The following is a 113,703-nucleotide window of genomic DNA, read 5'->3' as shown; positions in this document are numbered from 1 at the left end:
TGCTCGCACACGGCGCCGACATCGTGGTGAAGGATCTCGCGGACCTACTCGACGCGGCCGACGCCGACCCGCCGGCACCACGTTCCGCCGGCGACACCGCTGGCCGGACGCCAACCGACGACCGGGGTCTCACGTGATCCGGGAACGCGCCTATCCCGTCGAGCCCTGGCACATCCGGGAGACCCGCCTGGACATGGACGTGCTGGCCCAGTCGGAGTCGGTCTTCGCGCTCTCCAACGGGCACGTCGGTCTGCGCGGCAACCTCGACGAGGGCGAGCCGCACGGCCTGCCCGGCACCTACCTCAACTCGTTCTACGAGCTGCGTCCGCTGCCGTACGCGGAGGCCGGCTACGGGTTCCCCGAGTCCGGGCAGACCATCGTCAACGTCACCAACGGCAAGCTGATCCGGCTGCTCGTCGACGACGAACCGCTCGACGTCCGCTACGGCGAGCTGTTGTCGCACGAGCGGATCCTCGACATGCGGGCCGGCACCCTGCACCGGGAGCTGCACTGGCGCTCGCCGGCCGGCCGCGAGGTCAAGGTCCGCAGCACCCGGCTCGTGTCGTTCACCCAGCGGTCGGTCGCCGCGATCAGCTACGAGGTGGAGGCCGTCGACGGCCCGCTGCGGCTGATCGTCCAGTCCGAACTGGTCGCCAACGAGTCACTGCCGGCGCAGAGCAAGGACCCCCGGGTCGCGGCGGTGCTGGAGTCGCCGTTGCAGGCCGAGGAGGAGCTGACCACCCCGGACGGCGGTCAGCTGATCCACCGCACCAAGGTCTCCGGGCTGCGGGTGGCCGCCGCCATGGAGCACGAGGTGCACGGTCCGGACCACACCACCATCGAGTCCGAGGGGTACGAGGACTGGGTACGCACCACCATCGCCTGTGTGCTCCGGCCCGGCGAGAAGCTGCGGGTGGTCAAGTACCTGACGTACAGCTGGTCCAGCCGCCGCTCGCTGCCCGCGCTCCGCGACCAGGTCGGCGCGGCGCTCGCCGGGGCCCGGCTGGACGGCTGGGACGGGCTGCACCGGGAGCAGCGCAACTACCTCGACGAGTTCTGGGATGCGGCCGACGTGCTGGTCGAGGGCGATCCGGAGGTCCAGCAGGCCGTGCGATTCGGTCTGTTCCACGTGCTCCAGGCCGGCGCCCGAGCCGAGCAGCGGCCGATCTCGGCGAAGGGGTTGACCGGCCCCGGCTACGACGGGCACGCCTTCTGGGACACCGAGATGTTCGTCCTGCCGGTGCTCACGTACACCCAGCCGAGCGCGGTGCGCAGCGCGTTGCAGTGGCGGCACAGCACGCTGGAGCAGGCCCGGGAACGGGCCGAGACGCTGAACTTCAAGGGTGCCGCTTTTCCCTGGCGGACCATCGAGGGGCCGGAATCCTCCGGGTACTGGCCGGCCGGCACAGCGGCGTTCCACATCGCCGCCGACATCGCCGACGCGGTCCGGCGGTACGTGCTGGTCACCGGGGACACCGTCACGGAGCGAGAGATCGGGCTGGAGCTGCTGGTGGAGACCGCCCGGCTGTGGCGCTCGATCGGGCACCACGACCGGCACGGGCAGTTCCACATCGACGGTGTCACCGGCCCCGACGAGTACACGGCGGTGAAGAACGACAACGTCTACACCAACCTGATGGCCCAGCGGAACCTGCTCACCGCCGCCGAGGTCGTGATGCGCTACCCCGATGAGGCGTTCCACCTCGGGGTCACCGACGAGGAGGCGGCGAGCTGGCGGGACGCGGCGACCTCGATGCACGTGCCGTACGACCACGAGCTGGACGTGCACCAGCAGGTGGAGGGGTTCACCCGGCTGCAGGAGTGGGACTTCCCGCACACGCCCGCGGAGAAGTACCCGCTGCTGCTGCACTACCCGTACTTCGATCTGTACCGCAAACAGGTCGTCAAGCAGGCCGACCTGGTCCTGGCCATGCACTGGCGGGGAGACGCGTTCACCCCCGAGCAGAAGGTGCGCAACTTCCTCTACTACGAACGACGGACGGTGCGCGACTCGTCGCTGTCGGCCTGCACCCAGTCGGTACTCGCCGCCGAGGTGGGCCATCCCGACCTGGCGCACATCTACCTGCGCGAGGCCGCGCTGATGGACCTGCACGACCTCAACGAGAACACGCGCGACGGCGTGCACATGGCCTCGCTGGCCGGCGCGTGGCTCGCCCTGGTCAGCGGGTTCGGCGGGCTGCGCGATCACGACGGTGAGCTGTCGTTCGCGCCCCGGCTCTCCAGCCGGCTCACCCGCCTGGAGTTCTCCCTCCAGTGGCGGGGGCTGGCGCTGCGGGTGGACGTCCGGCCGCACCAGACGACGTACTCGCTGCGCCACGGTGGCCCGGACGACGTCGTGGAGCTACGCCACCACGACCAGATGCTGCGGGTCACCTGCAACGAGCCGGTGACCGTGCCGGTGCCGCCGGCCGAGCCCTCGGGGCCGCCGCCGGAGCAGCCACCGGGTCGGTCGCCGTTGTTGCGGCTGCCCGAGCACGAGCAGTGACGGCCGGGGCGGGAGTGTTCCCGCCCCGGCCGCCACGCGCGTACGTCAGACCGGCTCGCCGGTCGAGGGCCGTCCGATAGCGTCCCGCGGCGCGGCTGCCTTGGGATCGTCGGGCAGCCGGGCCGAGGCGGCCTGGTCCCCGAAGTCCTGGTTGCGCTCCGCGTCCTGTTCACGCTGGGCGCGCTCGGCCATCTGCTGCTGCCGGGAGATCTGCTGCTTGGCCATGGTGATCCTCGCGATCCGTCGGGGCGCGGGTGCGCCGACACGGTCTGCGGTCGGTCGTCGCGTACCCGGCGGCCAATCCGGCAAACGCCGTCCCCGTGGCGGCGCGACGGGGCGGGCGCGGGGGCGTGCGACGCGGCGGGTGGGGTAAGCGGACCCAAAGGCGAGCACGCGGAGGTGCGGCATGGACGAGCAGCGCAGCACGGTGAGCATTCCGGTCCGGGACGCCGAGCTTCCCGCCGATCTGATGCTGCCCGCACGGCCGGTCGGCGTGGTGCTGTTCGCGCACGGCAGCGGCAGCTCGCGGCACAGCCCGCGCAACGTCGCGGTGGCCCGGACGCTGACCGGTCGCGGCCTCGCCACCGTGCTGGTGGATCTGCTCACCCCGGCCGAGGACGAGCTGGACACGCGCACCGCCGAACTACGGTTCGACATCGGGATGTTGGCCCGCCGGCTGGCCGGGATCGTCGACTGGTTGGCGGCCGAACGCCCCGCCGGTGACGTGCCGATCGGTCTCTTCGGTGCCAGCACGGGCGCCGCCGCCGCGCTGGTCGCGGCCGCGTCCCGCGCCGACCGGGTGGGCGCGGTGGTCTCCCGGGGCGGCCGACCCGACCTGGCCGGCGCCGCCCTGGCCCAGGTGCGTACGCCGACGTTGCTGCTGGTCGGCGGCCTGGACGAGGAAGTGATCACGCTCAACGAGCAGGCGCTCACCGAGCTGGGGGAGGTCGGCGAGCTGTGGGTGGTGCCGGGTGCCACCCATCTCTTCGAGGAGCCCGGCGCGCTCGACCAGGTCGCCGAACACGCCGGCGCCTGGTTCACCACCCATCTCGCCCGGACGACCGCCGCCCCCCGCCGCTCATGAGAGTGCCGGCGCGTCCGGGGTGGAGCGGCGGCGCTGGACGGTGTCGATGACCCGCCAGAGGACAGCGGTGATCGGAACGATGACGAAGGCGCCGGCGATGCCCGCGATCAGGGTGCCGGCGGTGACCGCCACCAGGATCACGGCCGGGTGCAGGCGCACCTGGCGCTTCATGACCAGCGGCTCCAACAGGTTGCCTTCGATCTGCTGCACCGCGACCACCGCGGCGAGAGTGAGCAGAGCGGTCGTCGGCCCGTTGGCCGCCAGCGCCACCAGCACCGCCACCGCGCCGGCCACCGTCGCCCCGATGATCGGTACGAAGCCGCCGAGGAAAGTGATCAGCGCCAGCGGCAGGGCCAGCGGCACCCGCAGCAGCACCAGGGCCAGGCCGATGCCGATCGCGTCGATCGCGGCGATCAGCATGGTCCCCCGGCTGTACGCGCCCAGCGTCTGCCAGCCGGCCCGGCCGGCCTCGGCCATCACCGGTCGGTTCGAACCGGTCATCCGGGACAGCACCCAGTGCCACATCGACCGGCCGTCCTTGAGTAGGAAGAAGAGCAGCACCAGGGCGAGCAGCGCGGAGCCGACGATCTCGCTGGCCGTCCGGGCGCCAGCCACCGGGTCCGGAGAGCTGCCGCTGAGCCCTTCCCGGGCCTGGTCGATCAGCTTGTCGAGTTGGGCGTCGCTGACCGGCAGGGTGGACGTGACGAAGTCGCGGCTGCGGTCCAGCCCCTGGGTCAGCTCCTGACTGAGTTGGTCGAACTGGCTGGCGGTGAGGTTCCACACCAGCGCGCCGACCCCCAGCAGGATGCCGAGCAGCAGCAGGACGGTGAGCAGCGCGGCCGGTGCCGCAGGCAGGCGCAGGCGGCGCAGCCGAAGCAGCACCGGGTCGAGCAGCGCGGTGAGGAAGATGGTGGCGGCCAGGGCGATGGCCAGCGGGGCCAGCAGGACGGCGAGCCGACCCAGCAGGTAGAGCCCGGCGATGATCACCACCAGGCAGGCGCTCCACAGCACCGAGGTCCGGACCAGCCAGGGCAGGCTGGCCCACGCCTGGCGCGCGCCGGGCTCCCCGGTCGTCGGCGCGGCGCCGGTCGTGGACGCGGCGCCGGTCGTCGGCGCGGCGTCCGCCCCGGGTTCGTCTGCCGTCATGTCGGCCCTCCTCGATCTCGGCGAGGTCGGTACCCGGCCGGCGATGCGCCGACACCCGAATCGCGCCAACGCTCGGCTCGCCGTCGGAGTGACCGATGCGTTCCGGACGGTCCGGGGCGTGCCGCCCGCGCGGATCGTACGTCGGCGCGGGCCGATCGGCCGGGCCTTCACCATCACCCGTCCGGACCGTCGGTGTTTGCGCCGACCGGCCCAGGGAACGCGAATGACAACGACCCGAGGAGGAGCGCCGTGGGTGACTTCATGGACAAGGCCAAGGACGTCGAGGGCAAGCACGACAAGCAGGTCGACCAGGGCATGGAGAAGGCCGGCGACATGGCCGACAAGCGCACGGGCGGCAAGTACGACGACCAGATCGACAAGGGCGTGGACCAGGCGCAGGCGCGTACCGGTGAGGGTGACCAGGTCCGCTGACAGGCCGGACGTCTCCCGGGCCGCCGAGGTGTCGGCGGCCCGGGATCGTCCCTGTCGGACGGTACGTCGGTCAGCGCTGCTGCTTCTCGCGTAGCTCGTCCATCGACGTCGGCCGGTGCAGTGCGTCACGCATCCGGTCGATCATCCCGGTGCCGGGGGCGAGCAGCTTGTTCGCCGGGGGTGGTCCGGCGCGCTCGGGTGGGGCCGGGTCGGCGCGACCTTCTTGAACGCCGTCACCTTCCCGGCCAGCTCGACCAGCTCCTCGCGAGCCGCGGCGGCGCGCAGCCGGGGGAAGAGGTCGTTCTCCTCGTCCTGCACGTGGTGGCGGATGGTGCTGGTCAGGTGGGCGAGCAGTTCGTCGAAGCGGGGGTCGGACGGGTCGACCGACTCCAGGTCCTTCATGGTCCGTTCGGCCTCGGCGTGTCGATCTCGTGGTCCGCGATCTGGTCGCCGTCGGGCAGTGCCTTGCGTGCCGTCGGATAGACGTACGCCTCCTCGGCCACCGCGTGCCGGACCAGCTCGGCGATAACCACGTCGGTGAGCTGGCGGCGGTACTCGGGACTATGGCCGCCGATGGATGTGACGGCGGATCCGTCGTTAGTGGTCGCCCGGACGGCCGGTGCCGACGGTGTCTCTGGTGCGCGGGGACGGAGGGCCACAATTGGCCGGACGTCCTCGGGGTAACCGCCGCCATGGCCGACGACCGCCCACCAGCCGATCGGGACCGGTCGCCGCTCGGCGAGGCTGCCGAGCGGAGCGGCCAGGCGGTTCAACGGGTGCGACACCGCCTGCACCGCGCCCGGCCGACTCGGGCCACCCAGGCGCGTCGGCGAGCGCACCACGCGGACCGCAGACGCGACGACCGGGCCGGCCTCTCCGCGAGGAAGAGACCGGCCCGGTGAACCGTCAGGGTCAGGAGGAGTAGCCGCGCTCGGCGATCCAGTTGGCGATCTTCGGCAGGCTCATCCAGTACTCACCGAGTGCCGGGTTGGCCGGGTCGGCGACGCGGATGCTGTCCCCGCCGTCGCGGTAGCCGACGAGCGTCAGGTAGTGGCCGCCCTCGTACGAGTGCGGGTTGCCGTCGGTGTCCACGGTCGTGCCCTTGATGTTGGCCACCACCGGTCGGCCGGCGTCGATCGCGGCCAGGAGGTCCCGGCGTAGCTGCTCGACCTGGTCGGGTCGGGCCACCGAGTCACGGATCTCGGTGGTCCGGTAGCGACCGCCGGTCAGCTCGTTGAGCACGCGGGTGGTGTCCAGGGCCGACGGTGTGCCCGCCTCCGTGGTGCCGAGCCGCTTGGCCACCTCGTCCTGGGACAGCGCCTTGCCCTGCGCGGAGAGCGCGATCCGGGTCGCGGCGGGGCCGCAGTAGAAGAAGTTCGGCTGGGCCTGGTAGTCGACGTCGAGAATTCGTTCCGCGCTGCGGTTGGTCTGGCTCGACGAGGATGGGGTGCCCTGCACGGGGGCTGCCTGCGCGGCGACTGCAGGGCCGAGGGCGCAACCGCCGGCGACCAGCAGGCCGACGACGGACAGGCCGCTCTTCTGCACGATCGGGTTCATGGTCGAGTCTCCGTTCGGGGGGTGTGCCGCCTCCGTGGCGGTCTCGGCCGTGCATACCGGGGACGTAACGGCTCTGCTTCGGCCGACATTCCGTCGCCGGCTGCCGCTCGGGCGTCGCGACCAGGTGAAACGACTACCGGTGGTGCGGGATTCCGCAGGACGGCGTGCGACCGCGAGGGGCCCCGGAACGGGCATTGCGGCATGAAGCGGACAGTGTGCCGGTGCCGGCTCAGAGGCTCCCGAGCAGCCCCGTCACGGTGATCTCGATGACCACGCGCTCCGGATTCGGGCGTGGGGTCCGATACCGCTCGGCGTAGCGGCGCTCCGCCTCAGCGACGGCGGCCCGATCCGACCGGAGCACCGCCCGGCCCTCGATCGTCAGCCAGCGGCGGCCGTCCACGTGGCAGAGCGCCACCGGAGTGCCGTCGGGGCCGGCGGCGGCCACCTGCCGAGCCTTGCGGGACGTGCCCGAGGTGATCACCCGGGCCAGTCCGGCCGCCGGGTCGAGAGTGACCCCGACGGGCACCACGTGCGGGGTGCCGTCGGCGCGCAGGGTGGTCAGTGTCGCCAGGTGCCGTTCCGCGCAGAAGGCGGCCACCCGGTCGTCGCGGATGTCCAGCCGATGATCGCCCGCCACGTCCGTCCCCCGTCCTGTGCACCAACCTCGATCATCGTACGGAGCGGGCGCGGTCCGGATCAGGCGGCGCGTCCGGCTGCCCGGGCAGGCGACGGCCGGCCGCCCGGCGCTTGTGGGCGAGCCGCGTGAGATAGATCAGCGCGCCGGCCAGAACGCCCATGTCGTCCAGGTAGATCGGGTCCGGGAGGATGTCCACCGGGAAGATCGTGTAGATCAGCGCCCCGTAGAAGGCGACCTTGCCGCCCGCGCCCAGCCCGGTCAGCAGCCGCCTCGTTCGCACCAGGCGTACCGCCAGCACCACCGCGCCGACCAGCGTCGCGATCGCCAGGATGCCGGCGATCACCACGAGGACCCACCCCTGTCGGGACATGCCGTCACGCTAACCCACCAGCACCGGTCCGGCCCGGTTCGCCGGGTCGCGGAGAACCGGAACCGCCGGGCCACCGAGTCAGAACGCCGGCACCGCCGCCCGACCCCGGGCGACCACCGCGTTCTCCCGGGTCTGCTCGACCGACGGCCGGAGGACCTCGCTGAGCGGCAGCACCGACGCCGACTCCGCCACCCGCCGCCCGGTCGCCGCGTGGGCCTCCTCGCGAAGGCTGCGAGCCGCCGCCACGGCCAGCTCCGCGGCCCGCCAGGCGGCCTGCTCCCGCTCCTGGGCGGCGACGTGCCGGGCCGCCAGGTTGTCGCGGACCGCCCGCTGCAGCACGAGTTCCTGCTCGACGGGGTGCAGCCGCGGGTCCCAGCCGTCGCGGTGCGCGAAGACGTCGCTGAGCTGCTCCACCGACAGCTCCCGCCGCCAGTACGCGTCCAGCGCGGCCCGGTGCAGGTAGCGCTCCCGGTCGGCGTACTCGGCGGGGGTCCGGACGGTCTGCGGCAGCGGCATCGCGGCTGCCCCGCCGAGCCGCCGTACGCCGGCCTCGGCCGCCTCCAGCGCCTGCCAGGCGGCTTCGACGGTCTCCTGGGCGGCCACCCACTCGGCCCGTCGACGCTGGGCGGTGGTGGTGGCGCGCTCGGCGGCCACCGCGATCTCCTGCGCGTAGCGGCTCTGCTCCCGCTCCTGGAGCGCCTGTTCGAGTTGGCTGGGCATGGCGGCGTTGCGGATCCGGGCGGTCGGGTCGAGGCGGAGCCGGCCGGGTCGCAGCAGGAGCGCGGCGACGGCGACCACCACCACCCCGAGCAGGCTCAGCCAGATGGCGGCGGCCCGGGGCACGTCGGGCAGGACGGCGGAGAGGACGGTCTGCATGATCAGCACCTCGCGGTCGAACGACGGTATCGACGGATGGGTCCTGACGGCACCGGGCCGGTCGCTCGACTGGTGTCGACGCGCCGGGTTCCAAGTGGTCGGGGTGAGCTGCGGATGGCCGCCCGAGGCTCGGGCCGATCCCCGCTGGGCGGGAGTGGGGAGCCGATCGGGTCTGGCTGCGGGTAGCGCCGGTGGCGGCGGCCCGGGCACCGGACGCACGACCCGGAGCCGGGTCACGGGGAGCGTCGGGTGGCCTGACGGCCTGGGTTCAGCTGGCGGGAGGGCCGCGTCGGGGCGGGGTGCCGCGGCCGGGCTCAGCGGCCGGCGCGTGCTCCGCGCCCGCGAGGACCGGGCCGGTCGGCGCGGCGACGACGGCTTCGCTGCCCGGTCGGGGCGCGGCCGGCTGGCTCGTACGCTCGGTGGCCGCGACGGCCTCGGGTCGAACGGCGTCCACCCGGCTGCTCACGGCGCTGGGCCGCAACTGCGCCTGAGCGGACGGCGGGGTGGCGGCGAGCGCGCCGCCGAGGCCGACCGCGAGCACCAGCGCGGTGACCGCCAGCCGGGTCAGCTCCCGCAGTGACCACAGCACGGCCCACCGGGCTGGGCGGACCAGGGCTGCGGACGACACCCAACCAACCTATCGCCCGACCCGGCGTGGCGCAGCACGACAGCGGGCGCAATGGGAGTGACCGCCACCACTGTGCACACTGTGGACGGTGGTGACCTGCGGCCGCACCGTCTCCGGGTGCGAGGGCCGAGGCCGAGGGCCGAACCACGGTGACCCCCGCCGCAGCAGGCGGCAGGGGTCACTCGGGTATCTCGTACGGCGTCGGCGCCGTCGGCGGGTCAGCCGGCGGTGCCGAGCACCGGCGGCGCGGCGTCCCCGCCGTCCTGCCACACCATCTCGTCCTCGGTCAGCCAGGTCAGCCGCTCGTCGGACTCGTCGTCCTCGGAGCGACCGTGCCCGCCGAGCACCCCGGGGCGGTTGCCACCCGGGCCGTTGCCCGTCAGACCCTGGCGTCCACCCGCGGCCGCCCGACCGGGCTCACCGCGGCGGCCGTCGATGCTCCGCCCGACGCCACTGGCGGAACGGCTCTCGGCGGCGGCTGCGGCACCGCCGGTCGGCCGGGCCGCCGTGGTGGGCGTGCTGCTCGACCCGGCGAGCGCGGAGGTGCGCAGGACCCCACCGGCCGGTGCCCCGCCTGGTGCCCCGAACAGCAGGTTCGGCCCGCCCGAGGCGCTGGCAGCCACGGTGGTGGCCGGTCCGGACAGCCCGGCCGCCCCGCCGGTGGGCAGGGCCCCGCCGAGCAGCGGGTCCGCGCCGGCGAGGGAGGTGGTGCTGCCCTCGGGGTCGCTGCCGGAGCCCTCCGGCCCGATCGCGACGACCGAGGTGCCGCCGTCGTGGCCGGGGACGGAACCGCCCCCGCCGGCCGGCGGATGTGCCACCCCGTCGGGCGTCGCGACGGTAGCGCCGCCCGTGTGCGCGGTCAGGCCGGTGGCGGTCGGAGCGGCCGACGGCGTCGTGGTGGCCGGGCCGCTGCGCGGCGTCGGCCGGTCCTGGTTGGTCGTCTGTGGAGTGTCCGGGTGGGGGTGGGGCGGGTCGACCACCCGGTCGTAGGCGGAGAGGTCGTAGCCGGCGGCCAGCTCGGCCACCACGTTCACCATCCGCTGGTGGGCCTTCTCCTGCTCTTCCTTGTCCTGCTGGTGGCCCATGATGCCCCCGACCACGGCGCCGGGCAGGCCGAAGGTGGCTCCCTTGAGCGCGCCCGAGATGGCCTTGTCGTTGTCGTCGGTCTCTTCCGGGCTCTCGGCCTGCTTGTGCGCGGTGCGCAACTGGCCGGCCATCATGGTGAGGCCCTGCTTGATGCCGGACATGCCCTCGCCCAGCGCGTCAGAATGGTCGACGATCAGCGTCAGCCGTCGCTGGAACTCCCGACCTGCCGGGCCCGTCCAGGTGTTGCCGAGCTTCTCGAGGTCGCCGCTCAGCTCCCGGCCGAGGCCGTCCAGGATGCCCTTGAGGGCGGCCCACTGGGCGGCGATCCCCTCGATCTGCTCCGGCTTGCCGGCCATCACGGCGTCGTACAGCTCGCGGTGGCTCTTGTCCTGGTAGCGCTGGGTGTACTCAGACACTGCCGTCCCCCTTCGGCTGCAACGCCCGGTCGACACCGGTCAGCGCAGCCGTGATGTCGGTGGCGTTGGCCGCGTTACGCGCCTCGGCGGTGCGGTAGTTGGCCAGGATGGTGCTGGTCGCCTGCTGCGCCGCCAGCACCGCCTGCCGGAGCCGCTCAGCCTGATCCACGTACGACTGGTGGACCTCGCTGTAGCGGCGCGAATTCTGGGTGGCGTCGGTGAACGAACCCAACGCCGGTGGGCTGCACTGCATCTCGGTGTTGAGCTTGCGCAGCACCGACTCGGCCTGGCTCAGCCGCGACGCCAGGTGCAGATGGAAGTCCTCAAGGGACAGCAGGTCGACTTCCGTACGCCCGGTCATGGCAACATCCCCGTCGTTCTGGTTGACAACCGTCAGCGAGCCCAGGTTAGTCCACTGCCGCGACCCCGGGCGACCCGTCGGAACGGGTCAGTCGTCGGCGCCGGTCGATGCCCCGAGCGACCCGCCGCCCGTGCCGCCGCTCGCCGGGGCGTCCGTGGCCGGGGTGGACGACGTCGGCTGCGGCACCGACGCGGACGCCGACGCGTCACCGGGTGCGAACTGCACGAGCGCGTCCTCCCGGTTCAGCGTGGGCCCGGTCGGGATCAACGCGAGCAGCGAGCCGGGCACCGCCAGCGGGGTGACCCCTTCGTAGCCGAGCGCCCCCAGCGTCTCGGCGGAACCGAGCGGGTACCGGACACCCTGCGGGCTGATCAGGTAGACCGTCGCGCCGGCGGCGCCGGACCCGCTGGTGCCGGCGCCGGGCGCGGCCTGGGCCAGTACGCCCTTGCCGCCGGGCAGCAGCACCGACTCGGCCGTACGCACCGCGTCCCGGTTGGTCTGGCGCACCGGCACCGAGCCGGGCTCGTCCGCCGTCAACTCCGCCGGAGCCCGGTCGAAGACCTCCAGCGTGGTGGTCGGGGGACCACCAGCGGTGCCGGCCCGGTACGTCGCGCAGAGCAGCGTCTGCCCGGCCCGGGCCTGGTACAGGGTGGGCAGCGTCCGGGGCATTCCATCCGCGTCCACCCGCTGCTCGGTCAACAGTCGGCCGGCCTGGTCCGGCGTGATGTCGGTGATCTGACCGCCGCCACTGATGAGCAGCAGGGCGGTGATCTCACTGATCGAGACGAGGCCCTCCCGCGCGAGCACGTAGTGCTGCCCCGCCGCCTGGAAGACCTGACCGATGGTGGCGGGCCGCCCGGCGACGCTCAGCCCGCTGCGCTCGCCCATGTCGGCCAGCGACGGCTTGCGCAGCGGCGGCCCGGCCGGTACGGCGTTGAGCAGTTGCTGCCCGACCGGCAGCGGCGCCGTGCCCGTCATCCGCAACGCCGCGACCGCCTGGTCACCACCGCGAACCTCCAGCCGGGAGTTGCCGGTGAGCAGGTGCCGCTGACCGTCCACGGTGACCAGCACCGCCCGGTCGCCGAGCGGCGCACCGCCGGGCAGCGCGCGGTCGATCACGACGCGAGTGGTGGAGTGGCGCGGGTCGGCCGGGTCGGGCACGTCGCAGACGGACCACGGCAGGCCGGTCAGCGACTTGCGGTCCGGCAGCGCGTCGGGCGCGCCGACGATGCCGACGGTGTGCCCCCGTGGCCGGTCGCGCAGCGCAGCCTGCGACATGGTGCGTACCGCGGGGTCGGGCTCATTGAGGATCAGCCGTGCGGAGGCGTAGTTGAGCGTCGGATGCAGCTCCCCCTCGGCGAACACGTACGTCGCGCCGGTCTCCCGCTCGATGACCAGGGTGTTCTCTTCCAGCGGCGCGGCGTTCCCGGTCAACTGGCCGTACGCGCCCACGCCGCCGAGCACTACCGCCGCGGCGATCACACTGCCGAAGACCGCCATGCCGAGCCGTCGCATCGGCAGGTTGGTCGTCTCCGGATCGCCCGACACGAGCGCGGAGACGATCCGACGGGTGACGAAGCGGTACGCCTGCACCTGATCGCGGCGGGTCCGCATGACTTACCTCCGGCGGGGTGGATCCGCGACGATGTCCTCGGGGTGCCGTCGCGGGCTTCCCTACGATAAGGGGCCGGCGGCGGGTCCTCGGGGCCACCGCCGGATCGGCGCCGGGCCGACCCGGTGCAGAGCCGTACCGTCCAGGAGGGACAGTCAGCGATGACGCAGGTCCAGGCGCCACCCGCCCGAGCGGTCACGAGACCGTCCGACGTCCCGGCGCGGGTCACCCCGGCGGCCGACCGACCGGATCGGGGTCGCATCGGTCCGGTGTTGGTCGGCCAGCTCGTCGTACTCGAGGTGTGTGCCCTCGCCGTCTGGGCCGCGACGGCCGGGCCGAGCTGGCTGCTCGCCGCGGTCGCCGTCCTGGCGGTGGCGGTCGTGGTGGCCGCGTTCGCCCGTCGTGGCGGTCGCTGGTGGTTCGACGACGTGCTGCTGCGTCGCCGGCTGCGCCACCGCCGCGAACGGGCGGCGGCCGCGCTGGCCGACGGCACCGCCGTGGACCCCCGGCTGGCCGCGCTCGCACCCGAGCTGGGCGTCATCGAGTTGACCGATCGGGGCACCCGGCTCGGCATCGGGCAGGACGACCAGGGCTGGTTCGCCGCGGTCGCGCTGCAACCGGTCACCGGCGCCGCGGTCGGTTCGGTGGACGCGGCGAGCGTGGACCGCGCGTTGCGGGTGCTCGCCGACTTCTCGGCCCCGGTGTCCAGGGCCCAGGTGGTCGCGCACACCCTGGTCTGGTACCCGGCTCCCGGTGCGCCGCCGGCGGCGCACCGGACCGTCTGGGTGGCGCTCCGGCTCACGGTCCACGACGCACGCGTCGAGACGGTGAGTCGGGGCGGCGGGCTGCCCGGTGTCCACCGGACGCTGGCTGCCGGAATCGGCCGGTTGGGCAAGGCGCTGACGGCGGCCGGGTTGGCCCATCGGCCGCTGGGTCGCGACGAGCTGCGCGCCGCCGTGGTGTCGGCCGCCGGGCTGGACCTGGTGCCCGAGCCGCCGACGGAGAGCTGGCAGGGGCTGCGCGGCGGCGGCTGGACGCACCACTGCTTGACCCTGCGGGGCCGCCCGGACGCTCCGTTGGGTCCGCTGGTGGACGCGATCACCGCCACGTCGGCTCCCTCGCACACGGTGGCCGCGGCGGTGTCGCCCGACGGGCGCATGGCGGCGCCGCTGCTCCGGGTCGCGGCGATGGACAACCACGTCGAGGCGCTGGTCAAGGTCGTCCGGGACGTCGCGCACCGCGCCGGCACGCCGGCCCGGCCGATGGACGGGCAGCACGGCCCGGGCGTCTACGCCAGCGCGCCGGTCGCGTCGGCGCTGGGCGGCGCCGGTCGTCGGCAATCCCGCTGACGGCGGGCTGGAGCCTCCCCGGTCAGGGCCGCAGGTTGACGATCCAGCCGTACAGGCCGCAGACCCAGACGGCCAGCGGCACCAGCGCGATGATCAGCATGATCTCGACGATGTCGAGCAGCCGACCCCACACCGGCGAGATGCGCTTGCCGGCGACGGTCAGGCCGTAGATCAGGCTGACCACGGCCGCCAGCAGCAGGCCACCGAGGATCAGACCGAGCCGGACCGGAAGCGACCCACCGGCGAAGGTCGCCGCAGCGGCCAGGCCCAGCCCGACGGTGCCGGCGAGCAGCACCGGAACGCGCTGGGCCCGACCCAGGAGCGGCCGCGCCCGCAGCAACGACAGCAGGGCCAGCACCAGGCACAGCAGCACCGCCGGCAGGCGGCCGTCCAGGGCCAGCACCAGCTGCGCGCCGAGCACCAGCACGGACACCGTCCACAGCAGACCGGTGAGGAACTGGTCGGCCCGGTCGCTCCGTTCGAGCACCTGCCGCCCGTCCACCGACTCGCTGTCGGTCTTCAGGTCGTCCGGGCCGGTCGGGATCGACGGCACCGGCAGCCGGGCCAGCCGGTAGGCCACCATCGGCAGCGCCGGCACCACGCCGAACGCGACCGCCGCCACCACCGCGGCCCCGGCCGCGGCGTCGAGGTCGAGGGTCAGGCAGAGCAGCGCGCCCAGACCCGTCCCCGCGCCCACCCCGATCGCGGCGAAGAAGAGAGGGTACCGGTCACCGACGGCCACCACGGCCACCGCTCCGGCGACCACCACGGCGGTGGCCGCGAGCAGGACGTGCGGACTGGCCAGCTCGGTCAGCTTCCGGTCACCGGCGAGCAGCAGCAGGCCGCCGGTGCCCGCGTACACCAGCCCGACCATCGCCAGCACCGAACCCGTCCCGCTGTCACCCGCGGCCCGGGCGAGCACCGCCGCGCCGACCAGCAGCGCCACCGCGACCAGCAGGGCGGCCAGCGCGCCGGGCAGGTGGGGAGGGCCGGTGAACAGGGCGGCCAGGGCGCCGGCGCCGAACGCCGCCGCGGCGAACAGCACCGCGAACGATCGGGTCGCCCCGACCTGCCAGGAACCCGGCCGCTGGGTGGTCGCGGTGGCGACCGCGTCCACCACGTCGTCGAAGACGACCTCCGGCGCGGAGGCGGACCGGGGATTGAAGTACAGCACCTCACCGTCGCGGACACCGAGCTGCGCGGCCGTACGACCACCGTCCAGAGGTGCGCCACCCAGGCGGGACAATGCCCAGCCGCCGTGCCGCACTCCGTCGTCGGCCAGGTCCTCCCCGGCGTAGCGCAGCAGGGTGGGCAGAAGGTCCGCCATCGGCACGTCCGACGGCAGGGCCAGATCCATCCGGGTACGGGGGGCCACAATGGTGATCCGGCTCAGACCACCGGTCGCCGTCTTCGTCGCCACAATGGCCTCCTGGTGTCCATCTACGATCAGTGGGCCGGGGTCCCGCGGTGCGGGTGCACCGCGCCCACGGGAGATTACCTACGATGACGGGCACGTACAGTGCCCACCCGCGGGCTTCGGGCCGCGCTGGTACGACAGCAGGGCCGCTTCTGGGGAGGAGACAGCCGTGAGCACGGTCGTGTTCCGCCGACCTCCGCGCCAGCCGGGGCCGGCCTTGCCGCGCGGCGAGGTGCTGCTGGAGTCCCCGCCCGAGCTGCCCGAGCCGACGCCCCGCGGGATGGGGCAACTGCTCATGATCCTGCCGATGGTCTGCGGTGTCGGTGCGATGGCGTTCCTCTACGCCGGCCGGGGCGGCGGCATGATGACGTACGTCGCCGGGGGTTTGTTCGGCGTCTCGATGCTCGGCATGGCCATCGGCTCGCTCAGCAACGGCGGCAACGACAAGGCCGAGCCGAACGCCGACCGCCGCGACTACATGCGCTACCTGGCGCAGATGCGCAAGCGCACCCGGCGGGCGGCGGCCCAGCAGCGGGACGCGATGAACTGGCGGCACCCCGAGCCCGACGCGCTCTGGTCGATCGCGGCGTCGCGCCGGCTGTGGGAGCGGCGGATCACCGAACCCGACTTCGGCGAGACCAGGATCGCGCTCGGCCCGCAGCGGTTGGCCGTGGAGATCGTCCCCCCGGAGACCAAGCCGGTCGAGGACCTGGAGCCGATGAGCGCCATCGCGCTGCGTCGGTTCGTTCGCGCACACTCCACTGTGCCCGACCTGCCGACCGCGTTGTCGGTGCGCGCGTTCAGCCGGGTGGTGCTGCGCGGTGACCGCGAGCCCGTGCTCGATCTGGCCCGGGCCGCCCTGGGGCAACTGGCGACGTTCCACGCCCCGGACGACCTGGTCGTCGCCGTGGTCGCCGCGCCCGACCGGCAGCCGGCCTGGAACTGGGTGAAGTGGCTTCCCCACGCCCACCACAGCGGTCGGACGGACGCGGCCGGCGCGCGCCGGCTGGTCTTCGCGAGCCTGGCCGAGGCCGAGGAGTCTCTCGCGGCCGAGCTGGCCGGGCGACCCCGGTTCGCCGCCGAGGCCAAGGCGCTGACCACCGCGCCACACGTGGTCGTGGTGGTCGACGGTGGTGAGATCTCCCCGACCTGCCAGCTGGTGGGCCAGGGGCTGCTCGGCGTCACCCTGATCGACCTCTCCGGGACGGTGCCGCGCGACGCCGGCCGCTGGCTGCTCTGCCTGGACGTGGGCGACGGCACCACCCTCGACCTGATCCGGGGCAGCTCGTCGTCGCGGCTCGGCCGACCCGACCGGCTCACCGTCGAGGCCGCCGAGGGGCTGGTCCGGCAGATCGCGCCGTACCGGCTGTCGCAGCAGCAGACCAGCAACGAGGAGCCGCTGGCCCGCAGCACGGAACTGCCCGACCTGCTCGGCGTCGGCGACGCCGCGGCCGTGGACGTGCACCAGACCTGGCGGCCGCGCGGTCACCGGGACCGGCTGCGCATCCCACTCGGTGTCGGCCCGGACGGCAACGTCGTCGAACTCGACTTCAAGGAGTCGGCGCACGAGGGTATGGGCCCGCACGGCCTGGTCATCGGCGCGACCGGTTCCGGTAAGAGCGAGCTGCTCCGTACGGTGGTGGCGGCGCTGGCGGTGACCCACTCGTCGGAGGAGCTGAACTTCGTCCTGGTGGACTTCAAGGGTGGTGCGACGTTCGCTTCGTTGGAGGCGTTGCCGCACACCAGCGCGGTGATCACGAACCTCGCCGACGAGTTGCCGTTGGTTGACCGGATGCGTGACGCGCTGGCTGGTGAGATGGTGCGCCGGCAGGAGTTGTTGCGGGCGGCGGGCAACTATGTGTCCCGGTTCGACTATGAGAAGGCGCGGGCGGCCGGTGAGCCGTTGGCGCCGATGCCGAGCTTGTTGATCATTTGCGATGAGTTCAGTGAGTTGTTGGCGGCGAAGCCGGACTTCATCGACCTGTTCGTGATGATCGGCCGGTTGGGTCGGTCGCTCGGTGTGCATCTGTTGCTGGCTTCGCAGCGGCTGGAGGAGGGCAAGCTGCGCGGTCTGGACACGCACCTGTCGTACCGGATCGGGTTGCGGACCTTCTCGGCGGTGGAGAGCCGGATCGTGCTCGGCGTGCCGGACGCGTACGAGCTGCCGAACGCGCCCGGGCACGGCTACCTGAAGACGGACACCAGCACCATGCTGCGATTCCGGGCCGCATACGTCTCGGGGCCGTACCGGGCGCCCGGCCAGCAGGCCTCCGCGTCGCAGGCCCTGGTGCAGCGCCGGATCGTGCCGTACGGCGTCACCTTCATCCCGACGCAGGCCACGCAGGTGTCGGTGGACGCCATGCCGGAGCCGGAGCAGCCGGCCGACGGCAAGGCCGTCGCGATGCTGGACGTTCTGATCGACCAGCTCAAGGGTCGGGGCCGTCCCGCGCACCAGGTGTGGCTGCCGCCGCTGGCGGAACCGCCGGGCCTGGGCGAGCTGCTCGGTCCGCTGGCCGTCGACCCGACCTACGGGCTGTGCACGGCGTCCTGGCCGGGCCGGGGTCGCCTCACCGTGCCGGTGGGCGTGGTCGACCGCCCGTACGAGCAGCGCCGCGACCCGATGATGGTCGAGCTGGCCGGCGCGGGCGGCAACGTGGTCATCGTCGGCAGCTCGCTCAGCGGCAAGAGCACCATGCTGCGGTCGCTGCTGGCCTCGCTGGCGCTCACCCACACGCCACGTGAGGTGCAGTTCTTCTGCCTGGACTTCGGCGGTGGCGCGCTGCGCAGCCTGGAGCGCCTGCCGCACATGGCCGGGGTGGCCGGGCGGCGCGACGTCGAGGCGGTGCGGCGCACGGTGGCCGAGGTCGTGGCGGTGCTGGACGAGCGGGAGATGCGCTTCGCCCAGTACGGCATCGACTCGGTGGCGAGCTACCGCCGTCGCCGGGCGGCCGGCGAGTTCGCCGACGACCCGTTCGGCGACGTGTTCCTGGTGGTCGACGGCTGGAACACCCTGCGCCAGGATTACGAGGAGCTGGAACAGACCATCACGACGCTCGCCAACCGGGGCCTCGGCTTCGGGGTGCACGTGGTGCTCACGGCGGTGCGCTGGGCGGAGATCCGGATCAACATGCGCGATCTGCTCGGCACCAAGTTGGAGTTGCGCCTGGGTGACGCGGCGGAGTCCGAGATCGACCGGCGCTCGGCGATGAACGTGCCGGAGAAGTCGCCCGGTCGCGGCCTGACCCGGGACAAGCTGCACTTCCTCACCGCGATCTCGCGGATCGACGGTCGGCGCGACGTCGAGGATCTGAGCGAGGCGTCGGTAGCGCTCGCCGGGCATGTGGCGGCGAACTGGCCGGGGCGTCCGGCGCCGAAGGTGCGGCTGCTGCCGCGCCGGCTGCCGGTGTCCGAGCTGGCCCGGATCATCGACCGGTCGGCCCCCGGTCTGCCGATCGGCGTCAACGAGTCGGCGCTCGCGCCGGTCTACCTGGACCTGGCCAACGAGCCGCACCTGACGGTCTTCGGCGACGCCGAGTGCGGCAAGACCAACCTGCTGCGGCTGATCGCCCGGGGCATCACCGAGCGGTACACGCCGGCTCAGGCGCGGCTGGTGATCGCCGACTACCGGCGTGGGCTGCTGGGCGCGGTGGAGGGCGATCACCTGCTCGACTACGCGCCGTCCAACCAGGCGTTCGCGCAGGGGCTCGGCTCGATTCGCAGCGCGCTGTCCAACCGGCTGCCCGGCCCGGACGTGACCACCGCCCAACTGCGGGACCGCAGCTGGTGGAAGGGCCCGGACCTCTACATCCTGGTGGACGACTACGACCTGGTGGCCTCCGGTGGCAGCAACCCGCTGAGTGCCCTGCATGAGCTGCTGCCGCAGGCCCGTGACATCGGTCTGCACCTGATCGTCACGCGTCGCGTCGGCGGGGTGTCCCGGGCGCTCTACGAGCCCGTGCTGCAGCGTCTGCGCGAACTGGACTCGCCGGGCCTGCTGATGTCCGGCAACCGGGAGGAGGGCGCCGTCTTCGGCACGCTGCGTCCGAGCCCGCAGCCACCCGGCCGGGGCACGCTCGTCCGTCGACGCGACGGCCAGCAGTTGATCCAGACCGCCTGGTCCGAGCCGGCCTGACCGGGCCGGCCTGACCGAGCCGTCACACCGGGGTTCGCGGAGCCGGGCGGTCCGGAATCGACCAGCGCTGATGCATGGTCGCGGGCCGTCCGGGTCGGATTCCCGTCCGAACGGGCCGCACAAACGACGCGATTCACCGCCATCCATCGAACGCGGCCGGTCTGGGCTGCGGTGGCTGGACGGATTCCGCTACGGTCTTTGGTGGAGTGTCCGTCGGTGGGGTGTTGCTGCCTTGCCGCGGGGGAGGGGCGCGGCAAAGCCGCCGCCACAACATGACGGAAGGGTGTGAAGCATGGCGTTCGAGGTCGAAGCTGCGACTCTGCATACCGCCGCGAGTGACGTGCGGTCCACGCGCAGCGAGGTCGACGGCGAGCTGAAGAAGCTGTGGAACGTAGTCGACGACCTGGCCATGGCGTGGAAGGGTCAGGCGTCCACGGGGTTCCAGTCGCTCATGACTCGCTGGAACGAGGACACCGTGAGTCTGCTGACCGCGATGGACAACATCGCGGATCTGCTCGACAAGTCGGGTACGACGCACCAGGTCAACGACGAGGAGCAGCAGCAGATGCTGGACAAGTTCCATTCTGCTCTCAACCCGTGATCCGTAGCCAGCAGAGGAGGAAGTCGTGACGATCAAGGTTGACTACGCGGTCCTCGAGAGCAGCAACCAGCAGATGCAGGCCATCTCGAAGACCATCGACGAGAAGCTGGACACGCTGCGGTCGATGCTGTCCAAGCTGCAGTGGGAGGGCGAGGACCGGGCCGCCTACGAGCAGCACCAGGCAAAGTGGGACTCGTCGGTCCGGGACATCAACCGGATCCTGAACGAGATCGGTGGCGCCGTCGGCATCGCCCGCGAGAACTACGTCTCCACCGAGATGAGCAACTCCAAGGTGTGGCACTGACACAATCACCGATGCGGCTCCGGTCCGGCTTCGACCGGGCCGGAGCCGCACTGTGTTGGCGTCGGCGAGGTAGTGGGAGAGCGATGCGTACGGGGATGCCTTTCCGATCGACACGGGCCGTGGGTGCCGCCGTGCTGGCGCTGTGCGTCGCGCTGGCGCCCGCGGTGACGGTCGCGCCGGCGCCGGCCCAGGCCGCCGACACGGTCCGGGGCCTTCAGTGGTATCTGGACTACCTCAAGATCCCCGCAGCACACAAGATAACCAAGGGTGCGGGTGTCGTGGTCGCCGTCGTCGACGGTGGCGTGGACGCCAGCCATCCCGACCTGCGCGGCCAGGTGCTGCCGGGGCGTGGCGTCAACGCCGCGGCCGCCCCGGACGGCCGGCGTGACGACGACACGGAATTGGGACACGGCACCAAGATGGCCGGCATCGTCGCCGGGCGTGGCGGTGGCGAGATGCGCGAGCTGGGCATCGCCCCGGCCGCGAAGATCCTCCCGGTCTCGATGGGTGCCAGGTCGAGCACCGACGACGTGGTCCTGGCTGTCCGGTGGGCAGCAGACAACGGCGCCGATGTCATCAACCTCTCGCTGGGCACCGCGCAGGCGGTGGCTTCCCCGGATCTGGTGGACGCCATCAACTACGCGTTGAGCAAGGATGCCGTGGTGGTCGCCTCCGCGGGCAACGTGGAGCAGGGCGACCGACAGGTCACCCCGCCCGCCAACATCCCCGGCGTCGTCGCCGTCTCCGGGTTCGACAAGCGGGGTGGCTTCTTCGCCGGCTCCGTGCAGGGGCCGGAGACCGTCATCGCCAGTCCGATGGACGGCATTGTCGGGCCGGTGCCCAAGGGGGTCTCGCCGAACGGCTACACGCTGGGCAGCGGCACCAGTTCGGCGGCCGCCATCATCTCCGGTGTGGTGGCACTGATCCGCGCCGAGTACCCGAAGCTCGACGCGGCCAACATCATCAACCGGCTGATCAGGACCGCCCGCGACGCCGGCCCGGCCGGCCGGGACCCGCAGTTCGGCTTCGGCAGGGTCGATCCGGTCGCGGCGCTGACCCGATCGGTGCCCGCCGTGACGGCGAACCCGCTCCTGGAGGGCGCAGCCCCGGGCCCGACTCGCCCCGGCGCCGCACGACCAGGTGACGACGACGGCCCGGCGGTCGAGTTCGGCGTCTCGAACAAGGCCGGCGCCATCGTCCAGGTGGGTCTCTGCCTGGGTGTGCCGATCATCGCGCTGATCGTTCTGCTGGTGGTGCTGCGACGCCGCAAGCGGCGCCCACCGCCGGCCGCCGCCAGCCCGTATCCCGGCGCACCCGGCATGCCGCCACCCGGCTGGCCCGCCACCCAACCGACAACGGCCGGGTACGGCCCGCCGCCGCAGCCCGTTCCGGGTTACGGCCCGCCGGGCCAGCCCGGGCACGGGTATCGGCCGTCAGGCCATCCCGCGCAGAGTTATCCGCCGGCGTCGACCGCTCCGGCGCCACCGCCGGGCGCGTCCGGCTGGCCGGGCTCGGGCCAGGCGCCACCGCCACCCGGTCCGCACCAGCAACAGCAGTGAACGCAGACCACCAGTCAGGGTTTCGGGGAGGGGACCGATGACGGACGACAGGACCACCCAGCCGGAACGGTACGTGAACGACGACCTCTACATCCCGGTCCCGGTCGGCGGGATGCCGACGTCAGGTCTGGCCGTGACCGGCTTCGAGATCGACAACGTCAACCACGCCGCGACGCCGAAGGGCCTGGTCACCGCGCCCGGTGAGGCCGGCGTCAAGACCGAGTGGGACGCGACCAGCCTGGACTCGGCCATCACCTGGCTGGAGACCCACGCCGCGTACCTGAACAAGCTGTCCTACGACATGGTCGACATCCAGGACCTGATGGGCGGCGCGACCAGCGGCGTGGCCGGTGGGGCCGGCGGCCAGCCGAGCCCGCTCGGCGGGTTCGACTGGGCGGCCCGGTTGGCTGCCAAGCACCAGGGGCTCTACCAGGGCACCGAGTCCGGTGTCCGGAAACTCTCGCAGAGCCTGTACGACGCGGCGGAGGCGCTGCGCCAGGTCAAGCAGAACTACGAGACGGCGGAGGAGCAGAACAGGATGTCCGCCGCCGACATGCAGCGTGTCTTCGGCGACGTGGCCGGCAACGGCGACGGCCGGTAGGACGGGGGAGGACGACACATGGGCCTGAGCTGGGAAGAGATGTGCCAGAAGGTCGTCATCGACGGCCGGCCTGGTGACGTGGAGAGCGCCGCCCTCGGCTGGGAACAGCTGATCAAGAATCTCAACAACGTCAAGCAGAGCCTCGACACCAACATCAAGGACCTGGGTACGACCTGGAAGGGCCCGGCGTACGAGGCGTTCAAGGGCCACATCGAGCAGATCTCCAAGGACACCGGGCAGATCGTGGCGGACGCGGAGAAGGGCACCGGCATCGTCCAGTCGCTCAAGACCGCCGCCGACAAGCTCACCGCTGCCCAGCGGGAATTCCCGATCCCGGCGACCTGCGTCAATGACGTCCTGGAGGCGCGTAACGCCAAGCTCACCCTCGGGGTCGGCTTCTTCGAGGCGAAGGTCTCGCCGGACTTTTTGGGCTGGCTCGACCCGGTGACCGCGATCGCCGACTGGATCAACGACCAGTCGGAGGACGCGGCCCGGGTCTACCAGCAGGTGAGCGGCGACTACCAGGCCATCGCGCCCGGCACCCCGGGCGACGCTACTGGCACCACGAGACAGGAACCAACAAGCCAGATCCCCAAGCTGGACAACGGCGGCGGCGGCGGCGGCGGCGGTGGTGGTGGCGTACCGAAGCTCGGCGACGGCCTGTCCGCCGGCGACCTCGGTGCCAAGCCCTCAATCGGCACCACCGGCATGCCGGACACCGGCAACCTGCCGAGCGGTTCCAGCGCCCACCCCGACCTCTCGGGCGGGTACGACCCCGGCGCGGGTAACTACCCGAGCACCGGCAGCGTCCCGGGCGTCGGCGGTGCGGACGACGAGTTCAGCAGTGGCCTCGCGGGTGCGGGTGGTGGCGGTTCGCCCGGCCTCGGCTCCGGTCTCGGAGGCGGCGGCCTGGGCTCGGGTGGCCTGGGCTCGTCCGGCGGGCTCGGCGGCGGCGGCGGTGGCGGTCTGGGCAGCGCCGGTGCTCTCGCGGGCGGCGGCGCGCTCGGCCGGGCGGTCTCGCCGGGCATGGGCCCGATGATGGGCGGCGGCGCGGCGGGTGCCGGTCGTGGCGGTGGCCGGGGCGCCGGTGGCCGACTCGGCGCGGGCGGCAAGCTGGGCGGCGGCATGGCGCCCGGTATGGGTGGCGTCGCCGGTGGTGGTGGTGCCGGCGCCGGTCGGGGTGGCGCCGGGCGTGGCGCGACGGGGGCCGGTGGTCGGGGCGCGGGTGCTCGCGGCGCCGGTGGCGTGGCCGGGACGGGCGGCGGTGCCGGCTACGGCGAGGAGGACACCGCCCGCAACACCTGGCTGGAGGAGGACGAGGACGTGTGGGGTGCCGACGGCGGTGGCACCTCCGGCATCCTGCGCTGAGCTTTTCGCGTCACGGCGCTGCTGCGGTCAACCGCAGCAGCGCCGTGACGTGTCCCACGGGCCAAGCGTTGCGGTGGGCGGTGCCGACGCTCAGCCGGTGACCGGTTCGTCGGTACGTCGGCCCGGCCGCCAGCCGCGTCGGCGGCCGCGCGCCATGATCGGTCGCGTGATCAGCAGCAGTACGGCGAGCAGAGCTCCCACCGCGGCGGCCCAGATCGCGACGGTGCGCTGCCAGCTCAGCGGGTCGGCCGCAGGGGTGGGTGCGGCAAGCGCGCCGATCGGCGGGTTGGTGCGGGTCCCCAGCAGGCTCGACACCGCCCGGTACGGGTTGACCACGCCGTAGCCGACCTCGGCGTTGCGCCCCTGCGGCGGGTTGTCCGCCGTCCGCTCCAACCGGTCGGCGACCTGCTGCGGGGTGAGATCCGGGTAGGCGGCCCGAACCAGCGCGGCCACCCCCGAGACGTACGCGGCGGCGAAGCTGGTGCCACCCGTCGGTTCGGCGCGGTAGCCGGATCCACCCGGCGCCGGGCCGATGATGTTCAGTCCCGGCGCGGCGACGTCGACGAAGGTGCCGCTGACCGAGGTGCCCACGTGCCCGCCCTGCTCGTCCACGCCGCCGACGGCGATCACCCCGGGGTACGCCGCCGGGTAGGCGGGCTTGTCCTCCTGGGTCTCCTGCCGGTTGCCGGCGGCGGCGACCAGCACCACCCGCTTGGCGAGGGCGCGTTCGACGGCCTGTGCCAGTTCGGGGCGGGGCAGGGTCACCAGGGACAGGTTGATCACGTCGGCGCCGTTGTCGACCGCCCAGTCGATGGCTGCGGCGATCTGCCCGGGCAGCCCCTCGTCGTTGGTGCCCTTGGCGTTCGGCAGGACCCGGATGGGCAGGATGCGCGCTGCCGGGGCGATACCGCTGAACGGCACCCCGGTGCCGTCCTTGCCGGCGATGATGCCGGCGACCATCGTGCCGTGACCGGCCAGGTCACACTGCCCCTGGTTGGCCGCCAGGTTGTTGAAGTCGCGGCCCTCGAGCACCTGGCCCTTCAGGGCCGGGTGGATGGCGGAGACCCCGGAGTCGATGACCGCAACCGTCACCCCGGCGCCCCGGGACAGCGGCCACGCCGAGGCCGGATCCAGCCTTCGCAGCGCCCACGGCATCTGCACCAGGCCGTCCTCGCCGGGCGGGCCGCAGGTGGGCGCTGCGGCGGCGGCCGGGGAGGAGGGGACCAGCAGGGCGGCGCCGAGCAGGGCCGCCAGCGTGCCACTGAGGACAGCTCGGACGCCACGGCGGGACGGCTCGGTCGCGCTCGGCGGCAGGCATTCGCGCACCCGCAGAGAGTACCGCCGCACCGCGTCGGGCAGCCGCCCGCCGACGCCGTTCCGGGCGGGACCGATGACGTCGCTCAGCGGCGGGCGCAACGAGCCGGTCCGGGCGGGGTGGCGGGTCGCCGGTCGAAGCCGGCGTGCGTCGACGACGGTCAGGGCGGGGACGCGACGTCGTCGGCGGGTGCTTCGGCGAACAGCGCGAGCAGGTCGCCGACCTGACGGTCGGCCTCGGCGGGGTGCCGGAAGTGGCCGGCGGGGTTCAGGGTGTACTCGTTGCGGCGCCCCACCCGGGTGCGGTGCAGGTAACCGCCGGCCTCCAGGTCGGCGACGATGGCCTGGGCAGCCCGTTCGGTGACGCCCACCTCGGCCGCCAGGTCGCGCAGCCGCGCGGTGGGATCGCGGGCGATGGCCAGCAGCACATGCCCGTGGTTGGTGAGGAACGTCCAGTCCCGGCCGCCTCCGGCCGTCGCCGCGCTCGTCATCGTGGAGCCGCCTCTCCGGTTGTCCGCCCCACCCCGTGCCGGCCGGAGGGTCGGGCCAGGTGCCGACGGACCGGCCCGGTCCCAGCGGCCGAAGGGCCGGTTCGGGGTCTACGTATGAAATCTAAATCACGCATATCTTGACGCATCTTGCGGTGCGTGTGACGGTGGAGCCTGAGCCAGCGCCCACCGCCGGCCCGACTGAAGAGCCTCTTGAGCAGGTCAAACGCGTGGAAAAGAGGTGCGGGAATGAGCCGTTCCGGTACGCCTGGAGGGCAGCCCGGTCCGCAGCGGGCCGCCGATCGAGCGTCGACGCCGACCGAGCCGGCCCGAGCGTACGCCGAGCTGGCCGCCGGCAACCGGCGCTTCGTCAGCGGGGTGCCGCGCCACCCCAACCAGGACGCCGGGCACCGGGCCGCCGTGGCCGACGGGCAGCACCCGTTCGCGGTGATCGTGGGCTGCTCCGACTCCCGCCTGGCCGCTGAGATCATCTTCGACCGGGGGCTGGGCGACCTCTTCGTGGTCCGTACGGCCGGGCACACCGCGGGCCCGGAGGTGCTGGGCAGCGTGGAGTACGCGGTGATCGTGCTCGGCACTCCACTGGTGGTGGTTCTCGGCCACGACTCGTGCGGTGCCGTGCAGGCTGCCCGCGAGGCGGCCGCCACCGGCGTCGCGCCCCCGGGGCACCTTCCCGCGGTGGTCGACGCGGTGCTGCCCAGCCTGCGACGTGCCACCGCCGAGGGCGTGGACGACATCGACGGCATCGTCGACATTCACATCGCGCAGACCGTCGAGACGCTGCTCGGGCAGTCGCCCGTGCTGGCCGACGAGGTGGCGCAGGGGCGGTGTGCGGTGGTGGGCATGTCGTACCGGCTCGCCGCCGGCGTGGTGCGCCCGGTGACCCCCGAACCGGCGGGTGCCGCGCCGTCCGACGCGCCCGGCGCCTCGGACGCCCCGGCAGCTTCCGCCGCCGCCTGATACGACGAGGGCCGCCCCGCCTGGTAGCGGGACGGCCCTCGGACTTCGTGACGCCGAGTCAGAGCAACGACATGTGCACGTGGTCGGTGTGGTTCGACGGCCCGCTGTACGACTTCCAGCCGGTTGCCGGGAACCAGATCTGCCGGTTCCAGATCACGTAGTAGATGCCGAGGCGGTCGGCGTTGCGGATGAGGAACGCGGCGACGTTGTTGCCGTACATGCGGGTGTCGTTGTTGTGCCACGGGCTGAAGCCGCTCTTCTGCAACGACCAGTCACAGGCGCGGCCCTTCGGGTGCTCGTACGGGCCACCGTTGCGGTGACAGCCGACGAACCGGTTGAACCCGGCCCGCTTGACCTCCTTGTACGCGTGCAGGGTGCGCGGGGTGACGCAACCGGAGGTGGTGGGGTCGTCCTCGCTGCACGACTGGGGCTTCCAGTCACCGTCGGCGGTGCGACCCGGGGCGATCCGGGCGACCGGCGAGACGGCGTCGACCAGGCCGCCGGTGAAACCCTGACCGCCGACCAGCGCGAGGGCCTTGTCCGCGTCGCGCTTGTCCTTCGCCATCAGGGCGGTCTGCTTCTGCTGCTCGCGGACCTCCGCGTCGAGGGCCAGCTTGGCCTGCTCGGCGCGGGACTTGACCGTGTTGACCTCGGCGAGCTTCTTCTCGTTGACCATGTTCATCTCGTCGAGCGCCGCGGCCCGCCGGACGAACGAGTCCGGGGCGTCGCTCTCCAGCAGCATCGCGATCGCGCCGATCCGTCCGGTCCGGTACGACTGGGCGGCGATCTGCCCGACCTGCGGGGCCAGCGCCTCCAGGTCGGCCTTGGCCCGCTCGACCTCCACCGCCAGCTCAAGCTGCCGCTTCTTGGACTTGTCCAGCTTGGACTTGGCCGCCACGTAGTCCCGGTTGGTCTGCTCGATGACGTCGTTGAGGAGCTTGGGTTCGTCTTCCTCTTCGTGCCCGGACGGTGCGGGGGTCGTCGGGGCGGCGTGGGCCGGGAGGGGTCCGGCGAACACGGTCAGCGCAGCGAGCACGGCCACCACGGGTGTCAACCAGCGGCGTAGGGGTGCCGTCACAATGTTCCCTTCCGTCGACCGCCGACCGGGTTAGCTGACGGGTTCGGAGCGGAAGTGGCCCCTACCGCTGTCGCGGATTCACCCCACGTACCTGGGTCCCCGGCTCGCCGGTTGGCGATTGGGCGGTGGCACCGCAGGCGCCGCTGCGCGCCTTCGTCGGTGGCCGGCAGCGAGGTTACCCGAGAATCCACCGCCTGAGCTACGTCCTGATGCCGACTAAAAGTGTCATTTCGCCATGGCGTTGAGTGAGCAGTGACGCGGTTCTCAGGGCGGATGCCCGATCCGGTCACGCTGAGGAGTCTCACCATGCCGTATCAGTGCTCCTGTTCGGCTCTGGCCACGCGGTGGTGGCGGTGGGTGGGGGTGCGTTCCGCTCCGGGTCGGGCCCGTCGGGCCGGCCCCGCGGCGGGGAGCTGAGGGCGGCCAGTGCCTCCGTCCGGTCCGGACGGGGGCGCGGTGTCAGGACGTCGGCGTCCGCGCCCTGCGCCGGCGTCGACCCGGCCGCGGTCACCACGGCGGCCAGCCCGGTGGTGAGGGGTACGGCGGCGATCAGGCCGAGCGTGGCGACCGCGCTGCGGACGATCTCCTGGGCGAGGAACTCGCTCGTCAGGATCTGCCCGAGGGGGCGGGTGTCGGCGGTGAGCAGGAGCAGCAGCGGTAGTGACGCACCCGCGTACGCCAGGACGATGGTGTTGACCGTGGAGGCGATGTGCGCCCGGCCGACCCGGGTGGCCGCCCGGTAGAGCTGTAGCCGGCTCAGACCGGGATTGGCGTTCGCCAGCTCGGTGACGGTGGCGGCCTGGGTGACGGTCACGTCGTCGAGCACCCCGAGTGAGCCGATGATGATCCCGGCGAGCAGCAGGCCGCGCAGGTCGACATGGGCCTGGAACATCGACAGCGTGGTGGCGTCCTCGCTGCCGAAGCCGGTGAGCCGGGTGGCGGCCGTGGCGATGGTCGCGAGCACGCCGGTGAGCACCAGGCTGCCCAGGGTGCCGAGCACCGCGACCGAGGTCTGCGCTGTCACTCCGTGTGTCAGGTAGAGCACCACGAACATGATCAGGGCTGCGCCGACCACCGCCACCAGCAGCGGTGACCGGCCGGCGCTGATGCCTGGCAACACGAAGGTGAGCAGGATGGCGAAGCTGGCGGCCAGCCCAGCCAGCGCGGCCAGGCCCCGCCACCGGCCGAACGCGACGATCGCGGCGGCGAAGACCACCGCGAGCCACACCAGCGGCGTTCCGCGCTGATGCTCGGCGATGTTCCAGCTGCTGGTGGCGGGATCGGCCGGGTCGGCCAGCTCGACCAGGACGACGTCGTCGCCGACCTCGACCCGTGGAGCGCCGGGTCCGGCGGGGACGGGCGTCCGCACCTGCTGGCCGGCGCTCGGCCCGTCCTCGACCCGTACGTCCACCGTCCCGCACGGCCCGGTGGCCGGCGTGCCCTCCGGGCTGGCCGACGGTGGGCAGGGTTCGGTCACCACCCGGGTCACCGTGCCGTGGTGGCGCGGCGCGTCCGTGCCGCCGCCGGTCTGCGGCGCCCCGTCCCGTGGCCAGAGCACCACGGCGGCGACGACGGTGGCCACGAAGAGCGGCACCACCGTCGCGACGAGGATCCGCCGGACCCGGGGCGGGGCGGGGCGGGCGGTATGGCTGTGGTCGGAACCCAATGCGAGAACTCCCAACGATCCGGTGCGGGGTACGTGCCGACGGGCCGGGCGGTTCACCTCCGCCGGACGAACGCGGTGACGAGCGCATCGAATTGCTGGTTGACGACGCGACGACCACGGGCAGTGACAGGCCGGCCCGGCTGGTGGGCGGCGGCAGCACCGCATCGTGGCGGTGCCGATGCCGGACTGCGTGGCGGGGTCCGCTGAGCCATCGTCGGAGATGCTAGTCAGCCGGGCCGGGGGTCGCAGGTCGTGGCGGAGTGTCGGACGCGCCCGCCCGCGCGCCGTCCACCGGAGCGCGGGGCGCGCCACTCCGGGCCGGACCGGCCCACGGCTCGGCCCGTCAGGAGTCGGCCCCTCAGTCGCGCTTCAGGAGCCGGCCCTCAACCGCGCTTCATGAGCCGGCCGACGGCCGCCATCATCTCGGTGGCCATTTCGTCGGCCCGGCCCTCGGCCGCGCCCTCGTGCATGCAGTGCCGGGCGTGCCCGTCGAGCAGACCCAGGGCCACCTTGTCGAGCGCGGCCTGGATCGCGGAGATCTGGGTGAGCACGTCGATGCAGTAACGGTCCTCGTCGACCATCTTCTCGATGCCCCGGACCTGCCCCTCGACGCGGCGGAGCCGCGCGAGCAGTTGGTCCTTGCTGGCGGTGTACCCGCGGATCGGCGTGGGTGCGGTCATGGCGACGAGGATAGCGTACCCCTGGGGGGTATGGTAACGTCCCGCGTGTCCGATACCCCCACCGGGTACCGGTACCGGACCGGTCACGAGTCCGCCTCGCCCTTACCCCTGGGGGGTATAGGCTGACGGACGACGAAGGGAGCGATTCAATGGTCGACACGACGTACCAGGTGCGGGGCATGACCTGCGGGCACTGCGTCAGCGCGGTCAGCGCCGAGGTGGGCGCCATCGCCGGGGTGCGCGACGTGCAGGTGGATCTCGCCACCGGCCGGGTCACCGTCACCAGCGAGCAGCCGGTGGCCGTGGAGTCCGTCCGGGCCGCGGTCGACGAGGCCGGTTACGACCTCGTCGAGGCGTGAGCGGGAGGCCCGGGATGAACACCGTGACCAGAATGAGCGGGTTCGCCCTCGGCCTCGCGGCGGTCTTCGGCGCGGCGTACGGGGTCGGCCGGGTGGTCGACCCGGTCGCCGAGGGTCGGCCCGACGGCGGCGCCGCCCACACCCCGGGCTCCACCGTGCAGGACGAGGTGACCGACCAGGTTCCCGGCGGCCTGCTCGTCTCCGACCGTGGCTACACGCTCGTTCCGGTCGCCGCCCCGGCGGGCGAGTTCGCCTTCCGGATCGGCGGGCCGGACGGCCGGCCGGTGACCAGGTACGACGTGGCGCACGACAAGCGGATGCACCTGATCGTCGCCCGGCGGGACCTGTCCGGCTTCCACCACGTGCACCCCGACCTCGCCCCGGACGGCACCTGGCGGGTCGAGACCCCGCTGGACGGCCCCGGGCAGTGGCGGGCATTCGCCGACTTCACGCCCACCGGGGGCGAGGCGCTGACCCTCGGCGTGGACGTGACCGTCCCCGGTGAGCTGACCGAACGACCGCTGCCCGCCCCGGCGAGCAGCACCACCGTCGACGGCTACACCGTCACCCTGGCCGGTGTGCCGCAGCCCGGCCGTACCTCGGCACTCGCCCTGAGCGTCAGCCGCGACGGGCGACCGGTCACCGACCTGGAGCCCTACCTGGGGGCGTACGGGCACCTGGTGGCGCTGCGCCGGGGCGATCTCGCGTACCTGCACGTACACCCGGACGGAACGCCCGGCGACGGACGCACCCGGTCCGGTCCGGAGATCACCTTCTTCGCCGAGGTGCCGTCGGCCGGCAGCTACCGGCTCTACCTCGACTTCCGGCACGGCGGGCGGGTGCACACCGCCGAGTTCACCGTCGTCGTCGGCACCGCCTCGACCGGGGGCGACCTTACCCCGAGCGGGCCGGCGCCGACCGAGCACGGCGCCCCCGGCCACGGGCACAACTGACGGGACCAGACGATGACCACCACCAGCAGACCACTGCCCGAGGCGCCGAACCGGATCGAGCTGGCCATCGGGGGAATGACCTGCGCCGCCTGCGCCGCCCGGATCGAGAAGAAGCTGAACCGGATGGACGGGGTGAGCGCCACCGTCAACTACGCCACCGAGAAGGCCACCGTCCGGTACGTCGACAGCGTCACCCCGGACGACCTGATCGACACGGTGCAGAAGACCGGCTACACGGCGGCCCTGCCGGCTCCGCCGGCGACCGAGCAGCCGGTCGACCCGCTGCGCGGGCCGCGTACCCGTCTGTGGGTGTCGGCGGTGCTCAGCGTGCCGGTGGTCCTGCTGGCCATGGTGCCGCCCTGGCAGTTCGACTACTGGCAGTGGCTCTCGCTGACCCTCGCCGCCCCGGTGGTGGTCTGGGGAGGGCTGCCGTTTCACCGGGCCGCGTGGACTAACCTGCGGCATGGTGCCGCGACCATGGACACCCTGGTCTCGCTGGGCACCCTGGCCGCGTTCGGCTGGTCGCTCTGGGCGCTCTTTCTGGGCGACGCCGGGATGCCCGGGATGACGCACCCCTTCCGCTTCGACATCACCCGCACCGACGGCGCCGGCAACATCTATCTGGAGGCGGCCGCCGGGGTGACGGTGTTCATCCTGGCCGGCCGCTACTTCGAGGCCCGATCCAAGCGGACCGCCGGGGCGGCCCTGCGCGCCCTTCTCGAACTCGGTGCCCGGGACGTGGCGGTGCTGCGCGACGGCGTGGAGACCCGGATCCCGGTGGACCGGCTCGTCGTCGGTGACCGGTTCGTGGTCCGCCCCGGCGAGAAGATCGCCACCGACGGGGTCGTCGACGAGGGCACGTCCGCCGTCGATGCCAGCATGCTGACCGGCGAGTCGGTGCCGGTCGAGGTCGGCCCGGGCGACGGGGTGGTCGGCGCCACGATCAACGCGGGTGGCCGGCTGGTCGTCACCGCCACCCGGGTCGGCGCGGACACCCAGCTCGCCCGGATGGCCGACCTCGTCGAGCAGGCGCAGAGCGGCAAGGCGGCCGTGCAGCGGCTGGCCGACCGGATCTCCGGCGTCTTCGTGCCGATCGTCATCACCCTCGCGGTGGGCACCCTCGGCTGGTGGCTCGGCGCCGGCGCCGGGCCGACCACCGCGTTCACCGCCGCCGTGGCCGTGCTGATCATCGCCTGCCCGTGTGCGCTCGGCCTGGCCACGCCGACCGCGCTGCTGGTCGGCACCGGTCGCGGCGCCCAGCTCGGCGTGCTGATCAAGGGACCGGAGGTGCTGGAGTCGACCCGCCGGGTGGACACGGTCGTGCTGGACAAGACCGGCACCGTGACGACCGGCCGGATGACGTTGGTGGACGTGGTGCCGGCCAGCGACGAGGACCGGGCCGAGCTGCTTCGACTCGCCGGTGCGCTGGAGGCCGCCTCCGAGCACCCGATCGCCCGCGCGGTCGCCGCCGGCGCCGCCGAGGCCGGCGCGCTGCCCCCGGTGACCGACTTCGCCAACCTCGAAGGGTTGGGCGTCACCGGCACGGTCGACGGTCGGACCGTGCTGGTCGGCCGGCTCCGGCTGCTGCGCGAGCGCGGTGTCGACGTACCGCCGGAGGTCGATCTGGCCGTGCGTGCCGCGCAGGCCGCCGGACGTACGGCGATCGTCGCCGGCTGGGACGCACGGGCGCGGGGCGTGCTCGCGGTCGCCGACGTGGTCCGGCCGACGAGCCGGTCGGCCGTGGCCCGGCTGCGCGCCCTGGGGCTCACCCCGGTCCTGCTGACCGGCGACAACCCCACCGTGGCCGAGGCGGTCGCCGCCGAGGTGGGCATCGACGAGGTGATCGCCGAGGTGCTGCCCGCCGGCAAGGTCGACGTCGTCCGGCGGCTCCAGGCGCAGGGGCGGTCGGTGGCGATGGTCGGTGACGGGGTGAACGACGCGCCGGCGTTGGCCCAGGCCGATCTGGGGCTGGCAATGGGCACCGGCACCGACGTGGCGATCGAGGCGTCCGATCTCACCCTCGTCCGGGGCGACCTGGATGCGGCGGTGGACGCCATCCGGCTGTCCCGGCGCACGCTCGGGATCATCCGGGGCAACCTGTTCTGGGCCTTCGGCTACAACGTGGCGGCCCTGCCGCTGGCCGCCGCGGGCCTGCTCAACCCGATGATCGCCGGTGCCACGATGGCGCTGTCCTCGGTCTTCGTGGTGGCCAACAGTCTGCGCCTGCGCCGGTTCCGTTCGGCCGCCGATCGCGGATTGTCACGGCGGTGATGGTTGGGCGGTGGACCGCGGGGGTACTGCTGAGGTCGTAGCGACGCTCGCAATGGAGGTTGGCACATGGGTATCGATGACAAGATCAACAACGCCAGCGAGGACGCGGCCGGCAAGCTCAAGGAAGGCGCCGGTCGGGCCACCGACAACGAGCAGCTGGAGGCCGAGGGCCGCGCAGACCAGTCCGCGGCGAAGCTCAAGCAGGCGGGCGAGAAGATCAAGGACGCTTTCAAGAGCTGACGTACGACGTAACCCGCACGCCGGGCCGGTGATATTCACCGGCCCGGCGTGCTGTGTGTCCGGGCCGTGAAGCCTGAGATCCCCCTGTCGGGCGCGCACCGGGCCGCTCTACGACCAGCGCCGCCCGCGACCTCGATGCCGTCCGCGCCGCGCTCGGCGAACGGCGGCTGACGTTCCACGGCTGCTCGTACGGCACCCTGCTCGGTCAGCGCTACGCGGAGCTGTTCCCCGACCAGGTCCGGGCCGTGGTGCGGGAGGGTTGGGGCCACGGCAGCTACACCACCAGCGGTTGCGTGGGGCGAGCGGTCGACGCCTACCTGATCGGCCAGGTGGTGCCCGCCCGGGGTGCCCGCTGCCCGGCCGTCGACGTGTCGAGCTGACCGACAACCCGGTCGCCGCGCGACAGTTTGCGGCGACCGGGGCCGTGCCGTGGTCAGTCAGCGCGACACGCGCCAGCTCACGGGTGCCACGGTCGGCCCGCCAGCCGGACGGCTCTCAGCTCCAGGTAACGCTGCTCGGGAAGACTCGTCGTGCCGCGCGCCGCCGTCAGGTACGCCTCCCGCGCCGCGCCCGGCTCCCCGGCCAGCTCCAGCAGGTGCGCCCGGACCGCCGCGAGCCGGTGGTGCCCGGCCATCCGCTCGTCGGCGTCCAGCGGCGCGAGCAGGGTGAGGCCCGCGCGCGGCCCGTCCACCATGGCCACGGCCACCGCCTGGTTGAGCGTGACCATCGGGTTCGGGGCGACCCGGGCGAGCAGCCGGTAGAGCGCCACGATCTGCGGCCAGTCCGTCTCCGCCGCCGTCGGCGCCTCGGCGTGCACCGCCGCGATCGCCGCCTGGAGCTGGTACGGGCCGGGCGGCGACCAGGTCAGCGCCTCGGTGACCAGGGCTACTCCCTCCGCGATGGCGCCGCCGTCCCACCGGGCGCGGTCCTGCTCGCTCAGCGGCACCAGCTCGCCGTCCTCGCCGACCCGGGCCGCCCGGTGCGCGTCGGTGAGCAGCATCAGCGCCAGCAGACCGGTCACCTCACCGTCGTCGGGCAGCAGCCCGTGCAGGACGCGGGCCAGCCGGATCGCCTCGCCGGTCAGCTCGGCCCGTCGCAGGTCCGGTCCGCTGGACGCGGTGTACCCCTCGTTGAAGATCAGGTAGAGCACCCGGAGCACCGTCCGCAGCCGCTCGCCGCGCTCACCCGGCCCGGGCATCAGGAACCGGGCCCCGGCGGCCTCGATCCGCTGCTTGGCCCGCCGGATCCGCTGGCTCATCGTCGCCTCGGGCAGCAGGTGCGCCCGGGCGATCTGGGCGGTGCTGAGCCCGCCGACCGCCCGCAGGGTCAGCGCCACCTGCGCCGAGGGCGCCAGCGCCGGATGGCAGCAGAGGAAGAGCAGGGTGAGGGTGTCGTCGGCGTCCGCCACCGCCGGCTCCGCGTCGGCCGCCGGCGCCACCTGGGCGTACGCCGGCTCGCGCAGCGCCACCGCCACCTCGCGGTTCCGGCGGGCGCTCTCGCTGCGCCACTCGTCGGTGAGCCGGCGGGTGGCCACGGTGAGCAACCACGCGCGCGGATTGTCCGGTACGCCCTGTCCGGGCCACTGCGTCGCGGCGGCGAGCAATGCCTCCTGGACCGCGTCCTCGCACCTGTCGAACTGGCCGTGCCGGCGGACCAGCAGGCCGAGGGCCTGCGGCGCGAGCGTGCGCAGCAGGTCCTCGACCGTCCGGTCGTCGGTCACATCTCCGTCCCGGCCTGCTCCATGATCGGGCGGACCTCCATCGCCCCGCCGAAGCGCACGTCCGGCCAGCGGGCGGCGATCTCGGCGGCCCGCTGCGGGCTGTCGCAGTCGACGGTCAGGTAGCCGGCGAACTGCTCCTTGCTCTCCATGAACGGCCCGTCGACGATCTCCGGATGACCGCCGGCGAGTCGAACCGTCTGCGTCTGCGACGGGTCGGCCAGCGCCTGGCCGCCGACCAGCTCGCCGCTCTCGGTCAGCTCCTTCATGATCTCGTCCACCTCGCCGAACAGGGCGGTGCGGTCCTGCTCGGTCAGCTCCTCGGTGAAGCCGGGCCGGTTCCAGATCAGCAGCATGTACTTCACGGCGATGCTCCTCGCTTGGCTGGTCGCTCCCCGGGGCGGGGTGCGGCTCACCGGAGGGTCGGAGCCGACACCCCGTTCCCTACCGCGTACCGAAGAAAATCGCAGAAACCCTCTCCGGCGGTGGTCCCACGCCGTGCGGATCAGCCTCGGCCCGGCACCTGTCGGGGCCGGTGGCCGCCGCCGACGTCCAGCGCGGCCCGGTCGGCCGCCGAGGTGCCGGACGACCAGCCCTCGGCGTCGCGGACGCTGAGCCGGTGCCGGGTGACGCCCGGGAAGAGGGCGCCCAGCCGCTCCTGGACCGCCTCGCCACGTGCGGCGAGCACCGGCAGCAGGCGTTCCGGCCCGGCCGTCTCGGCGGCCGCCTGGTCGGCCGCCTCGGTGGCCGCGCGCAGCCGCTCACCGATCCGCAGCGCGAACGCGTTGAGGAAGGACTCGTCCCACACCTTCGTCCGCCGGCCGGACCCCGGCCGGCGCTCGGTGCGACCGCGCAGCATGGCGGCGGTGGCCTGCACCAGCAGCGAGGTGTAGAGCAGCTCCACCGCCACGAGATCCGCCGGCCACCCCAGCACGGTGGTGAAACCGAGATCGTCGGACCAGACCGCCTCGCACCGGTTCGCCGCCGCCACCTCCTGCACCAGCAGCGCCTTCGCCCCCGCGTACGGGGTCTCGGTGCCCAGCCGCACCCCGCCCGGCAGGTCGCCGCGCTCCGCCCCGGCGGCCAGCAGCGCCTCGTCGATGCTGTGCCGGGCGATCAGCTCCTGCGCCTTCCCGGTCAACGCCTCCGCCTCGGCCGGGAAGGTGGTCGATTCGGCCTTGGCGAGCAGCGCGCGTACCCGGTCCAGCATCGGTGACCCGCTGCGGGCCGTACCGGCGGTGCGGGGGATCGTCGCCCCGGTCGAGCCGGGCGGTGGGCGCAGCACCGCGATCGGCGGCAGGCTCTCCACCAGCGCGAGCACGTCGACCGCGGCGCGGAGAGCGTCGACCCGGTCCAGTCCCTCCGCGGCGGTCCAGGTGGCCAGCAGGTCGTGGCCGTCGTCCCGGCCCTCGGCGGTCAGGCCGCGTAGCTGGTCGTCCCACCAGTCGGGGACCGGCCCGGCCTGCTCGCGTCGCTGAGCGGCCAGCGCGTCCCGGACCAGCCGGGCCGCCCGTGCGTCGAGCCGCCGCGCGGTGATCCGGTGTACGTCGACCGGCTGCCAGCCGCGTGGCCAGAGCCGCCCGAGGCCACGGACCAGCCGACGCCGCAGGGCCGCGTCCACCGCCGTGGCACCGTCCGCCGCGCCGGTGCCGACCATCAGCCGGTCCAACTGCCGTTCGGCCTGTCGTACGTCGGTGCCGCGCACCGCCGCGAGCGCGTCGGCGACGAGTTCGTCCGCGTCCGGCACAGGCACCTCCTCCGGTCTCCGTTGCCGGCGAGGCAATCCGGCCCGCCCAACCCAATGATCATGCCGGCACGGCTTCGGCGGGCATGACTCGGCCAGTTTGGGGTAGTTCGGCCTTGACCCGGGCGGATGCGAGGTGTGTGATGGTCCGTTCCAGCCTGCCGCGGGGGCGTCCCGTCGCCGTGCCGGACGGCCGGTCGTCCACGCTCGCGGGCGTCCTGATCGGCGTCGCGATCATGGCCGCCGTGGACGAGATCGTCTTCCACCAGTTGCTGGCCTGGCACCACTTCTACGACCGGTCCACCCCGTCGGTGGCGCTGCTCTCGGACGGACTGCTGCACGCCGCCGAGGTGATCGCCCTGGTCGGCGGGTTCTTCTGGTTCGCCGATCTGCGCCGACGGCTGGCCCTGTCACCCCGGTTGGCCTGGGGTGGCTTCCTGCTCGGTGCCGGAGGATTCCAGCTCTTCGACGGGCTGGTCGACCACAAGGTGCTCCGGGTGCACCAGATCCGCTACGGCGTACACCTGGGCCCGTACGACGTGGTGTGGAACGTGGGCGGCGCGGTCCTGCTGCTGGCCGGCGCGGCGCTCATCTGGTGGACGCGGTCCCGCCGACCGGGTGACGGCCCCCGGTGACGGCAGTAGCTCCGGGCCCGGCGGCATGGGCGCACGGGGGCCACCCGGCGGACGGGCCGGGCTGGTCGCCGCTGCTCCCGGCCGCGGTGTTGGCCGTCGGCTACCTACTGGCAGCCGTCCGCGACCCGCGCGGCTGGGACCATCGGCGTACCGTCGCCTGGCTGGCCGGGTGCACCGTGCTGGCGGTCGCGGTCGGGCCGCTGGCCCACCTCTCGGACGACCCGCGCGGGCACCTGGCGCAGCACCTGCTGCTCGGCATGCTGGCGCCGCTCGGGCTGGTCCTCGGCGCCCCGGTGACGCTGCTGCTGCACGTCGCGCCCACCTCGACGCGTCGGCGGGTGGGCCGGCTGCTGCGCGCCCGCGGACTGCACCTGATCGCCCACCCGGTCACCGCCGCGTTGCTGAGCACGGGTGGGCTGGCGCTGGTGCTGCTCACCCCGCTGTACGCGGTGGCGGAACGCCAACCGGTCCTGCACCACGGCGTACACCTGCACTACCTGGCCGCGGGCTACCTGTTCGCCTGGTCGCTGGCCGGGCCGGACCCGGCGCCCCGCCGCCCCGGGCTGGCCGTGCGGGTCGGCGCGCTGCTCGGCTCGTCAGCCGGTCACGCCGCGCTCGCCAAGTACCTCTACGCGCAGGCCGGCACCCTGCCCCCGGGGCTGGCCGACCCGGACGCCGCGGCGTTCCGATCGGCCGCCCAACTCATGTACTACGGCGGCGACATCGCGGAGCTGCTGCTGGCGGTGGCACTCTTCGCGACCTGGTACCGCCGCCGCCCACCCCTGGTGATCAAGAGGTTCGCGTCACGACAGGGTGCTGCCGTGACGCGAACCTCTTGATCAACTCTGCGCGGACGGGGCCGCCAGGGCGGCGGTGAGCCGCCGGAAGAACGCGCGGATGTCGTCCTCGCTGTGCGGCGTCTCGGCCTGGTCGTTCAGCGGGCCCGAGTAGAGCAGCGCCTGCTCCAGCGCGTCCCGCGTCTCGGCCCGGTCACCCGGGTAGAGCCCGGCGGCCACCCCGTCGGCGACCCGGGTCACCACCGAATCGTCGAGCGTCCTGTCGAACTGGACCCCGTAGAGGATCCCGTTGACGTGGCCCTTCCAACTGTCCGTACCCATGCTCGTCGACTCCCCTAGAAGATCCGGCCGCCATCCCAGCCCAGAATCGGAACCCCGTTGACGCCGTTGCGTTTGAACTCGGCGTCGAGATTGGCCATGTGGCTGGGGTCGGGCTGGTAATGACCGCTGCGCGCCGTGGCGTACTGGACCCTACCGTCCTTGACGACCAGCTCGCCGGCCGCGGCGACCGGGTTTCCGCCGCCCAGAGTGGAGTGGTGGAAGTCGCCGACCTTCTGGTAATTGGACGCGTAGAGGTTGCCGTTGCGGTCCATCACGAAGATCGCTTGACCGTTTCCGCTGAACACGGTCTGCGCGCTCGACGTGTCGAACGGCTCGCCGTTGCGCGCGCTGCGCAGCACGCCGTTGCTGTCGAAGAAGACCCGGTGCTGTTCCAGCTCCTCGGGGCTGAGCCGGCGTACGGCCGTCGGGAAGTGCCCGCCGGGCAGATGCTCGTTGCGGTACTTGTCGAGCATCGGCTTGGTGTTGGAGTAGCGCGGGGTGGTGTGCGGGCCGGGCACGCCGGGCCGCTTCGGGCCGCCCCGCTTCGCACCCTTGCGGGCGAAACGGCGCAACAGCGTCTTCGCGCGCTTCAACAACTGCGGGATGATTTCCTTGACGACCCGCTCGATGACTTCCTTGATGACCCGCTGGATCGCCATCCGGGCCAGGCCGATCGAGACGGGGATCTGGGCCAGCGACGCGCCGAGACTGGGTGCCGCCGCCGCCAACGCGATCGCCACCTGAATGACCAGGATCGTCAACTGGACGATCACGATGATCTTCTGCGTCAGGGTGATGATGGCCATCACCAGCAACGCCATGCCGATCAGTTCGGCCGCCTGCGCGCCGTCCTCCATGCGGCGCGGCGCACCCTCCTCGCCCTGCCACGCCTGCTCGAACGCGCGGATGTCGTCGCCGCTGTTGGTCGTGCCGACCTGTGCCGCGCCCGCCTGGGCCTCCCCGACCGCCGTCCGCAGTCGGCCGGCGAACGCGAACCACAGTTGGGACGCCTCGAACAGCAACTCCTCGTCGGCGGTCGGCCAGGTGAAGCCGACCCAGCCCAACGCCTCGGCCAGCTCAGGAGGAAGCTGCATACCCACTGGGCAGCTCCATCCTCGTGAAGAGTTCCGCGTTGGCCAGGTCGGTCGCCTCGTGCGCGTCGGCACCGAGGTCGAGGTTCTCGGCGGCCTCCAACAACTGGTCGGCCATCGACCGGTACACGTCGAGCGCATGCGTCAGGACCTCGACGTACACGGCCCCGAAGAGAGACCCCGCCTCGTCGGCGCCCCAGGGACTACCCGCCCCGTTCACCGTCGACTCAAGGCCGCTGACCGCCGCGCCGAGCTGCTGGCCGGTCGTCGCGATCGACGCGGCGGCGGAGTGCAGAGCGTCGACGTCCACCTGGATTCCGTCGGACATGGCTCAGCGACGATCCATCCGGCGGGTGGCCGCGTCCAGATCACCGATCATCTGTTGGAAGCCGCGGAACGCCTCCTCGGAGACCCGTTCGAGCTGCTGGGTGAGGGCCGTGCTGTCGACCTGCGCCCCGGCCGTCAGGTCGGCCCGGCGGGCGCGCTCGTCGGCCTGTGCCGCCTGGACCGCCTCCAGGACGTACTCGGCGATCGTGCTCGTGCCGGCCCGCGACAGGCTCGGGTCGATCACCAGCGTCCGCAGGGCCCCGAAGGCGGAGACCTCCGCCTCGACGAGACCGTCACCGCCGGTGCCCCGCCCCACCGTCTGCTCGGTGCCCGGCACGGGCACGTCGGCCTCACCCGGCTGTGCCGTGACAGCACCTGATGCCTGGCTCAGCAGGCGCATCGCCTCTTCGAGCGAGCCGCTCAGACCGGACGGATCAATCCCGCTCGCCATGCTCGTCCCCCCACGTCCGCAGTCCATCGTCGGTGCACGACGGTATCAATGCGCCACCCGCACGCGTGCCCCGGAAGTCCGCTTGTGGATCACTCCCAGGTGGACAGTATCTCCTCGACCGGTGCGACGTCGCGCCCCGGATCGGGTGCCGGGGTGGGCGGGCTCGCCGGCGTACGGTCGAAGCGGGGCGCCGGAGCCGGTTGGATCTCGCCGTCCACCTCGACGAACGTCCCCCGGGCCGCGTTGTGCGGGTGCCGGTGCGCCTCGCCCGGGGCCAGCACGGGGGCGACACAGGCGTCCAGGTCGGCGAAGACCGCCGTCCACTCGTCCCGGGTGCGCTCGGCGAACCGTTCGGTGAACCGCCTCCGCAGCTCGTCCCAGCCGCTCGGGTCGTACTGGTCGGGCAGCTCCGCCTCGTCGGCCAGGCCGAGACCCGCCAGCAGTACGGCGTAGAAGGCCGGCTCCAGCGCCCCGACGGCCATGAAGCCGCCGTCGGCGGTGGCGTACGTGTCGTAGAAGGGTGCTCCACCGTCGAGCAGGTTCCGCCCCCGCGGGGCGGCCCACAGGCCGCTGCCGAGCAGCCCGTGCAGGAACGAGGTGAGCAGCGCCGATCCGTCCACCATGGCCGCGTCGACGACCTGACCGACGCCGGAGCGTTCCCGTTCCAGCAGCGCGGCCAGCACGCCCACGGCGAGCAGCATGCCCCCACCGGCGAAGTCACCGATCAGGTTCAGCGGCGCGTGTGGACGTGCGTCGGCTCGACCCAGGGGCTCCAGCGCCCCGGCGACCGCGATGTAGTCGATGTCGTGGCCGGCCCGAGCCGCCAGCGGGCCGTCCTGGCCCCAGCCGGTCATTCGCGCGTACACCAGCCGGGGGTTGCGGGCCCGGCAGACGTCCGGGCCGAAGCCGAGCCGCTCGGCGACCCCCGGCCGGTACGCCTCGACGAGCACGTCCGCCCGCTCGACGAGGCGCAGCAGGTCGGCCGCGCCGGCCGGGGACTTCAGGTCCAGCGCGGTGACCCGTCGGCCGCGCTGCAAGGGGCCACCGGTCGGCGCGGCGAGGCGCCCGGCGCCCGGGCCGCCCGGCCGGTCGACGCGCACCACGTCCGCCCCGAGGTCGGCGAGCACCATGCAGCCGAACGGGGCCGGCGCGAGGCTCGCCAGCTCGACGACCCGCACCCCGGCCAGCGGCCCGCCGCGCGCCGCCGTCACGCGACGCCGGCCGGTTCGGCGGTACGGGCGGCGAGCCGGTCGGCCAGGTCGGCGGGAGGCGTGAACCGGTCGCCGTACCGTTCGGCCAGCTCGGCGGCGCGGGCCGCGAAGCCGGTCGGGCCGCCCGCGTACTGCCGGACGTAGCGGATCACGCCGCCGGTCCAGGCGGGGAAGCCGATGCCGAAGATCGAACCGATGTTGGCGTCGGTCTCGGTGCGCAGCACCCCCTCGTCGAGGCAGCGCAGCGCGTCCAGCGCCTCGGCGAAGAGCATCCGCTCCTGAAGGTCGGTGAACGGCACCGCCCGGCCGGCGTCGGTGACCAGGTCGGCGAGCCCGGTCCACAACCGGCCCCGAACGCCGTCGTCGTACGAGTAGAAGCCGCGTCCGGCGGCGCGGCCAGGCCGGTCGTACGCGTCGACCAGCTCGTCGACGAGCCGGTGTGCGGGCAGCGGCAGGTACTCCTCGCTGGCCGCCTCGAACTGACGCCGGATCCGCTGGATCAGGGTGAGGCTCACCTCGTCGGCCAGCGCGAGGGGCCCGGTCGGGTAGCCGGCCTGCAACGCGGCCTGCTCCACCGACGCGGCCGGTACGCCGTCGGCGACCATGCCGACCGCCTCGTCGATGAACCGGCCGATGACGCGGCTGGTGAAGAACCCCCGGCCGTCGTTGACCACGATCGGGGTCTTGCCGATCCGCCGGCCCAGGTCGAACGCCCGCGCCAATGCGGCGTCACCGGTCTGCTCGCCGACCACGATCTCCAGCAGCGGCATCCGGTCCACGGGGGAGAAGAAGTGCATGCCGATGAAGTCGGCAGGCCGGTCCACGCCCTCGGCCAGCTGAGTGATCGGCAGGGTGGAGGTGTTGGAGGCGAGCAGCGCGTCCGGCGCGAGCACCGGCAGCACCTCGGCGAACACGGCCTTCTTCAGGGCCGGGTCCTCGAAGACCGCCTCGATGACGGCGTCGCAGCCGGCGAGGGCGTCCACCTGGTCGGTGGTGATGATCCGGTCCAGCACGGCGCGGGCGTCGACCTCGGTGGCGCGGCCCTTGCGGACCCGGCGGGCTAGCAGTCGTTCGGCGTGCTCCCGGGCTCGCCCCGCGGCCTCCGGCGACACGTCCCGGACCACCACGTCGAGGCCAGCGCTGGCGCAGGCGTACGCGATGCCGGCGCCCATCATGCCGGCGCCGAGCACCGCCACCCGCCGCACCGGCGGAACGTCCACGGACGGCCGGGCTGCGCCGCCGTTGACAGCCTTCAGGTCGAAGAAGAACGCGCCGATCATGTTCTTGGCGACCTGCCCGGTGAGCAGGCCGATCAGGTGGCGGGTCTCCACGGTGAACGCGGTGTCCAGGTCGACCTGGGCGCCCTCGACGGCGGTGGCCAGGATCGCCTCGGGCGCGGGCAGCCGGGCGCCCTTGAGCTGCTTGCGCAGGGTGGCCGGGAACGCGGGCAGCTGGGCGGCCAGCGAACGGCTGGCCGGGGTGCCACCGGGCATCCGATAGTCCGGCCGGTCCCACGGCTGGGCCGGGTGCGGGTTGGCAGCGATCCAGGCCCGTGCGCGCTCCAGCATCTCGGTGGGCGTGGCGACCACCTCGTCGACCAGCCCGGCCGCCAGGGCGTCGGCCGGGCGCATCCGCCGGCCGGTGAGCAGCACCGTGGTCAGCGCCCCCGCCAGGCCGAGCATCCGCACCGTCCGGGTGACGCCGCCGGCCCCGGGCAGCAGACCCAGGGTCACCTCGGGCAGCCCGAGCCGCGAGTCGGGCGCGTCCAGCGCGACGCGGTGGTGGCAGGCGAGGGCGATCTCCAGGCCGCCGCCGAGCGCGGAGCCGTTGACCGCCGCGACGACCGGTCGGCCCAGCGTCTCCAGTCGGCGCAGGTCCCGCTTGATGGTGCCGAGCAGGTCGGCGAGCGCGGACGCGTCCTCGCGGGTGGCCCGGATCATCTCGGGCAGGTCACCGCCGGCGAAGAACGTCGACTTCGCGCTGGTCACGATGACACCGGCGAGATCGTGCTCGGTCTCCAGCCGGTCGAACACCCCGCTCATCGACGCGGCGTACGCCCGGTTCATGGTGTTGGCGGACTGGTCGGGGTCGTCCAGGGTGAGCGTGACGATGCCGTCGGCGCCGCGGTCGTACCGGATGGTGGTGGTCACTGGTCTTTTCCCCCCGGGTCAGCAGCGCTCGAGAACGGTGGCGACGCCCATGCCCCCGCCGATGCAGAGGGTCACCACGGCGCGGCGCAGGTCGCGGCGCTCCAACTCGTCCAACGCCGTGCCGAGCAACATGGCTCCGGTGGCGCCCAGCGGGTGGCCGAGAGCGATCGCGCCGCCGTTGACGTTCACGCGGTCCGGGTCGAGGCCCAGGTCGCGGACGTACTTGAGCACCACGGCCGCGAACGCCTCGTTGATCTCGAACAGGTCGATGTCGTCGAGGGTCAGCCCGGCGACGGCGAGCGCCTTGTGGGTGGCCGGGATCGGGCCGGTCAGCATGAGCGTCGGGTCGGCGCCGGTGACGGCCGCGCCGACGATCCGGGCGCGCGGGCTGAGGCCGAGGTCCTGCCCGACCTGCTCCGAACCGATCAGCACCAGCGCGGCGCCGTCCACGATGCCGGACGAGTTGCCGGCGTGGTGGACGTGCTCGATCGCCTCCAACCAGTGGAACTTCTGCAACGCGACCGCGTCGAAGCCGGCCGCCTCGCCCATGGTGGCGAAGGACGGGGTGAGCCGAGCGAGGGCCTCCCGGGTCGTCTCGGGGCGCGGGTGCTCGTCGACCGTGAGGATGTCCAGCCCGTTGCCGTCGCGGACCGGTACGACCGAGCGGGCGAAGTGCCCGCCGGCCCACGCCTTGGCGGCCCGCTCCTGGGACCGCAGCGCGTAGCCGTCCACGTCGTCGCGGGTGAAGCCCTCCAGGGTGGCGATCAGGTCGGCGCTGACGCCCTGCGGCACGAACGACGTGGCCAGCGCGGTCTGCGGGTCGGTGGCCCAGGCGGCACCGTCGGAGCCCATCGGCACCCGGGACATCGACTCGACCCCGCCGGCGAGCAGCAGGTGCTCCCAGCCGGAGCGGATGCGCGCGGCGGCGGAGTTGACCGCCTCCAGCCCAGAGGCGCAGAACCGGTTGAGCTGCACCCCGCCCACCTCGTCGGGCAACCCGGCCAGCAGCGCCGCGGCCCGAGCCAGGTCGCCGCCCTGCTCGCCGACCGGGGTGACGATGCCGAGCAGCAGGTCCTCCAACCGGCCCACGTCCAGGCCGGGGTTGCGCTCGCGCAGCGCGTCGATCAGGCCGACCACCAGCGAGATCGGCTTGACCCCGTGCAGCGCGCCGGTGTCCCGGCCGCGTCCGCGCGGGGTGCGGACCGCGTCATAGACGTACGCCTCAGAGGGCACGGGCGATCAGCTCCTTCATGATCTCGTTGGTGCCGCCGTAGATCTTCTGGACGCGGGCGTCGGCGTACATCCGGGCGATCGGATACTCCGTCGTGTAGCCGTAACCGCCGAACAGTTGCAGGCACCTGTCGATGACCTCGCACTGCCCGTCGGTGAGCCACGACTTCGCCATCGCCGCCGTGGCGACGTCCAGGTCACCCCGGCTGTGCCGGACGATGCAGTCGTCCAGGAACACCCGGCTGACCCGGGTACGCGTCGCGCACTCGGCGAGCACCATCCGGGTGTTCTGGTGGCCCATCAGGGTCTTGCCGAAGGCGGTGCGCTCCTTGGCGTACGCGACCGTCAGCTCGACCGCGCGTTCCATCGCGGCGACCGCGCCGACGCCGATGACCAGCCGTTCCTGCGGAAGCTGCTGCATGAGCTGGATGAAGCCCAGCCCTTCGGCGCCGCCGAGCAGGTTGGCCGCCGGCACCCGGAACTCGTCGAAGAACAGCTCGGCGGTGTCGTTGGCGTGCAGCCCGATCTTGGACAGCAGCCGGCCCCGGCGGAAACCCTCCGGGTCGCCGCCCACCTCGCACACCAGCAGCGAGACGCCGGCCGCCCGCTGCTCGGGGTCGGTCTTCACGGCCACCAGAATCAGGTCGGCCAGGCCGCCGTTGGTGATGAACGTCTTCGCGCCGGTGACCAGGTAGTCGTCGCCGTCGCGGACCGCCCGCGTGCGCATCGCCTGGAGGTCCGAGCCGCCGTCGGGCTCGGTCATCGCGATCGCGCCGACCAGCTCGCCGCTGCACAGGCCGGGCAGCCACCGTCGCTTCTGCTCCTCGCTGCCGTACGCGACGAGATAGCCGGTGACGATGCCACTGTGGACGGCCAGTCCGAGGCTGCCCTCCCCGGTGTACGCCTGCTCGTGCAGCAGCACCGCCTCGTGGGTGAAGCCGCCGCCCCCGCCGCCGTACTCCTCGGGGACCGACAGGCCGAGCAACCCCAGCTCACCGGCACGCCGGTAGTGCTCGCGGTCCGGGTGACCCTGCGCCAGCAGGCGGTCCGCGTGCGGCAGCACCTCGTTGGTGAAGAAGGTGCGGGCCAGGTCGGCGAGGTCGTCGTGCTCAGGTTCGCGCCAGGGCGAGGGGGAGCCATCGGGCGTCGGCATGTGCACCACCCTCGCGCGCTGTTGGCGGCATGTCAATAAGTCTGGATCAGTAGCCGGGCACAGGCTTGCGGGTCGTCCGCGAAGGGCAGATGTCCGCAGCCCGCCAACGGCACGTGCCGGGCCGCCGGCAGCGCCGCGCGGGCCCGCCGGGCCTGAGTGGCGTACGGCAACACGAGATCGCGCGTACCCCAGGCGACCGTCACGGGGATGTCGTCGAGCGCGCCGGTCGTCTCTCGACGGACCTGCCATCCGGCGAACGCGGCGCGCGCCACCGCGAAGCCGGGCGCGTCGGCCAGCGCCGCCGCCGAGTCGACGCTCTCGTCGGGGTCAAGATGACCCGGGTGGCCGTAGAACAGGCCGCAGAACGCCACCCGCCCGGCCCGGCTCGCCAGCAGCCGGGGCAGCGCGGGCCGCAGCCCGCCAGCCGCCGACCGGGCCCCACCGACCGCCAGTTGACACCAGCGTCGCCCGACCGGCCCCCAGAATCCGATGGGCGAGAACGCGGTCACCGAGCGGGCCAGCCCGCGTCGCCCCAACTCCAACGCGATGCCGCCGCCGAGCGAGTTGCCGGCAACGGCGGGCCGCTGCACGCCCAGCGCGTCCAGAAACGCGGCGACCCGATCCGCCAGGTGCACCACCGCCCCGGGGGTCGCCAGCGGCTTTGGTGGCTCGGGCCACGGTGGCGAGGCGCCGAAGCCGGGCAGGTCCAGCGCGATCACGTCGCGGTGCCGGGCCACCTCGTCGAGCACCGGCTCCCAGACCTGCCACCGACTACCGATGCCGTGAATGAGCACCAGCGGCGGTCCATCGCCACGCCGCGAGTGAGCGAGCCAGTCCGGGTCCCCACGGTGCATCCACCCACCCTCACACGTCAGGTGGCCACCCCGACACCCTTGATCCACTCCAGCTCGCCGATATGGGGGTGTCCGGGCAGCACGGACACCGCCGCTTCGGCGATCCGGAGTGGATCATCGCCCGGACGCCACCTGGATGCTGCGCATCGGGTGATCGAGAAGTAGTGGCGCTACTCGGCCTCGTCACCGTCGGTGGGGCGCGGTGGGCGGTGCTCGGCGATCCACGCCTCCACATCGGCGCGCAGCCAGACCGTGGTGCCGTGCAGCCGTTGAAACGGCGCGGGGAAGGTCGGATAGCGGGTGAGCTGACGCATCCGCGTCCGGCTCACGCCGCCGAGCAACTCCTGTAGCTCGTGCGGGCCGACCAGCGGACCCGGGACCTCACCCATCACTCGACGGTAGGGCGATCAGGAATGCCGAATTGCGTCTACCTACTTGCGCAGTCCGTTCGAGTGGGCGAGGGTAGACCCACGACCAAAAATGGCGAGAAGGGCTGGCCGATGGATCAGGCGACGGAGTTGGCGTGGCTTCGGGAGCGGGTCGGGGGATTGGAGACGGCGCTGCACTGCGCACGGAGAGAGTTGTTCGATCTCCGTTGTCGGCTGACGTTGATCGGCCGGGTCGTGCAGGACGTCGACCGGGTGCAGCGAGCGCCGGGCGTCGCAGTGGGTGCGATCAACGCGGCCCTGTACTCCGAGACGTCCAACCTGCGGCATCTCGGCCGGCACCTGGTCCGGCGCCGCCGCGGATCCCCTTGATCACTTAATGCTCAGCAGTTCAGGGACGGCGCTGACAACTGGTGAACATCAACTGAGCAAGGTGAGGACGGCGGCTGACCCCGGGAGCTGCCGCTAGGGTCGGGCAGATGAGTGTCGAGACGGCTCCTCGCCGCCGCCGTTTGGAGCCGGACGCCCGGCGTGGGCAGATCCTGGCCTGCGCGGTCCGGCTGTTCGGCGAGCGCCCGTACGCGGACGTGTCGACCACCGACGTCGCGCGGGAGGCGGGCGTCGCCCGGGGCCTGGTCAACCACTACTTCGGCACGAAGAAGGACCTCTACCTGGAGGTCGTCCGGGTCATGGTGACCATCCCCGAGGTTGCCCTGGAACGGCTGCCCAAGGGTGACCTGCGAACCCGTGTGGATGCCAGCGTCACCTGGTTCCTCGACGTGGTGTCCCGGCACAGCACCTCCTGGCTGGCCGCCGTCACCGCCCGGGGGATGGGCGGCGACGCCGACGTGGAGCGGGTGCTCGCCGAGGCGGAGGAGGTCGCCGCCGACCGGATGCTCGTCGCCGTCGGGCTGGCCGAGGAGGCCGAGGACCGTGAGGAGTTGCGGGGGATGGTCCGGGCGTACTGCGGGCTGGCGACGTCCACCGCCCGGGAGTGGCTCCAGCGCGGCGCGTTGACCCGGCCGCAGGTCCACCTGCTGCTCACCACCACCCTGCTGACCATCGTCGAACAGGTCGTCCCGCAGGTCATCGCGGCCAGCGATCCGTCCTGACCACGGCCGGCAAGGGCTTCCTCAACGACGCCAGAACTGGCGGGGCGCGAACCCGTCCCGTCGCAGCCAGTGCTCGGTATAGACGATCCGTTCCGCCTCCACGACCACGAGGGTGTCCTCGGGCGGCTCGGACAGCGGTCGCCCCCGCTCGGCGTGCTCGTTCTCCCAGCGGAACGCCGACCAGTAGTGCGCCCGGTCCGGATCCTCCGGACCGAGCACCCTGGCCGTTCCGAACAGCTGAGCCCCACGGCTGCTCGCCAGCCCGACCAGGGGCGCGAAGACGCCGACGGACACGCGTGGATCGGCAGCGATGTTGCGGATCTTCGGCGAACGAGGCGCGGCGGTGAAGAGCACCGCGAAGTCGAGCGGGTAGTACCGCACCGGCGTGGCCAGCGGCCCGCTCGGACCCGTGGTCGCGAGCACGCACATGTTCTGCGACGACAGCAGGTTGCGGATGCGCTCTTCGAGCCGTTCGCGGTCGAGCCGCTTCGCCGGCGTGGGTCCGGCCAGCCACGGATTCGTCAACGGCATGACACCCTCGCGACCATGGCGAGCACCCTACCCACGTGGCCCGCCCAGCGGCTGCGCGGATCGGCGGGGTGCGGTCACATCGTTGGCGGGCCGCCAACAAGCTGTTACGGTCGGCCGCACCGCCGAGGGAGCCCGCCATGACCGACAGCGCAGCGACCGCCCGACCTTCCGGTCGGGTGCGGGTGGCGATCATCGGCTCCGGGTTCGGCGGGGTGGCGGTGGCCGCTGCGCTGCGCCGCAGCGGCGACGCGGATGTGGTGCTGCTGGAGCGGGCCGACCGGATCGGTGGCGTCTGGCGGGACAACACCTACCCGGGCTGCGCCTGCGACATCCCGGCGCCGCTCTACTCGTACTCCTTCGCGCTGAACCCGGACTGGTCGCGGCGCTTCCCGCCGCACTCGGAGATCCTGGATTACCTGCACCGCTGCGTTACCGAGCTGGGGCTGGCCGACAGCGTGGGGTTGCGTACCGAGGTCACCAACGCGTCGTGGGACGAGGCCGGCGCGTGCTGGCGGCGGCGTACCGCCGATGGCGTGGAACTGACGGCGGACGTCCTGGTCCCGGCGGTCGGGCAGCTCTCGCAGCCGGTGGTGCCGGCGCTGCCGGGCGCGCAGCGGTTCGCCGGGCCGGCGATGCACACGGCCCGGTGGGACCCGGCGGTACGGCTGGACGGTGCCCGGGTGGCGGTGATCGGCACCGGCGCCAGCGCGGTGCAGTTGGTGCCGGCCATCGCGGACCGGGCGGCCCGGGTCACCGTCTTCCAGCGCACTCCACCCTGGACGCTGCCCAAGCCGGACCGCCGGCACGGGCGGCTGGGCCGGGCGCTCTACCGGCGGGTGCCGGCGCTGATGCGGGTGCCCCGGGCCGCGTTCTGGTCGGTAACCGTGTTCACCGGGCTGGCCGTGACCGGCAACCGGGCCGCCGCGGCGGTGCTGCGGGGTGTCTCGCGGGCGCAGCGGTGGTGGCAGGTACGCGACCCGGAGTTGCGGGCCCGCGTCACGCCGGCCGAGCCGATGGCCTGCAAGCGGGTGTTGTTCACCAACGACTGGCTGCCCACCCTGGCCCGGGACGACGTCGAGCTGGTCACCGAGACGATCGTCGAGGTGACCGAGGACGGCATCCGCACCGCCGACGGTCGGGCCCACCCCTGCGACGTGCTGGTCTACGGCACCGGCTTCGCGGCCACCGACTTCCTGGTGCCGATCCGGGTCACCGGACGCGCAGGCGGACTGAACAGGCCGTGCGGGCCGCCGCCGCTCAGGCGGCGCGGCGGTCGCCGGCCTGATTGCCACGCGCGGCGTGACCGGCGCGCGCGGCCGGGGCGGCGTTGCGGTCGGCTGCCTGCGCCCGGTACGCCCCGGAGTGCACCACCCGCAGTGGCCGTTCGGGCTCGTCCGCGCCGAACCGCCAGCGCGACGGCGTCGGCTGCCGCTGCGGCGCGGGCCCACCGGGACGCAGCCCGGGCCGGGACAGCAGCACGATGACCAGGTAACCGACCACCAGGAACCCGTGGCTCACCAGCCGCTGCCCGCTGACCGACCCGGTGACGAGGTCGTTGACCGAGAGCAGCAGCAGCGTGCCGACGAACGCGCTGAGCATCGGCAGGAGACCCGCCGGCGGGCTGCGGCGTACCGCCACGAAGAGGAAGCCGGCCCCGACCGCCACGTTCCAGGCGGCCGACTCGTGCCACAAGTGCTGGCCGGACGCGTGCAGATGGTCGACGGCCGCTCCCCGGCCCACCTGGGCCAGGCCGAGCACGAGCTGAACAGCCCCGAGCAGGCCGAGCGCCGCGCGCAGCCCGACGACCAGCCGGGCGCGGCCGGGCAGGCGGGGCCGCCAGCGCGACCGGCGGACCGGCGGCGGGTCACCGGCGTCGGCGACCGCGTCGCCAGTGGTGCTGACACCGACGGCGGCCAGGATCGCGTCGGTCCGGTCGGGCATGTCGGTGACCAATCGGGTACGAACCCGGCGCGTCACGGCGACCGCCGCCGCGAACCAGGCCCGGCACTGTGCGCACTCGTCCAGGTGCCCCTGCGCCGCCGCCCCTTCGGCGGCGGTCTCCTCCCCGTCCAACTGCGCGGACAGGACCTCCCGCCACTGCTCACACCCCATGTGTGGGTAGTCGGTCCGCAGGACGCTCCGGTTCCCGGCGACCGTCACCCGTTGTGGAATACTCGCCGGATCATGACGCGCTACGGCCTGCTGATCCTGCCCGCCACCAACCGGGTGTACGCCCGCTCCGCCATCGACCTCACCCGGGCCGAGCTGGAGATCTTCGGCCGGTCGGCGCTCGACGGCCGGATCGGCGAGCTGGACACGGAGGTCGTCGGTGGGGCGACCTACGTCACGTTCGCCGGTGACGGGCTGACCGAACGGGACCTGGCCGTCCTGGGCAACCTCTCGGCCGGGTACGCGCTGTTCGAGATCGTCGGCGACCTGCTGCGCCCGGTCGAGTGGAGCCGGCTGGACCGCTACGACGACGATCTGCTCACCATCCAGAAGTACCCCGGCAAGACCAACGAGCAGTTCACCAAGCTGCTGCTCAACGTCACCCTGCTCGCGTCGGACTGGGCCGGCGAGCTGACCAGCCGCCGGTTCCGGGTGCTCGACCCGCTCTGCGGTCGCGGCACCACCCTCAACCAGGCGCTGATGTACGGCTTCGACGCCGCCGGGATCGAGCGCGACCAGAAGGACGTCGAGGCGTACCGCGCGTTCGTCACGACCTGGCTGAAGCAGAAGCGGGTCAAGCACCGGGTGCTGGAGTCGGGGCCGGTGCGGCGGGAGCGCAAGGTGGTCGGCCGGCGGGTGCGCATCGAGCTGGCGCCGACCCGCGAGGAGCACAAGGCGGGCCGTACGCAGTTGCTCGACGTCGTCAACGCCGACACCACCCGCGCGGCGGAGTTCTTCCGCCCCGAGACCGTCGACCTGGTGGTCGCCGACGCGCCGTACGGTGTGCAGCACGGCAGCCGTACCGCCGATCAGGGTCTGACGCGTGACCCGCTGGCGCTGCTCGCGGACGCCGCGCCGGTCTGGGCTCGGCTGCTGCGCCCGGGCGGGGCGCTGGGCATCTCGTGGAACACCCACGTCGCCAGCCGTGACGACGCGGCGGCGGCACTGGCCGACGCCGGCCTGACCGTTGTCGACGCGGAGCCCTACCGCGCGCTGCGGCACCGGGTCGACCAGTCGATCATGCGCGACGTGCTGGTGGCCCGCCGCCCGGCCTGACCGGCTCCGCTCGTCTCCTCCCGGCCTCACCAATCGGGCACACCGGCGTGGCGAGTAACGTTCAAAACGGACCAAGGTCGGCGTACGAGGAGGCTCGATGCAGACGACGACGGTGGATATCCCGACCGGCGATGGGATCGCGGACGCAAGCCTCACCCGCCCGGACGGGGACGGCCCGTTCCCGGCGGTGCTGCTGTTCATGGACGCCTTCGGGCCTCGGCCCCGCCTCGTGGAGATGGCCGAGCGGATCGCCGGACGCGGCTACCTGGTGCTGACGCCGCACCTGTTCTACCGGGCCGGCCCGGCACCGCTGTTCGACCTGTCCCGACTCGGTGATGCCGACCAGCGCGGCGCGCTCTTCAAGAAGGTCATGCCGCGGATCCGCGCGTTGACCCCCGACGTGATCAGCCGGGACAGCGCCGCGTACCTCGACTTCCTGGCGGCCCGCGACGACGTCCGGCCGGGCCCGGTCGCGATCACCGGCTACTGCATGGGCGGCACCAACGCGCTACGGGCCATCGAGGCGCACCCGGACCGGATCGCCGCGATGGCCAGCTTTCACGGCGGGCGGATCGTCACCGACGCGCCGGACAGCCCACACCTGGGCGTCGGCTCGATCACCGGCGAGGTGTACTTCGGCCACGCCGACGCCGACCAGTCGATGACGCCCGAGCAGATCGCCACGCTGGAGAAGGCGCTCGACGCCGCCGGGGTGCGCTACCGCTCCGAGGTGTACGCGGGCGCGCACCACGGCTACACCATGGCCGACACCCCGGCGTACGACGAGCAGGCCACCGAGCGGCACTGGGCGGCCCTGTTCGACCTGCTGGACCGCACCCTGCCGGCGAACTGACGCGGCCCACCCGCCGCCCGGATGGGCATGCCTACGCGCGGCGCAGCAGCACCGGGCCGGCGTCGATGCGGGTGCGGAACAGGGCGTACGGCTTGCGTCGCAGGTCCTGGCCGCGCTGGTACTGCGGCTGCCGGTGCAGCTGGTTGGCGGTGACGTAGAGGTACCCGTCGGTGGCCACCGACATGGTGTCCGGCCAGAGCAGTCGCGGGTCGTGCACCAGCGTCTCGTATGCACCGTCCGGCAGTCGACGCAGCACCGCGTTGTGCTCGTACGCGGTGAGGTAGAGCCGCCCCGCGTCGTCGCTCTCCAACCCGTCCGAGGCGCTGCCCTTGTCACCCTCGTCGACAACTGTCGCGGCGACCGCCTCCTGGGTGACCGACGGGTCGGCCAGCGCCTCGGTGGAGACGCTGTGCAGGCGCCGGGAGGCCAACGGGCAGTAGTAGAGCCGGGTGCCGTCGGCGGAGATGGCGATGCCGTCGGAGCCCATGCCCACCGGCTTCGGTGGCCCATCGGCCGGCCGTTCCAGGAACGGCCGGCCCTCGACCACCGGGCGGAACGACGTCAGCGGCTCCGCCTTGGTGGACGGGTGGTCGTGCAGCCGCCGCCAGGAGGCCCCGCTGGCCAGGTCCACCACGATGATCCCGTTCGGCCCGGCGAACGCGGAGTCGGTGATGTAGGCGACCCCCGACTCGCCCCGCCGCAGGTCGAAGCGGACGTCGTTGAGGTACGTCGTCGGCAGCGCCACGTCCGCCGGGAAGGTGATCACCTGGGCGACGGTGTCGGTGTCCAGGTCGACCCGGACCAGCTTCGGGCCGCCCGGCTTGGTGGGCTGCAACATCGGGCTGCCGGTGTCCAGCACCCAGAGCCGGTCGGCCGGGTCCACCACGATGCTCTGCACCGAGACGAACGCGCCCGCGTCGTCGTCACCGGCCGGGTCGTTCCACGCCTGGTCGGGGTAGGGCATCTCCCGGCCGTCGCGCAGCTCGACGACGGTGGCCGGCACCTCGTCGCCCCACTTCGGGAAATTGACGAAGATCCGACCCCGGTGCGAGACACTCACCCCGGTCGGCATCGGGCCGGTGAACGTGTGCACCAGCTCCAACTCGCCAAGCGACTCGTCGCCGACCGGCCCGTTCACGACGTCCACCCCACGCTGCTCATCGGCTCGCTCCCCACCCGTCGGCCGTTACCGCCCTCGGGTGCGGTTGTTCCCGCCCGGGCGTCCGATATGCCTCCGATCAGCTCACTGGCGCTCCGGCCCGCGCCGTGGGTAGACCGGGCACCGGGACGTCCACCGCGAGCAGCGCGCCGTCCTGCGGGCCCGCCGCGTCCAACCCCACCCGGGCGGTGCCGATGAAGAGTCGCCGCAGGTCGGGGCCGCCCAGGCAGATGCCGGCCGGCTGCTTGGCCGGCAGGCGGATCTCCCGGTCGAGGGTGCCGTCGGGCCGGTAGCGGCGTACCGCCGAGCCGCCCCACAGCGCGATCCAGAGGTGGCCGGCCGCGTCGAGGGTCATGCCGTCCGGGCCGCCGTCGGCGGGGGACAGCCGCAGGAACGGCTCCCGCCCGTGCAGGGCCCCGGTGGCGGGGTCGACGGTGAACCGGTCGATCTCGCCGCGGGGCGTGTCGGCCAGGTACATGGTGGTGCCGGCCGCGTCGAACGCCGGCCCGTTCGGGATGGTCAGCCCGGTCACCGCGGGGACCGGCTCGGCGCCCGGGGTGAGGCGGAAGAGCGTGCCCCCGCCAGGCACCATCGCGTACGCCATGCTGCCGGCCCAGAAACGGCCGTGCGGGTCGGCGACCGCGTCGTTCATCCGGGTCGGCTCGGGCGCGTCGTCCACCAGCTCGGCGACCGGTCGGGGAGCGCCGGTGGCGGGCAGCAGGGTGACGCCGGTCCCGGCGGCGGCCAGCCATTCGCCCGGTCGGTCGACCACCGGGGCGACCGCGCCGAGCGGCACGTCGAGGCGGCGCAGCTCCCGCAGCGGGGTCGGGGCGTCGCCGTCGGTCTCCAACAGTCGCCCGGCAAGCAGGTCGACCAGGACCAGCCGGTCGTCGACCCAGCGCAGGCCCTCACCCAACTCCAGCCGGTCGGTGCTCCAGACGGTCGGCTCGGTCAGCTCCATGGGTGCTCCTTAAAAGGGATCGTCAGCGGACCGTACCGCCGGGGCCGTGGTCGAGCAGCGCCAACCCGGCCCGGTCGGGCAGGCCCTCCCAGTCGCCCCGGGTGGCCGTCTGGCCGTCGCTGCGGCCTCCGCCCGCGGCACCCTGCCTGCACCCGCCGTGCGGCCCGTCCCACGCTCGGCCGGCGGCCACAGCCACGATTACAGTTCCGCCATGGAGGACACCACTCGCGGCATACGGATCAGACGCGGTGGCCCGGCTGACGCACCCGCCGTACTGACCATGCTCGACTCCGCGGTGCTCTGGATGAACGCTCGCGGCAATACCGAGCAGTGGGGCACGACACCGTTCTCGGAGAAGCCCGGCGGGGTCGAGCTGGTCGACCGGTACCTGACCGAGAACCTTCCGTACATCGCGGAACTGGACGGAACGCCAGCCGGCGCCCTGGTCTTGGACTCCGGGCCTGATCCGCAGACACCGATCACTCCCGCGGACGAGCCCGAGCGGTACGTCCGTCTCCTGGTCTCCGACCGACGATTCGCGGGTCGACACCTCGGGTCGGCCCTGCTGACGCACGCCGTGCAGGAAACCCGGCGAGCCGGCGTGCGGTTGCTACGGGTCGACTGCTGGGCGGGCGGCGGCGGCGAGTTGGTGGCCTTCTACGAACGCCACGGGTTCACCCGCACCGAAACCTTCCGCTCGGGAGCCTGGCCGGGGCAGGTGCTGGCCCAGAGGGTCGGCTGACCGGCGCGTCGCCCCAGGTATCCACGGTAGGCGCCCCGTACCCGGCGGCGGGCGGCCTGGCCGGGGTGTCAGGTGCAGCGGATCAGGTCAGCCTCTATCGGGCGGCTGGGTCAACGCGGTCGCGGAGGGGAGCCGCTGCTACCGCCCTCGTTGTCCCAGACCGCGTACCGATCAGCGGTCGCCGCCGACGGGCCCGGACGCGGCGCGGCGGCCAGGATGTCCGGCGCTCGCCTGCGGTTGGCCGGGTCCGCGGCGGCGGTCATCGCCCGCGCGGCTGCCTCCGGCTCGGTGGCGGGTGGCACCACGAGCAGGTCGACCTGGTCGTCCCTGCCCGTGGTAGCGACCAGCACAGCAGGGTCGAGGGTGTCGAACCAGCCGATGCGAACCACGTGCGGTCCGACGGTCAACCGATGGACCCGGCTGTCCCAGGCGCGGATGTTGAGCATGAGATGCCGGATCCGGCCATGCCGCTCGATCAGGGCGCCGACAAGCCCGGGGAGTTCGGCGGCCGCGTCCCACGACCGTGGCCACCAGGCGCCGTCGAGCATCGTCCGTCCCCGAACGGTGGCGAGGATGAGCCGAGGGGCGGTCGGGGTCGGGACGGAGATCGGGGCGGCCCGTCGCGCGGTGGCGGGCATGACTCAGCCGTCCTGGCGGGGCGTCGGCGGAGCCGGGGCGACGCCCGTCCTCGACAGGGGGACAGAACCGGATGAGGGCCATCCGGGCGGGGGCGTCGAGGAACGGCGGTTGCGCATCCTGAGCTGGAGGATCCGGGCGGTGCCGGGAAGGGCGACGAGAAGGACGCCGATCACCGCCGCCAGCAGCAGCGCCACGCCGGTGGGCAGGGCCGAGTGCGTCCCGAAGAAGGACACCTCGGCCTGCTGCCCGTTCTGAAGTACGAAGATCAGAAGCAGCAGGAGCATGACCGCGAACACCACGGCGACGATCCACAGATCCCCGATTCGCGATCGCTTCACCACCGGCCGCAGGGGAGCCGGACGAGAATCGGTGGGACCCTCGTGACCGTTGATGGTGGAGGGTTGGATGTGGCTGTTCGGGGGTGCGGTCATGACGATCCGCCGCCTTCCGATGGGTGCCCGATGTAGCTGACTGCCAGCGTGGCGGGCCGAGGGCGAGCCGGCGACAGACCGTCGCGGGCCCGGCGAGCCGGTGCGGGGGAGGGGCCGGCCAGCGGTGCCACGGGAAGTCGGCGACCGGGTCGATGGGTGTATGGCGGCGGGTATTCCCAGCGTACGCCGTTACGAGCCGCACCGCCGCGTGGGCGGCTTCCGACGAGCCGCGGCCCGGTGCATGTGCGGTCGCCCAGGGTGGGGCGTAAGCTGGACATGTCGCCCGGGCCACCCGGTGGCCGCCGGATGTCGCCGCCACCAGCCCGTCAGGGGCGTTATCGATCGTCATCCCATCGCTGCCGCCTGCTGGTCGTGTTCGGTTGTCGCCGACCACGTCCCGCCAGAGCCCGGCCAGTCGGATTCACCGGTCACCGCGCATTCGGGTTCGCGGTGCTGGCCGCAGGGGCGTTCCGCCCGCGCTTTCACACCGCCGTCCAGGCGCACGATCGTTCCGGACGGCTCAACAAGGGAGCACCAGATGAGGATCGCCAAGCACAGGATCGTCAGCGCGCTACGCGACCGGGGTCAGCAGGCCAGGGCCGACTGGGTCGAGCGTGAGCTGCCGGAGCGGGTCGACCCGGCCAAGCACTCCGGGCTGCTCGCCACCCTGCATCTCGATCCAGCCGACCTCGCCGACGCGCCGTCCCCGTGAGGGTCGCCCTGCTCGGGCCGGTCGCCTGGCGGACACCCCCACACCACTACGGTCCGTGGGAGCAGGTGACCGGCCTGCTCGCCGAGGGGCTGGTCAGCCGCGGCGTGGACGTGACGCTCTTCGCGACGCTGGACTCGGTCACCTCCGCCCGGCTCGACGGCGTCGCCCCCCGGGGGTACGCGGACGATCCGGGCCTGGACGGCCGGGTGTGGGAGGCGATGCACGTCTCCCACGCGTTCGCCCGCTCGGCGGAGTTCGACCTGGTGCACAGTCACCTCGACTGGCTGCCGCTGGCGTTCGCGGAGCACTGCCACGCTCCACTGCTCACCACCGTGCACGGCTTCTCCGGGGCGGGGATTCTGCCCGCCTACGCCCGAGCCCGCTCGTCGTACGTGTCGATCTCCGACGCCGACCGGAGCGCCGAGCTCGACTACGTCGCCACGGTGCACCACGGCGTCGACCTCGCCGGGCTGCCGTTCACCCGCGACGCCGGTCCGGGACTGGCCGCGTTCGGCCGCATCCATCCCGACAAGGGCACCCACACCGCGATCGAGATCGCCCGCCGCGCCGGCCGGCCACTGACCATCTGCGGCATCGTGCAGGACGAGCGGTACTTCGCCGAGCAGGTGGCCCCGCACATCGACGGCGACCAGGTCGTCTTCCTCGGCTCGGTCGGCCCCCGACGGCGCGCGGAGGTACTGGGCGCCAGTACCGCTCTGCTGCACCCGATCGCGTTCGACGAGCCGTTCGGGCTGTCGGTGGTGGAGTCGATGGTCTGCGGCACGCCGGTCGTCGCGTACGCGCGGGGGTCCATGCCGGAGGTCGTCGACGAAGGGGTGACGGGTTACCTCGTCCACACCGTCGAGCAGGCCGTCGACGCGGTGACCCAGGTCGCCGGCCTGGACCGGGCCGCCTGCCGGGAACGGGCCCGGCAACGCTTCGGCGCGGACCGGATGGTCACCGACTACCTCGCCGTCTACGACCGCCTCATCCGCCGCGGCGCCGCACCCGTCGAGCGACCGGTCGTTCCCGACCAGGCGACCCTGGTCTGATTCCCACCCATAGCTGATCACCCCGAACACGTTCCGCCGGTCACACACGCTGACCGGCGTGCGCCGTCACCGCGTGAGGCGTGCCCCCGTGCCCCGGTGGCGGCCGACAACCGGAAGGCCCGACGTTCATGCCCAGCTACGGATTCCTCAGCACCCACCCGCCGACCCGGTGTGGACTGGCCACCTTCAACTCCGCCCTTGCCGCCCACCTCACCGCCGACGGCACGCGCGGTGGCATCGTGCGGGTCACCGACCCCGGCGACGACCAGCGGCCCGGGCCCGGCGTGGTGCACACCTGGTCGGCACGGACCCCGGCCGGGTGGCGGGACGCCGCCGCCGTCCTGAACACCTTCGACGTGGCCATCGTCCAGCACGAGTACGGCATCTACCCGGGCACCGACGGCGAGGACGTCCTGCCGTTGCTGCGCCGGCTCACCGTGCCGAGCGTCGTGGTCCTGCACACCGTGCTGCGCGGGCCCTCCGTCCGGCAGAAGTCCCTGCTGGAACAGATCGTCGCCACCGCCGGGGCGGTCGTCACGATGACCGACACCGCCCGGGACCGGCTGCTCATCGGCTACGACGTGCCGGTAGAGAAGGTGACAGTCATCCCGCACGGCGCCGCCGAACTCGCCGGCGTGCCCGTCGACCGGCGTACCCGCCCGCACCTGCTCACCTGGGGACTGATCGGCCCCGGCAAGGGCATCGAGTGTTCACTGCGCGCCCTCGCCCGGTTGCAGGACCTGGAACCGACGCCCACCTACACGGTCGCGGGCCGGACCCACCCGAAGGTCATCGAGCACCACGGCGAGTCGTACCGGGCGGGGCTGCACCGGCTCGGCGCCCAGCTGGGGATCGCGCACGCCGTGGACTACCAGGACGTCTACCACGACCAGGAGGCCCTCGGCCGCCTGATCCGCTCCGCCGACGTGGTCGTGCTGCCGTACGACTCCCGCGAACAGGTCACCTCCGGCGTGCTCATCGAGGCGGTGGCCGCCGGAGTGCCCGTCGTGGCCACGGCGTTCCCGCACGCCGTCGAGCTGCTCACCGGCGGGCCCGGTCTGGTCGTACCCCACCAGAACCCGGCGGCGCTGGCCCTGGCGGTCCGGCGGATCCTGACCGAGCCGGGCCTCGCGGCCCGGCTGGCCGGCCGGGTGCGGCCGCTGGCCGCGGACCTGCGCTGGCCGGCGGTGGCAGCCCGCTACGGCACCCTCGCCGAACGGCTCACCGAAGTGCGCTCGCCCGCTGTCAGCGTGGTGTCGGCGTGACCGCGACCGCCGGCCGCCCTCGGACGCTGTCCAGCAGACGGTGGATGACCGCGCCCGCGCCGAGCTTCGCGCACCTGGTCCGGCTGAGCGACGACACCGGCCTGTTCGAGCACGCCCGACACGCCATCGTCCGGCGAGAGCACGGCTACTGCACCGACGACGTGGCCCGTGGCCTGGTCGTTCTCTGTCGCGAGCCGGAGCCGACCGAGGAATTGCTGCGACTCGCGGAGCGGTACCTCGCCTTCCTGACCCACGCGCAGGACGCCGCTGGCGCCTTCCACAACCGGCTCGGGCACGACCGGCGCTGGACCGACGAGCCTGGCCTCGGCGACTGGTGGGGCCGGGCACTGTGGGGGCTGGGCACGGCCGTCGCCCGCAGTCCCGCCGCCTGGGTACGGGAGGAGGCGCTGGTCGCCTTCAGTCGCGGCGCGACGCGGCGGTCCCCCGCCCCGCACGCGATGGCCTTCGCCGGGCTCGGCGCGGCCGAGGTGCTGCGTCGCCACCCGGGCCACGTGTCCGCGGCGGCGTTGCTGGCGGACGCCGCCAGCGCCGTCGGCACAACGGACTCCGACCCGCGGTGGCCCTGGCCGCAGCAGCGGTTGACCTACGCCAACGGTGCTTTCGCCGAGGTCGTCATCGTCGCCAGTCAGCTGCGCCACGGTGGTCCACCCCTCGACGAGGGCTTGCGGATGCTCACCTGGTTGCGGGACGTTCAACTCCGTGACGGGCGGCTGTCCGTCGTACCCGCCGCCGGGTGGCGACGTGGCGCCGTACGGTTCCACCACGACCAGCAGCCGATCGAGGTCGCGGCCCTCGCGGACGCCTGTGCCACGGCCGCCACGATCACCGGTGACCCGGCCTGGGATGACGGGCTCCGGCAGGCGATCGGTTGGTTCCTCGGTGACAACGACCTCGGCACGCCCATGTGGGATCCGAGTACCGGCGGCGGTTACGACGGGCTGACCGCGCACGGTCCAAACCTCAACCAGGGCGCCGAGTCCACCCTCGCGCTCATCTCCACCCTGCAGCACGCCCGGCGGTGGTCGTGACCGACGTTCTGGCCGTCCGCCAGGACGTCACCCTCACCCCCGACCCCCGTCGGGTCGTCGTCAAGCTTTTCGTTCCGGGTGAGGACGCGGCGGTGGTACGCACCCGCGCGGGGGCGCTCATCGAGCGTGTCGCGGGCCTCGACGACGAGGAGACCGGCCGGCTGCTGCGGGACACGCTCGACCGCTTCGGCGCCCGGCACCGCGACCTCGCCGCGACGTTCCAGCATCACTACGACCTCGTGCGGCACCGCGCCGCCCGCGCCCCGGACCTCTCACCCACCAGTCGGCTCCTGGTCGGCGCCTACTTCAGCCACGAGTACGCGGTCGAGGCCGCCGCCCTGTGCAACCCGTCGATGGTCGCCCACCCCGACCAGAGCCGGTTGAGTGCCGGGCAGCTGCGCGTGGCGGTCAGCCTCCGCCAGATCGGCGAGGGTCACCTGTCGTCCATCGGATTCGCCAGCGCGGTTCTCGGGCCAGGGCACCAGCTCACCGTCACCGACCGGTCCGGTCCGCTGGTCGTCGGACAGCTGACGGGTGTGCGGCACCGCCGGGATCTGCTCGTCGCCGGTCTGGCCGAGAAGGACTGCGACAACGAGGTCACCGCCACGGTGCTGGACGCGCTGCCCGACCGGTACGACGAGGCGACCTTCGAGCGGGTGCTCGGTGATCTGCCGCCGGACCTGCTCTCGCGCAGCACCGGGCTGGACACGCTGGAACACCTGCGCCGCACCAACGCCGGCAGCTACGCCACGGCCTTTCCCGCCGAGACGGCTCTGCATGAACGCGTGCTCTGGCCGGCCACCCCGGCAGAGAGCAACGGCATGGAGGACGCCCGGTTCGTCCGGTTCACCGATGGGTCGGATCCGGTGTACCGGGCCACCTACACCGCCTACGACGGCCGGCGCGTCGCCACCCGGGCACTGGTCAGCCCCGATCTGCGCCACTTCGAGATGACCCCGATGCGCGGGCCGGGGGCCCGCAACAAGGGGGTCGCGCTGTTTCCCCGTACCGTCGGCGGCCGGCACCTGGCGCTCTGCCGCGCCGACGGCGAGACCATCGGTCTGACCACCCTGAACGCCGACAACCGCTGGCAACACCCGGTCCCGCTGCACGCGCCCCGGGACAGCTGGGAGCTGATCCAGGTCGGCAATTGCGGATCTCCCATCGAGACCGAGGCGGGCTGGCTCGTGCTCACCCACGGTGTCGGCCCGATGCGTCGGTACGCGATCGGCGCGCTCCTGCTCGACCTGCACCGACCGGATTGGGTGGTCGCGCACCTCCCCGGCGTGCTCCTGGCCCCCGAGCAGTCCGACCGGGACGGCTACGTGCCGAACGTCGTCTACTCCTGCGGCGGGCTCGTCCACGACGGTGAGCTGTGGCTGCCGTACGGCGCCAGCGACGCCCGGGTCGGCTTCGCCACCGTGCCGATGGCCGCCCTGCTCGCCGCGATGGTGGACGCTCGGCGAGACTGACCACCGACGGGCCGACGGGCGGCCGCTGCGGTCGGGTCGATCAGGCGAAGTCCGCGGAGAGGTGCCCGCGCAGCGTGGCCAGCGCCCGGGCGATCAGCCGGGAGACGTGCATCTGGGAGACGCCGATCTGCTCGGCGATCTGGGCCTGGGTCAGGTTGCCGTGGAACCGCAGGCTGAGGATTCGTCGCTCGCGTTCCGGCAGCGTGGCGAGCGCCGGGCCGAGGGCGACGCGGAGGTCGACGAGGTCGAACTCGTGGTCGTGCTCCCCGAGGGTGTCGCCCAGCTCCATGCCTCCGTCGATGCCGGTGGGGGTGGACAGTGAGGTCGCGCGGTACGCCCGGGCCCCCTCCAACCCCTCCAGCACGGTCTCCTCGGAGACGTCGAGGTAGGTCGCGATGTCGGCCACCGTGGGCGAGCGGCCCAGGGTGTGCGTCAGCGTGCTGTTGGCGGCGCTGATCGCCAGGCGGAGTTCCTGGAGGCGGCGCGGCACCCGCACCGCCCAGGTGCGGTCCCGGAAGTACCGCTTGATCTCGCCGACGATGGTCGGGATGGCGTACCCGCTGAAGTCGACGCCCCGGGTGGCGTCGAAGTGATCGACCGCCTTGATGAGGCCGACCATCGCGGTCTGCGTCAGGTCCTCGTCGGGGGCGCCCCGCCCCGAGTAGCGACGGGCCAGATGGCGGGCGAGCGGCAACCACGCCTCGATGGCGCGGTCCCGCAGGGCCGGTCGGCGCGGGTCGTCGGCCGCGGTGGTGGCCAACTCGACGATCAGCTCGTCCGCGCCGGCGGTGTTACGTCGGCTGACAGCGGTGCCGACCGTGGGTTCGACAGTCGTGAGCATGGGCTGGTCCTCTCCGTGTCTGCCTGTCGACCACGCGACCGGGGAGAATTCGGTGCGCTGTCGACAGGACCACAACCACGGGCCTCGCCGCCGCGTCATGTCGGTTCAGGTGCGGTGTGCACGTTACCCGAAAGTTCGAGCCATTACTAGCCGAAAGTATGAGAGTGCCCAGCTGGGTGTGCTCCGGTGCGGCGATCTGGGGCTGCCCCGGCGGCCGGTCACCCGGCCGCCGGGGCGCCTCGTCAGGACTCGAGCTGTCGGCGTCGACGCAGGAGGAGCAGCAGGGCTGCGCCGCCGGTGACGGCGATGCTGCCGACTGCGGTCAGGGCGGGCAGCAGGCCGCCGCCCCTACCTCCGGTGACGGGCAACTCGGTACGGGTCGGGGCCACCGTCGGCTGGCCGGTCGGGGTGCCCGTGGGCTGCCCGGTCGGTGTCCCGGTGGGCTGCCCGGTCGGTGTGCCGGTCGGCTGCCCGGTTGGCGTGCCGGTCGGGGTCCCGGTCGGCGTGCCGGTCGGGGTGCTGGTGGGCGTGCCGGTCGGCGTACCGGTCGGGGTCGACGTGGGGGTTCCCGTCGGCTGGAGGCAGGCCGGCGCGTTGATGGTGTTCGTGTCGAGGGTGACCTCGCCGGTCCGTGCCAGGGCACGGCCCTCGAGGGTGGCGCCGGTGTTCATGGTGATCGAGGTCTGGGCCAGGATGTTGCCCATGAAGCGGGTGCCGGTGCCGATCGTGGCCGAGCTGCCCACCTGCCAGTAGACGTTGCAGGGTGAGGCGCCGTTGATGAACACCACGCTGCTGTTGGAGGCGGTGACGAGGGTGGAAGCGATCTGGAAGATGAACACCGCCGCCGGGTCGTTCTGGCTGTCGAGCGTCAGCGTCCCCGTCAGCTGTGCGGCGTCGATCCGGTAGACCCCCGGAGTCAGCGTGGTGCCGCCCAGTTCGGCGGGCAGGTTGGTGAACGGCGTCCGGCCGGCGGCGTCGTTGTACGCCGTGGTCAGGTCGTTCTTGGCCTGCAGCGCCACGGCGTCGGCCAGGTGGATCTCCCCGCCGACGATCCCTGGCGGAAAGCCGGTAGCGGCGCTACCCGGGCTGACACCCAGGCTCTGCGCCAGGAAGCTCGGCCCGGTGTTGGTGACCCGTTCGCCGGCCAGCACGGAGAAGTTCGCGGCTGTTCCGAGGTTGACCGGCGCCTCGGCCGCGCTCGCGCCGGTGCCGCTGAAAACGAGTACGGCGACGGCCGCGCCGCCAGCGGCGACGGCCGTCAACGCGGACATGACCGCGCGTCGAGGTCGGCGCAATAGTGTGCTTGTCACGATGTTCCCTTTCACGAATGCGTCTCACCGGACACCGGTCGGGTCGGCAGATGGGCAGCCGTACCGAACCGCAGATGGACGTATCGGACTTTTGCATAGGTAATGCCGTAAAGCCTCTATAACGGTCAAATTGCTTCAATGGCCACCTTGACCACTCGCCGATGGCGGCGCCTGAGCGACACAGGGGAGTCGCTCGTCTCGCCGGGCCCTCGCACATTGGCCAGTTGGCCGCCAGGCTTCTACGGTGGTCAGGACACGGGAGGTGGAGCTTGGTCGACGCCGGCGACGCGGCGCGTTGGTTGCAGCTCAACGCACCCCGGGGCGGGCCGGACGAGTTGTCGCTTCTGGTCACCCGGGCCGCGCCGGCAGTCGGCGCCACCGAGATCGTGATCTATCTGGCCGACTACAACCAGTCCTGTCTCGTGCCCCTGCTCGGCGCCGGTATCGCCCGGGACGAGCTGGCGATCGAGACGACCCTGGCCGGTCGGGCGTTCACCACCCTCGACGTGCAGCGTGCCGCCGACAATCCGGACCGGCTCTGGGTGCCCCTGCTGCTCGGCTGCGAGCGGCTGGGTGTGCTGGAGGTCGTGTCGCCGGCCGCCGCCGACACGGCGTTGGACGGGCCGGCCTGGGAGTTGGCGGTCAACGTCGCCCAGGTCCTGGTGAACCGTCGGCTCTACGGCGATGTCGTCGAGCGGATGCGGCGACGCCTGCCGATGCAGGTCGCCGCCGAGATCGTCTGGGGGCTGCTGCCGCCGCTGACCTTCGCGACCGACGACCTGGTGATCACCGCGATCCTCGAACCGTGCTACGACGTCGGCGGCGACATCTTCGACTACGCGCTGAACGGCGACGTGCTCAGCCTCGGGCTCTTCGACACCTGCGGGCACGGCATCAAGGCGAGCACCCTGGCCTCGCTGGTGGTCAGCGCGTACCGCAACGCCCGCCGGTCCGGCCTCGACCTCGTCGACACGGCCATCAGCATCGACCGGTGGGTGCGCTCCGAGCACCCCAGCTACTTCGCGACCGGACTGCTCGCCGAACTGGACCGGCGCACCGGTCGGCTCCGGATCATCAACGCGGGGCACCCCGGCGCCATGCTGCTGCGTGACGGCAAGGCCATCCGGGAGTTGCCGGGGCCGACCGCGCTGCCGCTCGGCCTTGGTCACCTGTCTCAGGCGCGACCTCGGGTGCACGAGGAGGAGCTGCACCCCGGCGACCGCATCCTCGCCTACACCGACGGCATCACCGACGCGAAGGCCATCGACGGGGAGCGGTTCGGTCTGGACCGGCTCGTCGACTTCGTCAACCGTGCCCTCAACGACGGGCTGCCCAGTCCGGAGACGATGCGCCGCCTGGTGCGCGCCGTCCTCGCCTACCAGGACGAGCAGCTGGACGACGACGCCACCGCCCTGTTCCTGGAGTGGCAGCCCCCGCACCTGCCGTTGGGGCACCTGCGGCACGTCACCGCGCCCCACCCCTGACCGCCGAGTGGGATTTTGCACTCCCAGTGCACTTGTCTCCGATTCCGGGGCTGTCTAGCGTCACACCATGGCTGACTCGTGGACCTTCGCCGTGGCCCGTGCCGACCTGCGCCACACCACTCTCGCCGATGGCGACGGGCCCGAGTTGCCCGACGGTGCGGCGCTGCTGCGCGTCGACCGCGTCGGCCTCACCGCCAACAACGTGACCTACGCGGTGCTCGGCGACGCGATGCGCTACTGGGAGTTCTTCCCGCCCGGCCCCCGAGGGCTCGGGCCGCAGTGGGGGCTTCCGCCGCTGTGGGGCTTCGCCGACGTGGTCGCCTCGACGGTTGCCGGGGTCGAGGTCGGCCAACGGGTCTACGGTTACCTGCCGCCCGCCGGCCACCTGGTGGTCCGGCCGGACCGGGTGGACGCGTCCGGGTTCCGCGACGCGAGCCCGCACCGGGCCGAGCTGCCCTCGCCGTACAACGCGTACCGGTCGACCGCCGGAGACCCGGTCCACCAGGCCGATCAGGAGGACCTGCTGATCCTCTTCCGGCCGCTGTTCTTCACCTCGTTCATGTTGGCCGACCAGGTCGTCGACAACGACTTCTACGGCGCGCGGTCGATCGTTCTGTCGTCGGCGTCGAGCAAGACGGCGTACGCCGCCGCGTCCGAACTGTACGGTCGCGGCCCGCGACTGGTCGGGCTCACCTCGCCCGGCAACGCCGCGTTCACGCGGTCCCTCGGCTGCTACGACGACGTCGTCACGTACGACGACATCCACGCCCTCGACGCGGTCGCCACCGTGTACCTCGACCTGTCCGGAGCGCCCGCGACCCGGGCCGCGCTGCGCGCTCACCTCGGCGACCGGCTCGTCCGGGACATCGCGGTGGGGCTCACCAACCAGACGCCCAACGCGGAAGCCGCCGGGGAGGTCTTCTTCGCGCCGGTGCAGATGCGCAAGCGCAGCCGGGACTGGGGCCGCGACGGGCTCGACAGGCGGTTCACCGAAGCCTGGCGGCGGTTCGTCCCGGCGGCGAGCGGGTGGCTCGACGTGCGGGTCGGCAACGGTCCCGAGGCCCTGCGAGACGCGTGGCTCGACGTCCTCGCCGGTCGTACGCCGCCCCGGGTCGGTCACGTCGTCCAGTTCTGAGCCGGCCGCTACGGGACGATCGCGTCCCCGTGGCCGCCGTCGACCCGGACCGCCGCGCCGGTCGTCGCGGAGGGCTGACGCGAAGAACCGCTGGTGATCCGCTGGTGCGATGGTCCAGCGCCCGCCGGTTGCCCCCGGCCGCTAGGCTGTGGGTGCGGGCACCGATGACCCATCGCCGGGCCCGCCCCTCCGCCTCCCCACGGCTTCGAAGCTGCCGATCACTGAGTCGAGCGCTGCCGTGCACATCTCCTGGAGCACCTCGTGCCCGATCTGACCTCCGCCCGGAACCCCTTCACCATCGAGGGGGGCAGGGTCGTCGACGACGAGCGCAGTCCGGCCGCGGACGTCAGCGCCGCGTCCATGACCCGCCTGCGTACCCCCTTCGCGGCCGAGACCGAGGCCGGCGCGTCGGCCGACCGGCCCGACGGACCGGAGGAGAAAACCGTAATCTGACCCGCCGCCGCTCGTCTCCGATCACGAGGCGGTCAGCGCGCACGCGCGCCGACCGGACCGAGCGCAGGAGGAGTGGGATCCATGTCGTCAGCCGGTCGGGCAGCACCCGATCCCGGGCTGGTCGTCGCGGCTCGACAGGGCGACCGGCGCGCTCTCGACGACGTCGTGGCGGCCTCGCTTCCGCTGGTCTACAACATCGTCGGGCGCGCGCTCCGCGGCCACGCCGACGTCGACGACGTGGTCCAGGAGACCTTGGTACGGGTGATCCGGCACCTGCCCGCGCTCAACGACCCCGCGGCGTACCGGTCCTGGCTCGTGGCGATCACGATCCGCCAGGTGCGCGACTGGGACCAGCGTCGCCGCATCGCCCTCAACCGGGACGCCGGGCTCGACGCGATCCACAACGTGCCCGACCCCGCCTCCGACTTCGCCGGGATGACGATCCTCCGGCTCGGCCTCACCGACCAACGACGTGAGGTCGCCGAGGCGACCCGCTGGCTCGACCTGGACGACCAGGAACTGCTCTCGCTCTGGTGGCTGGAGGAGACCGGCGAGCTGACGCGTGCCGAGATCGCCGAGGCCGCGAGTCTGTCGCCGGGACACGTCGCGGTGCGCATCCACCGGATGAAGGAGCAGATCCAGAGCGCCCGGGGCGTCGTCCGCGCCCTGCGTGCCCGCCCCGGCTGCCCGGCCCTGGGCGCGGTGGCGGCCGAGTGGGACGGCACTCCCAGCCCGCTGTGGCGCAAGCGGCTGGCCCGACACATCCGTGACTGCGCGTCCTGCGGGCGCCGGGGCTCCACGTTCCTGCCGATCGACAGGCTGCTCGCCGGGATGCCGATGCTGCCACTGCCGGCCGGCCTCAGCGCCCACATCCCGAGCGCGACGGTGCCTCCGGCCGCCGCCGCGCCGGCCGCCGCCGCGCCGGCCGCCGCCGCGCCGGCCGTCGGACCGCATCCCCCGGGCGTCGCCGAGCTTGCGGCGCACGCGCCCCGTGGTGTGGTCCCCTACCTGGCCGCCGGAGTGGTTGCCGCGGTCCTCGCGATCACCACGTTGGTGGTGGTGCTTCCGGATGATCCGGCTGCCGGGCCCTCCTGGGCCGTCCCGCCGCCCGCGGCGCCCACCACCGTCGCCTCCGCGTCCGCCTCCCCGAGCAGCGCGCCGTCACCGAGCGCGCGCCCCACGTCCAAGGCCCCGGTCGCACCGGCGGTCAGCTCCACGCGCAAGGGCGTCGGGGTGTGGAACTTCGCCGGAGCGAGCCAGGCGTTGGCCAGCTCGAAGGCCGGCTGGTACTACACCTGGGGCACCCAGCACCCGGGGATCAGCACTCCGCGCGGCGCGACGTTCGTGCCCATGATCCGCAGCGCGGAGAACGTCACCGCCGCGGAGCTGGCCCGGGCCCGGGCCGCCGGGCCGTACCTGCTCACCTTCAACGAGCCGGACCTGCCCGAACAGGCGAACATGACCGTCGAGCAGGCACTGGACCTGTGGCCGACACTGATGGCGACGGGCAGCAGGCTGGGCAGCCCGGCGGTCGCCTGGGGCGGCCCGGACCCGCAGGGTTGGCTGGATCGGTTCATGACCGGCGCCGAGGCCCGGGGCCACCGGGTGGACTTCATCACCCTGCACTGGTACGGCGCCGACTTCACGACCGCGGCGGCGGTCAACCAGCTTCGGCAGTACCTGCAGGCCGTCCACCAGCGGTACCAGAAGCCGATCTGGCTGACCGAGTTCGCGCTGATCCGCTACGACGGCGGGCGTCAACAGTTTCCGAGCCAGGAGCAGCAGGCGGCCTTTCTCACCACGGCCGCCGACATGCTCGGCCAACTCCCCTACGTGCAGCGCTACGCCTGGTTCGGCCTCCCCGCCACCGACAAGGACCGGTCCGGGTTGTTCAGCGACGGCACCACGGCGACAGTGATCGGCCGCGCGTTCCAGGCCGCACGTTGAACAGGCTGTCCGGGCTGTCCGGGCTGGGACATCAGAGGGCTGAGCAGCAGTGACCGGCTAGACCGGCGGCTCGATCGCGTCGACGAGCACCTGGAGCACGTGCCGGTACGGCTGCCCGGTGGCCCGGCTCATCCCCATCTCGCAGGTGCGGTTGCAGGAGGCGTACGCGTCGTGGTCGCGTTGATTGACCTCGGCGGCCTGAGCGGCGGTGGCGCCGCTGGTGACCTCGGGATGCAGCAGCCCGCGGTCTCCGGCGAACGCGCAGCATCCCCAACTGTCCGGCACGGTCACGGTGTCGGCCACCGCCCGGGCCACGGTGTGCAGGTCGTCGATGCCGTCGAGGTGCACGGTGGAGCACGTGGGGTGCAGGGCCAGCGAGCCCAGACGCCGTGGTGTGGGCAGCGCCGGCAGGAGGTGTTCGGCGGTGAAGGTCACGCTGTCGACGAAGCGCAGAGCGCCGTACCGTGCCCGGTCCTTCTCGGCCAGCGCGGCGGTCAGTTGGGTCAGCCCGTGGGTGCAGGAGGACGCGTCGCACACGATGGGCAGCCGGCCCCGGTCGCTGGCCGTCCACAGCGCGGCCAGGGTCCGCTCGGCCATCTCGCGGTGGCCGGCGGGGTAGCCCTTGGACTGCCAGGGCGTCCCGCAGCACAGACCCGCCGTCTCGGCCGGCACGACGACCGGCACCCGCGCCAGCTCGCACAGGCGCAGGAACGCCGCCGCCGAGCCGTCGGACGGGCCGTCCTGGGGCGCGAAGACGCTGCCGATGCAGGCCGCGAAGAACACCGCCCGCGCGTCCGGCGCGCTGCGTGGCTCGGGGCGGGGCCCGCCGGCGCGCGGCATGTCGGCGCTCCACTGTGGTACGAGTTCGGTGGCGCCGAGTGAACGGATCACCCCGGTGGCGGCGCGGGTCAGCGGTGTCGGCACGGCGTGTGCGGCGTTCAGCCCGACCCGGACGCCGGCCACGGCGCCCTTCCAGTGCCGGGCGACACCGCGGGCGGTGCGCTGGGCGAGCGGGCTGTGCTGCTCGGCACGCAGCCGCTTCATCGCCGCGCCGGTGTCGATGCCGACCGGGCAGGCGGTGACGCAGAGGCTGTCGGCGGCGCAGCTGTCCACCGCGGCGTACTCGTAGTCGGCGGTCAGCTCCCGGCGGCGCTCCTCGTCCCCGGCCGCCGTGGCGAGGGCGATCTGCCGTTGCAGGACGATGCGCTGCCGGGGCGTGGTGGTGACGTCGGCGGTGGGGCAGACCGGCTCGCAGTAGCCACACTCCACGCAGGCGTCCAGCTCCTCATCGACGGTCGGGACGGCCTTGAGCTGGCGCAGGTGCACCGTCGGGTCGTCGTTGAGCAGCACGCCGGGGTTGAGCAGGCCGCTCGGGTCGCACAACCGCTTCAGCTCGCGCATCACGTCGTACAGCTCGTCGCCGTACTGTCGCCGGACGAAGGGCGCCATGGCGCGACCGGTGCCGTGCTCGGCCTTGAGTGTGCCCCCCTCGGCAAGCACGAGGTCGACCATGTCGTCGGTGAACCGGGCGTAGCGGTCGATCTCGGCCGGTGTGTCGAAGGACTGGGTCAACATGAAGTGCAGGTTGCCGTCGCGGGCGTGTCCGAAGATCACCGCGTCGGGATAGCCGTGCCGCTCGAACAGGCGGATCAGCCCGTCGCAGGTGCCGGTCAGGCGCGGCATCGGCACGGCGACGTCCTCCAGCAGGGCCGTGGTGCCGGGCGGGCGGGCGCCGGCTACCGCCGTGTAGAGGCCCTTGCGCAGGTGCCAGAGCCGGGCCCGCTCGCGCGGGTCGTGGGTCAGCTCGGTGCCGGTGACGGCGGGCAGCCGGTCGAGCACGGGCTGGGCGTCGGCAAGCGTCGCGGCCAGCCGCTCCGCGCTGTCCTCGGCGAACTCGACCAGCAGCGCGGCGTGCCCGACGACCGTCAGCCCGCGCAGGGCCGGGCTCGCGTCGGAGTCGCGCTGGCTGACCCGCAGCGCGGCGGCGTCGAGCAGTTCGGCGGTACGCGCGCCGGCGGCGAGCAGGGCCGGCAGCGCATCGGTGGCGGCGCTGAGACCGGGCAGGATCAGCAGGCCGGTGGCGGCGTGTTGGTGGATCTCGACGGTCCGGAAGACGGCCTCGGCCACGAAACCGAGCGTGCCCTCGCTGCCGATCATCAGGTGGGCCAGCATGTCGACCGAGCGGTCGTGGTCGAGCAGCGAGTTCAGTCCGTACCCCATGGTGTTCTTCATGGCGAACAGCCGCTCGATGGTGGCGCGCGACCCCGGCGTCGCGCGCACCCGGTCGCGCAGGCGCAGCAGCCCGGCGTGCAGTTCGGGCTCGGCGGCGCGCAGCCGGTCGTCGGCGTCGCGGGCGGCGGAGTCGACGACGGTGCCGGACGGGAGGACGAAGCGCAGCGACTCCATGGTGCGGTACGCGTTGTCGGTGGTGCCGCAGGTCATCCCGCTGGAGTTGTTGGCCACCATGCCGCCCACCGTGCAGGCGGCCTCGCTGGCCGGGTCCGGTCCGAGCCGGCGGCCGTAGCGGGCCAGCCGGGCGTTGGCCTGCCGGATCGTCAGGCCGGGCTGGAGCCGGATGCGGCGGCCGTCGTCGAGCACCTCGGCGTGCCGCCAGTCGGTGCGCACGTCGACCAGCACGCCCGCGCCGCCGGCCTGCCCGGCGAGGCTGGTGCCGCCACCGCGCAGGGTCAGCGGCACACCGGCCTCCCGGGCGCCGACCATCAGCGCGCCCACCTCGGCCGCCGAGGCCGCGCGGACCACGGCCTGCGGCTCGAACAGGTACGGCGAGGCGTCGTGCGCCGCCGCCAGCCTCCGGGGCAGCTCGGCGCTGGCCCGGGTCGGATCGTCGAGGTGCGAGCGCAGCAACTCGGCCACCTCGCGGGCGCGGACGCCGGCGGCGCTCGGCGCGGGAACGACGGTGCTCATGGGCGGATCCTCCCGAAAAGGGTGGTCAGTCGGCCACCGGAGACGCGGCGATCAGCAACCGGTCGGGGGCGGTGTCGACCGGCGCCGGCAGCCGCAGCGGTTGGCGGCCGGGGGTGATGCTGCCGAGCACCGAGGCGTGCCGCGCGCCGGTGCCCGAGGGCAGGGCACCTGGCAGCCCGTGCACGGTCAGGTAGCCCAGCAGCGCGAAGGCCAGCGCTTCCTTGGCGTCCGAGGCGACACCCACCTCGTCGCTGGACGACAGGTGGACGTCCGGCAGCTCGTCGCCGATCATTCGCAGCAGCGTCGGGTTGTGCGCGCCGCCGCCGGAGACGATGAGGCGGGTGACGCCGTGTTCGCGGCAGGCGTCGGCCACCGTGACCGCCGTCAGCCGGGTGAGCGTGGCCAGCACGTCGTTCGGCTCCGGCGTGGGGGCGTCGGCGAGGGCGGCGAGCAGGTACGGCAGGTGGAACAGCTCCTTGCCGGTGCTCTTCGGGCCGGGCTGCCGGTAGTACGGCTCGTCGAGCAGCCGCCGCAGCAGGGCCGGGTTCACCTGCCCGGCCGCCGCGCCGCGCCCGTCCCGGTCGTACTCCTCGGTGCCGCCGCTGACGTGGCGGACGGCGGTGTCGAGGAGCGCGTTGGCCGGTCCGGTGTCGAACGCGAGGGGATCCGCGTCCGGCGCGACGACGGTGATGTTGGCGATGCCGCCCAGGTTGAGCGCGGCGGGGACGCCGGGCAGGCCCCGCAGCAGCAGCGCGTCGAACAGGGCGACCAGGGGAGCGCCCTGGCCACCGGCGGCGACGTCGCGGCTGCGCAGGTCGGCCACGACCGGAAGGCCGGTGGCCTCCGCGATCCAGGCCGGCTGACCGAGCTGGAGGGTGCCGCGGACCGTACCCGCCTCGACCCAGTGGTGCATCGTCTGGCCGTGCGAGACGACCAGGTCGGCGTGGCCGCCGCACAGTTCCGCGACCGCCCGCACGCCCGCCTCGGCGAAGGTCTGGCCGATGCCGGTGTCCAGCACGCAGATCGCCTCGGTGGTGGTCGCCGCGGGTGGCAGGGCCGCGGCGATCCGGGTGCGCAACCGCTCGGGGTACGGGTGGCTGAGCCGGCCCAGCGGTCGCATCCGCAGGGTGTCGCCGCTCAGGTCGAACTCGGCTGCGGCGGCTTCGATGCCGTCGTAGGAGGTTCCAGACATCAGGCCGATCACGCGCATCGCGTCCTCCTTCAGCCCTCGAGCGGGCAGTCAATAAATGACGTTGGCTCACAGTAGCGCGAAACTTTTTGCCAGGGCGCGTCCGGGCTGGTTACGCTGTGGTTTCAGCCTGCTGACAGAGGGCGCGTTGGCCCAGCAGGGCACGCCCGGTGGCGCTCGGCGGCTGAACATCAGCGAGAGGAACGAACACCGGATGGACCTCAGCACCCTCGGTACCGAGACCCGCAACGACAAGACCAGCGACCTCGACCGGATGTCTCCCACCGAGTTGCTTCTCGCAATGAACGACGAGGACCGCTCGGTCGCGGACGCCGTCCGTCGGGCCGTGCCGGACATCGCCGCCGCCGTCGACGTCATCGTGGCGTCGCTACGCCAGGGCGGACGGCTGATCTACCTCGGCGCGGGCACCAGCGGCCGGATCGGCATGCTCGACGCCGTGGAGATCCCACCCACCTTCGGTACGACGCCCGACCGGGTCATCGGTCTGCTCGCCGGCGGGGCACGAGCCTTCGGCGTCGCCGTCGAGGGCGCCGAGGACGACCCAAACCGCGCCGTCGCCGACCTCGACGCGGTCAACCTGACCGCCCGCGACACGGTGGTCGGGCTCGCCGCCAGCGGCCGTACCCCGTACGTGGTCGGCGGGTTGGATCACGCCCGCGCGCGCGGCGCGGCGACCGTCTCCGTGGCCTGCAACACCGACGCCGTGATCAGCCGGCACGCCGACGTCGCCATCGAGGTGCCCACCGGCCCCGAGGTCCTCACCGGCTCCACCCGGCTCAAGGCCGGCACCGCCGAGAAGCTCGTCTGCAACATGCTCTCGACCGCCACGATGGCCCGGCTCGGCAAGGTCTACGGCAACCTCATGGTGGACATGAACGCCACCAACGCCAAGCTCGTCGACCGGGCACGCCGGATCGTCGCCGAGGCCGCCGACACCGACCTCGACACGGCCGCGCGGGCGCTCGCGGCGGCGCACGGGCACGCCAAGACGGCCATCGTGCTGCTGCGCGCCCACTGCACCGCCGAGGAGGCCGCCGCACGGCTGCGCGTCGCCGCCGACGACGTCCGGGCGGCCGTCGCGGCCTGACCACAACGCGTCGCGCGTCGCCGCTGCCGTGCTCCGCTGGTCAGCGGTTGAGGTAGACGGCCAGGCCGCCGAGCTCCTCGCTCGCGATGAACACCGACCGCACGTTGAGGATGGCCTCCTCGACGTGGGCCTCACAGCCCCACGCCGCATCACCCCACGAATCGGCGATCTTGATCTTCGCTGGTGCGGTGCACCCCTGGGCGCCGCCGAGCTGGCAGTGCTCGGGATGCGGTCGGGCGGCCTGTGCGGCCGCGGCGACGCGCATCCGGTCGGCGAGTTCCGCCGCGGCGGCGGCGCGCTGTTCGGCCTCGGCGCGCAGTTGCCGCTCGGCGCGTACCGCCTTGGCCAGCTCCTCGTGCGCGGCCTTGGCGCGTGCCTCGGCGGCCGTCTTCGCCTGCTCGACATGGTGGCGTTCGATGGCCAGGGCCGCGGTGTCGGCGAAGACCCGGGCCAGAGCGAGATCGGTGTCCTGCGGGACGCGCGGGGTGCGGTGGTACATGGCGAAGGTGCCCAACAGGCTGCCGTCGCGGGCCAGGACCGGCATCGACCAGCAGGCGGCGAGCCCGGCCCGCTCGGCCAGGTCGCGGAAGTCATCCCAGAACGGGTCGGTGGCGATGTCGGTGACGATGACCGGTTCCCGCCGGTGCGCGGCGGTGCCGCACGAGCCGACGCCCTCGCCGGTGGCGATCCCGTCGATGGCCTGGTTGTAGAACTCGGGCAGGCTCGGTGCGGCGCCGTGGCGCAGGTGCCGGCCGTCCGGATCGGCGAGCAGCACGGAGACGAGCACCTGCTCCGGTGCCAGCTTCTCGATGCAGCGGGCCATCCCGTCGAGCACCTCGGCCAGGGGCGCCTGGCGGGCGATCTGCTCCAGCATGGCGCGGTGCTCGACCATCAGCCGCTGGGCGTGCTTGACCTGGGTGGTCTCCACACCGATCACGCGGATCCCGGTCACGGTGCCGCTGGCGTCTCGGCGTGGCTCGTAGGTGAAGTCGAAGAACGCCTCCCGCGCGTGCGGACCGGCCCCCAGCACGATCCGGGCGTCCCGACCGGTGTAGGGCTCACCCGTGCGGTAGACCTCGTCCAGCAGAGCGACGAAGCCCTGACCGGCCAACTCGGGCATCAGCTCGGCGACCGGAACCCCGGTGCGCGCCCGCTCCTCACCGATGGTGGCGAAGAACGCCGGGTTCGCCGTCTCCACCACGTGCGTGGGCCCCACGAGAGACGCGAAAGCGGCGATGGACTGCCCGAACAGTGCCCGCAGATCCTCCTCGGCCGTCTCCCCGGCACTCACCGCAGTCGACCGCTGGCCCGATACCGCCGTCATGCCGTGGTCGCCCCTCTCCTGTACGACTTCGTTGGATGGCTCATGGTTCGCCGCCCGCTGACGGTCGCCAGAGTACGGGGGAGACCGCGACGCCGCCGTGCAGCGTCCCCATACCCCGGCAGCGGCTGTCGTACCGGTGCGGCGGCGGCTCAGCCGCTCTCGTCCACGAACTTGTAGTAGCTCATCCGAAAGCGTTGCAGCAGGGCGCGCATGAAGTCCGGACCGGCCTCCGGCGGCACCCGCTCCGCGCCGACCGGCACACCGTTGTCGTAGAAGTCCTGTGCGAGCGCGCCCCACTCGGGATCGAGGATGGTCAGCGACACCGCCTGGCCCGGCTGCCACCGGAACTCGGCCACCCGCCGGTTGGTGTGCTGGGCGAACGTGTACAGCGCCACGCGAGTCAGCGCCTGCTCGGTCATGCCTGTCTCCTGGTTCACCACGGCTCCTTCGCTCACCACGGGCTCGGCGGACGGAAGGCGTTCCATGCCTCGCCCGTGATCATGCCTCGGCTGCGGATCTCGTTGAAGCGATCCATCGCACCGGACAGCGCCTGCTCGCTCAGGCCGGTGCCGCGCAGCCGGTCGGCCAGCACGCCCGGGTCGGTGGCCTGGATCCGGGCCATCGTCTCCGGGCTGAGCGGCCGGTTCATCTGCTGCTGAACGAAGTCCGACCGCAGCGGCTCGCCGTTCGACTCGGGGAACGAGTAGCCGTGATCGATGGCGACCAGGCGGCCGTCGGGGCCGGTCAGGTAGTTACCCATGTGGCGGTCGGTGTTGCCGCTGACGTAGTCGAGCACCGCCATCCGCTCGCTCTCGGCGACGGGGTAGGCGCTGGCGGGACGACCAGGGCTCGCGTTCTCCACGAACTCCTGCATCGACCCGGCCCCGTGCGGACCGTCCCACCGGGCTGTCGTGGGCACCAGGCCGAAGCCCAGATCCTCGTCCAGGCGCGAGGCGGCGACCTCCCGGGCGGCCAGTTGATTCTCCGGGATGGTGGAGCGCACCTGGACGAACTCGTTCTCCGGCACATTCGGCTTGTAGACACCGTGCGTGCCGTCGGTGAACGTCACGTCGTACGCGTCGTTGACGTGCCCACCGGGGTCGAGTTCGGTCATGCTGTGCACCTCCCTGCCGAGCAGCCGCAACTCGGCCTCGCTCGCATGATCGGGCACCAGCGGATCGCCGGTGGACCCGGGCTCCGCCGCGTCGGACCCGTCGGTGTCCGGCGGCTCGTCGGGGTCGTGCGCCGTACCGCCCTCGTGCGGTGGCCCGGCGTCGTGCGGTGGCCCGGCGTCGTGCGGTGGCCCGGCGTCGTGCGGTGGCCCGGCGTCGTGCCCTCGACCACCGTCGTGCGGCGGGCCCCCGGTCGGCCCGCGCTCCCCGGGCGGTCCGCCGTGCGCCGGGCCGCCGCCGGCCGGTCCCGGCTCGTGGCCCGCACCGGCAGGCCCCGGCCCGTCCTGCCAGGCCCACGGCGGCGCCTGCCCGCCCCCGCCCGCGGGATCGGTGTAGCCGCGCGCCCTCGGGCCGGGGGCCGGCATGTCGGAAGGACTCGACCCGCCCGGGGTACGCCGCAGACCGCGCAGCGCCGTGCGCAGGGTGTCGAGCAGTTCGCCGAGCTTGGACAGGATCGGCCGGAGCCGGTTGACGCTGCGGGCCAGCGCCGTGAGCAACCCGGCGACCTTGGCGGCCCACTTGGCGACCAGCGTGGAGACCTGCGCCGCGACCAGCGGGGTGGCCGCGCCCAGGGTCAGCCCGGCCTCGGCGAGCCACTCCCACAGCCGGACGGCGAGGACCGAGACGAAGTCGGCGATCAGGTCCCGGACCAACTCCCGGACCAGCGCCACCAGCAGGCCCGCGCCCTCGACGACGGTGCCGATCAGACCGGTGGCGTCCGCCAGGCCGGCGAGGTGGCGCACGTGCTGGTCGCTGTAGCGGCGGTACGCCTCGGACGCGGGACCCGTCCAGGTGGCGATCTCGGTGCGCACCGCCTCGGACAGGGCGGTGACCTGACCGGTGACCTGCCGGGAGACGTTGTGCCACGTCTGCGCGTACGCGGTGATCTGGTCCGGGTCGCCGGCCAGCCAGTCGAGGGCGTCGGAGAGCGGCTTGACGTGCTCGATGAGCCAGGCGACCCCCCACGAGACGATCGACCCGATCGGGTCGACGCAGGTCGCCAGCACCTCCATCGACGTGCCGAAACCGCCGATGGTCGAGTCGACCCAGGACCCGCTCTCGATGCCGTGGCGCAGGTCGACCAGGCTCTCGACGAGGCCGACGCCGCTGTACGCGGTGGTGGTGTCCTGCCGGGCGGCGATCAACGGGTTCGCCACGTCGGTGCTCATCGGTGCAGCCGCCCGAGGGCAGCGGAAATCGTTCCGTCCGTCCGGTGGTAGGCGTTCACCGTCTCATCGAGGGCCCCCGCCGCGCTGTGCAACGCCTCCTGCGCCGCCGCGAGCGCCTCCACCGCCGGCCCCTGGAGGAAATCCAACAGAAAGGGGATCGCCTGGCAGACGGGCAGATGCCCGTACGCGCCAGCGCCCATCCGCACGTACGCCCCCGCGTCGTGCGCGGTGCCGATCGCTTCGGCGATCCGGTCGACGGAGCGGGCGTGCCCGGTCACCGCCGCCGTGGTGACCTCGAACCCGGCTGCCTCAGCGCCCACGGTCACCCCAGGGGCCGTACCCCTGCTCGTCCTCCTCGGGCACCTCCGGGAAGCGCGTCTCGTAGCTGCCGACGACGGCGCGGGCGGTCTCGGAGTCGGCGCCGACGGTCTCCGCCGCGGCCTCCGCGACCTGCGGGGCCAACCGCCCCTGCGCCCGGCGCATCACCGCCAGCACCTCGGCGGCGATCTCGTCCGCCCGCCACCGCGACACCCGGTCGTCGAGTCGAAGGTCGGTCATGGCCCCGGACGCGGCGACGGTCACCTGGACCGCGCCGTCCGCGCCTTCGGCGGTCGCCGACATCGCCGCCACCCGCTCGGACAACTCCTGTGCGCGGGCGGCCCGCTCGGAGATGCCCGCCGACCAGGAGGCGGCGAACCGCTCGGTCGCCGCGCCGAAGTCGCCGCTGGGAAACTGCGCCATCAGACCTCCCCGTGTGACGGCTGCCGGCAGCCTCGGGGGTGACACCGGGGGCGCGGCCACCACACGATACGCCCTGACCCTCCGACGTGGAGTCCGCGCGGCGGCTGCCCGCACGGACGGCGGCCGGCCGCTCAGTTGAGCGGCCGGCCGTCGCGAATCGGATAAGGGTCCGTTCAGCTACGGATCCACTGCTGGTTGCTGCCACCGGTGCAGGTCCAGATCTGGACGGCGGTGCCGTTGGCGGTGCCCGCGCCGTTGACGTCCAGGCAGAGGCCCGATCCGACCCCGGTGATCGTGCCGTCAGCGTTGACACGCCACTGTTGGCCACTACCGCCGTTGCAGGTCAGGATCCGCGCGCGGGTGCCCGCGGCGGTGCCCGGCACGTCGAGGCACTTGTTGCCGTAGACGGTCAGTTGGTTGCTCGCGGTGAGCGTCCACTGCTGGTTGGCGCCGCCGTTGCAGTCCCAGATCTGTACGACCGACCCGTCGGCCTGGCTGGCCCCGTTGACGTCCAGGCACCGGTTGGAGCCCGCGCCCCGGATCGCTCCGGTCGCGCCCGGCTCACCGGAGTTGCCGACCGGCGTGATGGAGAGGTTGTCGAACTGGGCGGTGACTCCCTGACCCGTGCCGTACCCGATCTGGCCGGCGACCCAGGTCGAGTCGGAGACCGTACCGACGGTGTTGCCGTCGATGGCCCCGGTGAGGGTGCTCCCGTTGAGCGTCAGCGACAGGGTGTGCCAGCGCCCGGTGCCCAGCGCCGAGGTGTTCCCGCTGGCCAGCGTGCGCCAGTTGCCGCTGGTGTTGTTGCTCCGGATGGACCACGCGCCACCGTCGGTCACCCGGAAGTAGTAACCGTTGAGGTTCTGCGGCCCCTGGTGGTTGTACGTGTTGGCGCGTCCGATGAGCTGCGCGTACCCGGACTTCTCCAGCATGACGTCCGAGGAGACCGTGTAGTTGCGCCACGACAGGTCACCCAACAGCGTGTACGGCTCGGCCTGGCCGGACGTCCAGAAGATCGGCGTCTGCTCGGACATCTGGCGTACGCACTGACCTGCGCGACCGCCCCCGCAGGCGGCGATCTCGAACGAGCCCTGCTGGTCCATCAGGTACTTCGCCTCGCGCCCGACGGCGTAGCTGTCGAAGGTGTCGTTGTACGGCAGCTTCAGGTTGCCCGCCGCCGGGCTGACCGCCGTGCTCTTACCCTGCCCGGTGGTCGTGGTGATGCTGTAGACGTAGCCGGGCTGGACGGTGAGCGAGAAACGCCCGCCGCTCGGCGTGATGTCGCTGCCCCTGACGAAGTGGTCGGCGGTGTTGTTCGACCGGACGTTCGTCGACCAGACGTGCACGGCGCCCGTGGACAACCCGCCGGTGACGGTGAAGTCGAGGGTCTGCGCGGAGCCGGCGTCCATCGTCTCGATGATGGTGCTGTAGTCGCTGTTGTTGGTGGACTTGAGCGAGACGTAGCTGCCGTTGTTGCGGTTGCCGCCGAGGTAGCCGGTCGATCCGTCGAGGTAGCGCCAGCCCGGGGCGGTGAACTGCGTGGTCTGCGCCATCACCCACGTGCTCTTGCCGATGGAGTACGCACCGGACCAGGGCTGCTGGGCCACCGCCACGCCCGTGGTCGCCCACGGGATGTTGGGCGTGATGGCGGCGATGGCGGGCCAGTTGATGTAACCGGTCATCTTGCCGTCGATGTAGCCACGGTTGATGCCCCGGGCGAGGGCCTGCGCGCCGGCGTTGTAGTCGTCGGAGCCGTTCTCGCTGGCCCAGAGCGACTTGCCGGTGGACACCGCGTTGTTGGAGCTGGGGCAGCTGGACTGGGCGCTGCGGTAGCCGCAGACGTAGTGGCTGCCGAAGACCTGTACGGCGTTGGCGAACGCCGGATCCCGCAGCGATTCGTCGGCGGCGGCCCAGCCGAAGTCGTCCGAGGCGACGATCTTGACGCTGCTGTAGCCGTGGGAGTTGAGGGCCGAGCGCAGGTTCTTGTACCAGGTGGCGTTGTAGCCCTTCTCGTTCCACCCGCCGAGGTAGTTGATGGTCAGCCCGTGGGTGGCCGCGCAGTCCAGCCAGGCCACCAGGTAGTCGATCGAGTCGTTGGACCAGAAGTTGCCGTTTCCGATCCAGCCGGGCGCTCCCCAGGCCAGGCCCGCCAGGGCGATGTTGGCGTTGCGCGCCCGCGCCTGCTCCATCAGCCACCACTCGTAGCCTCGGTTGCAGTTGATGTTGCCCCGGGTGTGCTCGTGGCTGGGCTCCGCGCCGGAGGTCGAGTTCGTGTCCCCGCCGATCTCCGTCTTCAGCAGCTGCATGGCGGCGCCGCGGCCCGGCTTGAACAGGTAGTCCAGGATGTCACTGCGCTGGGGCTCCGGGTAGTCGATCAGCAACCTACTGTTGCCGCCACCGCCACTGACCGCGCCGATCCCGTCGAGCGCCCGTCCACCGGATCCGCCGTTGATGGTGATGGCGGTTGCCGCCTGGGCGGGGGAGGCGAACCCGGTCAGCACGGCCGCCGCCACGACCACCGCTCCCAGCGCCGAAGCGGTCAGCCGATGCGGACGTCGCGTGCTTCGCCGTGACCAGCGGCGCGGCCCGCCCTCGCCAGTGCTGCGCCGATGACTCCCTCTACCGAACATCTGACTCGCCTCCCCAACCGCTTCCGACCCCCGAAGCCGTACGGCAGGTGTCGAGCTGTCGTACCGCAGAGGCCACCTATCGAAGCTCATTAATAAGCAGACGTCGTATGTTAGGCACCGCATGGATCGGCGGTCAACGATATCGACCGACCACAAATGCCGCGATCTTGGACGGCACGATCATCGGGCGGTCGCGGAAGATTCGACGAATGCTGCGGCGTCTTCCGCGTAGCCGCGTCGAGCGCTCACCGGCAGGGCGGGCCGGCTCGGCGGCGGAACCGGGTGGTTCCGTCGCCAAGCCGGCCCGTGGTGGGTTCAGCGATTTCGGTCGGTACGCCCCGAGGTGTTCGCCGGGGTCAGCTCCGGCTCCATCGCTGGTTGGCTCCGCCGTTGCAGTCCCAGATCTGGATGCGCGTGCCGTTGGCCGTGCCGCTGCCGACCACGTCCAGGCACCGGCCCGAACCAACTCCGGTGATCGAGCCGTCGGCATTGAGCCGCCACCGCTGGTTGGACTGGCCGTTGCAGTCCCAGATGATCACCGAGCTGCCGTTCGCGGTGGCAGCGCCGTTGACGTCGAGGCACTTGCCGCCGAAGACGCGCAGCTCCTGGGCGGCCGTCGAGGTCCAGCTCTGGTTGCTCTGGCCGTGGCAGTCCCAGATGATCGCCGCCGTGCCGTTGGCCTGCGAGGCGCCGTTGACGTCCAGGCACCGCCCGGAGGCCGTGTTGCGCAGGGCCGACGTGCCGCTCGGAGGCGGGGTGGTCGGAGCGCCGGTGGGTGACACGGTCGGGCTCGGCGTCGGATCGGTGCTGCCGAACTGGGTGAAGAACCGCCACACCTCGCCCTTGGTCCAGGTCCTGGCGCCGCTGTCCCCGCCGCCGTCCACCGGGCCGGGGGTGTGCCCGCCGTCGAACGCGGCCCACACCACGGGATAGCCGGAACGGCAACCGGAGTAGGTGGTGGTGATGTGGGTCAGGCTGCCCGCTCTCGGCTCGGGCGGGCTCTGTGGGGTGCAGCCGTTGTTCCGCACGAACGTGTCCCGCAGGGACCGTCCGGCGGAGATGTTGAGCACCGGGTCCCCGATGCCGTGGATTCCCATGTACGCGATCGGCTGGGTGCCGCCACCGCACCCGCTGAGCTGCCCGCCCGAGTAGACCGCGACCGCGCGGAAGACACCCGCGCGCGAACAGGCCAGCGAATAGCTCATGCCCCCGCCGTAGCTGAAGCCGAGGGCGAAGAGCTGCGTCGTGTCGACGCACAGGTCCGCCTCGATCAGGCTGATCATGTTGTCGACGAAGGTGACGTCCTGGCCGCCGGGGTTGGCCCAGCCGTTCCCGTTGCCCTGCGGGGCCACGAAGATGGTGCTGTTGTTCGCCTGCTGCCGCAGCCCGTAGTAGGACCAGGCCGCGCCGTCGGCCCCGCCGCCGTCGACGTCGTTCATGGTGCCGCCGTTCCAGTGGAATCCGAAGATCAACCGGTACGGGTGGTTCCGGTCGTAGTTGTCGGGAATCCTCAGGATGAAGCTACGGTTCTGGCCGCTGCTCTGGATGGACCGTTGGCCGCTGGTCAACGTGGGCGCCTTGCCGCACCCGGCGGTCGCTGCGGCCGCTGTGACGTTCGCGGCCGACGCGGTGGCGCTCAGGCCACCGGTCACTCCCGCCACGCCCACGGTCGCGACGACGAGCGCGGCCGTCGCAAGAGAACCAAGGAGGGGTCTACGTCTTGTCATGAGGGGGCTCCCACCATTAGGCACGAACTGATTCAGGTGAAGGGGCGCGCGACGACCACTCTCGGTCACCCCGCCGACTCCGCTCGGCGCCGAGGAACCGCGGAAGACGCGATGTGCCCACGACGACGTCCGGCTCATCGCCACAGGCTCCCGCCACTGGTCTCGCCGCCCATGCGGGACCAGGTGGTCGTCGAATCGTCGGTGGCCACGTCGTTCGCCCGAACACCACACGACCGACCGTCGGGGGATGCCGGAGGTGTCCGGCCCGTGGTCGAACCGATTCGACCCGACGCTAGATCGCACAGTGAAATATGTCAATGCCGTGTCCGGCGGGTTGCAGCCCGGGGCGTCCGGTCAGCGGTGCAGGGCTGCTCGTACGTCGGCGAGGTGTGTGGTGATGCGGATCAGCACCCGGCCCGGTGCGTCGGGAGCGAAGGCGGCCGCGTCGGCGAGCGCGCTGGTCAGCGGCAATCCACGGCCGCCGATGGCCGACGGCGGTTCACCCCTCGGCGAAATAGGGTAAGGGGGAGGTCACGGCGTGGGGAGGTTGTAGTGGATTTAGGGTTGTCGGTCCGGCCGGGCCGCGGCTGCACCGTTCTCAAGGTGCGCGGCGAGCTGGACATGGCGACGTCCCCACAGTTGCGCGAGGGCCTGCAACGGTTGGTTGAAGCCGGGGAGCGCCTGGTGGTGGTGGACCTGGCCGAGGTGGGATTCATGGACTCCAGCGGGCTGGGCGCGCTGGTGGTGATGTTCAAGGCGTTGCGGGAGGCCGGGAGTCGGTTGTGCCTGGCCGCGGTGCAGTCCGTCGTACGCAGCGTCCTGTCGGTCACATCGGTGGATCGGGTCATCGGCATCTACGACAGCGTGGCGGCGGCCGAAGCGGATCTCCGTCCCGCCGACGCGGCCGGCCGCTAGTCACCCTGCGGCACTGGCGCGTTCCTGGTCGGTGCCAGCGCTGGTCCGCCAATCCTCGCTGTGCCCGCCGTGCCAGTCGACGACGAACAGGGTGGCGTCATCGGCCAGCGCCGGCCCGCTGACCTCCAGCACGGCGTCGGCCAACGCCCGGACGGCCTCGCGGGGGTGCAGACCGGCGATCGACCGCAACATGGACGGCAGATCCAGGCTCGCCGCGTTGCGCTCCCGCACCCCGTCGGTGACCACCACCAGACGGTCGCCGGGGCGCAGCGTGACTTCGCTGGCGCGGTACGTGGCCTCGGTGAACATTCCCAGCGGGAAGTTGCCCGGCAGCGACAGCACCCGGGTGTCCCCGTCGCGTACCAGCATCGGCGGAACGTGCCCGGCGTTGAGCAGCGCGCACACCCCCGTGCTTAGGTCGAGACGGCCCAGTAGCGCGGTGACGAAACTGCCGGGCACGGCGGTGTGTCCGGCCACGTCGGCATTCGCGACCTCGGCCTGCTCCACCAGGCTCGCCCCACGACGTCGACCGTTGCGCAGACTGCCTACCCCCAGGGTGGCCGTCAGCGCGCTGGCTACCCCGTGGCCCATCGCGTCGGTGACGCTGAAGTGCAGCACGTCGCGGGCGAGGCTGTAGTCGAAGGTGTCCCCGCCGACGCTCGCGGCGGGCTCCAGCCAGCCGGACAGGGTGAACGCGCTGGCCTCACACGTGAACGAGCCGGGCAGCAGGCGGCGTTGGATCTCGCCCGACAGGGTGAACGGGGTTGTGCGTTGCCCCCACTCGAAAAGGTCGGTGTGCCGCCGGTTGGCGATCACCACGAACGCCAACACGTGCGCGGTGCGGCCGATCTCCTCCAGATCCCGTGGATCCGGCTCGTTCGGCAGGATCATCTCGAGCAGGCCGATCGCCTCACCGCGGTCGGTGACCGGCGCCAACACCGTCCACCCGTCAGGCTGCGCGAAGACCTGGGCCGTCTGGCTCCGCAACGCCTGCTCCACGGGGCCGCTGTCGAACGGCAGCATCGTGGCCTCAGCGGCGTCGCGGCGGCCCGTGCCGGCGACTACGGCGGCGCGACGTACACCAGGCCAGCCGCGCCCACGACGGGCCTGACCGCGCCCTACGACACGGTCGAGGGCGCCATCAAGGACGGGTTCCACATCTTCGTCACGCCGAGCACCAGCTCGAACCAGTCGCCGGAGCCCGGCGCGACGACGTGCCACAACGTGTCCGACCAGCGCGGCCAGGACGCCGGCACCGAAGACGGCGGCTTCTGCAACGTCTGGAGCGCCGACGGGAAGGTCGTCGTCCAGGTCAGCACCAGTGGTCTCGGCAACGGACTGCCACGGGCCGAGTTGGAGAAGATCGCCAAGGGGATCACGGTCGCCGACGTCGGGAACGAGTCGACCTGGACCCCCGCCGCGGACGCTCTGCAGCCGTAACGATCAGCACCGGCCACCACGAGGGCACGGGCCGTCTCCCACCCTACCGCGCGCTACCGGCGGTGATCGCACACGCAGGTGCGGTCGCCGTCGCCGCGCGTTCGTGGTCGTCAGCGACAGCGGGCCGACCAGCCACCGCCTGATCGGGGCAGACGACGCTCGCGTCCCCGGCGGCCCTGCGCGTGCCGCGACGCACGCGGCCGCCGCCGCAGCGACAAGCCCGCACATCTTGGCAGCGACGCTCGCCTCCGCTACCGTCTTGGGAACGCTCCCATGAACTTAGATACATCAATGTGATCAGGAGGAAACACGTCGTGGCTATCCTCTCCCCCCGGCGCCGTAGATCGGTGGCGCTCAGTGTGGCGGTCATCGCGGGCACCGCCGCAGCCAGCGTCTGCTACGCCGTCGGCGGCGCGTCCGCCGGCACGGTGTCCGGATCGCTCTACCGCGACCCGAGTTCGGCAGTCGTCCGCTGGGTCGCCGCCAACCCCGGCGATTCGCTAGCCGCCGTGATCCGCGACAAGATCGCGAGTCAGCCGCAGGCGCGCTGGTTCGCCAACTTCAACCCGTCGACGGTGCAGTCCGAGGTCTCCGGGTTCGTCGGCGCCGCCAACGCGGCCCAGCAGATCCCGGTGCTGGCGGTGTACGAGATCACCAACCGGGACTGCGGCGGGGCCAGCGCGGGTGGCGCCCCTGACCTCAACCAATACCAGACGTGGGTCTCCAACTTCGCCAGAGGACTCGGCAACCAGACGGTCCTGATCATCCTGGAAACCGACTCGCTCGCCCTGCAGACGTGCCTGAGCAGCAGCGAGCTCAACGCCCGCAACCAGGCGATCTCGACTGCCACCCGGACCATCAAGTCGGCGAACCCCAACGCCAAGGTGTACCTCGACGCCGGCCACTCCACCTGGAACAGCGCGGGTGAGACGGCCAACCGGCTCCGGGCGGCGGGCGTGCAGTACGCCGACGGCTTCTTCAGCAACGTGTCGAACTTCAACTCGACGTCCAGCGAGGCGAACTTCGGCCGCTCGGTGATCTCCGCCCTCAACGCCATGGGCCTCTCGGGCAAGCGGCAGGTCATCGACACCAGCCGCAACGGGGGTGCCAGCGGCGACTGGTGCGGCGACGACAACACCGACCGGCGCATCGGGACATACCCGACCACCAACACCGGCGACAGCAACATCGACGCGTACCTCTGGGTGAAGCCGCCGGGCGAGGCCGACGGCTGCCGCTACACGGCTGGTTCGTTCCAGCCCGACCTGGCCTACAGCCTGGCCAATGGCGTACCCAACCCGCCGACGACGGCCCCGCCGACCACGGCCCCGCCGACCACGGCTCCGCCGACCACGGCTCCGCCGACCACCGCGCCCCCCACCACGCCGCCGCCGACCGGTAACGGCTGCTCCGCGTCGGTGGCGGTCAACCAGTGGCCCGGCGGATTCACCGCGAGCGTGACGGTCACCGCCGGCTCCGCGGACATCAACGGCTGGACCGCGACCATCACGTTGCCCAGCGGCACCGCGATCACCGGCACCTGGAACGCCCAGGCCAGCGGCACCAGCGGAACCGTCCGGTTCACCAACATGGGCTACAACGGACACGTCGGCGCGGGACAGTCGACCAACTTCGGCTTCCAGGGCACCGGCACCGGCCCGGCATCTGTCATCTGCGCAGCCAGCTGACCCTCCGAGGCGACGGCCCGGCGTGGAGGACCACTCTCCGCGCCGGGCTTCTTTGTCTTCAGGTCCCCTGCCCCGGTCGCGTGCGCGGGTCGCTGTGATCGCCTGTCGAAGATCACATCCATAAGCCGACGGACGGCCGGACCCCGCGTCCGGCCGTCCGCCGGATGCGTCATGCTTCGGGCGGCCCGCCCACGGCTCACGATCGCGGCGAGGGAGGTGCCCGGACCGCGCCGCCGTGGCGAACGTCGTCGTTGCCCATCGGGCCCTCGGCGTCTGCATCGTGGCCAGGCGTCCCCGATCATCGGGAGTCTGCCCGGCATGGGTCCCCTGCTCACGGCCGAACTGCTCGTCCACACCGCCGGCATGACCGAGTACGACAGTCCTGCGAAACTGGCCGCCCACGCCGGCTTGGCGCCTGTTTCCCGCGACTCCGGAACGGTCTCCGGGAATCATCGCCCGCCTCGCCGCTTTCACCGGCGGCTGCGGCACATTCTGTGGATGGCCGCATTCACCGCCGCCCGAGAATGCCCCACCCTTTATCCGACCGACACCGGCGATCCGCGGCGCAGCTTGACCAGACCGATCCCCGCCGACGTGACCCCTGTCCCGCCGGCCGTACCACCCCGCCCGCCAAGATCATCCGGAGTCACATGGAGACTCCTAAGGCGACGCTCTATCTGTGCTTAGAGGCTCACTACCTGCGAGTTCCTATTCTGTCTCCACGTTAGCGGGTCGCACACGCGCATCGCTGTGCTCGCTTGCCGAAGATCAGCAGATTTGGCTGGCGCTACGCCGTCACGGCGGCCCCTGGCTGCCGATCACCGTGTGGGAGACACCGTGGCGGTGGCAACCGTGCGCCCGGTACCGTCGTGTGCGGTAACCGTCGGCGGCTGGCGAGAGCCGCAGACCACGATCAGGTGACCGTGGTACGGGACGGGTAGGTGGCGACCGTTGACATGCAGTTCTGCGACCCCATGGCCGACGAGCACCGCCGACCCGCCCACCCATCGCGTGCCCCCCGGCAGCAGGGGGTCGTCGTCGCGCACGACGCCAGCGCTTCCACTCAGCGCTATCTGGTACGGCGCGAGGTCGTCGCGGGCCCGCTCGAACTCTTCCGCGGTGGGGTCTTCGTCGTCCGAGGATCCGCCGCCGCCGAGCGTTCGTCAGGCTCCGTGGTTGTCGACGGCCAGCAGGTGCGTTTCGTCCCAGTAACAGCCAACGCCTCGGCGTAGGAACCGTGTGGCGGCGAGGTCGCCGTCCACGTCGACCGCGACCGGCGCGAAACGACGGCGCCGACTCAACCGCACGGGGCCGTCCGGCAACCCTGAAACGATCAGGCGCAGGCTCTCTGCCAGGGCGTCGTACGCCATCCGCTGACCGTACCCGAGCCGAGGCGCCCAAGGGTCGCGGATCGATCACCTACGGGCCGGATCGGTCCCGGTTCCCGGGCGTGGTCGATCCGGCCCGGGCCGTGTCATGCTTCCCGGACCGCGACGGGAGGACGACCGGGATGGCTGCTGGCGATGCCGTACAGGTGCGGCCGGCGCGAGGGGCGCTGCGACCGCTGGTGTCCGGGGCGACGCTGGTCGCGGTCCTGGCGTTGCTGTTCGGGCTGCCGTGGTGGACGTTGACAATGGCGGCGCGGTGGCCGGCGCCGGTGGTGGCCGCCGGCACGAGCGTGTTCGTCGTCGCGCTGGTCGCGTTCCCCGCCCTGATGTATCTCGGGCACGGCCGCTGGCGGCTGGACGCGGCGGCCCGCGCGGGGGACACCCTCCTGGGCCTGGTCTGGATCCTGTTCGTCTGGGCGCTGATCGGAAACGTGGCCCGGCTCCCGCTGGCCGCCGCGGGGGTCGCCGATCCGGTGCGGTCCCGGGCGGTGGCGGTCGGTGCCGCGGTCGTCTCGGTCGTCCTGGCCGTCTGGGGGTACGCCGAGGCGATGCGGGTGCCCCGGGTCCGGCGGGTGGACGTCACCGTCGACCGGCTGGGTGCGGGTCTCGACGGGGTCCGGGTGGTGCTGCTGACGGACACCCACTACGGCCCGATCGACCGGGCCCGCTGGTCCGCCCGCACCATCGAGGTGGTCAACGGCCTGGCACCCGACATCGTCTGCCACACCGGCGACATCGCCGACGGCACGGTCGACCAGCGCCGGGCGCAGGCAGCGCCCCTGGGCACCGTCCAGGCCAGGCTGGCCCGGGTGTACGTGACGGGCAACCACGAGTACTACGGCCAGGCGCAGGGCTGGGTCGACCACATGCGGACCCTCGGCTGGGAGCCCCTGCACAACCGGCACCTCGTCGTGGAGCGGGGCGGCGCCCTGCTCGTCGTCGCCGGTGTGGACGACGTGACAGCAGCCTCGTCCGGCGTCACCGGTCACCGGGCCGACCACGCTGCGGCGCTCGCCGGCACCGACCCGCAGCTGCCCGTGCTGCTGCTGGCGCACCAGCCGAAGCAGATCGACGACGCGGTCGCGGCCGGCGTGGATCTGCAACTGTCCGGGCACACCCACGGCGGCCAGATGTGGCCGTTCCACTACCTGGTCCGGTTCGACCAGCCGGTCGTGCAGGGTCTCAGCCGGCACGGCCGAACCCAGCTCTACACGAGCCGGGGCACCGGTTTCTGGGGTCCGCCATTCCGAATCTTCGCGCCGAGCGAGATCACCCTGCTCACCCTCCGGGCGGGGTAACCCCGACCGGGTTCACACTTGTCGCCCACCTGTACGTGACGGGGTGTCCCCGATCAACCCCGCCGGCTGTCCCCCGGGTCAACTGCGGCGTGGATCAGCGGTGACGGCACGCAACTCTGGGTGGCTGCGGCGAAGCTGGTCCTCCAGTCCTCGCCGGAGAGTGGTGCGGGCGGCGGGGCAGCCGTGGCAGGCGCCGGCGAGCTTGACGGTGACGGTGCCGTCGCGGACGTCGACGAGCTCGATGTGCCCGCCGTGGGAGTGAGCGAGGTCGCCGACGGGCCCGTCGAGCAGCTCCTGGGCCGCGTCACGCAGTGGCCCGTCGTCCGGCTCGCCGGCGGAGTCCGCCGGGGCCCAACCGGCCGGGTCGGCGAGAGCGGCGTGCAGAGCCGTACGGACGCGGGCGCCGTCGCGGGACCACTGCCGACCGGGATGCAGCGTGGTGACGATCGCGGCGGGTTCGACGCGGACCTGGGCGAGGGTGCCGTCGTCGCGTAGGGCGGCGAGCGGGGCGGGCAGGGTGGCGGCGACGCCGGTGAAGGGCAGCACCCCGGCCGGGGTGATCCAGCGCAGATGCTCGGGGTGACCGGCGGTGGGCTGGGGATGGATGGGGATCATGACCTCAGCCCGTTAGGAGCGCGGTGATGGTTCTGGCCGCGTAGGCCATGATCCAGGCCAGCGCGGTCAGGTAACCGAACGCGATCAGGGGCCACTTCCAGCCGCCGGTCTCGCGGCGGATGATGCCGACGGTGGCCATGCACTGCAACGCGAAGGCGAAGTAGACCAGCAGCGCCGCGATGGTCGGGGCGGTGAACAGCGGCTGCCCGGCGTGCGGCCCGTCGGTGTAGGTCATCGCCTTGAGCGTCTTCGACGGTTCGTCGGGGTTTTCCGCAGCGGCGACCTGGCCGAGGGTGGCGACGAACGTTTCCCGGGCCGATTGTGCCGACAGCACGCCGATGTTGATCCGCCAGTCGAAGCCGAGCGGGTCGAAGACCGGCGCGACGAGGTGGCCCAGGCCGGCGGCGTAACTGTGGTCGGCGACGTACGCCGATACCGCGGTGTCGTTGCCCGCGTCGACGCCGTGGGCACGCAGGTCGGCGGTCGAGTGCAGGGGCAGGTTCAGCAGCAACCAGAGGCTGACAGTGGTGACCGCGATGATGGTGGTGCACTTGCGCAGGAACGACCTGGCCGAATCGCCGACCGCGATCAGCACCGAGCGGGCCGAGGGAATCCGGTACGGGGGCATCTCCATGTAGAACGGCAGCAGCGGTCCGCTGCGGTCACCGAGTTTCTTGAACACCCAGGCGGCGGTCATGGCCGAGACCGCGCCGAGCAGGTACATGCCGAACATGACCAGGCCCTGCGCCCCGAACGGCCCCCACCGGGCGGACGGGTCGATGAGCAGCCCGATCAGCAGCACGTACACCGGCAGCCGCGCTGAGCAGGTCATCAGCGGCGCCGCCATCATGGTGGCCAGGCGGTCCTTGGCCGACGGAAGGGTGCGGGTGGCCATGATGCCAGGGATCGCGCACGCGAAGGACGACAGCAGGGCCACGAACGCGCGGCCTTCCAGACCGGCGCGGGCCATCACCCGGTCCATCAGGAACGCGGCGCGGGACATGTAGCCGACGCCCTCGAGCAGGGAGATCAGCAGGAACAGCAGCATGATCTGCGGTACGAACACGAGCACCGCGCCGATGCCGCCGATGACCGCGTCGCCGAGCAGTCCGGCCAGCCACGGGTTGCCGACGTGGGTGGCCACCAGCCCGGACAGCCATCCGAAGAACGTCTCCACGTAGCCCTGCAGGGGCGCGGCCAGGGTGAACACGGTCTGGAAGAAGAGCACCATCACGGCGAGGAACACGATGGTGCCCCACAGCGGGTGCAGCAACACCGCGTCGACGCGCTGGGTGATGCGGTGGCGTTGCGGGGCCCGGTAACCGGCGAAGCTCAGCACCGACTCCGCCCACGCGTCCGCTTCGGCCGGGTCGTCCGGTGGCGGAAGGGTCGGTGTCGACCACGTCGGCCACCGCTCGATCTGGTCGCGTAGCTGGTCGATGCCCTGCCCGCGGTTGCCGAGCACCTGCACCACCGGCACGCCCAGCGCCTGCTGCAACGCCGGCAGGTCAAGTCGGCCCTGCCGTACGGTCATCTCGTCGGTGAAGGTCACCACCAGGCAGGTCGGCAGGCCGCGGCGCAGCACCTGGGCGACGAACCGCAGCGAGCGGCGCAGCGTGGTGGCGTCCACCACGACGAGCAGCGCGTCCGGCGGTGCCTCGCCGTCGAGGCGGCCGTCGAGCACGTCGACCATGATCTGCTCGTCGGGGCTTATCGGGTCGAGGCTGTAGGTGCCGGGCAGGTCCTCGATCAGGTACCGCCGTTCACCCGCCTGCATGGTGCCGACGAATCGGGACACCGTCACACCGGGGTAGTTGCCGGTCTTGGCGTGCAGACCGGTCAGCGCGTTGAAGATGCTCGTCTTACCGGCGTTCGGGCTGCCCGCCAGGGCCAAGCGTGGCGATGCCGTGTCAACGGCGCCACTTTCGGCCCCGGCGTGGCAACCCGCGTCCTTCACCGCGCGTCCCGGATCAGCACGTGCGCGGCCTGCGCGCGGCGCAGGCACAGGTCGTAGTCCTTGACCCGGTACACCACCGGATCCCGCAGCGGCGCGCGACGCACGACCTGCACCGGCGTCCCGGCGGTGAACCCGAGGTCCGCGAGCCGACGGGCCATCGAAGGCGGCGCCCCGTCGGCCAGTCCCACGATCGTGGCCCGACTGCCCGGGGGCAGGTCGGCCAGCCGCCCCGTTGACCCGGTGGACGCCTCGACGGCGCGCACCGGACGACCGGAGTGGGCGGCAGGACGTCTCAGCAGCACCAGCTCACCATAAGGTAAGGCTGGCCTCACCTGCCAGGGCGTGTGACGAACTCCGGCCGGGCGGCCAGCCATCCGACCACGACCACGTACCGTGCGGTTGTACTGGCTGCGGCCGTGGTCGGCCTCGCGTCGGTCGGATCCGTCGCGGTGGCCGTGTCGCGGCCCTTCTGTGCCCTGGCTCACCCGTCCACCCACGTGTCCGCGCGATGATCGGGGTGCCCCTCGGTGATGCCAGGGTGCGGGTGTCGATGTTCCGGAAGGGGGCGGGCGGGGTGCGGGTGCTGGTCGTCGAGGACGAGACCGCCCTGGCGCAGGTGCTGCGCGCCGGCCTGACGGACGAGGGTTTCGCCGTGGATGTGCAGCACACCGGGACCGACGGGCTGTGGGCGGCCACCGAGAACCCGTACGACGTGATCGTGCTGGACATCATGCTGCCCGGCCTGAACGGTTACGAGGTGTGCCGGCGGCTGCGGTCGCGGGGCGTGTGGACACCGGTGTTGATGTTGACCGCGAAGGACGGGGAGTACGACCAGGCGGACGCCTTCGACCTCGGGGCCGACGACTATCTGGTCAAGCCGTTCTCGTTCGTGGTGCTGGTGGCCCGGCTGCGGGCTCTGGTGCGCCGGGGTGCGCCCGCCCGGCCGGTCGTGCTGACCGCCGGGGACCTGGCCGTGGACCCGGCCCGACGGCAGGTCAGTCGGGCCGGCCAGGCCGTCCGGGTCACCGCGCGGGAGTTCGCGCTGCTGGAGTTCCTGATGCGGCACCGGGGTGACGTGGTGTCGAAACGGCAGATCATCGACAACGTCTGGGACGCCCACTTCGAGGGCGACCCCAACATCGTCGAGGTGTACGTCGGCTACCTCCGCCGCAAGATCGACCAGCCGTTCGGGCGCCGGGCCATCCAGACCGAGCGGGGCATGGGCTACCGCCTGGCAGCCGACGGCGGCTGAGCATGCTCATCGGGTGGATGCGCCGGCATCTGGGGGTACGGCTACGTTCGGCGCTGGCTGCCGCCGCTGTCGTGGGGGCAGCCTTCGCCGTCGGCGCGGCGGCGTTCGTCTTCCTCGCCCGCGCGGATCTCGCCGGCAACGTGGACGCCGCAGCGCGACAACGGGCGGCCGAGGTGGTCGCGGCGGTGGCCGCCGGCGATCAGGGCGCGCTCGCCCAGACGCTGAAGCCCAGCCCCGGAGAACAGACCTTGGTGCAGGTCCTCGACCCGTCGGGGCGAGTTGAGGCGGCCTCAGCCGCGCTCGGCGACGCCGCGCCGCTGTCCCCGTTGCGGCCGCGGCCCGGTCAGCTGCTGCGCGAGCAGCGGCTGCTGCCGTTCGCCGACGAGGACCCCTTCCGGATCGCGGCCGAAGGGGTGGCCACCGGCTCCGGCACCCGCACGGTGCTGGTCGCGCAGTCGCTGCGGCCGGTCAACGAGAGCACGGAGGCGGTCGCGGCGATCCTGGCCGCCGGGCTGGCGCCCATGCTGCTGGTGGTCGGCGCGGCGGTGTTCTGGTTCGTGGGGCGTTCCCTGCGCCCGGTCGAGGCGATCCGCCGGCGGGTCGCTGGCATCACCGCTCGTGACCTGCACGCCCGCGTGCCCGTGCCGGCCGCCCGAGATGAGATCGCGGCGCTCGCCGAGACGATGAACCGGATGCTCGAGCGGCTGGAGACCGCTGCGGCGAGCCAGCGCCGGTTCGTCGCCGACGCCAGCCACGAACTGCGCAGCCCTCTGGCCACCCTGCGCGCCGGCCTCGACCGCCTGGCGCTGGCACCCGTACCGGAGGGGCAGCACGACCTGGTCGAGCTGCTGCGCCGCGAGACCAGCCGGCTCGGCGATCTCGTCGCGGACCTGCTGCTGCTCGCGCGCATCGACGAGCGGGGAGCCACCCGCCGCCGCGACGACGTCGACCTCGACGATCTCGCCTACACCGAGCGGGAGCGGCTCGCCGGGCAGCACCCGGACCTCACCTTCCGGGCCGACCTCGCCCCGGTACGGGTGACCGGCGACGCGCTCGATCTGGGTCGGGCGTTGCGGAATCTGGCCGACAACGCCGCCCGTCACGCCCGTAACCAGGTGACCCTGCGCGTGTCGGTGCGCGACGGGTGGGGGTGCGTCGAGGTCACCGACGACGGGCCCGGTGTTCCCGACGCCGACCGGGAGCGCATCTTCGACCGGTTCGTCCGTCTCGAAGACAGCCGCACCCGCCCGGAAGGCGGCACCGGTCTGGGCCTCGCCATCACCCGCCAGGTCGTCGCGGCGCACGGTGGATGGGTGCGGGTGATGCCCGGTCCGGGGATGACCGTTCAAATTTTCCTGCCCCAAGAGGGTGACGCCGACCAGGGTTGAAGTCGGGCCAGGTCCGTTTCAGGCTCCTCTCAGGTGGCGATCGTGAAGCTGGACGCCAGGCGGCCCGTGGGGGGCGGACCACCAGTCCCGGGGAGATCGATGAACTACCACCTGTTCCAGATCGTCAACGCCGGCGCCGGCCGCAGCGACTTCGTCGACGATTTCTTCGAATGGTCGGCGGTGTGGCTGATCTACGTCCTCGCCGCCACCGCGGCCATACCTGTCCTGACTCACCTGCGGCACGGGCGCGCCGCCCTGATGCGCGTCGTCGCGTCCCTCGGGCTGACCTTCGCCGTCGGGCAGGCCGTCGCCGCGCTCAGCACCGAGGTACGGCCCTTCCAGACCCACCCCGTGCACCAACTGATCCCGCACGACGCCGGAGCATCGCTGCCCAGCGACCACGCCACCGCGGCGTTCGCGGTGGCCTTCGCCGTCGGGGCGTTTCTGTCCCGTCGATGGGGGGTAGGGCTGAGCGTGATCGCCACCGTCATCGGCTTCGCCCGCGTCTGGACCGGCGTGCACTACCCCGGCGACATCCTCGCAGGCGCGCTCATCGCCGCCGCCACAGTCGCCACCATCGGCGTCGTCGGCCGCGTCTACGACCGCCGTACCAGCCGCCGCCCCGACACCACTGCCTGAGCACCACCCCGCCCCCTCGTTCCGGAGGTCATGCCATGTCCACGCCTCAGGCGCTACTCGCCGTGGGCCCCAGCTTCATCGACCCGGAATGGCTGATCTCCACCTTCGGGCTGATCGGGATCCTCGCGATCATCTTCGCCGAATCCGGGGTGCTCATCGGGTTGTTCCTGCCCGGCGACTCGCTGCTGTTCACCGCCGGGCTGCTCGTCGCCGACGGCCGCTACCTGCACCAGCCGCTCTGGCTTGTCTGTCTGCTCGTCACCGTCGCTGCCATCGTCGGCGACCAGGTCGGCTACCTGTTCGGCAAGCGGGTGGGCCCGAGCCTGTTCCGTCGCCCCAACTCCCGGCTGTTCAAGCAGGAGAACGTGCACCGGGCGAACGCCTTCTTCGCCCGCTACGGCGCCCGCTCGATCGTGCTGGCCCGCTTCGTGCCGGTCGTGCGGACCTTCACCCCCGTCATCGCCGGGGTGAGCCGGATGCACTATCGCACCTTCGTCACCTACAACGTCCTCGGTGGCGTTCTCTGGGGAACCGGTGTCACCGTGCTCGGCTACTTCCTCGGGCAGATCAGCTTCGTCAAATCGAACATCGAGCTCATCCTGATCGCCATCGTGCTCGTCTCCGTCGTGCCGATCGGCATCCAACTCCTGCGCTCCCGCCGCCGCTCGGCAACCCCGCCCACCGAGGCGACAGTGGCCGAAAACTGCTCCCGCACCGACTGAACGACCCGTCGGCGCTGAAGGCGACACTGGCCGGGTGACCTCGACGATGCTGGTGCTCGGGCCAAGACTCGCCGTCGCGTTGGCGCTGCTGACCGCCGCCGCGGCCGCCGTGGCGACGATCGGACGGCTCGGGCACGGCCGACAGATCGCCGTCGCCGCCATCCGCGCCGCGCTGCAACTGGCCGCCGTGTCACTGGTGATCACCGCGATCGTCGGCTCGCTGTGGGCCACCGCGGCGTTCGTCCTGCTCATGTGCGCGGTCGCCGCCGGCACCTCGGGCCGACGGATCACCGGTGGGCCGTACGGTTGGTGGGCGGGTGTCCCGATCGCCACCGCCAGCCTGACCATCGTCGCCGCGCTGCTCCTGGCGGGCCTGGTGCCCCTACGCGGCATCGCGATCATCCCGATAGCCGGCATCCTGACCGGTGGCGCCATGACCGCCACCAGCCTCGCCGGGCGGCGCTTCAACGACGAACTGCACGCCCGACGCGGCGAGGTCGAAGCCGCGCTCGCGCTGGGCCTGCTTCCCCGCGACGCCGCGCTGCTCGTCTGCCGCCCCGCCGCGAGCCAGGCACTCATCCCCGCCCTGGACCAGACCCGCACCGTCGGCCTCGTCACCCTTCCCGGCGCCTTCGTCGGCGTCCTCCTCGGCGGCGCCAGCCCGCTGACCGCGGGCATCACCCAACTGTTCGTCCTCGTCGGCCTCCTCGCCGTCGAAGCCACCGCCACAGTCCTCACCATCGAGATGATGGCCAGAGGACGGCTCCGCCCGCGAGGCGGTCAGCTGACACCGTCGTACTGATTGAGGGTCGTCATCAGGGTGTCCACCGCCGAGGCGCAGTCGCCCCGCACCGGACTCGACGCCCGCAGGGCCGTCAGGACCGCATCGATCTGGTCGTCGAGTTGGTGCCATCTCGCCGAATCGCGCGGCTTGAGCCCCGCCTCGGCGTCGTCCCAGGCCACTTCGAGATCCTTCACCCGGGCCTTGCCGCCCGCCAGGTCGTTCTCGGCGACCTTCTCCTTGACGTCGGTGACGATCCCCGCGAACTTACCCAGGTTGCCCAGCTTCGTGATCGGATGAGCCTGCCGCGGGAGGGCCGCTGGGGCGCCGGGCGGGGCGGCGGTCTGTGCGGTCGTCATGGGCGCAGGCCCGGCGGTCGGCGTCGTGTTCGCAGCCGGCCGCAGCACCCACCCGACCAACGCGACAGCAGCCACGGCCACCCCGGCCCACAGGTAGTCCTGCCGGTAGCCGCCCAGCGGCCCCGCGCCCTTCACCGCCACACCATGGCGACTGACCAGAACCTGTTCACGGATGACGAGAACCAGAATCGTGCCGAAGAACAGCAGACTGGTCACGCTCGCGCCCAGCCCCAGACCGCCGAAATCCTTGTCCTGCGTCAGCAGGTCACCGAGTGAGGCGCCGAGCGGGCGGGTGAGCACGTAGGCGATCCAGAACGTCAGCACCTGCCCGGCGCCCAGCCGGTAGGCCACCCACGTCGCGACGATCAGGCCGCCGAAAATCAGCACCCCGTTGCGGAATCCCAAGCTGAGTGCCTCAGTTGCGAGGTCGCCAGCGGCGGTGCCGAGCGCGAACGTGGTGAGGATCGCGCCCCAATAGAACGCCTCGCGGCGCGGGGTGTCGATGGAGGTGATCGCGAGAGTACGTTCCTGCCGATACCAGACGGCGAACACGACCGCGAGGACCACCGCGAAGACGGCGGTGCTGACATACAGGCTCACGCCCAGCGTGTCCGTGAACAAGTCGGTCAACTGCGTACCGACGATGCTCACCAACACCACACACAACCAGTAGATCCACGGCGTATACCTGCGGGTCCGGAACTGGATGACAAGCGCGCCGACCAGCGCCACGATCATGACCGCGTCGGTGACGGCAGGACCCAGCCCGACGTTCACGGCCAGATAATCCGCGAACGTCTCCCCGATCGTCGTCGACAACACCTTGATAACCCAGAACGTCGCAGTGATCGCCGGGACTTTCGTCAACCACCCGCGCGTACCTACCAGCCGGTCAGTGGCAACGGACACGACTCTTCCCTTCGTCGAGGACACTGACGCGAGCATGGAACGCCGACCCTGAAACCTTGCTGAAGACCTCACCGCTCTTCGACCTCAGGGACCCCGAGAACCACTCCGCATGCCGCCCTCGCCGCCCGATGGCCATTACCGAGGCGCGCAAGATCGTGGATCGCCCGGCGTCGCCGGCGCGACGCTCCGGACAGCGGCGGCCTGGGCTCCAGGCGTCCGTCGGAACCCGCAATCGGACATCGAACTACGTCGTTTACTGGGTGGACCCGGAGGGTCGGGTGACTGTCTGGGTGTGTGCTGCCGATGTCATGGCCAGCTTGGAGTAGGACGCCCCGGCCCTCGCTGACGACCGCTGTATCAGCACTGGATGGAGACTTGCGACCGATCGCCCTTTCCGAAGTTGTGGCTACTGAACCGCGGCGGGTCCACGCCCCTGACCAGCACGAGCGAGAAGGGTGATGCCTAGTGGGCAGCCTGTGCGTCGTCAACGACGACGGCACGTGCTTCCTGTCCGCTTGCTAAAGATCAGCAGTTTGGGGTCGTTCGCATCGGTGGGCCGCCCTCACCAGCGCGAAGTCAGTCTGCTGGTGGAGCGGGAATCTGCCACAGAGCACTGACTGGAATGGCGCGGAGTCTGCCGCCGAACGGCAACGTGGAGGTTCTGGTGTAGAGGACGATGCCGGCGATGAAGTCGTCGCGAGGCGGTCGGCGAGTCGGCGTAGCCCGCGGAAGTCGTCGGGTCCCACGGTGGTGGCTGCTTTGATCTCGATCCCGACGACCTGGCCGGATCTGTTCTCGAGCACCGCGTCGACTTCGTACCTGCTCTGGTCGCGGTAGCGGGACAGGTTTCGATCTGCGAGGGTGTTTGCTTTCGATTCGCGGCAGATCCGTGTTCGGTATGCGGGCTCCTTGTGCCCGACTTGCGGCCGTCGCCCGGGAAGATCGCCGCTCGTCTCCCACGCCACCTGGAACCGACGACAGACCGTCGTCGCCATCGCCGGTCCGTCACCTGGCTCCGGCCGTGCACAGGTCGGCGATGAGCCGGTCGAGCAGGCGTTCCTCCATGACGGCTCGGCCGGTCCGCCGCATCGACTCGCCCAGCGACTCGTCCCAGGGCGTCCCGGTGGGCGTTCCGAGCAGTGCCGTGCCGGTGCCCGCCGCAGGCAGGTAGTCGGCGGCTGTCATCCGCCACGGAACCGCATTCGGGTACCGATGGAGCGCCGCCGCCGTCAGTCGTATGCCGGTCCAGTCGAAGTCGTTACGCCACCTGATCACCGCCCCGGAAGCGGCGCGCAGTAGCGTGTGGACGGCAACCGACGGCACCCCTTCGGTGCAGATCAGCGGCGGGACCTGCGCCCCGAGCGCGGCGGTGGCCGCGCGTAGCACGGCGGGGTTCTCGCAAACGTAGACCTCGTCACAGGTCACGGCCAGCGGTGCCAGGCGCAGTTGGTGCAGGGTCACCCGCATTGGCACGCCCGCCCCGGCGGCCTCGGTCAGCCACTGCCCGACCAGGCCGCCGGTGGCCGGCACGTTGAGCACCAGTACCTGGCTGGCGAGGTCGTCCGGGACCAGCCCGACCGATTCCCACAACGCCCGTTCCTGCTCGCCGTCGACCGGTAGCGCCGTCTGTTGCCACGTGGCGACGGCACGGAGGACGAGCCCGCGCAGCGGCCCTTCGGTGAGGGCCTTCGTGTCGTCCAGCAACCGGTCGGCGAAGACCGGCATCGGTTCGTCGGCCGCGGGCAGCGCATCCAGGACGCGGACGACGTCCTCGAACGGCAGTCCGGTGCGGACGACGCGGGTCAGGCTGCCGTCGCGGCGCAGGCCGTCGAGCCATTCGGCGTACCAGGCGGTGCTGGCGTGCCGGCTGTCATTGGCCAGGGCGAGGACGGCGTCGCGGGCCACCGCCTCGCGTTTCAGGTCGGCCGGCCGGTTGCGCAGCGGGGCCGTCGCGGTGAGCACGTCGCCGAGGCTGACTCCATGTGCCGCCCGCAGGTGCTCGTCCACCTCGGTGAGGCGGACGCTGAGTCGGGACGCTGTGGCGGAACGGTGGGTGCCGGTGATGCCGATGATCACGAAGCGTTCGTCGTCGGTGGGGGCGGCCAGCGTCACGGTGGAGTCGAGCCGACCGCCGGTGCGTTCCAGGCTGCGCCGTGCGGCCGTCAGCAACCGCCGCCAGCCCGGCTGCTCGACCAGGTTCGTCGATCCGCCGTGATCGCCAGGCCGCTCTGGCTGCTCGGTCAGCGACTGTCCATCGAGCCGGTCTGACGGCCGGTCGTCGGGCCCGCCGGTCATTCGTCGGCGAGGTCGACGAGGACACCGGCGCGCTCGAATTCTCCGCGATCGTCCGGGGTGCGGCGGGTTTCCGGGGAGCCGAGTGCGCGAGCCAGCGTTCCGTCGAAGTCGGCGACGTTGGTCGAGCCGTCCCAGACCAGCAGCACGGTGGACACCGCGTGTTCCACGGCGGAGTGGGACAGGTCGTAGTGGGCGGCGCCGCTGACCGCCGGGTGGGTGGCCCACAGGTCGTAGCCGGTCATGAACAGGTCCAGGTCGAACTGTTTCGCCAGGGCCATCAGTTCACCTCGGCCGGTGTCGTCCACCCCGGCGAACGCCTCGTCGAGGCCGAGTAGCCGGGGTGCGTCCGGCCGCGCCGAACCGAACAGCGCGTTGGCGGCGGCGAAGAGCGGCAGGTGCAGGGAGACCGACTGTTCGCCGCCGGAGAGCTGGCTGTGCCGGGCCCGGGTCAGCGCCTCCGTGCCGCCACCGGGTCGGTGCAGGGTGAACGCGAACGTTCGCCACTGCCGGTAGTCCAGGACGTCGCCGAGCAGCTCCCGGTACGGCCGCTCGGGCGCTGCCGCCCGCGCCGTCTTGATCCGGGCGGCGAAGTGCCGGCGCATCGCGGTGAGCTGGGCCGGCCCGAGCCGGGCCGGATCGCGTTCGAGCAGCTTGCACACGTCGCGTTGCTCGGCGTCGAGGTCATCGGCGAGCCGCCAGCCGACGCCGACGGTGAGCCCAGAGGACATCCGGCGGGCCCGCATCTGGCTGTCCATCGCCGCCACCAGGTCGCGGGCCTCGATGGTCCGATGATGGATCTGCCGGGCGAGCTGCCCGAGCAGAGCGTCCTCCAGTACCCGCTGCTCGGAGTCGGTCAGCAGTTGCTCCTGGTCGCGGCGCTCGCGGGCGATCCGGTCCGCGAAGTGAGCGACCGGGGTCAGGCCCTGCTCGTCGGCGACCCGGACCACGATCACCCCGTCGTCGGTGTCCCATTCGGGCCGGTGGTCGAGGCCGGCTGCCGGCAGTTGTGCCTGCAACTCGGTCAGCGCGGTGGTCAGCCGGGTGGCGCTCTGCTTGAGTGACGTCTCGGTGGGGCTCAACTCCCGGGTGGCGGCGAGAATCGCCTCGTGCAGGGCTGCCACCTGCGGATGCAGCTCGTCACCCGGGGTCTGCGTCGGCCAGCGCAGGTCGGTCGGGCAGCGCAGCAGGCCCAGCAGGTCCGGCTGGGCGTACGGGCGCAGTCGTTGGGCGTCGTGCTGCGCCTCCGCAGCGGCGGCGGTCACGGCCTGCTCGCCCAGCTCCACCCGGGTCAGGCCGGCGGCCCGCCGTTCCCGGGCAGCACCGAGTTGGGTGCGGGCCTGCTCGACGGCCTGCTCCGCCTCGGTGATCTGGTCGGCGGTGCGGGCCACGTCGGCCAGTACCCGTTCCGCGTCGGCGCCCACGCTGTCGCGCAGCGTCCGGTACGCCTCGGCTTTGTCCCGGTGACGGGAATGGGCGGTACGTGCGGTGTCCTGCGCGGCGGTGAACCGGTCGACCGCCTCGTCGTGCCGCTGCCGCGCCTGGTCCTCCTGCTCGGCGGCGCGTGTGGCGGCCGGCCGCGCGCTCTCCAGCCGTACGCCCCGCTTCTCGAAGCGGTCCACTGCCTCGGCGGTGTCATCGACACGGTCCACCGGCAGCGACCGCTCCGCCGTCGTCCGGCGCAGGGCAGCCGTAGCGGCGGCCCGCTCGGCCAGGGCCTGGTCGAGCCGGGCGGCGGCGGCCGCGCTGGCCTCCTGCCGGGCGCGCAGCGTGGCGGCCGCCCGGTCCAGCTCCCGCAGCGCCGCGTGGACCGGCGCGGGTGCCGGCAGCTGCGCGGCGGCCGCGTCCACCGCCGCCAGCAGCGCCTCGACGGACGCGCGGTCGCGGTCTACCGCGCCGAGGTCGCCGTCGATGGTCGCCAGCTGCCGGTCGCACTCGGCGACCCGGGCGGCGCGGCGGGCCGCTCGAGCGGTCGCGCCGATGTACTCGCAGGAGGTCTTGGCGAATCGCCCGAGGCCGACGCCCTGGGCGTAGCGGCCGTCGACCCCGACCGTCACCGGCGCGGCGCCCGCCTCTATGGATGCGGAGTCGGCCAGTGCCACCGAAGTGAGCACCTCGCTGATCCGCGCGGCGGGCACGTCCGCCTGCTCCTCGGGGATCAGCACGTCGGCAAGGGTGGCGCCGGTCGGCCGCCGGTGCGGCGGGAGCGGCAGCAGGTAGCCGTCCAGGTCGTCGCCGGCCAGCGCGGTCGCCGCAGTCTCGGGGCTCGGGTGCAGCCAGGCGTCCAGCAGCCCGGCGGCGTGCAGCGCAGCCTCGATGGCCGCCGCGTCCGCGCCGCTCACCCCGTTGGCGAAACGGACCAGTCGCCACAGCGGTGCGCCGGGTCGGCCGGTGCGGGTCGCCGGCCGGGTCACCGGGACGGGCGGTGCGTCGTCGTGCTCGGCGGCGATCCGGTCCCGTTCGGTGTCGACCTCGGCGCGTCGGTCGGCCAGCACCGCGCGGTGCGCCGCCAACGCCGCGAGCCGGTCTCGCCGCTCGGTCACCGCGGCGGCGGTGGCTTCCGCGTACACCTCCCGCAGGGTCTGCGCGCCCGGCTCACCGCTGGTGTCCACGGCGGCGGCCAGGGCACCGGCCAGCTCTGGACGCGCGACGTCGGCCAGCAGCTCGGCGTTGTCCTGCGCCCACTGCCCGAGCTGGGCGCGCAGCCGCGTGCGGGCCTGCGCGACGGTGTCCTCGGCGTTCCGCTCGGCCTGCTCGGCATCGGCTGCGGCGGCCGTGGCCCCGGCCGCGTCGGTGGCGGCCCGGGAGTGGTCGCGTTCGGCTTGGTCGTGCCGCGCCACCTGCGTGCGGACGGCGCGCACGTCGTCGCGGCGCGCAGCGGCCCGGGCGGTGATCCGGGCCGCGAGGTCGTCCGGGGTGGCGTCGTCGGCGCTCCAGGTGATTCCGGCCGTCTCGGCGTCGAGCAGGAGTTCGGCGGCGAGCCGGTCGGCCGCCGCCCGCGCGTCCCGGGTCGCCACCATCGCCCGTTCCCATTCGGTACGGCGCCGGGCCGCCGCCGTCTCCTCGGCGGCAACGGTCCTGCCGGCCCGCTCGGCCGCCTCGACCAGGTCGTGCACGTGCCGTTCCAGGTCGGCGAGCTGCTCGTGGGACTGGTACGCCGCCGAGGCCCTCAGGCTGTCCAGGTGGGCGCGCAGCCGTCCGGGCTCGCCCTCGACGGCCCGCAGGCGGGTGCCGGCCGTCGACTCGGCCTCGGTCGCCGCGACGGCCGCGTGGCGCGCGTCGGCCAGTGCGGCCGACCGGGTGGCGACCGCGTCGCGGCGGGCGGTCAGGGCGTCGGCGGCCGCCCGGGCGTGCGTGCGCAGGTAGGTCGAGTAGACCGCCAGGAAACCTGCGGTGGCACCGTCCGCGGCCACCAGCCCTTCGAGGGTACGGGCGACCGCCTCCATGTCGTCGAACGAACGGGCGGCCTCCACCAGCAGGTGGTCCTCGACCGGACGCAGCCCGCGCTGCAGGGTGCGGGACAACTCGACCGGGTTGAGGTCCTTGGCCAGCTGCGGCTTGCGCAGGGTCAGCACCAGGTCCAGTAGCTGCTCGTAGCGGGCCGGACCGAGGCCGAACAGCCGGGCGTCGAGGAGATGCCGGTAGTCCTCCGCCGAGTCCCGCACCGCGTCGGCCCCCAACCGGTCGATCAGGTCGCGGCGGTTCAGCGGCCGGTCGTCGGCGTCCAGCAGGGAGAAGTGCACCCCCACCCGGCCGTCGACCACGAAGTGCCAACGGGTCACCCGGTCGACGTGCCGGTGCGCCCGCAACCCGATGCCGACCGTCACGTACTGCTCGCCGTCGCCGAACTCCATCCACACGTACGCGTGGGTGACCTCCTGCCCTCGGTAGAGCAGGTTCGACTTCATCGTCCGGTCCTCGCTGGCGAACGGGTTGAGCCGGCGAGGCTCGATCCGCCCGTCGAGAACGAACGGGAACAGCACCTCCAGCGCCTTGGTCTTGCCGGAGCCGTTCGGCCCGCGCAGCACCAGCCACCCGTCGACAAAGCAGAACTCCTCGTCCCGGTAGTCCCACAGGTTGATGATCCCGGCCCGGGTGGGGGCGAACCGGCGGACGGCACGTTGCTCGATCACGATCAACTTCCCGAGGGTCAGAAGAGGGTTTCGGTCGTCGCGCGGGGCTTGACCGCGGCGACGGTGTGGCGGTAGCGACCGACCAGCGGTCGGACGAGCACCCCGCCAGGCACGACGGTGACCGCGCCGAACCGTTCCAGCAACGCCACCGCCTCGTCGCGCAGCCGGTCCGGGTCGGCGTGCCACTGTGCCCCGAACGCGGTCCTGTACCGCTGCAGGATCTCGCTGACGGCGGTACGCAGGAAGCTGTCGGTGACGAACGGCAACCGGCCGGCGCCGTCGGTCTCGTCGGTGCCGCCCTCGTCGCCGGTGGTCCACGGCTCGGTCGGGTCGGAGTCGCCGAGGCGTACCAGGGTGGCCGTGGGCAGGCCGACGTCGATCTGACCCACCAGCGCCTGCTGCCGCCCGTGCCCGTCCGGCGGGGCGAGCCGCTTGACCCGGCGGCCGTCCGGGTCCACCACGCGGTCGGCCATCTCCACCGCGAGCAGCACCGCGGCCTGCGCCACCGAACCGGTGCCCGGGAACCGTTCCCCGGTGAACCCGGCGGTGTCCACCAGCAGCACCCCCTCGGCCTGCCGCTCGACCCGCAAGCCGGTCAACCGGGCCAGGTCGGCGGCGAGCGCCGAACCGCGCAGATGGTTGGCGACCGCAGGCTCGACGTCGGCGTGGTAGACGACCGGCGACTCCACCACCGCCCGCCGGGCCGCCTGTGCCGCCTGCCGGCGCTCGGCGTTGCCGCTGCTGGTCATCGCCCGGTCGAGCAGCGCCGACACCGACTCGACGTGCTGCACCACCCGGGTCGGCCGGAACAACGCGAACACCACGTCCCGCGCGACGTCGTACAACGCCTCACCGGCCCCGGGGTCGCTGGCCCAGGCGGCGCTGGAGCCGTCGGCCAGCCGGAGCACGCCACGCTCTTCCAGCCAGCCGACCGCGTCCACGAACGCCCGCCGATCCGGGCCGTGGTCCGGATCCAGCCCCAGGCCGGTTATCCGGTTCGCGTCACCGGCCACCGAGTCGGCCAACTCGCTGAGGGTGATCTGGATCCCGGCCCGACCCAGCACCGCCAGGCACAGCGCCAGGTACGCGTAGCGCTGCCGGTCGAACGGCCGTCCGGTGCGGGACGCCGCCGGCTGGGTGCCGTCGAGCTGGTCCTTCACCCGCACCAGCCGGGCCGTCGAACCGTGCAGCTCCAGCCGGTACCCGAACGCCTCGGCGAGGTCCCGGCGCAGGGTGGCGGCGAACCGCCGCACCCGGGGCAGTGCCCGCTCGTCGGGCCAGGTCGCCGTGATCAGCGGGTGGCGCAGGATCAGCCGGATCGCCCGCTGGTAGTCCGCCAGCTCCAACTCCGGGACATCGACGGCGAACCGGTGGACCGCCGCCCGGAGTGCGCCCGGTTCCGCGGTCACGCCGGCACCAGCTCGGGACGGCGGACCGCGGTGTGCTGCGCGGCGGTGACCGTCAGCGCGTACCCGTCCAGATGCAGCCGGCCCTCGGCGGTGCTCACCGTGGTGAACCGCCCCGGCTTGGGGGTGAGGGTCAGTCGGACGCCGTGCGCGGCGGCCGCCAGCGGCACCGCTGCCGCGCCACCGACCCGTGCGGCCAATGCGATGTCGAGCAGTCGCAGCAGGACCTGGGTCTGCGAGGTGTCCAACCGGCCGTCAGTGCCCCCCTCGGCAGCCAGCGCCCTCGCCGCGTCGGCCAACCGGCGCTCCCGAGCGAGCTGGTCACCGCGCAGCCGGTGCCGGCGGTCGTCGACCCGGTCCAGCCGAGCAGGCCGTCCCCGACCCTGCCCGGGCGCCCGACCCGAGGCCACGAGGGTGCGGGACAGCTCCACCGCCGGTGCCTCCCACCACGACAGCCGGCTCGCGATCGCCTCCGGATCCGGGTGCGCCACCCCGACGTGGCGGGGAGCGCCGAGACCGAACACCACGTCGAACAGGGCGTGCGCTGCCTCCTGGGTGCCGGTGTGGGTGAACCACGCGGCCAGGTGCCGCAGTTGCGACTCCCGGCTCACCCCGCCACGGCGTGCCTCGGTGACCCGGCGCAGCAGGGCCAGGACGTCACCGATCGCGGCGATGGTGGCGTCCGACAACCGGTCCGCCTCGCTGAGCTGCTCCGGTCCTGGCGGCGCCAACCAGGACCGCAGCCCCGCCCAGCGCCGCCGCCAGTCCTCCAGCCGCTGCACCGGGGTGTGGAACAGTCGCTCGTCGGCCTCGGCGGCCGCCTCAATCAGCCGGTCCAGCCCCGTCGCCTCCACCTCGTGCACCGCCGCGCGTAGCCGAGGGGTGTACCGCTGCAGCTCGTCGTGGAAGTCCCGCAGGTGAGCCAGCAGCGCGTCCTTGTGGGCGAGGAACGCCTCCGGCCGCACGTCGTTGGTCCGTCCCAGATCGCCCAGCATGTGATAGAAGCGGGCGGCCCGCTCGGCGATGTCGGCCAACGCCCGGTCCAGCCGGTTGAACTTGCGGTAGACCTCCTCCGCGTCCCCGGCCTCGTTGGCCGCCGCCAGCGCGTTCAGGTCCGCCAAAAGGTCGGCGAAGACCAGCCGGGACAGTGTCGAGTCGTCCATGCTCGCCGACAACACCGCCTCCACCGCCCGGTGAGCGCGGTATCCGGCCTCGGTGAACTGGTAAACCGAGTGCCGGTTGCGGTACTCCGCCAACGTCGTGGCCCGGGAACCGTCCTGCCCCCGGTCGAGCACCCCCCAGTCCACCAGGGCGTCGAGCAGCCGCGGCAGCTCCATCTGCGCCGGATCCGGGCAGTCGGCGTTCGCCTCGTGCAACGCTGCCAGCGCCGCGGCCACGTCAGAGGTGTGCAGCACGACGTGGTAGCTGGACCGTGCCGAGTCGAAGGCCCGCAGCAGCCACAGGTAGGCGAACCGGTTCTCCGCCGTGACGTAACCGAACAGTCGCATCCGGTCGTCCAGCCCGAAGTCGTCCAAGCCGAACGAAGGCCGAGATGGTTGCGCGGTCATCGTCTTCCTTCCATACGACCCGAACAGCCACCCACCCTAATACCTAGGCAGACCGGAAGGGCGGTCAGGCGCGGGGCGCCGGCGACACCCTGCTGGTCGCGACGCCCTGGTCCTGGCCGGTGTCCCTCATCGCCTGCCCAGCCCACCCGACCCTACCGTCAGTGCGGTGCCTCGAGAGCTTGTGGCAGCAGCGTGGCGAGTTTGGCTGCGCGTGCCGGGTGGTGATGCTGGCGCGCCGGACGCGGTGACCACCGCCCGGGGCGGGAGCACGTCCCGGGAGATCTACTACCCGCGCCCCAACCTCGCCGGGCATGACGACCTGGCGAAGGCGTTGGACGCGGCGATCAAGGGATAGCGGCACCGCCCGCGGTCGAGTGGCCACCGTCGGGGGTACGTCCCGACGGTGGCCGCGGCCGGTGGAGACGGTCGTGGCGTGCCATCACCACCTCGGCTCGGCGTCACCACGTGGGTGTCCACCGAACGGTGGACACCGCCTGTCAATCCGCCGGTCGTCCCGCTGGAGGTCCGGGGTGGCGACCATGTAGGGCATGAATGAAGAACCGGCTGTACGCGTCCGCGGCCTGACGAAGCGGTACGGCGACAACCATGCGGTGGACGGCGTCGACCTCGACATCCCGAAGGGGCACATCTTCGCCCTGCTCGGGCCCAATGGCGCGGGCAAGACCACCGCCGTCGAGATCCTCGAGGGGTATCGCGACCGCGACGGTGGAGAGGTCACGGTGCTCGGTGAGGACCCGCAGCGGGCGGGTCGCCGCTGGCGCTACCGCATCGGGATCGTCCTGCAGGACGCATCCAATCTGAGCGAGCTCACCGTACGGGAGACCGTTCATCACTTCGCCAGGTACTACCCCCAACCGCGCGACCTCGACGAGGTGATCGCGCGGGTCGGGCTGACCGAGAAGACGAAGGCGCGGGTCAGTACGCTCTCCGGCGGTCAGCGCCGCCGCATCGACGTCGCGGTCGGCATCGTCGGCAACCCGGGCCTGCTCTTCCTGGACGAGCCGACCACCGGTCCGACGTTCTCAAGGAAGTAAAGAATCCTTGACATCGCGTCTGCTCTCCTTGACACTGATGATGTCAAAGATTCTTTACCCGGGGAGGTTTGGTGGCCTTCGAAGAGAAGCGCGCATGGATCATGGCGCTGGTGTCGGTCGCCGCCTATGGCGCGTACGTGCTGGTGGTCCTCGGCCGCGCGGACGGCGACCCGCTCGCGGACGTCCCCTACGCGGGCCCGCTGCTGACCACGGTGGCCGCGGCGATCGTGGTGTCGATCGTCCTGAACATCGTCGTCTCGATCGTCTCGCCCGAGGGCGCCAACGAGAAGGATCAGCGGGACCGGGAGATCCACCGACTCGGCGACCACATCGGCCAGTCCTTCGTGATCGTCGGCGGCGTCGCCGCCCTGGCGATGGCCCTCGCGGACTGGGACCAGTTCTGGATCGCCAACGTCATCTACCTGTGCTTCACGCTGTCGGCGGTAGTCGGCTCGGTCGCGAAGATCGTCGCCTACCGGCGGGGATTCCAGTCGTGGTGAAGCCGACCCGGATCACCAACGCCATCCGGGCGCTGCGCTTCGCCCACGACGAGATGACCCAGGCCGAACTGGCCCGCCGGGTCGGCGTCACCCGACAGACCGTCATCGCCATCGAGCAGGGCCGCTACTCGCCCTCGCTGGAGATGGCCTTCCAGATCGCCGCCGTCTTCGGCGTACCCCTCACCGACGTGTTCCAGTACCCGCAGGAGGAATCGTGAAAGCCATCGTCCAGGACCGATACGGGCCGGCCGACCTGCTCCGCCTCGCCGACGTCGACATGCCCACCGCCGGCGACGGCCAGGTGCTCGTGCAGGTCCGCGCCGCCGGCGTCGACCCCGGCGTCTGGCACCTGATGACCGGCCTGCCCTACGCGGTACGCCTCGGCTACGGGCTGCTCCGCCCCCGCAACCGGGTCCCCGGCCTGGACCTGGCCGGCGTGGTCAGCGCCGTCGGGCCCGGCGTCACCGGGTTCACTCCCGGCGACGCGGTCTACGGCACCGGCGCCGGCAGCTTCGCCGGGTACGCCCTCGCTCCCGCCGACCGGCTCGCCCCGAAACCCGCCAACCTCACCTACGCCGAGGCCGCGGCCGTCCCCGTCTCCGGGCAGACCGCCCTCACCGCCGTCCGCGACGCCGCCCGGGTGCGCCCCGGCCAGCGGGTCCTCGTCATCGGCGCCGGTGGCGGCGTCGGCTCATACGCCGTCCAGCTCGCCCGCGCGGCCGGCGCGCTCGTCACCGGCGTCTGCGGGCCCGGCAAGCTCGACCTGGTCCGCTCCCTCGGCGCGGACGACGTCGTCGACTACACCCGCGCCGACCTCCCCGACCAGCGGTACGACGTCGTCGTCGACACCGCCGGCAACCGGCCGCTGTCCCGGCTGCGCCGGGTGCTCACGCCGAAGGGGACGCTCGTCCTGGTCGGCGGGGAGGCGAGCGACGGGAAGTGGTTGCAGGGCTTCGACCGGCAGCTGCGGGCGTTGGCGCTGTCACCCCTCGTCGGTCAGCGGCTGGTGCCGCTGGTGGCCAAGGAGAGCACGGCGAATCTGGTGGCGTTGACGGAGTTCATCGAGGCCGGGCAGGTCCGGCCGGTGGTCGACCGGACCTTCTCGCTGACCGAAGTGCCCGACGCCATTCGGCACGTCGAGGGCGGGCACGCGACCGGCAAGGTGGTCGTCACCATCTGACCAAGGATCTGTAAGTGTCACTGCGGCGGCCGGCTGCATCACGTCGTCGGGCCGCGCGGCAACGCCACGGGCGGAGATCCGGCGACCGACACGACCAACTACGGATACGACAACGAAGGGTATCCGACGTCGGTCACCGACCCGTCCGGCGCCGTGACGGAGACCAGGTACGACGACGCCAACCGGCCGACACAGGTGATCGACCCGTTGCAGCGGATCACCAAGTACGGCTACGACAAGGCCGGCAACCAGACGTCGGTGACCGACCCGAGCGGCGCCGTCACCTCCTGGCAGTACGACGACACCGGGCGGCTCGACGCGACCATCGACGCGCTCACCAAGACCACCAGCTATGACCACGACCCGGACGGCCTGCGTACCCACGAGGTGAACCCGCTTGGCCACACCACCACCTGGAAGTACGACAACGACGGTCGCCTCGAATCGATGACCGATCCGCGTGGCAACGTCGTCGGGGCCACGGCTGCCGAATTCGCCACCTCCTTCCAGTACGACGCGGCCGGCAACCGCACTAAGATCATCGACCCGTTGGGCCGGTCCACGGTGACCGAGTACGACGCGAGCAACCGGCCCACCAAGGTCTTCGACGCGAACAACCGTCCCACCGCCTACGAGTACGACAAACTCGGTCGAGTCCAGAATGTAAGCGCGCCGAACCGTCCGGCCACCTCGTTCGGCTACGATCTGGCCGGCAACCTGGAGACGGTGACCACGCCGCTGGGCAAGATCTACGACTACGACTACGACAAGTCCGGCCGGGTCACCGCCGTCAAAACCCCCCACCGGCCGGGTCACCGGATACACCTACACCTGGGACGGGTTGGTCGACACGATGACCCTCCCCGCTGGCTCCATCACGTACGCGTACGACCGGACGGGTCGCACGACGAAGGTGGACTACAGCGACACCACCCCGGACCTCAGCTACACCTACGACGGTGCCGGGCAGATCAAGACGGCGAGCAACGGGACCAGCACCGCGACCTACGGCTACGACACCGCCGGGCGGGTGAACAGCATCGTCTGCGGTGGCAAGACCTTCGGGTACGGCTGGAACAAGAACGGCCAGCTGAAGCGGCGTACCCTGCCGGACGGGCGGGTGCAGAACTACACCTGGCGTGACGACCACCGGATGAGTGGCACGAAGCTCACCAGCGGCGCCACGAGTTGGCAGGTCAGCTACAGCTACGACGTGGCGGGTAACCGGACGAGCGTCACCCGCCAGGGCGGCCCGTCCAGCGCCTACACCTATGACCGGGCCAGCTCGCTGACCCGGGTGGCGCACACGTCTGGCAGTACGACGCTGGTCAGTCAGGACGTCACGCGGAACCTGGCGGGCGCGCCGGATACGGTGACCACCACCCGGGGTGGGAGCACGTCCCGGGCGATCTACTCCTACGACGACGTCGGTCAGGTCACCCGGGTGTGCCGACCGGTTGCGGGGACGACCTGCGCCGACAGTGACGGTGTCGGGACGACTGGCGCGCCATGTCAGCGGCAGACGCGGATGCCGCGTAAGCCTGTTGTGACGGTCGCTTGCCACGAAAAGGCAGACGGCAGCAACGTGGTGTCTACAGCGGTGGGGTTACAGCAGTGGGCGGACAGCGGCCCGGGCCAACGCCTCGGCGGATGCGCGTGGGGCGGCGGCTGCGGCCGGTCCTTGGGAGTAGTAGCGCAGGAACGCCTCATGGAAGCATGCGCCG

At 72.4% G+C, this 113,703-nt stretch carries 109 protein-coding genes, 4 pseudogenes and 1 riboswitch (2 of these 114 cut by a window edge); of the genes and pseudogenes, 52 read left to right on the top strand and 61 right to left on the bottom strand.

Features of this window, described 5'->3' with window-relative positions; all coding sequences use genetic code 11:
- Both OG505_RS24465 and OG505_RS24460 read left to right on the top strand, forming a co-directional pair.
- Positions 1–137, top strand: partial view of an HAD family hydrolase gene (locus OG505_RS24465; RefSeq protein ID WP_405427925.1) — the end only. It extends 682 nt beyond the left edge of the window; only the last 137 of its 819 coding nucleotides appear in the window; the start codon falls outside the window, past its left edge; its stop codon occupies positions 135–137.
- Complete coding sequence (locus OG505_RS24460; RefSeq protein WP_405427923.1) at positions 134–2,506, top strand: glycoside hydrolase family 65 protein; 2,373 nt, start codon at positions 134–136, stop codon at positions 2,504–2,506. The genes OG505_RS24465 and OG505_RS24460 overlap by 4 nt, the downstream gene beginning before the upstream one ends.
- 45 nt (positions 2,507–2,551) lie before the next feature.
- Here OG505_RS24460 and OG505_RS24455 read toward each other — a convergent pair whose 3' ends face one another.
- Positions 2,552–2,731, bottom strand: coding sequence for a hypothetical protein (locus OG505_RS24455; RefSeq protein WP_234591596.1), 180 nt, complete (start codon positions 2,729–2,731; stop codon positions 2,552–2,554).
- 181 nt (positions 2,732–2,912) lie between these two features.
- On the opposite strand from OG505_RS24455, the gene OG505_RS24450 reads away from it, so the two are divergent.
- On the top strand, positions 2,913–3,590 hold the full coding sequence (locus tag OG505_RS24450) for a dienelactone hydrolase family protein (RefSeq protein ID WP_405427921.1): 678 nt from the start codon (positions 2,913–2,915) through the stop codon (positions 3,588–3,590).
- Here the strand turns inward: OG505_RS24450 and OG505_RS24445 are convergent.
- Positions 3,585–4,736 carry an AI-2E family transporter gene (locus OG505_RS24445; RefSeq protein ID WP_405427919.1) on the bottom strand — a complete coding sequence of 384 codons (1,152 nt, stop codon included), beginning with the start codon at positions 4,734–4,736 and terminating at the stop codon, positions 3,585–3,587. The genes OG505_RS24450 and OG505_RS24445 overlap by 6 nt on opposite strands.
- A 261-nt stretch (positions 4,737–4,997) precedes the next feature.
- On the opposite strand from OG505_RS24445, the gene OG505_RS24440 reads away from it, so the two are divergent.
- Positions 4,998–5,168: an antitoxin gene (locus OG505_RS24440; RefSeq protein WP_405434675.1), complete on the top strand. Its 171-nt coding sequence runs from the start codon at positions 4,998–5,000 to the stop codon at positions 5,166–5,168.
- Positions 5,169–5,309: 141 nt separating this feature from the next.
- On the opposite strand, the gene OG505_RS24435 is transcribed toward OG505_RS24440, so the two are convergent.
- The 10 genes from OG505_RS24435 to eccB all read right to left on the bottom strand — a co-directional run bounded on the left by OG505_RS24435 (position 5,310) and on the right by eccB (position 12,713).
- Complete coding sequence (locus OG505_RS24435; RefSeq protein ID WP_405427917.1) at positions 5,310–5,570, bottom strand: hypothetical protein; 261 nt, start codon at positions 5,568–5,570, stop codon at positions 5,310–5,312.
- Entirely contained in the window at positions 5,567–5,953 is a 387-nt protein-coding gene (locus OG505_RS24430; protein ID WP_405427915.1) for a hypothetical protein, read from the bottom strand. Before OG505_RS24430 ends, OG505_RS24435 begins: the two co-directional genes overlap by 4 nt.
- A gap of 127 nt (positions 5,954–6,080) precedes the next feature.
- Positions 6,081–6,725 carry a C39 family peptidase gene (locus tag OG505_RS24425; protein ID WP_405427913.1) on the bottom strand — a complete coding sequence of 215 codons (645 nt, stop codon included), beginning with the start codon at positions 6,723–6,725 and terminating at the stop codon, positions 6,081–6,083.
- Between the two features lie 229 nt (positions 6,726–6,954).
- Positions 6,955–7,362: a pyridoxamine 5'-phosphate oxidase family protein gene (locus OG505_RS24420; RefSeq protein WP_405427911.1), complete on the bottom strand. Its 408-nt coding sequence runs from the start codon at positions 7,360–7,362 to the stop codon at positions 6,955–6,957.
- 31 nt (positions 7,363–7,393) lie between these two features.
- Positions 7,394–7,732 carry a hypothetical protein gene (locus OG505_RS24415; protein WP_405427909.1) on the bottom strand — a complete coding sequence of 113 codons (339 nt, stop codon included), beginning with the start codon at positions 7,730–7,732 and terminating at the stop codon, positions 7,394–7,396.
- Between the two features lie 78 nt (positions 7,733–7,810).
- The gene (locus OG505_RS24410; protein WP_405427907.1) at positions 7,811–8,608 is read right to left on the bottom strand and encodes a hypothetical protein; all 798 of its coding nucleotides are present in this window, start codon (positions 8,606–8,608) and stop codon (positions 7,811–7,813) included.
- Positions 8,609–8,876: 268 nt separating this feature from the next.
- Entirely contained in the window at positions 8,877–9,236 is a 360-nt protein-coding gene (locus OG505_RS24405) for a hypothetical protein (protein ID WP_405427905.1), read from the bottom strand.
- 218 nt (positions 9,237–9,454) lie between these two features.
- Positions 9,455–10,738 carry a hypothetical protein gene (locus OG505_RS24400; protein WP_405427903.1) on the bottom strand — a complete coding sequence of 428 codons (1,284 nt, stop codon included), beginning with the start codon at positions 10,736–10,738 and terminating at the stop codon, positions 9,455–9,457.
- Complete coding sequence (locus OG505_RS24395; RefSeq protein WP_405427901.1) at positions 10,731–11,099, bottom strand: hypothetical protein; 369 nt, start codon at positions 11,097–11,099, stop codon at positions 10,731–10,733. The genes OG505_RS24400 and OG505_RS24395 overlap by 8 nt, the downstream gene beginning before the upstream one ends.
- 87 nt (positions 11,100–11,186) lie before the next feature.
- Positions 11,187–12,713, bottom strand: a complete 1,527-nt coding sequence (eccB, locus tag OG505_RS24390) for a type VII secretion protein EccB (protein WP_405427899.1) — start codon at positions 12,711–12,713, stop codon at positions 11,187–11,189.
- A 159-nt stretch (positions 12,714–12,872) separates the two neighbouring features.
- Between eccB and OG505_RS24385 the strand changes: the two genes are divergently transcribed.
- Positions 12,873–14,060, top strand: a complete 1,188-nt coding sequence (locus OG505_RS24385; RefSeq protein ID WP_405427896.1) for a type VII secretion protein EccE — start codon at positions 12,873–12,875, stop codon at positions 14,058–14,060.
- A 22-nt stretch (positions 14,061–14,082) separates the two neighbouring features.
- Here OG505_RS24385 and eccD read toward each other — a convergent pair whose 3' ends face one another.
- Complete coding sequence (gene eccD / locus OG505_RS24380) at positions 14,083–15,480, bottom strand: type VII secretion integral membrane protein EccD (protein ID WP_405427894.1); 1,398 nt, start codon at positions 15,478–15,480, stop codon at positions 14,083–14,085.
- Positions 15,481–15,646: 166 nt separating this feature from the next.
- On the opposite strand from eccD, the gene eccCa reads away from it, so the two are divergent.
- The 6 genes from eccCa to OG505_RS24350 all read left to right on the top strand — a co-directional run bounded on the left by eccCa (position 15,647) and on the right by OG505_RS24350 (position 24,042).
- Positions 15,647–19,609 (top strand): type VII secretion protein EccCa, encoded by a 3,963-nt coding sequence (gene eccCa, locus OG505_RS24375; RefSeq protein WP_405427892.1) that lies wholly within the window; start codon positions 15,647–15,649, stop codon positions 19,607–19,609.
- A 292-nt stretch (positions 19,610–19,901) separates the two neighbouring features.
- Positions 19,902–20,210 (top strand): WXG100 family type VII secretion target, encoded by a 309-nt coding sequence (locus OG505_RS24370; RefSeq protein WP_355049151.1) that lies wholly within the window; start codon positions 19,902–19,904, stop codon positions 20,208–20,210.
- A 25-nt stretch (positions 20,211–20,235) separates the two neighbouring features.
- Positions 20,236–20,514, top strand: a complete 279-nt coding sequence (locus tag OG505_RS24365; RefSeq protein ID WP_405427890.1) for a WXG100 family type VII secretion target — start codon at positions 20,236–20,238, stop codon at positions 20,512–20,514.
- Between the two features lie 131 nt (positions 20,515–20,645).
- Complete coding sequence (locus OG505_RS24360) at positions 20,646–22,073, top strand: S8 family serine peptidase (RefSeq protein ID WP_405427888.1); 1,428 nt, start codon at positions 20,646–20,648, stop codon at positions 22,071–22,073.
- Between the two features lie 37 nt (positions 22,074–22,110).
- A complete protein-coding gene (locus tag OG505_RS24355) occupies positions 22,111–22,674 on the top strand; it encodes a hypothetical protein (protein ID WP_405427886.1) in 564 nt (187 codons plus the stop codon).
- 18 nt (positions 22,675–22,692) lie between these two features.
- Positions 22,693–24,042, top strand: coding sequence for a WXG100 family type VII secretion target (locus OG505_RS24350; RefSeq protein WP_405427884.1), 1,350 nt, complete (start codon positions 22,693–22,695; stop codon positions 24,040–24,042).
- Positions 24,043–24,132: 90 nt separating this feature from the next.
- Here the strand turns inward: OG505_RS24350 and mycP are convergent, their stop codons facing one another.
- On the bottom strand, positions 24,133–25,368 hold the full coding sequence (gene mycP / locus OG505_RS24345) for a type VII secretion-associated serine protease mycosin (protein ID WP_405427882.1): 1,236 nt from the start codon (positions 25,366–25,368) through the stop codon (positions 24,133–24,135).
- A 149-nt stretch (positions 25,369–25,517) separates the two neighbouring features.
- Positions 25,518–25,847 (bottom strand): helix-turn-helix transcriptional regulator, encoded by a 330-nt coding sequence (locus tag OG505_RS24340; protein WP_405427880.1) that lies wholly within the window; start codon positions 25,845–25,847, stop codon positions 25,518–25,520.
- Between the two features lie 246 nt (positions 25,848–26,093).
- Here OG505_RS24340 and OG505_RS24335 point away from each other — a divergent pair, with 246 nt between their 5' ends.
- Positions 26,094–26,822: a carbonic anhydrase gene (locus OG505_RS24335; RefSeq protein ID WP_405427878.1), complete on the top strand. Its 729-nt coding sequence runs from the start codon at positions 26,094–26,096 to the stop codon at positions 26,820–26,822.
- Positions 26,823–26,880: 58 nt separating this feature from the next.
- On the opposite strand, the gene OG505_RS24330 is transcribed toward OG505_RS24335, so the two are convergent.
- From OG505_RS24330 to OG505_RS24320, 3 genes are all read right to left on the bottom strand, one after another.
- Positions 26,881–27,900, bottom strand: coding sequence for a coiled-coil domain-containing protein (locus OG505_RS24330; protein ID WP_405427876.1), 1,020 nt, complete (start codon positions 27,898–27,900; stop codon positions 26,881–26,883).
- A gap of 4 nt (positions 27,901–27,904) precedes the next feature.
- A riboswitch (cyclic di-AMP (ydaO/yuaA leader) is annotated at positions 27,905–28,035 on the bottom strand.
- A gap of 166 nt (positions 28,036–28,201) precedes the next feature.
- Positions 28,202–29,566, bottom strand: a complete 1,365-nt coding sequence (locus OG505_RS24325; protein WP_405427874.1) for a YibE/F family protein — start codon at positions 29,564–29,566, stop codon at positions 28,202–28,204.
- 383 nt (positions 29,567–29,949) lie between these two features.
- Positions 29,950–30,246 carry a metal-sensitive transcriptional regulator gene (locus OG505_RS24320; protein WP_007454936.1) on the bottom strand — a complete coding sequence of 99 codons (297 nt, stop codon included), beginning with the start codon at positions 30,244–30,246 and terminating at the stop codon, positions 29,950–29,952.
- Between the two features lie 149 nt (positions 30,247–30,395).
- Between OG505_RS24320 and OG505_RS24315 the strand changes: the two genes are divergently transcribed.
- From OG505_RS24315 to OG505_RS24290, 6 genes and pseudogenes are all read left to right on the top strand, one after another.
- Entirely contained in the window at positions 30,396–30,605 is a 210-nt protein-coding gene (locus OG505_RS24315; RefSeq protein WP_405427872.1) for a heavy-metal-associated domain-containing protein, read from the top strand.
- Between the two features lie 14 nt (positions 30,606–30,619).
- Complete coding sequence (locus tag OG505_RS24310; protein WP_405427870.1) at positions 30,620–31,558, top strand: hypothetical protein; 939 nt, start codon at positions 30,620–30,622, stop codon at positions 31,556–31,558.
- A 12-nt stretch (positions 31,559–31,570) separates the two neighbouring features.
- Positions 31,571–33,829 carry a heavy metal translocating P-type ATPase gene (locus OG505_RS24305; protein WP_405427868.1) on the top strand — a complete coding sequence of 753 codons (2,259 nt, stop codon included), beginning with the start codon at positions 31,571–31,573 and terminating at the stop codon, positions 33,827–33,829.
- A 66-nt stretch (positions 33,830–33,895) separates the two neighbouring features.
- Positions 33,896–34,069 carry a CsbD family protein gene (locus OG505_RS24300; RefSeq protein ID WP_405427866.1) on the top strand — a complete coding sequence of 58 codons (174 nt, stop codon included), beginning with the start codon at positions 33,896–33,898 and terminating at the stop codon, positions 34,067–34,069.
- A gap of 110 nt (positions 34,070–34,179) precedes the next feature.
- A pseudogene (locus tag OG505_RS24295) lies at positions 34,180–34,329 on the top strand (alpha/beta fold hydrolase); the annotation flags it as partial.
- Positions 34,315–34,449, top strand: coding sequence for an alpha/beta hydrolase (locus OG505_RS24290; protein ID WP_405427864.1), 135 nt, complete (start codon positions 34,315–34,317; stop codon positions 34,447–34,449). The pseudogene OG505_RS24295 and the gene OG505_RS24290, both read left to right, overlap by 15 nt.
- 77 nt (positions 34,450–34,526) lie before the next feature.
- Here the strand turns inward: OG505_RS24290 and OG505_RS24285 are convergent, their stop codons facing one another.
- The 3 genes from OG505_RS24285 to OG505_RS24275 all read right to left on the bottom strand — a co-directional run bounded on the left by OG505_RS24285 (position 34,527) and on the right by OG505_RS24275 (position 37,533).
- Positions 34,527–35,789: an RNA polymerase sigma factor gene (locus OG505_RS24285; protein WP_405427862.1), complete on the bottom strand. Its 1,263-nt coding sequence runs from the start codon at positions 35,787–35,789 to the stop codon at positions 34,527–34,529.
- Positions 35,786–36,142: a YciI family protein gene (locus OG505_RS24280; protein WP_405434673.1), complete on the bottom strand. Its 357-nt coding sequence runs from the start codon at positions 36,140–36,142 to the stop codon at positions 35,786–35,788. Before OG505_RS24280 ends, OG505_RS24285 begins: the two co-directional genes overlap by 4 nt.
- Before the next feature lie 149 nt (positions 36,143–36,291).
- Positions 36,292–37,533, bottom strand: a complete 1,242-nt coding sequence (locus tag OG505_RS24275; RefSeq protein ID WP_405427860.1) for a DUF2786 domain-containing protein — start codon at positions 37,531–37,533, stop codon at positions 36,292–36,294.
- Between the two features lie 140 nt (positions 37,534–37,673).
- Between OG505_RS24275 and OG505_RS24270 the strand changes: the two genes are divergently transcribed.
- Complete coding sequence (locus tag OG505_RS24270; protein WP_405427858.1) at positions 37,674–38,165, top strand: DUF2243 domain-containing protein; 492 nt, start codon at positions 37,674–37,676, stop codon at positions 38,163–38,165.
- Positions 38,162–39,004, top strand: a complete 843-nt coding sequence (locus OG505_RS24265) for a cytochrome c oxidase assembly protein (protein ID WP_405427856.1) — start codon at positions 38,162–38,164, stop codon at positions 39,002–39,004. The genes OG505_RS24270 and OG505_RS24265 overlap by 4 nt, the downstream gene beginning before the upstream one ends.
- Here OG505_RS24265 and OG505_RS24260 read toward each other — a convergent pair whose 3' ends face one another.
- The 10 genes from OG505_RS24260 to OG505_RS24215 all read right to left on the bottom strand — a co-directional run bounded on the left by OG505_RS24260 (position 39,005) and on the right by OG505_RS24215 (position 48,139).
- Positions 39,005–39,283, bottom strand: a complete 279-nt coding sequence (locus tag OG505_RS24260; protein ID WP_405427854.1) for a hypothetical protein — start codon at positions 39,281–39,283, stop codon at positions 39,005–39,007. It lies immediately after the preceding gene.
- A gap of 14 nt (positions 39,284–39,297) precedes the next feature.
- The gene (locus OG505_RS24255) at positions 39,298–40,377 is read right to left on the bottom strand and encodes a hypothetical protein (RefSeq protein WP_405427852.1); all 1,080 of its coding nucleotides are present in this window, start codon (positions 40,375–40,377) and stop codon (positions 39,298–39,300) included.
- Complete coding sequence (locus OG505_RS24250; protein ID WP_405427850.1) at positions 40,361–40,702, bottom strand: WXG100 family type VII secretion target; 342 nt, start codon at positions 40,700–40,702, stop codon at positions 40,361–40,363. The genes OG505_RS24255 and OG505_RS24250 overlap by 17 nt, the downstream gene beginning before the upstream one ends.
- A gap of 3 nt (positions 40,703–40,705) precedes the next feature.
- Entirely contained in the window at positions 40,706–41,152 is a 447-nt protein-coding gene (locus OG505_RS24245; RefSeq protein WP_405427848.1) for a YbaB/EbfC family nucleoid-associated protein, read from the bottom strand.
- Positions 41,153–41,241: 89 nt separating this feature from the next.
- Positions 41,242–42,363, bottom strand: coding sequence for a CaiB/BaiF CoA transferase family protein (locus tag OG505_RS24240; RefSeq protein WP_405427846.1), 1,122 nt, complete (start codon positions 42,361–42,363; stop codon positions 41,242–41,244).
- The gene (locus OG505_RS24235) at positions 42,360–44,513 is read right to left on the bottom strand and encodes a 3-hydroxyacyl-CoA dehydrogenase NAD-binding domain-containing protein (RefSeq protein WP_405427844.1); all 2,154 of its coding nucleotides are present in this window, start codon (positions 44,511–44,513) and stop codon (positions 42,360–42,362) included. Before OG505_RS24235 ends, OG505_RS24240 begins: the two co-directional genes overlap by 4 nt.
- 18 nt (positions 44,514–44,531) lie before the next feature.
- Positions 44,532–45,746 (bottom strand): acetyl-CoA C-acetyltransferase, encoded by a 1,215-nt coding sequence (locus OG505_RS24230; RefSeq protein ID WP_405427842.1) that lies wholly within the window; start codon positions 45,744–45,746, stop codon positions 44,532–44,534.
- A complete protein-coding gene (locus tag OG505_RS24225; RefSeq protein ID WP_405427840.1) occupies positions 45,736–46,896 on the bottom strand; it encodes an acyl-CoA dehydrogenase family protein in 1,161 nt (386 codons plus the stop codon). The genes OG505_RS24230 and OG505_RS24225 overlap by 11 nt, the downstream gene beginning before the upstream one ends.
- A 32-nt stretch (positions 46,897–46,928) precedes the next feature.
- Positions 46,929–47,750: an alpha/beta hydrolase gene (locus OG505_RS24220; RefSeq protein WP_405427838.1), complete on the bottom strand. Its 822-nt coding sequence runs from the start codon at positions 47,748–47,750 to the stop codon at positions 46,929–46,931.
- Positions 47,751–47,920: 170 nt separating this feature from the next.
- A complete protein-coding gene (locus OG505_RS24215) occupies positions 47,921–48,139 on the bottom strand; it encodes a helix-turn-helix transcriptional regulator (RefSeq protein ID WP_405427835.1) in 219 nt (72 codons plus the stop codon).
- Between the two features lie 111 nt (positions 48,140–48,250).
- Between OG505_RS24215 and OG505_RS24210 the strand changes: the two genes are divergently transcribed.
- A complete protein-coding gene (locus OG505_RS24210; RefSeq protein WP_405427833.1) occupies positions 48,251–48,508 on the top strand; it encodes a hypothetical protein in 258 nt (85 codons plus the stop codon).
- Positions 48,509–48,615: 107 nt separating this feature from the next.
- Positions 48,616–49,248 carry a TetR/AcrR family transcriptional regulator gene (locus OG505_RS24205; RefSeq protein WP_405427831.1) on the top strand — a complete coding sequence of 211 codons (633 nt, stop codon included), beginning with the start codon at positions 48,616–48,618 and terminating at the stop codon, positions 49,246–49,248.
- A 21-nt stretch (positions 49,249–49,269) separates the two neighbouring features.
- Here the strand turns inward: OG505_RS24205 and OG505_RS24200 are convergent, their stop codons facing one another.
- A complete protein-coding gene (locus tag OG505_RS24200) occupies positions 49,270–49,779 on the bottom strand; it encodes a pyridoxamine 5'-phosphate oxidase family protein (protein WP_405427829.1) in 510 nt (169 codons plus the stop codon).
- Between the two features lie 137 nt (positions 49,780–49,916).
- On the opposite strand from OG505_RS24200, the pseudogene OG505_RS24195 reads away from it, so the two are divergent.
- Positions 49,917–50,558, top strand: a pseudogene (locus OG505_RS24195) (flavin-containing monooxygenase); the annotation flags it as partial.
- 478 nt (positions 50,559–51,036) lie between these two features.
- Here the strand turns inward: OG505_RS24195 and OG505_RS24190 are convergent.
- Positions 51,037–51,891, bottom strand: coding sequence for a zf-HC2 domain-containing protein (locus OG505_RS24190; RefSeq protein WP_405434670.1), 855 nt, complete (start codon positions 51,889–51,891; stop codon positions 51,037–51,039).
- Positions 51,892–51,963: 72 nt separating this feature from the next.
- Between OG505_RS24190 and OG505_RS24185 the strand changes: the two genes are divergently transcribed.
- Positions 51,964–53,004: a TRM11 family SAM-dependent methyltransferase gene (locus tag OG505_RS24185; RefSeq protein ID WP_405427827.1), complete on the top strand. Its 1,041-nt coding sequence runs from the start codon at positions 51,964–51,966 to the stop codon at positions 53,002–53,004.
- A 97-nt stretch (positions 53,005–53,101) separates the two neighbouring features.
- On the top strand, positions 53,102–53,857 hold the full coding sequence (locus OG505_RS24180; protein ID WP_405427825.1) for a dienelactone hydrolase family protein: 756 nt from the start codon (positions 53,102–53,104) through the stop codon (positions 53,855–53,857).
- A 31-nt stretch (positions 53,858–53,888) separates the two neighbouring features.
- Here OG505_RS24180 and OG505_RS24175 read toward each other — a convergent pair whose 3' ends face one another.
- The 3 genes from OG505_RS24175 to OG505_RS24165 all read right to left on the bottom strand — a co-directional run bounded on the left by OG505_RS24175 (position 53,889) and on the right by OG505_RS24165 (position 56,167).
- Positions 53,889–55,004 carry an L-dopachrome tautomerase-related protein gene (locus tag OG505_RS24175; protein WP_405427824.1) on the bottom strand — a complete coding sequence of 372 codons (1,116 nt, stop codon included), beginning with the start codon at positions 55,002–55,004 and terminating at the stop codon, positions 53,889–53,891.
- A 91-nt stretch (positions 55,005–55,095) separates the two neighbouring features.
- A complete protein-coding gene (locus tag OG505_RS24170) occupies positions 55,096–55,977 on the bottom strand; it encodes an SMP-30/gluconolactonase/LRE family protein (RefSeq protein WP_405427822.1) in 882 nt (293 codons plus the stop codon).
- Between the two features lie 22 nt (positions 55,978–55,999).
- Positions 56,000–56,167, bottom strand: coding sequence for a hypothetical protein (locus OG505_RS24165; RefSeq protein WP_405427820.1), 168 nt, complete (start codon positions 56,165–56,167; stop codon positions 56,000–56,002).
- Positions 56,168–56,188: 21 nt separating this feature from the next.
- Here OG505_RS24165 and OG505_RS24160 point away from each other — a divergent pair, with 21 nt between their 5' ends.
- The gene (locus tag OG505_RS24160; protein ID WP_405427818.1) at positions 56,189–56,719 is read left to right on the top strand and encodes a GNAT family N-acetyltransferase; all 531 of its coding nucleotides are present in this window, start codon (positions 56,189–56,191) and stop codon (positions 56,717–56,719) included.
- Positions 56,720–56,829: 110 nt separating this feature from the next.
- On the opposite strand, the gene OG505_RS24155 is transcribed toward OG505_RS24160, so the two are convergent.
- On the bottom strand, positions 56,830–57,357 hold the full coding sequence (locus OG505_RS24155) for a DUF5994 family protein (RefSeq protein WP_405427816.1): 528 nt from the start codon (positions 57,355–57,357) through the stop codon (positions 56,830–56,832).
- A 3-nt stretch (positions 57,358–57,360) separates the two neighbouring features.
- Entirely contained in the window at positions 57,361–57,699 is a 339-nt protein-coding gene (locus OG505_RS24150) for a lipopolysaccharide assembly LapA domain-containing protein (protein ID WP_405427814.1), read from the bottom strand.
- A 628-nt stretch (positions 57,700–58,327) separates the two neighbouring features.
- On the opposite strand from OG505_RS24150, the gene OG505_RS24145 reads away from it, so the two are divergent.
- From OG505_RS24145 to OG505_RS24125, 5 genes are all read left to right on the top strand, one after another.
- Positions 58,328–58,501, top strand: coding sequence for a hypothetical protein (locus tag OG505_RS24145; protein ID WP_358096054.1), 174 nt, complete (start codon positions 58,328–58,330; stop codon positions 58,499–58,501).
- Positions 58,498–59,553 (top strand): glycosyltransferase family 4 protein, encoded by a 1,056-nt coding sequence (locus OG505_RS24140; RefSeq protein WP_405427812.1) that lies wholly within the window; start codon positions 58,498–58,500, stop codon positions 59,551–59,553. Before OG505_RS24145 ends, OG505_RS24140 begins: the two co-directional genes overlap by 4 nt.
- A 128-nt stretch (positions 59,554–59,681) precedes the next feature.
- Entirely contained in the window at positions 59,682–60,818 is a 1,137-nt protein-coding gene (locus OG505_RS24135) for a glycosyltransferase (protein ID WP_405427811.1), read from the top strand.
- Entirely contained in the window at positions 60,815–61,867 is a 1,053-nt protein-coding gene (locus tag OG505_RS24130; RefSeq protein ID WP_405427809.1) for a glycosyltransferase, read from the top strand. Before OG505_RS24135 ends, OG505_RS24130 begins: the two co-directional genes overlap by 4 nt.
- Positions 61,864–63,339, top strand: coding sequence for a glycoside hydrolase family 130 protein (locus OG505_RS24125; protein ID WP_405427808.1), 1,476 nt, complete (start codon positions 61,864–61,866; stop codon positions 63,337–63,339). The genes OG505_RS24130 and OG505_RS24125 overlap by 4 nt, the downstream gene beginning before the upstream one ends.
- A gap of 40 nt (positions 63,340–63,379) precedes the next feature.
- On the opposite strand, the gene OG505_RS24120 is transcribed toward OG505_RS24125, so the two are convergent.
- The gene (locus tag OG505_RS24120; protein ID WP_405427806.1) at positions 63,380–64,180 is read right to left on the bottom strand and encodes an RNA polymerase sigma factor SigF; all 801 of its coding nucleotides are present in this window, start codon (positions 64,178–64,180) and stop codon (positions 63,380–63,382) included.
- Positions 64,181–64,422: 242 nt separating this feature from the next.
- Positions 64,423–65,451, bottom strand: coding sequence for an ice-binding family protein (locus OG505_RS24115; protein ID WP_405427804.1), 1,029 nt, complete (start codon positions 65,449–65,451; stop codon positions 64,423–64,425).
- A gap of 308 nt (positions 65,452–65,759) precedes the next feature.
- Between OG505_RS24115 and OG505_RS24110 the strand changes: the two genes are divergently transcribed.
- The 4 genes from OG505_RS24110 (at position 65,760) to OG505_RS24095 (ending at position 70,509) form a co-directional block, all read left to right on the top strand.
- Complete coding sequence (locus tag OG505_RS24110; protein ID WP_405427802.1) at positions 65,760–66,974, top strand: PP2C family protein-serine/threonine phosphatase; 1,215 nt, start codon at positions 65,760–65,762, stop codon at positions 66,972–66,974.
- A gap of 67 nt (positions 66,975–67,041) precedes the next feature.
- Positions 67,042–68,109 carry a DUF2855 family protein gene (locus OG505_RS24105; RefSeq protein WP_405427800.1) on the top strand — a complete coding sequence of 356 codons (1,068 nt, stop codon included), beginning with the start codon at positions 67,042–67,044 and terminating at the stop codon, positions 68,107–68,109.
- Positions 68,110–68,370: 261 nt separating this feature from the next.
- Positions 68,371–68,562 carry a hypothetical protein gene (locus OG505_RS24100; protein ID WP_405427798.1) on the top strand — a complete coding sequence of 64 codons (192 nt, stop codon included), beginning with the start codon at positions 68,371–68,373 and terminating at the stop codon, positions 68,560–68,562.
- 81 nt (positions 68,563–68,643) lie between these two features.
- A complete protein-coding gene (locus OG505_RS24095; protein WP_405427796.1) occupies positions 68,644–70,509 on the top strand; it encodes a sigma-70 family RNA polymerase sigma factor in 1,866 nt (621 codons plus the stop codon).
- A gap of 57 nt (positions 70,510–70,566) precedes the next feature.
- On the opposite strand, the gene OG505_RS24090 is transcribed toward OG505_RS24095, so the two are convergent.
- Together OG505_RS24090 and OG505_RS24085 are read right to left on the bottom strand one after the other, a co-directional pair.
- A complete protein-coding gene (locus OG505_RS24090; protein WP_405427795.1) occupies positions 70,567–73,434 on the bottom strand; it encodes an FAD-binding and (Fe-S)-binding domain-containing protein in 2,868 nt (955 codons plus the stop codon).
- 25 nt (positions 73,435–73,459) lie between these two features.
- A complete protein-coding gene (locus OG505_RS24085; RefSeq protein ID WP_405427793.1) occupies positions 73,460–74,644 on the bottom strand; it encodes an anhydro-N-acetylmuramic acid kinase in 1,185 nt (394 codons plus the stop codon).
- A 193-nt stretch (positions 74,645–74,837) separates the two neighbouring features.
- On the opposite strand from OG505_RS24085, the gene murQ reads away from it, so the two are divergent.
- Positions 74,838–75,731, top strand: coding sequence for an N-acetylmuramic acid 6-phosphate etherase (gene murQ, locus OG505_RS24080; RefSeq protein ID WP_405427791.1), 894 nt, complete (start codon positions 74,838–74,840; stop codon positions 75,729–75,731).
- A 40-nt stretch (positions 75,732–75,771) separates the two neighbouring features.
- On the opposite strand, the gene OG505_RS24075 is transcribed toward murQ, so the two are convergent.
- The 7 genes from OG505_RS24075 to OG505_RS24045 form a co-directional block, all read right to left on the bottom strand.
- Positions 75,772–77,022 carry a GAF domain-containing protein gene (locus tag OG505_RS24075; RefSeq protein ID WP_405427789.1) on the bottom strand — a complete coding sequence of 417 codons (1,251 nt, stop codon included), beginning with the start codon at positions 77,020–77,022 and terminating at the stop codon, positions 75,772–75,774.
- 182 nt (positions 77,023–77,204) lie between these two features.
- Positions 77,205–77,492: a hypothetical protein gene (locus OG505_RS24070; RefSeq protein ID WP_405427787.1), complete on the bottom strand. Its 288-nt coding sequence runs from the start codon at positions 77,490–77,492 to the stop codon at positions 77,205–77,207.
- Between the two features lie 14 nt (positions 77,493–77,506).
- Positions 77,507–79,396, bottom strand: coding sequence for a hypothetical protein (locus tag OG505_RS24065; RefSeq protein ID WP_405427785.1), 1,890 nt, complete (start codon positions 79,394–79,396; stop codon positions 77,507–77,509).
- Positions 79,393–79,722 carry a hypothetical protein gene (locus tag OG505_RS24060; protein WP_405427783.1) on the bottom strand — a complete coding sequence of 110 codons (330 nt, stop codon included), beginning with the start codon at positions 79,720–79,722 and terminating at the stop codon, positions 79,393–79,395. The genes OG505_RS24065 and OG505_RS24060 overlap by 4 nt, the downstream gene beginning before the upstream one ends.
- Complete coding sequence (locus OG505_RS24055) at positions 79,706–80,137, bottom strand: YbaB/EbfC family nucleoid-associated protein (protein WP_405427781.1); 432 nt, start codon at positions 80,135–80,137, stop codon at positions 79,706–79,708. Before OG505_RS24055 ends, OG505_RS24060 begins: the two co-directional genes overlap by 17 nt.
- Positions 80,138–80,310: 173 nt before the next feature.
- Entirely contained in the window at positions 80,311–82,767 is a 2,457-nt protein-coding gene (locus tag OG505_RS24050; RefSeq protein ID WP_405427780.1) for a ricin-type beta-trefoil lectin domain protein, read from the bottom strand.
- 356 nt (positions 82,768–83,123) lie between these two features.
- Positions 83,124–84,494: a lectin gene (locus OG505_RS24045; protein ID WP_405427778.1), complete on the bottom strand. Its 1,371-nt coding sequence runs from the start codon at positions 84,492–84,494 to the stop codon at positions 83,124–83,126.
- A 552-nt stretch (positions 84,495–85,046) separates the two neighbouring features.
- On the opposite strand from OG505_RS24045, the gene OG505_RS24040 reads away from it, so the two are divergent.
- Positions 85,047–85,409 carry an STAS domain-containing protein gene (locus tag OG505_RS24040; protein ID WP_405427776.1) on the top strand — a complete coding sequence of 121 codons (363 nt, stop codon included), beginning with the start codon at positions 85,047–85,049 and terminating at the stop codon, positions 85,407–85,409.
- Here the strand turns inward: OG505_RS24040 and OG505_RS24035 are convergent, their stop codons facing one another.
- Positions 85,410–86,432 (bottom strand): PP2C family protein-serine/threonine phosphatase, encoded by a 1,023-nt coding sequence (locus tag OG505_RS24035; RefSeq protein ID WP_405427775.1) that lies wholly within the window; start codon positions 86,430–86,432, stop codon positions 85,410–85,412.
- Positions 86,433–86,633: 201 nt separating this feature from the next.
- Here OG505_RS24035 and OG505_RS24030 point away from each other — a divergent pair, with 201 nt between their 5' ends.
- From OG505_RS24030 to OG505_RS24020, 3 genes are all read left to right on the top strand, one after another.
- Positions 86,634–86,849 (top strand): hypothetical protein, encoded by a 216-nt coding sequence (locus OG505_RS24030; RefSeq protein ID WP_405427773.1) that lies wholly within the window; start codon positions 86,634–86,636, stop codon positions 86,847–86,849.
- 347 nt (positions 86,850–87,196) lie between these two features.
- Positions 87,197–88,537 carry a glycoside hydrolase family 6 protein gene (locus tag OG505_RS24025; RefSeq protein WP_405427771.1) on the top strand — a complete coding sequence of 447 codons (1,341 nt, stop codon included), beginning with the start codon at positions 87,197–87,199 and terminating at the stop codon, positions 88,535–88,537.
- A gap of 171 nt (positions 88,538–88,708) precedes the next feature.
- Positions 88,709–89,224, top strand: a complete 516-nt coding sequence (locus OG505_RS24020; RefSeq protein ID WP_405427769.1) for a transposase — start codon at positions 88,709–88,711, stop codon at positions 89,222–89,224.
- A gap of 476 nt (positions 89,225–89,700) precedes the next feature.
- On the opposite strand, the gene OG505_RS24015 is transcribed toward OG505_RS24020, so the two are convergent.
- Positions 89,701–89,907 carry a hypothetical protein gene (locus tag OG505_RS24015; RefSeq protein WP_405427768.1) on the bottom strand — a complete coding sequence of 69 codons (207 nt, stop codon included), beginning with the start codon at positions 89,905–89,907 and terminating at the stop codon, positions 89,701–89,703.
- A gap of 140 nt (positions 89,908–90,047) precedes the next feature.
- On the opposite strand from OG505_RS24015, the gene OG505_RS24010 reads away from it, so the two are divergent.
- On the top strand, positions 90,048–91,223 hold the full coding sequence (locus OG505_RS24010) for a metallophosphoesterase (RefSeq protein ID WP_405427766.1): 1,176 nt from the start codon (positions 90,048–90,050) through the stop codon (positions 91,221–91,223).
- A 78-nt stretch (positions 91,224–91,301) separates the two neighbouring features.
- On the opposite strand, the gene OG505_RS24005 is transcribed toward OG505_RS24010, so the two are convergent.
- The 3 genes from OG505_RS24005 to OG505_RS23995 are packed head-to-tail and all read right to left on the bottom strand — an operon-like array spanning position 91,302 to position 94,097.
- The gene (locus OG505_RS24005; RefSeq protein WP_405427764.1) at positions 91,302–91,838 is read right to left on the bottom strand and encodes a NifU family protein; all 537 of its coding nucleotides are present in this window, start codon (positions 91,836–91,838) and stop codon (positions 91,302–91,304) included.
- A 4-nt stretch (positions 91,839–91,842) separates the two neighbouring features.
- Positions 91,843–93,732: a ferrous iron transporter B gene (locus OG505_RS24000; RefSeq protein ID WP_405427762.1), complete on the bottom strand. Its 1,890-nt coding sequence runs from the start codon at positions 93,730–93,732 to the stop codon at positions 91,843–91,845.
- A 59-nt stretch (positions 93,733–93,791) separates the two neighbouring features.
- Complete coding sequence (locus OG505_RS23995; RefSeq protein ID WP_405427760.1) at positions 93,792–94,097, bottom strand: ferrous iron transport protein A; 306 nt, start codon at positions 94,095–94,097, stop codon at positions 93,792–93,794.
- Positions 94,098–94,369: 272 nt separating this feature from the next.
- Here OG505_RS23995 and OG505_RS23990 point away from each other — a divergent pair, with 272 nt between their 5' ends.
- From OG505_RS23990 to OG505_RS23970, 5 genes are all read left to right on the top strand, one after another.
- The gene (locus OG505_RS23990; RefSeq protein ID WP_405434668.1) at positions 94,370–95,047 is read left to right on the top strand and encodes a response regulator transcription factor; all 678 of its coding nucleotides are present in this window, start codon (positions 94,370–94,372) and stop codon (positions 95,045–95,047) included.
- Positions 95,048–95,064: 17 nt separating this feature from the next.
- Positions 95,065–96,435 (top strand): sensor histidine kinase, encoded by a 1,371-nt coding sequence (locus tag OG505_RS23985; RefSeq protein WP_405427758.1) that lies wholly within the window; start codon positions 95,065–95,067, stop codon positions 96,433–96,435.
- A 99-nt stretch (positions 96,436–96,534) separates the two neighbouring features.
- Complete coding sequence (locus tag OG505_RS23980; RefSeq protein WP_405427756.1) at positions 96,535–97,074, top strand: phosphatase PAP2 family protein; 540 nt, start codon at positions 96,535–96,537, stop codon at positions 97,072–97,074.
- A 35-nt stretch (positions 97,075–97,109) separates the two neighbouring features.
- The gene (locus OG505_RS23975) at positions 97,110–97,796 is read left to right on the top strand and encodes a DedA family protein (RefSeq protein ID WP_405427754.1); all 687 of its coding nucleotides are present in this window, start codon (positions 97,110–97,112) and stop codon (positions 97,794–97,796) included.
- A 34-nt stretch (positions 97,797–97,830) separates the two neighbouring features.
- Entirely contained in the window at positions 97,831–98,598 is a 768-nt protein-coding gene (locus OG505_RS23970) for an ABC transporter permease (RefSeq protein ID WP_405427752.1), read from the top strand.
- Here OG505_RS23970 and OG505_RS23965 read toward each other — a convergent pair.
- The 6 genes and pseudogenes from OG505_RS23965 to OG505_RS23940 form a co-directional block, all read right to left on the bottom strand.
- A complete protein-coding gene (locus OG505_RS23965) occupies positions 98,577–99,845 on the bottom strand; it encodes a hypothetical protein (RefSeq protein WP_405427750.1) in 1,269 nt (422 codons plus the stop codon). The genes OG505_RS23970 and OG505_RS23965 overlap by 22 nt on opposite strands.
- A 576-nt stretch (positions 99,846–100,421) precedes the next feature.
- Positions 100,422–100,693 (bottom strand): annotated as a pseudogene (locus OG505_RS23960) (hypothetical protein); the annotation flags it as partial.
- A gap of 157 nt (positions 100,694–100,850) precedes the next feature.
- Positions 100,851–102,140 (bottom strand): TIGR02679 family protein, encoded by a 1,290-nt coding sequence (locus OG505_RS23955; RefSeq protein WP_405427748.1) that lies wholly within the window; start codon positions 102,138–102,140, stop codon positions 100,851–100,853.
- The gene (locus OG505_RS23950; protein WP_405427746.1) at positions 102,137–106,270 is read right to left on the bottom strand and encodes a TIGR02680 family protein; all 4,134 of its coding nucleotides are present in this window, start codon (positions 106,268–106,270) and stop codon (positions 102,137–102,139) included. Before OG505_RS23950 ends, OG505_RS23955 begins: the two co-directional genes overlap by 4 nt.
- 17 nt (positions 106,271–106,287) lie before the next feature.
- Entirely contained in the window at positions 106,288–107,679 is a 1,392-nt protein-coding gene (locus tag OG505_RS23945) for a TIGR02678 family protein (RefSeq protein WP_405427744.1), read from the bottom strand.
- Positions 107,676–109,244 carry a TIGR02677 family protein gene (locus OG505_RS23940; RefSeq protein WP_405427742.1) on the bottom strand — a complete coding sequence of 523 codons (1,569 nt, stop codon included), beginning with the start codon at positions 109,242–109,244 and terminating at the stop codon, positions 107,676–107,678. The genes OG505_RS23945 and OG505_RS23940 overlap by 4 nt, the downstream gene beginning before the upstream one ends.
- A 166-nt stretch (positions 109,245–109,410) precedes the next feature.
- Here OG505_RS23940 and OG505_RS23935 point away from each other — a divergent pair, with 166 nt between their 5' ends.
- From OG505_RS23935 to OG505_RS23910, 6 genes and pseudogenes are all read left to right on the top strand, one after another.
- Positions 109,411–109,599, top strand: coding sequence for a hypothetical protein (locus tag OG505_RS23935; RefSeq protein ID WP_405427740.1), 189 nt, complete (start codon positions 109,411–109,413; stop codon positions 109,597–109,599).
- Positions 109,600–109,792: 193 nt separating this feature from the next.
- Positions 109,793–110,278 (top strand): annotated as a pseudogene (locus OG505_RS23930) (ABC transporter ATP-binding protein); the annotation flags it as partial.
- Between the two features lie 92 nt (positions 110,279–110,370).
- Positions 110,371–110,799: a hypothetical protein gene (locus tag OG505_RS23925; RefSeq protein ID WP_405427738.1), complete on the top strand. Its 429-nt coding sequence runs from the start codon at positions 110,371–110,373 to the stop codon at positions 110,797–110,799.
- A 53-nt stretch (positions 110,800–110,852) separates the two neighbouring features.
- Positions 110,853–111,017: a helix-turn-helix transcriptional regulator gene (locus OG505_RS23920; protein WP_405434666.1), complete on the top strand. Its 165-nt coding sequence runs from the start codon at positions 110,853–110,855 to the stop codon at positions 111,015–111,017.
- Positions 111,014–111,979 carry an NAD(P)-dependent alcohol dehydrogenase gene (locus OG505_RS23915; RefSeq protein ID WP_405427736.1) on the top strand — a complete coding sequence of 322 codons (966 nt, stop codon included), beginning with the start codon at positions 111,014–111,016 and terminating at the stop codon, positions 111,977–111,979. The genes OG505_RS23920 and OG505_RS23915 overlap by 4 nt, the downstream gene beginning before the upstream one ends.
- A gap of 153 nt (positions 111,980–112,132) precedes the next feature.
- Positions 112,133–113,122, top strand: a complete 990-nt coding sequence (locus OG505_RS23910) for a hypothetical protein (protein ID WP_405427734.1) — start codon at positions 112,133–112,135, stop codon at positions 113,120–113,122.
- A gap of 463 nt (positions 113,123–113,585) precedes the next feature.
- On the opposite strand, the gene OG505_RS23905 is transcribed toward OG505_RS23910, so the two are convergent.
- Positions 113,586–113,703 carry the 3' portion of a TetR/AcrR family transcriptional regulator gene (locus OG505_RS23905; protein ID WP_405427732.1) on the bottom strand. Its footprint extends 458 nt past the window's final position, so the window shows 118 of its 576 coding nt (coding positions 459–576); the start codon falls outside the window, past its right edge — the gene reads right to left on this strand; its stop codon occupies positions 113,586–113,588.

This window comes from Micromonospora sp. NBC_00617, from assembly GCF_045161355.1.
In the GTDB taxonomy this organism is placed as follows: domain Bacteria; phylum Actinomycetota; class Actinomycetes; order Mycobacteriales; family Micromonosporaceae; genus Micromonospora.
Note: the sequence above shows the minus strand (reverse complement) of the source record. Positions and strands in the feature narration are given on the sequence as shown.

Bases quoted from the DNA above. Each gene is read 5' to 3' on its own strand.
- OG505_RS24455 (WP_234591596.1), bottom strand. From the start codon at position 2,731: ATGGCCAAGCAGCAGATCTCCCGGCAGCAGCAGATGGCCGAGCGCGCC.
- OG505_RS24450 (WP_405427921.1), top strand. From the start codon at position 2,913: ATGGACGAGCAGCGCAGCACGGTGAGCATTCCGGTCCGGGACGCCGAG.
- OG505_RS24445 (WP_405427919.1), bottom strand. From the start codon at position 4,736: ATGACGGCAGACGAACCCGGGGCGGACGCCGCGCCGACGACCGGCGCC.
- OG505_RS24440 (WP_405434675.1), top strand. From the start codon at position 4,998: ATGGACAAGGCCAAGGACGTCGAGGGCAAGCACGACAAGCAGGTCGAC.
- OG505_RS24435 (WP_405427917.1), bottom strand. From the start codon at position 5,570: ATGAAGGACCTGGAGTCGGTCGACCCGTCCGACCCCCGCTTCGACGAA.
- OG505_RS24425 (WP_405427913.1), bottom strand. From the start codon at position 6,725: ATGAACCCGATCGTGCAGAAGAGCGGCCTGTCCGTCGTCGGCCTGCTG.
- OG505_RS24415 (WP_405427909.1), bottom strand. From the start codon at position 7,732: ATGTCCCGACAGGGGTGGGTCCTCGTGGTGATCGCCGGCATCCTGGCG.
- OG505_RS24410 (WP_405427907.1), bottom strand. From the start codon at position 8,608: ATGCAGACCGTCCTCTCCGCCGTCCTGCCCGACGTGCCCCGGGCCGCC.
- OG505_RS24395 (WP_405427901.1), bottom strand. From the start codon at position 11,099: ATGACCGGGCGTACGGAAGTCGACCTGCTGTCCCTTGAGGACTTCCAT.
- eccB (WP_405427899.1), bottom strand. From the start codon at position 12,713: ATGCGGACCCGCCGCGATCAGGTGCAGGCGTACCGCTTCGTCACCCGT.
- OG505_RS24385 (WP_405427896.1), top strand. From the start codon at position 12,873: ATGACGCAGGTCCAGGCGCCACCCGCCCGAGCGGTCACGAGACCGTCC.
- OG505_RS24370 (WP_355049151.1), top strand. From the start codon at position 19,902: ATGGCGTTCGAGGTCGAAGCTGCGACTCTGCATACCGCCGCGAGTGAC.
- OG505_RS24355 (WP_405427886.1), top strand. From the start codon at position 22,111: ATGACGGACGACAGGACCACCCAGCCGGAACGGTACGTGAACGACGAC.
- OG505_RS24350 (WP_405427884.1), top strand. From the start codon at position 22,693: ATGGGCCTGAGCTGGGAAGAGATGTGCCAGAAGGTCGTCATCGACGGC.
- OG505_RS24340 (WP_405427880.1), bottom strand. From the start codon at position 25,847: ATGACGAGCGCGGCGACGGCCGGAGGCGGCCGGGACTGGACGTTCCTC.
- OG505_RS24335 (WP_405427878.1), top strand. From the start codon at position 26,094: ATGAGCCGTTCCGGTACGCCTGGAGGGCAGCCCGGTCCGCAGCGGGCC.
- OG505_RS24320 (WP_007454936.1), bottom strand. From the start codon at position 30,246: ATGACCGCACCCACGCCGATCCGCGGGTACACCGCCAGCAAGGACCAA.
- OG505_RS24315 (WP_405427872.1), top strand. From the start codon at position 30,396: ATGGTCGACACGACGTACCAGGTGCGGGGCATGACCTGCGGGCACTGC.
- OG505_RS24310 (WP_405427870.1), top strand. From the start codon at position 30,620: ATGAACACCGTGACCAGAATGAGCGGGTTCGCCCTCGGCCTCGCGGCG.
- OG505_RS24305 (WP_405427868.1), top strand. From the start codon at position 31,571: ATGACCACCACCAGCAGACCACTGCCCGAGGCGCCGAACCGGATCGAG.
- OG505_RS24300 (WP_405427866.1), top strand. From the start codon at position 33,896: ATGGGTATCGATGACAAGATCAACAACGCCAGCGAGGACGCGGCCGGC.
- OG505_RS24280 (WP_405434673.1), bottom strand. From the start codon at position 36,142: ATGCTGCTGATCTGGAACCGGCCCGGCTTCACCGAGGAGCTGACCGAG.
- OG505_RS24270 (WP_405427858.1), top strand. From the start codon at position 37,674: ATGGTCCGTTCCAGCCTGCCGCGGGGGCGTCCCGTCGCCGTGCCGGAC.
- OG505_RS24260 (WP_405427854.1), bottom strand. From the start codon at position 39,283: ATGGGTACGGACAGTTGGAAGGGCCACGTCAACGGGATCCTCTACGGG.
- OG505_RS24255 (WP_405427852.1), bottom strand. From the start codon at position 40,377: ATGCAGCTTCCTCCTGAGCTGGCCGAGGCGTTGGGCTGGGTCGGCTTC.
- OG505_RS24250 (WP_405427850.1), bottom strand. From the start codon at position 40,702: ATGTCCGACGGAATCCAGGTGGACGTCGACGCTCTGCACTCCGCCGCC.
- OG505_RS24245 (WP_405427848.1), bottom strand. From the start codon at position 41,152: ATGGCGAGCGGGATTGATCCGTCCGGTCTGAGCGGCTCGCTCGAAGAG.
- OG505_RS24225 (WP_405427840.1), bottom strand. From the start codon at position 46,896: ATGCCGACGCCCGATGGCTCCCCCTCGCCCTGGCGCGAACCTGAGCAC.
- OG505_RS24220 (WP_405427838.1), bottom strand. From the start codon at position 47,750: ATGCACCGTGGGGACCCGGACTGGCTCGCTCACTCGCGGCGTGGCGAT.
- OG505_RS24215 (WP_405427835.1), bottom strand. From the start codon at position 48,139: ATGGGTGAGGTCCCGGGTCCGCTGGTCGGCCCGCACGAGCTACAGGAG.
- OG505_RS24210 (WP_405427833.1), top strand. From the start codon at position 48,251: ATGGATCAGGCGACGGAGTTGGCGTGGCTTCGGGAGCGGGTCGGGGGA.
- OG505_RS24205 (WP_405427831.1), top strand. From the start codon at position 48,616: ATGAGTGTCGAGACGGCTCCTCGCCGCCGCCGTTTGGAGCCGGACGCC.
- OG505_RS24200 (WP_405427829.1), bottom strand. From the start codon at position 49,779: ATGCCGTTGACGAATCCGTGGCTGGCCGGACCCACGCCGGCGAAGCGG.
- OG505_RS24190 (WP_405434670.1), bottom strand. From the start codon at position 51,891: ATGGGGTGTGAGCAGTGGCGGGAGGTCCTGTCCGCGCAGTTGGACGGG.
- OG505_RS24185 (WP_405427827.1), top strand. From the start codon at position 51,964: ATGACGCGCTACGGCCTGCTGATCCTGCCCGCCACCAACCGGGTGTAC.
- OG505_RS24180 (WP_405427825.1), top strand. From the start codon at position 53,102: ATGCAGACGACGACGGTGGATATCCCGACCGGCGATGGGATCGCGGAC.
- OG505_RS24170 (WP_405427822.1), bottom strand. From the start codon at position 55,977: ATGGAGCTGACCGAGCCGACCGTCTGGAGCACCGACCGGCTGGAGTTG.
- OG505_RS24160 (WP_405427818.1), top strand. From the start codon at position 56,189: ATGGAGGACACCACTCGCGGCATACGGATCAGACGCGGTGGCCCGGCT.
- OG505_RS24155 (WP_405427816.1), bottom strand. From the start codon at position 57,357: ATGCCCGCCACCGCGCGACGGGCCGCCCCGATCTCCGTCCCGACCCCG.
- OG505_RS24145 (WP_358096054.1), top strand. From the start codon at position 58,328: ATGAGGATCGCCAAGCACAGGATCGTCAGCGCGCTACGCGACCGGGGT.
- OG505_RS24135 (WP_405427811.1), top strand. From the start codon at position 59,682: ATGCCCAGCTACGGATTCCTCAGCACCCACCCGCCGACCCGGTGTGGA.
- OG505_RS24120 (WP_405427806.1), bottom strand. From the start codon at position 64,180: ATGCTCACGACTGTCGAACCCACGGTCGGCACCGCTGTCAGCCGACGT.
- OG505_RS24115 (WP_405427804.1), bottom strand. From the start codon at position 65,451: ATGTCCGCGTTGACGGCCGTCGCCGCTGGCGGCGCGGCCGTCGCCGTA.
- OG505_RS24105 (WP_405427800.1), top strand. From the start codon at position 67,042: ATGGCTGACTCGTGGACCTTCGCCGTGGCCCGTGCCGACCTGCGCCAC.
- OG505_RS24095 (WP_405427796.1), top strand. From the start codon at position 68,644: ATGTCGTCAGCCGGTCGGGCAGCACCCGATCCCGGGCTGGTCGTCGCG.
- OG505_RS24090 (WP_405427795.1), bottom strand. From the start codon at position 73,434: ATGAGCACCGTCGTTCCCGCGCCGAGCGCCGCCGGCGTCCGCGCCCGC.
- OG505_RS24085 (WP_405427793.1), bottom strand. From the start codon at position 74,644: ATGCGCGTGATCGGCCTGATGTCTGGAACCTCCTACGACGGCATCGAA.
- murQ (WP_405427791.1), top strand. From the start codon at position 74,838: ATGGACCTCAGCACCCTCGGTACCGAGACCCGCAACGACAAGACCAGC.
- OG505_RS24065 (WP_405427785.1), bottom strand. From the start codon at position 79,396: ATGAGCACCGACGTGGCGAACCCGTTGATCGCCGCCCGGCAGGACACC.
- OG505_RS24055 (WP_405427781.1), bottom strand. From the start codon at position 80,137: ATGGCGCAGTTTCCCAGCGGCGACTTCGGCGCGGCGACCGAGCGGTTC.
- OG505_RS24050 (WP_405427780.1), bottom strand. From the start codon at position 82,767: ATGTTCGGTAGAGGGAGTCATCGGCGCAGCACTGGCGAGGGCGGGCCG.
- OG505_RS24045 (WP_405427778.1), bottom strand. From the start codon at position 84,494: ATGACAAGACGTAGACCCCTCCTTGGTTCTCTTGCGACGGCCGCGCTC.
- OG505_RS24035 (WP_405427775.1), bottom strand. From the start codon at position 86,432: ATGCTGCCGTTCGACAGCGGCCCCGTGGAGCAGGCGTTGCGGAGCCAG.
- OG505_RS24020 (WP_405427769.1), top strand. From the start codon at position 88,709: ATGCTTCGGGCGGCCCGCCCACGGCTCACGATCGCGGCGAGGGAGGTG.
- OG505_RS24015 (WP_405427768.1), bottom strand. From the start codon at position 89,907: ATGGCGTACGACGCCCTGGCAGAGAGCCTGCGCCTGATCGTTTCAGGG.
- OG505_RS24010 (WP_405427766.1), top strand. From the start codon at position 90,048: ATGGCTGCTGGCGATGCCGTACAGGTGCGGCCGGCGCGAGGGGCGCTG.
- OG505_RS24005 (WP_405427764.1), bottom strand. From the start codon at position 91,838: ATGATCCCCATCCATCCCCAGCCCACCGCCGGTCACCCCGAGCATCTG.
- OG505_RS23985 (WP_405427758.1), top strand. From the start codon at position 95,065: ATGCGCCGGCATCTGGGGGTACGGCTACGTTCGGCGCTGGCTGCCGCC.
- OG505_RS23980 (WP_405427756.1), top strand. From the start codon at position 96,535: ATGAACTACCACCTGTTCCAGATCGTCAACGCCGGCGCCGGCCGCAGC.
- OG505_RS23975 (WP_405427754.1), top strand. From the start codon at position 97,110: ATGTCCACGCCTCAGGCGCTACTCGCCGTGGGCCCCAGCTTCATCGAC.
- OG505_RS23955 (WP_405427748.1), bottom strand. From the start codon at position 102,140: ATGACCGGCGGGCCCGACGACCGGCCGTCAGACCGGCTCGATGGACAG.
- OG505_RS23940 (WP_405427742.1), bottom strand. From the start codon at position 109,244: ATGACCGCGCAACCATCTCGGCCTTCGTTCGGCTTGGACGACTTCGGG.
- OG505_RS23920 (WP_405434666.1), top strand. From the start codon at position 110,853: ATGACCCAGGCCGAACTGGCCCGCCGGGTCGGCGTCACCCGACAGACC.